Here is a 90,477-nt window from a genome sequence, read left to right on the forward strand (position 1 = left end):
GAACACATAATAATCGTTAACCTCGACCTCATGGTAAAATATATTTTTATTAAAGTGACCCAATCGAAAAGGGATGCTGTGAGTAATAAAATGAATTTCATGACCTCGTTCTGCGAGCAGCTTCCCAAGCTCAGTAGCAACGACACCTGAACCGCCCAGGGTTGGGTAGCAGGTTATGCCAATCTTTAATTTTCTCGCCAATGTTGTCGCGCCTCCTGTGTTCGTCACGTATATCTATTGTATTAAACAAGAGCTGTACGAATATCAAAATAATTGTACCGCGTGAGGTCGCTTTATCGCAAAGCCCTCGGCATACGCCCAGCCTCTTGCTTGTCCGAGCAGCGAATCACGCGCTTCTACCCGTTCCACATAATGGTTCGTAAGCGGCGTAGCAACACGGTCTGAGCCGGCTCCAGCTGCTTCGAATTGGGAACGGTAAACAAGCAGCGCATTTCGCTTTGTTTTTTGAAATTCGCTGATATCTACAATCAAAGACACTTGGTCTACATCGTTTATATAGTAATAAATCAGCTGCGATACCGAAACGGCAGGCAGCTCCGGCATATACCGGCGAAGCTTGGCATTAAATACAGCTTCTTCAATTAACTGGCTTGCAGCCACATGGTCTGGATGCCTGTCCACCCAATAAGGAGCGAATACGACACGAGGCCGATACTTGCGAATTTCTGCAACGATTCGCTCGATCTGCTGCTTCGTTCGCTCAAGCCCGCGGTCTGGCAATCCAAGGTTGGAGCGCATCGCAAGACCAAGGACATGAGACGCATCTGTCGCTTCCTTCTTACGCAACTCAACCGTACCGTTGGAGGACATCTCCGCTTCAGTCAAATCGCATACGCCAACCCTCATGCCTGCTTGAACATGCTTGGCAATCGTTCCACCCATTCCAATCTCGGCGTCGTCTGCGTGAGCGCCAAATACGAGAATATCCAGCGCCTCAATCATTCCGCAATACCTGGTTTATATTTATGGACAAGCTCACGCCAAGCAAAATCACCGCGCTCCAGCGCTTTGACCAATAATTCGGCTGTAGCTACGTTTGTTGCAACAGGGATACCCTGAACATCGCATAGTCGAAGCAAGGCAATAATGTCCGGCTCATGCGGCTGCGCCATTAGGGGATCGCGCAAAAATATAATCAAATCCATCTCATTCTGCGCTACTAAAGCGCCAATTTGCTGGTCTCCGCCAAGGGGTCCAGACATAAAGCGTTGAATAGAGAGATCGGTTTGTTCCATAATCCGGGTACCAGTTGTACCCGTAGAATAAAGCTTGTGCGGCACAAATACTTTCTCGTAAGCAATAACAAAGTTTACGATTTCCTCTTTTTTGCGATCATGTGCGATAAATGCGATGTTTAACATTCCGTTCCCCTCTCCTGCTGCCGAATCAAACTAATCCATGATATGTTCAAAGCCATAAATTAAGCCGCTGTAGGACATGACCTTCTTGACAGCAACGTTTACACCTGGCATATAGCCCGCACGGTCATAGGAATCATGACGGATTTTGAGCGTTTGTCCGTGGCCGCCGAATACAACTTCTTGCTGTGCAAATACGCCTGGGAGTCTGACGCTATGTATACGGAATCCGTTATAGTAGCCGCCTCGTGCGCCTTCAATCACTTCTTCCTCTTTGGGATTGCCTTGTTTAAGCTCCATACGCGCCTGTGAGATCAGCTCAGCTGTTTTGATCGATGTGCCTGAAGGGGCATCAAGCTTCTGGTCGCCGTGATATTCTATAATTTCAACATGTGGCAAATACTTGGATGCTTCAGCCGCAAACTTCATCATCAGAATCGCACCTATTGAGAAATTCGGAGCAATTAATCCTCCAATGCCTTTCTCTTGGCAAAGCTCGTCCAACTCCTCGATCTGTTCAGGCGTAAATCCGGTTGTCCCCATAATGGGACGGACACCAAATGTTATCGATGTTTTAGCATTGGAATATGCCACTTGCGGAACTGTAAAATCAACCAGCACATCCGCTTTGGCGCCGCTTAGCGCTTCCTCAAGCGTGGCACTTGCTAAAACACCTGTATTGGCCACTCCGGCAAATATACCGGCGTCTACGGGACCCGCCGAAGGAGCGACGGCAGCAACCAATTGAAGCGTCTCATCCTCCAGCACCATTTTCACAACCTCGCGTCCCATTCTTCCGCTAGCTCCTGCTACTGCCACTCGTATTTTTTGTATCGTCATGCTATTCACCTGTTCCTTTTTCTTTTACTCGCATTTGTGCTCATATACAGCAACCGCCTTTTGCGATTCACGTCGGCAAACAGTCTTCTTGCAGCCGAATGGCCTGGATCAAGCCGCACCGCTTCGCGCGCATTTTTGGTCGCTTGGTCGTACCGGCCGCGGGAGGCATATAATACGCCAAGCGTGTAATACGCTCCAAAGCTAAGCGGATCAAGCATCGCAGCCTTCTCCAAAAGCTCTGCAGCTTCATCCAGTTTTGGCGGAACCTTTGCCAGCAGAATATCCGCTTCAGCAAGCAATAGCTTTGCCTCAACTGTCTGTAAATGATATTGGTATTCCGCCTGTTCAGGCTCTAATTGCAAAGCGTGCTCGGCATGCTGCTTCGCTTTCATCCACTTGCCGCTGCGCGCGCATGACACAGCACATATATGATAATAAAACGCATTTTCAGGTTCTGCTGCTATCGCTTGCTCGAACCAATAAATCGCCTGCTCGAAATCACTATTAAAAATATATTCATAAGCCTTTTTGATGCAGCTCTCTCCATCCATCTGCCCATCCTCCTTGTACACAGGTTGATGGTACAGCATATGTAAGGAGCTTGTTTACAGTTCGGTTATTTTCTTCGTCCAACGATTGGCATCGCGGGTCGTGAATTTATGCATAACCTTATTATGTGCTTCCGTTAAATCAATATTGAGCGAATTAGCGAAGCAGGAAAGAATAAATAAAATGTCGCCTAGCTCCATTTCTACGGTGTTTTCCGCTTCATCCGCTTTTTTGGGCTTCTCTCCATAATAATGATTCACTTCGCGAGCAAGCTCGCCAACTTCTTCTGACATTCTAGCCATCAGGGCAAGCGGGCTAAAATAGCCTTCTTTAAATTGCGAAATGTAATCATCTACTTCTCGCTGTATATCTGATAATGTTTTTTCGGACATCGCTACATTTCCTTTCCGTCGATAGCTATACCTCACTATGTTAACGTAAAGCTCTATTCAAAATCAATGTTTTTCGAATTACGTAATTAAGCCATACTACTCCTGAGCCGATGATTCCAATTCACAACTTGACTATGCTGTTCGTAAGGCCAACCTTTCTGAAAAATAAATGAGGGAGTGTTACATGATCGCGAAAATAGTTAGGCAAATGCGAATCGTTATTCCGATACTACTGGGCACGGCAATCTATGCGTTTGGACTGCATTATTTCGTCATCCCTAACCAATTAATGGAAGGCGGCGTTACTGGTATCGCTGTATTGCTTAATTATGCAGCGAACTTTCCGCTTTCCGTCTCGACCCTCGTATTGAATATTCCGTTGTTTTTCCTCGGCTGGAGAGCACTTGGCCGCGGTCAAATGATGTATACGCTTATCGGCATTGTTGCTTTGTCAGGCTTCCTTGCCTTAATGGAGCAACTTATCGACCATAAATGGCTTATCCCTTTCACAAGTTCGTATGATTACATGTTAGCCGCTCTTTACGCAGGCGTGACCTTGGGAACAGGGCTTGGCATCGTTTTTCGGTTCGGAGGCACCACTGGAGGTGTAGACATTGTCGCTCGGATCCTGTCCCGGTCGAAGGGGATCAGCATGGGCCAAATTATTTTGACATTTGATGCACTCATTATCGGAATTTCGTTGTTTTATATTTCTATAGAAAAAGTGCTTTACACACTCGTTACCGTATTTATCGCTTCTAAGCTGATCGATTTCATTCAAGATGGCGCTTATGCTGCGAAGGCCTTCTCTATCATCTCCGAGCATGGCGAGGCGATTGCAGCTACAATTACACAAGAGCTAGAGCGGGGAGTCACGCTTATTCCTGCAAAAGGCGCCTTCTCCGGACAACAAAAAGAGATCGTCTATTGCGTCGTACAGAGGCAGGAAATCCGCCGTCTGAAACTGATCGTTCGCAATATAGATCCCCGTGCTTTTATCGTTATCAATGAAGTGCAGGATGTACTCGGCGAAGGCTTTAAAGAAGAATAGCTAATTACGGTAACGGCTTTACTCCAAACGGATTAACTTTGTATTTCCTCCAGCCCGAGTAAGTAAGAATAGCTGAAATAAGGGCTCCCATAAACAGCGTCCAGCTAAGTGGATTTGAAGTTGGTACGACGGCTATCGCCGGCAGTGAATCCGCTCGTCCGCTCTGATCAAATAAACGCATGACCGCTTCTTTAAGTGCCGTAATCGATTGGTCGACTGTGGCATCGTTGGTCCTATTGTTTGCGCTCGCTTCCAGCAGCAGATTCGTATACCGAATCCGTTCCCTTGTCTCAGCCTCATACTTGCTCCCATACAATAGGGTCAAAGCTGGCTGTATCCTTCCAGCATGCTCCTCCAAGCTTCTCATTGCGGCACGCGCTGCAACGGCTCCGTCATTCGTCTGACGCTTCCAAGCTTTCTCTACTCGCGTCAGATCATCCAGCATAACCTTTTCATATTGCAGCCACAACGCATGCTCGGGCCGAACCAGTGCATCCGATGCCAGCCTTATACGTGCGGCTTCCATAAGCCATCCTGATCCAGTCTGACTGTTTAGAAGAGTCTTCTCTATGGCTGCCGCATCTTGTCCAATCACAAGCCAGCCCTCTGGTTGCCCGGAAGCCACCTTGAGTTCACTTGCAATGACATGCTGCAACTGCTGTACATGCTGGTAGCCCGCTTGACGGTTATTCGCATGAGCAGCTTCATATAAGGAACTTGCGATTTGATCCAACCGCTCCAGTTGGTCAAATGAGCTCGTTGAAAATTGGTTTGCGGAAAATGCTTTGTCTGCTGGGGCGCCGCCCCATACTGTTCCTGCCAAGCCGGTCGTCATGAGGATACATATGACGAATGGAATAAATAACCGCATCTTCATGGACATCCCCCCATAGTACAATCTATGAGGGGATGTCCAACGTTATACCTTCTTTCTAAAGCGCCAGACCAGCACGGCTGCGACGAGGCTAAAGAAGGATAAACCATATGTAAAAGCTCGGACAGCGTTTAAATCATCATCCAACTGGTCAGCTAGATACGGAAATACACCATATGTATAGTCGACCGTGTCATTGAGAAGAAGCCAACCCGTTGCAACAACGAGTGCTGCGAGGCCTGCTTTCATAAATCTAAAAAAGAGCAAAGCCTCAAAAGCCATACCCAGATGGGACGCCATCAGCATAAAATGCTGCCAATTCAGCTCGGCTCCCTGCCACGCTCCTGCTAGAATCATTGAAACAGCCCATATCCCGTATTTCACCGAGCAGACGACGGCCAAAGCTTCTATTATACTGCGGCCCACTTTGGCCAGAGCTGAAGGATGGCGTGACGGGAACAGGAAATAGAGAAGCGCGAGCGTAAAGAACAAGCTAGCGGTAGGCGAATCAGGAACAAAAACGATTTGCCACAGCGGATGGTTATCAAGCGTATCGATCAACTGGCTCTCATACCAGATGTAACCGTAAATCGTTCCTCCCAAATTAACAAGAAACAACGGCCATAAAAATGCACGGCTAAGCAAAAATTCGCGGCTCCAGAAATAAGCGAGCATGTTGAACCACTTCTCCTTCGACCTCTTAAAATGTTCTTGGTTCAAGCAAAAACTCCTTCGGCGTCCATTAGACGCTGTAGTAGCTTTGACGATGAAATATAAGCCTTTTATAAGCTAAAAAACTTATACATTCTTATATTTCAAGCAAAAACGCCTTCGGCGTCCATTAGACGCTGAAGTAGCTTTGACGGTGATATATAAGCCTTTTATAAGCTAACAAACTTATACATTCTTATATTTCAAAAAAAAACCTGACCGTGGAATACGATCAGGTTTTTCTCAAACGGTTTATTCAGCTGTCGCTTTTTGCTTGGACAGCCAAGTGGACAGCTCATCAATCTCTTCAGTCGAGAGTGACTCTTTAAATGAAGGCATTGCACCATTGCCACGCCCATTAGTAATCGTCTCAACAAGTTGCTCTTTCGACAATCTGTCACCTACACCGATTAGGCTTGGTGCATTTCCTTGACCTTTAAGATCAGCGGCGTGACAGCCAACACATTGTGCTTGCTTCGCAATATCCATTGCGGGATCATTGGCGTCAACAAGTGAAGCTTCCACGGTTGGTTTCGTGTAGTTTGGACGCTCTTTCCCTGCTTCCGCAGCTTCACGAGCCTTCTCTTCCCGTTCAATATGCTCCGGTACTTGTCCGTTAATTTCCAATTGATGCTGGTAGTGATCCCAAGATACAACTGTCAAATAAACACATGCGATAAGCGTTAAGCCCATCAAAGATGACGCGATTGGACGGCGGTAGAAGCGGCGCTCCTTACCTGTATCCAAAAACGGTGCAAGCAGCAAAGCTCCGAACATAACACCCGGTATACCAACCGTACCGAGCAAGATGTAATCTTGCGAAACGTACGGGTATTTCAAAAATTGATACAAGAACAAGAAGTACCAGTCTGGCATCGGTATGAAAGCAGCGTTCGTCGGATCTGCCGGATAACCAAGCGGAGCCGGCTCAGCAATGACCCACACTAGAAAGCCAACCAGCACGACGCAGCCGACCATCCATTCCTTAAGCAGGAAGTTCGGAATAAATGCTTCCGATTTACCTGGGAATGATGTATAGTCCGGCGGAATGTTCGGATGGTTGTTTTTCTTGACACGCGAGTCGCCTACATAGACAACCTTCTCGTTCGAATTATGACCATGCGCCATAAGTAAGCCTCCCTTCGCTTAAAGTGGTCCAGAAATACCTTGTTTCCGAATCATGATAAAGTGCGCTGCCAACATTGCGATCAAAGCGCCAGGCAAGAAGAATACATGGATCGCAAAGAAACGTGTTAGTGTTTGCGCGCCTACGATATCGCCCCCATATAGGAATGAAGCGAGATACGGTCCGATCACCGGTACGGATTCAGCAATTTGGACACCAACTTTTGTTGCGTAGTAAGCTTTGTTATCCCAAGGAAGCAGGTAACCTGTAAATCCAAGGCCTAACATAATAAAGAAGATTAGCATTCCGACTACCCAGTTCATTTCGCGCGGTGCCTTGTAAGAACCGGTAAAAAACACTCGGAGGGTATGTAGGAACATCATTACGATAACTAAGCTTGCCCCAAAATGGTGCATGCCTCGAACAATTTGTCCGAATGCTACCTTGTGCTGCAGGTAATCAACGCTCGCATAAGCGTTAATGATGTCCGGAACATAATACATCGTCAAGAACATACCGGACAAGATTTGAATGACTGTGATGAAAAACGTCAAGCCGCCGAAACAATAAACGAATGCAGAGAAATGATGTGCCGGGTTAACGTGCTCAGGCACTTCGTGGTCAGCCACATCTCTCCATAGCGGCGTAATGTCAAGACGTTCGTCGATCCAGTTGTATACACTTTTAAACATCTGCAATACGCCCTCCTTAACTCGTTCTTGTATTCGGCATTACTGGACCCAAGTATACGAATCCGTTCTCAAGCTTCACTTCGTATTCATCCAATGGATTTGGGGCAACCGTAAGGTTTTTCCCGTCTTGCGTGTAGCGTGCGTCATGACAAGGGCAATCGTACTCATTTTTCCCCTTTGTGTTCCAACCAATTGTACAGCCTAAGTGCTTACAAACTGGTGACAGAGCAAAAATTGTACCGTTTGCATCTTTCGAGATCCATGCTGCAAGCTCTGGATCACTGACGTACCAACCGTCGATTTGATGAATTTTAAATTTGAATTCTTGCGGTTCGTTCGTAATTTTGCTCTCTTCCACAACTTTTACGTAAGTGCCCTCGCCCTTCTTCTCAAGGAGCGGGTCCACTGCAAAACGAACCATTGGCAATACCGCGCCGCCCATCATAAATGCAGTTGTGCCACCAAGCGTATATGACAAAAATTGACGCCGGGACATTTCTTTGCGCTGAACCGGTCGATGCGCGGTCTCGTGTTGTTCATGGTTACTCATCTTCTGTTCTAACCCCCTTTGCCAACCATATCTCGCGTCTTGCCGCAGGGCAAAAACACATGACGAACTAGGACATAACTTATAATAGCCTAGGTGCTTAGGAGCGTCAAGAATATGGCTTCATATTTGCATGGTTATCAAAATGCCGTTCAATAATTTGTTATTATTTTGTCACATTTGACCTTGTCTGGCATTTGTTTTCCCCAAATTTTGATGATATTATACGACAATTTCAAGAATTTCATCCTGCTTGCCCACTCCATAACCCTCGTATTGCTTCCGAAACCTCGGTTTGCAGCGGGAGCGCGCCTCCCGTTCCCGGCTTGAAGCATAAGTCAACTGCAGCGCTGTTCACATTTAACTCCGAATTAGCTGTAACCACAATCATATAACGAAAGCCCAAACTCTTCATTGAAGAGCACCATTGTTCGATCTGTATCTCCAATTGGACGTTATCATCAACATAATGCCATGCAGGGTAGGTAACGACGCGGCCTTTGAACGGTATTTCTATCAAGTCCATCAGATCCCGCAGCTGCTCAAGCCATTCCGTCGCCTGATAAGGCGGTACTGCTTTCGTTATTCCCGTGACTGGAAGCAAGCAAGTATCTAAATAAGGACTCAGCTCTTCCCATTGCTCTTTCGTTATCTCACTAAACTTCATTCTCTTCTACTCACTCCTTAACCTATTCACAAGCAATTGCCAGTATTGCTGCTTCTATGTTACCTCCTAAACTGCCGATTGCCAATTGCTATATTCAGAAAAAAAAGCTTCCCTACACATGCAGCAGACCTACTCGTCCGCTTCAGTGAGGAAAGCTTCTTGTGCTCCAGCGTCCAAATGACGATCCGCGTAAGGCACTATCGTTTTAAAGCATTCAGCTGTTTCGCTAGACGGTAAAACGTATCCTCATCGCCTGCGGCCAGCGCTTTGTCGATGGCATCGTGAATTTTCGCAGTTTGAAATTTCAAAACCGCATCATCCAAAACAAATTCAGCTGCCAAACCAAGCATCGCTTCATACGTAACCTTCATTTTGTCCATAGGATACACCTCCAAACCGGCGTTAAGAGATCCTATATTCTATTCCCTTTGTCACATAGCTCTCCATCGTTTTTCTCATGCGCAATAAATCGTCATCAGTTAGCTCTCTTACGACTTTGGCGGGTGAACCGATAGATAGAGTATAGGATGGTATTTTTTTGTTCTCTGTAACAATCGAACCGGCTCCTATTAAAGCATATTCACCAATGTCTGCGCCGTTAAGTACGATTGCCCCCATTCCAATTAATGTGCCTTTGCCCACGGTACAGCCGTGTATAATTGCAGCATGTCCGACAGATACCTCATCGGCTAATATTAGGGGTTGGTTTACATTTAAATGACCGACGACACCGTCTTGTATATTACAGCTATGTCCGATTTGAATTGGCGCGAGATCACCGCGAAGAACGGCATTGAACCAAATCGTGCTTTTCTCTGCAATCGTCACATCGCCAATGATTTTTGCGCCTTCTGCTATGTACACGTCTTCGTGAATGTTAGGTCTTTTGCCTTGGTAGGGAATCAACAATGTTACCCGCTCCTTTTGATTGATCAAATATAGCAAGAACGCTACCGCTTATTGGTATACTCTAGCTTATTTTTGAACAAACACCAAGTGGAGCATATGTGGGCTACTGAAGAGCCAACGCTCCAGGGTCCTCTATGTTAAGGCCTGAGACTACGGCCGTTCCCGCCTTTGTCATCTTAACGACAGCCCCGTGCTGAGAATGCTCTCCCACACGCAGCAGTCCAAGATGAACCATCATCGTCATGATCCTCTTCTCCAATATGGTGTTGGCATCATCATAATAGTAGGGTTTAATAAATGGAACAAGCACGGCTCTAAGCGATTCAACGGTCACCCACTCTATTGCCAGTGCGTTGATCCAGTGCACGAGAGACAGTAAATTTGTAATGGGACCCTTGTATAGCTTTAACCAGTACCGATAAACTTGCTCCGCTTCGCCAGCTTGTCTGCCACGCAAGCGTTCCTCCCCAGATCCCGTAACCGAAATCACCGTCTGAGTCTCGGTAATATACTTTGCTGAGTAACAATAATCGTAGAGAAACGATATGCGATTCGGGTAATGGTTAAAATGTCTTCCATAACCAAAGCGCCATTCCCCTTTCGCCGGAAGCTCTTCTTGAACACCGACCAGTTCAAGGATCTGCACAACAAACCGTTTGTACATGGAGCCGTCTGCTGTAAGCTGCACCTCATTATGACGGCAATAATGAAGCAAATGTGTGATATCGTCATGAATAAGCATTTGTTCGTCGCGATAAACGGGCGGCTCATCCGTATAAAGCAGCTCCGTTGCAAATCTTCTAGCCAGCGAAGCGCGGAAACGGGCTTTCAGATCAATCGGCACTTGAAACAAGTATCTGCTAGGGCCGCTGAAGCCATTGAACAACCAACCATGATGCTTAAATTTGGCTATCATTTCGCGTGGGGTTAAGGTTGTGTCAACCGCCTCCGCTTTTTTCTTCGTTTTTTTCTTCTTCGGCTGCGGCTCCGGCTCCACTTGGACTTCCGCTTCTCCTCCGAACCTGCTTTGTTGTACCCTAGCAAGCAAATCCTCCAAGCTAAAGGAATTGCGAGCTTCGAACAGCAATGAGTTCAGAAAACGCAGGTCCTCTAACTTCATGCTGCTAATTTGCGCTTCAAAGACATCATTACGACTTACGGTGGAGAGAATCGATTGAATCAAATCGTTTTTGGAATGTCCGTTGCACTCGCAACGGTAAACGTCTGCTATTCTGCTAAGCTGTTGAATATCCGCATAACCAAGCATATCCGATAAATTCATGGCACTCTCTCCTTTCCGCAGTTCCCGCTCCATGCTGTTAGCGGTCCGCCTCGTAAGCTTGCTGTGCAATAGATTAGCGTCTGTTAAAATCATTATGGGGAAAAAAACAATATTTTATAACCTCTTTTGAACGGTTACGCACAAAAAAAGAGCACAGCCTTCAACGATGTGAAGGCCGTGCTCTGTGCTAAGTCCTAAGGGTTCAAATGAATGGTGCAATTGTAAAGCTGCGGATGCCATTTCTCTCCTTGCAGCTCCAATATGGAATACGACAGATTTTGAAGATGCTGGTCATCCAGCTCCGTGCAAAGCTCAGCTAACAATTGTGCAAGAAAGCTTCCATGAGATACAACGAGTAGATTCCGTTGAGGATCATCGTGCTGCCATTGCTTAAGTGCGTTTTTGCCTCGTGTTCTTACGGCTTCATTCGGCTCAACACCCTTAGCAACTTCTCGCCATTCTTTACCCCAACGCTCATGTCTCTCTTGCTCCTTCGTTCCTTCCACTTCACCAAAGTAACGTTCTCTCAACCGGGGATCAGGGTCTAGAAGCGGCAGATTCAGCTTCTCTGCTATAATCTGCGCCGTTGCGTAAGCTCGCTTCAGATCGCTTGAAACGACTGCATCCCAAATCCGCGCTTCCCCGCTTAGTCGATCGGCTAATGCAATGGCTTGCTTTATGCCTTCCTCATTTAAAGGGATATCCGTCTGACCTTGTATTTTACCTTCTGCATTCCAATCCGTCTTCCCATGACGCACTAATCCAATCAGCAAGACTGCATTCAACTCCTTTAATCACTTATAATACAACAAAAGCTCCCTAAGGAGCTTATCGGTTTGCGTGGTATTAGTTTCTCGTTCTCGAAAGCCAATTTAAAATAAGCAGTGTCATAATCATCCCTAGCAAGGATAAAGCCACATAATATTGTGGGAAAGCTGGCATTACCTTCAGAACAAAAGGATCACTAATGCTAGCAACAGGCACCTCTGCGTAAAAACCTGCGGTGATCATGCCGTCACCAGATGCATTGGCAGTATCCATTAACCCGCTAAGCTCTGCAATTTCAGCTTGAGAGGCCCCTCCGGGATTATCAAATACAAATACTATAAGGGCACATGCAAACATGGCCATGCAAGCTGCAACGATTAACGCTATATTCCGGCGAAACGATTTGGAGAACTGGTAGCTCTTGTGCGGAACGGGCATCAACCAGGATTGTTCGGCATAAATGCGATCCATGACATTCCTGTTCATATGCTCAGTAAGTTCTAAATGATCGTCATCCTCCGATAGAAAACGAATCATATCCTCGCTCTCTTCCCAGATTCGAAATTGTTCTGCGCAAGACTTGCACTCCAGCAGATGTGCGTCTATGGCTATCCGTTCCCCATCATGCTCCGATAAATCCCAATATTCGCCGAATTTGTCTTGCGCATCGTTGCACTTCATCTCGTATTCATCCCTTCGAATTCTTCCATCAACGGCGTTTGTCCGAAATATGGCTCCAACTGCGTCTTAACGCTCGCTCTTGCCCGGAAAAGCAGTGACTTCACAGAACTTACCGTCTGCCCCAATATGTTAGCGATTTCCTGATAATCCAGCTGCTCGTATTCCCGAAGAATAAGCGCTGAACGTTGTTTCTCTGGCAAGTTATTTATCGCTTCACGGACCATTGCCATTCTTTCATTCCGCAGCACATGCTGCTCCGGTACCGCATCCAGCGCGGCAACGGGCTCGAAACCGGATTCGTCGAGTGAAACATGCGCAGACTTCTGCTTGCGAAGCTCGCTTAGCACCGTATTGCGTGCAATCGTATACAGCCACGTCGAAAAAGAAGCATCCAGTTCCCGAAAAGAATGAAGGCTGCGGTATGCTTTATAAAAAGTTTCGGAGCATAAATCCTCGGCTAACAGCTCCAGCTTTGCACTCTTCAGCATATGATAGATAAAAGCTAATATTTTACGTTGATAGCGCCGCATTAGCTCGGAGTAGAGCTCGACATTGCCATCCTTGATCTCACGTATTAATTGGGAATCAGTCATGACAGGCGAACCTCCTCCACCTGCGGATTATTCCCGGACCGCCATACAGTATTGTACCGGCCGGGGAACGAAAAGTTGCGGTCTTTATCATAAAAAATTCTATAAATACGAGTATACATATTATTCGAGTTGCAAGGGCAAAATCCTGCCTCATTCGACAAAAGGATAAAATACAATATTTTTACAAATGAGTGGCTTTAAAAACGTAAAAAACCAGTCTTCTAAAAAACTGGTTTCCCTATGTATATCACATCAAATCATATAAATCGCTTTCAAGAGACGATTGTGTTCTTCACTCTTCCTAGAGGAAAACAGCATCTGACATCCTGCTCTACGATATAATAACGAATACTGGGCGTTTTGGCAATGTCGAAAACAGGTTTATTCTTTTAGATGGTTCAAATGGGCTGCACAATAAAGCCGGAAATGACTTTTTGCGCAGCCCATATATTCAACTTTTATGATATAAAACACTTAGCATCGCTTTATAACTATCCAAGTTTGCTTTAAGCTTCTTAAAACATGCTAGCCTTGTTCGTATCCGGGCACCAGCGGGCCGTCCGATAATAGCGAAGCAAGACATCTACAGCCTCTTTCGTGCGCAGATAGGTGAGTGCTTCGAACGCATAGGCGCGTACATAACGATCCCCGCTATCAAGCGCCCCGCTTAAAGCCGAAATCACCACATCAGCATCACCATACTTGCCTACCCGGAGCAAAGATAATGCCGCCCCATAGCCGATTTTATTTGTTATATAGCCTTGATCAGGCCATAGGCTGCTGTCTGAGCCTTGTATCTCATTGACTACGGCTTCGGTGAGCGTATTCGCGAGAGCAGCTACAGCTTGGGCCGAAGGCTCCTTAACAAGGCCAATGGCCTCGGCGGCTTGGCGCCGAACCTGATCGCTTTCATCCGCCAGCGCTTTCATCAAGGCGGGCAAGACCAGCTCCCTTGGGCTTCCGATCATACCGAGCGCGAAGCAGGCCCATGAGCGCCGTTCGCGGTCTGTGTGCTCCAATAGACCAATGAGTCCAGGTACGGCTTTAGCGCCTGCTGCTGCGGCCGCATAGACCGCACGGCTCGCTGATAAGCTTGTTCCTTCATGTAAGATCTTAACTAATTCATGAGCTCCACCTTCCCCTGCTCCTGCTAACGTATAAGCAGCATGTAGAGAGGTGTCTTCCGTTTCTGAAGCAACCAAACTCGCTAATTGCGATAGATTGGCTGTATTGCTGTCAGCATCTTCCTTTGTATCCCCTTTCAACCATCCCCAAATATCTTGCCATAGTGGCAAATAGGTATCTGACGCGCCTTCGGGCAGTTTAAAATGTTCCTCTGTATGGTTCCAATCCGGCATCGAAGGGGCATTAAGCCTCGCGAATTGAAATTTCAGCATATACCGGTCCATATTGGACGTATTCAGCGATGCCTTATGCCATAAGTCAAAGTGGACGAGCACCATGGTACCCGCCGGCCCGGTAGGCAGGAGAAATGGTTGATCATCTCCCGGATAGGATTCATTGTACTGAGAGCCCGGCATAATCGTAGTGGGACCGAGCTCCTCAGTGACCGCCTGCGTATAATAAAAGACCATCGCCCACCAAGGGCGGTGGCTGCGCATCGCGCTCCAGTAGCCATCTTTATGCCACTGCCCTCCGCCAGGGTTTTGATTAGCAGGCTGATTATAATGGCAATGGCGGTGTGGATGCAAATAATAGTCCGGTCCAAGAATGCCGGTTAATGCCCCTTTGACGACTGGCGTCTCAAAAAACTTCTGGATATCCGGCACTCTCGGCAAAATATTATTACCCGGATTCCCTTCCTCCATCAGTACATGATGAACCTCTTCCATCACTTTCATATGCAGCTCATTAGGGAGCTCGTTATGGAGTACCAAATACCCCTGTGTAATGAATTGAATGATTTGTTCGTCAGTCAGTAAATGATTATTTGTTTGCATATCATCCGCTCCTTATATAATCTTATAAGTACAGTGTTTACTTTATAAGATTAGCTGGATGATGTATTTAGCAGACCGTCATTTATTTGCACAATAGTAGGATATTTAACATCTTAATTCAGGAGGCATCCACTTGCAGTTCTCATCCTTTCACCCCTATGTCTATTATGCCACCCGGTATCCTTTCGCCAAGGGTCAGTCCAGCTTCCCTAGAATCTGCTATTCAAGCTCTATCTATTTGATTAGCGAAGGCAAGGGGATTCTTGTAACCAACGGTAGAACCTACACCGCAATTCCTGGAACACTCGTTTACATTCCTGCTGGCCAGCACCACGAATGGGTAGCGGATGATGAACGGCCTATGGTTCATATCTGCTGTTACTTTGATTGGCATTATGTAGAAAGAGATGACATATCCGATTGGTCGGCGCCGATCTGCTATCAACAGGATCAACTGCTGGAACACTTCGTGGGACCTGCTTTTCCTTATTTTATCCCAGAGGTAAGCAGGATTGTGAACATGCGTCCTTGGATCGATCATTTTCAGAGCTTTTACAAATCAGGAGAGTACACAAGTGAAAAAACATTTTTAAGGAGTTTATCGACGCAAAGGAATTTTCAAGCCTTTATCGATTATTTTTTGCAGGGCATGCTGAAGGAGGATCATATTCCAGATCCGAGAATTGGCCGCTTGCTTCATGAGATGGAACAAAATATTTTAAGCGGCGCGGACTTTCCGTCTGCCTATTACTATGAGGGCCTCCAGATAAGCCGTGGGCATTTTTTTGAAATTTTCAAGAAAACGACCGGATACTCCCCTGTACAATATATGAACCGATTCCGAATTGGCCGGGCCATGGAGGATCTGCTGCATACCAGCTTAAGCGTCACGGACATTTCCGAGAAATATCATTTTAGCTCCGTCCATTATTTCTCTAGGCTGTTCTCCAAGCAAACGGGCTTGTCTCCCCGGGAGTTTCGATTTTCGGAGCAGTTCAAAAGAAACTATTAGGCTGTCGGTAAAGGCTTCGTTCGTTTGTTTTTGATCCAAGTCATGATAAGCATGAGCAGCGGAATTCCCAACATCAAGATCGGGAAAATATAAGGTACGGCCACCTTGCTGGTGAAAATGACGGATACCTCAATATAATTGCGGGGAATCATCGATAATAGAATACACAGAATCGATATTCCCCAAACGAACGGCCGCCAATTCTTCACACCAAACCACTCGGCAGCACCATAGCTCGCAGCGAATAGGTAAAGGGAAAGCTTAATATAAATACTCATCATCCAAATTGCTGTAATGATTGCATCCAAATTTTCCACAATTCCGCCTAGCGATATAGACCGTACCAGCACCAATAAGGGATACGGCGAACTTTCCGTAACTAAGTAACCAAACATCATAATCACCGCCAAAATAGACACTACATAACCAAGGCCGGCCATCATAACGCCAAACACTGCATGACGGACGATAGCCTGCTCCTTAACGAAAGCGATCGTCATCATGAGCACGATACAATCTCCAAGGAAAGGTGCGGAGGGCAAAGTGCCCATTGAAATATCGAGCCAACTAATATCCCCAAATACTGGCTCCAAACGATAGAAGTGCAGCCGATTAGCCGCCAGCATAATAGGGATTAGGATGCCCGCCAAAATAATTGGTCCAAGCACTTCACTTAAGCGACCGATAACCGTGATTCCTTGCAGCGCAGGATATAACACAGCCAATGACATAATAATCAGGATGCTGGTGATTGGGGTTTCCGGCAAAATTGTACCAATAATGAACGCTGTGAATTGCCGAAGGATCGCTGAATAAACGCTAATCCAGTAGAGAAGGTAAAGTAGGCTTACAGCGCTTCCTACCCATTTGCCGAATAAACTTCGGGTATATTTAATCATCGTCTGACCTGGATAATAGGTACTTACTTTAGCGCAAAAATAAGCCATACTTATTCCTATGCCCATGACGAGAATTGACGATATCCATGCGCTCTGCTTCGCTACTTGCACAGTGGCCGACGAGGTTAGTAGAACTAGCATCACGATTTGCATACTTCCGATCATCCAAAAAAGCTGCCGATTGGACAGTGTCATCTGCTCCATGCCTGTTCAGCTCCTTTCTCCCTTATTTACTCTCACGTTGATGTTAGAAATACCAGGATTTCTAATAATCGTATTGACTTCTACCTTAACATCCAGCTTCTTGTAAATAGCTTCCCAGCGCGTCCGATTTTCTTTCCATATGCGCGGGTATTTCTTATGAAAAGCGTGCGCCAAATCCAACGGGTCTGCATGATATTGTGTTTGCAAGCGATTTATCGCGTTCGCAATTTTATGCTCAATTAACTGGTTAAACGGCTTTTCTATCTTCTTCAAATAATCATGCTCATCCATCAAGTTTAGGTTCGTAGCATTATCGGCTACGTCTGCATTAATTTTCAACTTTAAGGTAATGCTCCACTTGCCCTTGTCAATGACAGGAATGATTTTTGTACTGCTTCGCTTGAGTTTGATGGTTATTTTTTTATTCGGATCTTCAAGCGCGATCGCTACGTTGCGTTCGATCTTCATATTTTGAAACCACTGAAGCCCCTCAGTTATCTCTTCATCTAGAAAAGCAATTGCTTTTCTTTCTTTGATAAGCGCATCGCCTTCAACAATTAGTATGCTCTTCGCTTTGCCGCCTGATATTAACGCGGACGTCTTTGCAATGGGCAACGTAAAGGATTCGGAATCCGTACCAATCAATTCTGCAACGCTAATAATTGAGGAGGCCTCCAGAGATCTCTTCTGCCCTAGTTTGATTAATGTCTCGTAGGAATTCGGATCACTAAGTGACAATAACAGCTTCTTTGCCGTTTTACGGCACAAATAAATATTCGCTTGCTCGCGCGGCTCAATATCTCGGAATAAAAAATCAAGCTGCTTCTCCATGCCATCCTTGGCTAAAGCTTCGCCAAAAATATAGGCCTTGGCATGTCCCCAGAAAAAAGTGCGGGGGAGCTCCTTTTGCAGAACCGTTAAAGCATCCGGCAGGGTTTCCCCGATTCGTGACAAGGTATAGACACGCCCTTCTCCATCCCCACTCGCCCCTCCGCTGCCGCCTGCTGATGGATTGGGAATAAACACTTGTACAGTCAGTTCAATGAGCTGGTCTTGCGCTTTGTCAATGCCTACAGCCATAATCAGAGCCATATCATTAACCTCTATCCGATCCCAACAACCTGGCAGCAGACATAATATCAAACAAATGCTAGCAGCTTTCCTTATGCCAGTAATCATGCTTGGCACCACCCTTTTGAGCTATCATTTCCGAACTCTAGCGTAGACCGATTTTCGCCTTTTATTTTTCCCCGAATAGGTTCCTGGTCGAAGCTTGATGAACTTAAGAGGAGCTCTGATCAACGTATCCAAAAACTCAATCGGCCGTAAGGGTGCAAATGGCGAAAGATAAGGGATGCCGAAAGAGTTGAGCGTACACAAATGCGTAATAATCAGGAGTAGCGATAGCATGAGCCCGAACAAGCCAAACATTCCTGACATGATCATAATGGGGAAGCGAAGCAGCCTAAGCGTTATGCTTGCTGGATATTGCGGCATCATAAACGAAGAAATGCCTGTAATCGCCACAACCATGACCATAGGCGCCGATACGAGTCCAGCCTGAATTGCCGCTTGGCCAATGACGAGTGCGCCAACAATGCTTACAGCAGATCCCACCTGCTTGGGCAGACGTATGCCCGCCTCGCGTAGTGCTTCAAAAATAACCTCCATCATCAAAGCTTCAAGCAGGGCCGGAAAAGGAATTTCCTCTCTGGACTGAGCAACGCGGAGAAGCAAGGTCGTAGGCACCATCTCCTGATGAAAGGTTAAGATCGCAACGTAAACCGACGGGGCGAGCAGCGCGATGAAAAAAAATAAATAGCGAAGCCAACGAATGGTTGTTCCAATCCAAAACCGTTGATAATAGTCTTCCGGCGACTGCATTAAAGTTGCCAGTGTGGTTGGAGCAATAAGCGCAATAGGTGTGTTCTCTGTCAAAATAACGATACGTCCCTCGAGCAAACCCGCTACCGCCACATCTGGTCTTTCGGTCGCTTGAATTTGAGGGAAAGGAGAAAAGGTTGAATCCTCGATCGCTTCCTCGATCATTGCACTCTCCAAAATGCCATCCAGATCAACGGCAGCAAGCCGCTCACTTATCGACTGTATAATATCCTCTCTTGCAATACCGTCGACGTATACCATATTAATCATCGTCTTTGAGTATCGGCCTAGCTCAAACGTAATGGTTTTCATCGCCTGGGTGCGCAGCCTTCGTCTAAGCAATGACATATTCGTTGTTATATTCTCAGTAAAGCCCTCACGCGGCCCCCGAACAACCGATTCGGATTGCGGCTCTTCTAAAGCTCTAACCTCGAATTTGGTTAAATCGATCGACAGCGCGGATTCCACACCATCGACAAAGAGAAGCGTTCTGCCCATGACAATCGAGCTAACAACCTCTCCGTAACATTTCAACATTTTTTTGTTGCTTACTGAAAGGCGGGCAAAACTATCGTTAGTAAACGTAGGGTCCTCAATAAGAGCAAGCTCACGAATGACCTGGGTTTCTAACTGTGTCGTATCCGTTAATCCTTGGAAGTACACCACAATTGCAGCACATCCATTGCCTACGCTAAAGGAATGAATGACCAGATCCGCGCATTGCACAAAAAACTTATTAATGACCTCACTGCTTCGCCCAAGGTCAGCGGAGATTCCTGACTGCTCAAGCCTTCTCAGTTCAGGATCGGTCATAAATTCCGGAATAGGCAAAGCGCTCAACGTCAGGCCTCCTTTTTGATAAGATTGATGGGCATCTATGATTTGCGGTAATGGAATATCGTTAGCGTTCGGAAAAATAAGGATAATTATGCGCCAAATAAGAAGAAACGAAGGCGTCCTTTCTGTAGACGCCTTCGTTTCTGCGAAACGTATAGAGAAAGTATGGCATACTCATATACTTTCCTATACGTCAAAAAACCACTCCTAAGAGTGGTTTCATCTAACTTTCTGCCCTACCGGCAGCGATTATCTTGGAATATAACGATGCTCCTTAAATGTATGAAGAAACGCAACGACAATTTGAGGGTCGAAGTGATATCCACTTTGCCGTTCGATTTCCGCAAGCGCTTCTTCTGAGGTCCAGGCATCTTTATAAGGACGCTCATGGGTTAACGCATCATAGAAATCAGCAATCGCCACAATGCGGGATTCAATTGGAATTTCCTCGCCGCTTAGACCTAACGGGTAACCCGTACCGTCCCATTTCTCATGATGCGAATGCGCGATAATTCCCGCCAGCTTCAATACGGCAAAGGAGCTTCCTTCCAAAATACTTGCCCCAATGACGGTATGCTGCTTCATCGTTTCGAACTCATGCGGCTCAAACCTCCCCGGTTTAAGGAGAATGTCATCGGATATGCCGATCTTTCCGATATCGTGAAGAGGCGCAGCCTTTCGAATCAGATTGACCTCCGCTTCCGGTAGCCCCAAGCCGCTCGCAATTAAGCCTGACAGATACCCTACACGTTGAGTATGGCTACCTGTCTTGTCATCCCTATACTCAGACGCCCGTCCAAGCAGCTGTAAAATTTCTAGCTTGGCTTGCTCTAATTCTTCTGTCCGTTTGCGAACTCTTTCCTCGAGAGTGATATTATGCTGCTGAAGCTGCAGATGAAGCTGCCGGGTTTTTAACAAATTATTGATACGGAGAATAACTTCGTTCCGGTCATAGGGTTTGGTTAAAAAATCATTGGCACCAGCTTGCAGCCCCTCTTGCTTTGCCTCAGGTGTTATATCTGCGCTAAGCATAAGGACTGGCAAATAGCTGTTCAAATCTACCATTGCGCGAATTAGCTTTAATGATTCAATGCCGTTCATTCCCGGCATATGCAGATCAAGAAGAATAATATCCGGATCTACCTCGGTAATGAGGCGTTCAATTTGATAAGGATCCATCGTGCTATAGAGATTCTTAAATCCTGCACGACCTAGGATTCTCTCCAGCAGGGTGATATTATGCTCCTGGTCGTCAACAATTAATATTTTGGCAAGTTCCTTAAAAAATTCACCCATTTGCTATTCCCCATTCAACATAATATGCCTGTCCCGAGCGCTGCCGTCATCCGTTGATTTCGCTATGCCAGACCTCTCCAGGTTTACCTGAATCTTATCCAGCAGCCGGGTGATGTCGACCGGCTTCGTATCAAAATCGTCACAACCAGCGCGGTATGCTTCTTCTTCATCTCCTGTCATCGCATGTGCAGTTAACGCAATGATCGGAATAGATTGCAGATCCGACATGCTCTTGAGCAAGCGAGTTGCCGCCCAGCCATCCAATACAGGCAAGCTCATATCCATTAATATAAGATCGGGCTTCTCCTGTACAGCGATGTCGACCCCTTCCTGTCCGTCTACCGCAGTAAGAACATGGAAGCCTTTCCTTACAAGTCGTCTGGAAAGCATGTCCCGGTTCATCTCATTATCCTCTACCAGCAGAATCGTTGGCATATCGAAACCTCCTTCTCTCTAATTGATGAACTTTCTTATTTCCATTAGCAGCGATTGTGGATTAAATGAACCTTTTTGAACTATGTTTTTCACATAACCATTTAATTTATTTCGATCCTCTTCGGTAATCGTTTTGGCGGTCAATACCACGGCCGGGATAGAAAGCCACTCTTCCTTCTTCCGAAGCTCTTCAATGAACTGAAAGCCGTCCATTTCCGGCATCATCAAGTCCAGTAGAATTAACGTCGGCAATTCCTTCTCCAAACAGGATAACGCCAGTTTGCCATTCTGAGCCTGTGTCACTGCGTACCCTTCCCGGTGAAGAAGCTTAGTCATAAGCTCGCTAGTTGGAGCATCGTCTTCAATGACAAGAACAGAGTGCTCCATTCGTTTTGAAACGTACTTATCCATGACTTCTATTAATCGGTCACGCTGCACCGGCTTTGTCAGAAACTCTGAAGCTCCAAGCGAATAACCTAAATGCTGGTCGTTAGTCATGGACCAGATCACCACTGGAATGTCAGCCAACTCCGGATCGTTTTTGAGCGCTGAAAGCACACTCCAGCCATCCATGCTTGGCATCAATATATCCAGACAAATCACTTTAGGCTTCAGCAGCCGTGCGAGCCGCAAGCCTTCTTGACCATTCTCTGCAGCAGCCATCGTCCAGCCTTCCTTAGCCAGATATCGCTCCATCAACTGCCTGTTGGATGCTTCATCATCGATAAGCAAAATACTAATCTGTTCATTTTGTTCTTTGGTATTCGAAATGTAGCTTGACGACGCTTTGCTGACAGGTTCCAGCTCAATAGCCGCGTCTGGTAGCCAGCAAGTGAACGTACTTCCTTCGCCAAATACACTGTCCACATGAATATCACCACTAAGCAGGCTGCAGAAGCGCTGGCTGATGGCTAAGCCGAGACCGGTACCGCCATATTTGCGAGTGGTCGATGAATCGGCTTGTGTAAAGGGTTGAAACAGCTTGTCCAGCTGCTCAGGCGTCATTCCGATGCCAGTATCCCGGACACGGAAGCTATACCCTTTTTGTTGATTGACTGCTTCACGAGTGACTTCCAGCGTAATGATACCTTCCTTCGTAAATTTCCCTGCATTGCTGAGCAAATTAATAAGGATCTGCCTGAGCTTCGTCACATCAGTCGTGATGTTGCCTTCTACGCTTTTTATTTCAAGCCGATTACTGCTCGCTTCTATTAAGGGATTAACGGTTGTAATGACGTCGTTGATAAGTCCGGATAAGCTGATCGACTCCAAATGAATGTCCATTTTCCCCGCTTCGATTTTCGAAATATCCAATATATCATTAATCAGAGAAAGCAGATGGTTTCCCGCTTTGCTTATTTTCCCTAAATCCTCCACAAAAGTAAGCTCGCCTATTTCCTCTGCTTCTTCCTGCAAGATTTCACTGTAGCCGATAATCGCATTCAGCGGTGTTCGAAGCTCATGGCTCATATTGGCCAAAAACTGGCTCTTGATCATATTCGCTTTAATAGCTTCATCATGTGCCTTCTCCAACTGCGCTGTCCTTTCAGCTACCAAATCCTCTAAATTCTCGTTCAATAGAAGGAGTTCCTGGTTGATCGCAAATATTTCAGCCGTTTTCTCTTGAATCTCTGAATCTTGAAAAGACATTCGCTTCGAAATATAAACGCCGAACAGAAATAGGCCAAGCGTAAACAGAGTACCCCCTGCGATAAAATAAGCCAACCATTTCTGATCCAGCACCATACCCGTTGACAATGCCGACTTCGTCCCTAATTCAAAATGGGCAGACATCATGCCCGTATAATGCATACCAACAATTGCCGCTCCCATAATGAGTCCACTACCCATTTTTTTCCACTCGATACCGCCTTCCTTGTCTTGACGGAAGTAAAAAGCGAGCCATAACGACGCCCAAGAAGCTACAAGTGCAATAAGAATGGATAGTGTGAAAAAAATAGGGTTATAGGTAATATCAATTTGCATGGCAGCCATACCGATATAATGCATAGAGGAAATTCCTAACGCAAACAATAAGCCGCCGCGAAGCAATCTCGCCTTCGTTAGCTGCTCGCGACTAACGATAAACAAGGCAATCGCAGAAGCTATAATGGCTACTAGAACCGAAAGCATCACCTTCGTCATATCATACGCGACCGAAATTGGAAGCTTGAACGCTAACATCCCTACAAAATGCATGGACCAGATGCCTGTACCCATTGCCATGGCTCCGAATAATAACCAGAGCCATCGACTCCTGCCTTTGGCTGTTGAAACCCTGCCAGCTAAGTTCAGTGCGGTATACGAGGCGGCAACAGCAACAATATAAGAAAAAATAACAAGTACAACGTCGTGCGAGCCATGAATATGCTCCATGATTACTCCTTCTTTCCATTTCATTTGGATTACGCTGTAAATTGGTCTTTCAAGGTGAGCGACAAATCTTTAAGCTGCCTGATTTCCTGATCCACCTGTTGAGAACTTTTAAATTGCTGATCAGCAATGACCATCAGCTGTCTCATGGAAACAATTCCTTGTTCGATTACGGATGAAATTTGGAGCATTTCGTTAGAGAAGCCTGTCGAATCCTCTTGAATCGTTGTGATCATTTGATTCATGGCGATAATAAACTTCAATAGTTCTTGAATCGTTTGCTTAACCTGTGCAAAGTCCTCTGCGAAAGCCTCTACATAGCTTACGGATTGATGAATGATCTCCAGACCGCCTTCTACTTGGCTGGCTGTTACATCACTTTCCGAACGAATGTCGGACATGAGCGCGCGAATGTCCGCAGCAGTGTCGTTGCTTTGTCCCGCAAGCTTTCGGATTTCTCCAGCAACAACTCCGAATCCCTTCCCGTACTCGCTTGCTCTTGCTGCTTCAATGGAAGCATTTAAAGCAAGCAGCTGTGTTTGGTCTGCAACCACTTGAATTTTCCCAACCATTTCCTCTGCCTTCTGTGATGATTGTTTAAGCGTGAGCATTGTTGTGGCTACGTGATGAATCGAACCAGAAATATGAAGCATATAATTTTTCAAAGATTCCACTTTATCATAATTTTCCAGTATGGACTTCTCTGTGATTATCGCATTCCTCTTCATGGTATCGGCATTCAATAGTACAGTTTGAATAGCAATCCTAATATTATGAAGCTTGTCATCCATCTGCTCTAATGATAACGATTGATCGCCAAGTCCCCCAGTCACTTCTTCAAATGCATAGCCCATTTCCTTGTTGCTTTGCACATTCTGAACTGATGTTCCGGAGACAACAGAAGAGGTATGGATTATTTGCTCCGTTAAGGATTGCACATGCTCTAACACAGCCAATAATTTGTCTTCTTTACTTTGCTTCTCGGCTTCAAGTTGTTTCGTAATCATGAGTTTAGATCTAATTTGCCAACTTGTGGCGATAGCGGTAATCAACAGAAACGCCGCGTGAATGGTGACCATCAGGAATGAATAGCTCTCTGTTCCAAAAACCAATTGCGGAGAAAATAAGTAGCCCCCTACATGCTGAACAGCAAACAAAATCGTCATCATTGCGATTAAACCTATTTTTTCATAATAAGCAACCGCAGCGATGACCATAAAGATCGAAAAATGAAATTCTACGCTTCCGCCACTGCCGCTAATCATGGAAAAGCTGCAAAACGTCAGCGTGAGCGTATTCAGCCACGGTATATAAGCATGACTATTGTTTTTGAAAAAATAGGTTATTGTTAGGCTCAAACTTAATAAAGGCAGTACAAAAAAACTGATCTGCCCCCATAAGATCAGACTGTTCATTTCATATCCTTGGCCATGCATGCCTGTAGAGTGCTGAAACGGATTCTTTGTCTTTGTTATGATGAAAATGAACGCGTTAAGTAACATGGCTGCAATCGAAAACCACAGCATCAATCTATTTTTCTTGTCTAGCATGATCAGGCATTCATCCTTCCAACCTCATTTAATATCCAAACGATTATATAATAGAGGTTTGAAACATTTTTGAAACCTAACAAGAAGAAACGAATAATGTCTTATATTTTGACAAAAAAACGTCCCCAACAGCATGGGAGGATAAACCAACCTGCTGGGGACGTCAATGAGATCTGCTATTAATGTCGTTTCCACTCATCATACCACTGCCTAACCTGTGCGCTCGGTTCGCAATCCATATTTTTGAAAAGCATCGTCTGCAATAACTCATATTGCCTTTCCACCGAGAAGCGGTCCGAAAGCTGGTCATAGATTCGCATCAGCTCAAAGTAGCTGTTCTCATGCGTTGGCAAAATTGATTGTAGCCTGATGTAATGGACAATGGCTTCCTTCAGTTTGAAGCTAGTCAAATAGTATTCTCCGAGTTTCACACTTTGCTCCAACCACAGACGCTGCAGCCGCTGTCTCTCCCACTCCGACCAAATATAGCCATAATCCTCAAGATAACCGCCTATGTAAGTCTCGAAAAGCTTATTATGCTGATTTACGTTGAACTCTGTAATAACGCCTGCTGCTTTGAGCCCTTGCTCCCAGAGCTCAACTTCCAGCTCAATCTCACCAATTTCAAGTCGGTAGCCTTCATCCACGTTAACAATTTGAATATCAATCCCTTCATCGCGGATCATTTTACGAATCTGGTAGGCTGCTGTATATAATTGGGTCATCGCTTTTTTCGAGTCGATGTCCGGCCACATCTCTTCGAGCAGCATTTCCTTGCGGACCGCTTTGCCTCTCTGCTGGAAAAGAAACAAAAATAACTCCTGTGCTTTAAACGTTTTCCATTTTAATGAATAGGGCTTATGGCCTCCACGCTCGAATTTCAGTGTGCCGAAGCACAACATTTTCGTTTTGTGAGCAGGAGTTGAGATTAGCGCATGTTCTTGCTTAGCTTTCAACAACCGCCCCACCGTTTTGGCAATTCGTTCCCTACGTATGGGTTTTAACACATAATCCATCGCATTCAGCTCGAATGCTTCAATCGCATATTCCTCATAAACCGTTACAAAAACAATGAACATGTCAGGGAATTCCTGTATAATCAGCTCAGCTAATGCCGTTCCTCTCATACCTGGCATTTCAATATCAAGAAAAACAGCATCCGGACGCTCTAGACAAATCTGCTCCCAAGCCAGAAAAGGATCACGATATTTTCCAATAATTTCGAGCTCTTCGATTCGCTCGAGCTCATCTGACATATGATGAAGAGCTAGAGGCTCATCATCGACTATAATGGTCCTCATGTATCCTCATCCTCTCTAGCGGCAAACGAATGTAAACCTCTGTGCCTTCTTCTGGCCAGCTCAAAATAGTCAGCCCCGATCCGAACCACTGCTTCAGCCGCAGATCCGTATTGGCTATGCCGATCCCACCAGATAAAGGTTTGGTAAGAACGTTCTCCAACACCTCAGCAGACATCCCCACTCCGTTATCTTTGATCAAAATACAAATATGATTCTCCTCACGGTGGATTCTGACAAGCAGGTGACCACCCTGAGTTCTGGCCATGATGCCATGTCTTACTGCATTTTCTACCAACGGTTGAAGCGTGAGCGGCGGAAGCTTGAATCCTCGTTCAGATACATCGAGCTCATAGGTCAACCAGTCATCATAACGGACCTTTTCAATGTGCAAATAAGATTCAATCAGCTTTAGCTCCCTTTCAATGGGTACTAACGGCTCCAAACTATCGAATCGAAAACTTTCACGCAAATATTGTCCCAGCTCAGATAACAAAGCCATCATTTGTCCGGTGTCTCTCTTGCTTAGTGCAGCAATCGAATTTAATGTATTAAAGAGAAAATGGGGTTTAATTTGCGCTTGCAAAAAAGCCATTTCCATCCGAATTCTCTTTTGTACGGCATGTTTGAGCTGAAGCAGCGTTTGAACTCGGACTCGCAGCTCCGATGCTTCGACTGGCTTTTCAATAAAATCATTAACGCCTGAATGATGAGAAAGGAGTCCGTAATTCAAATACCCTGTTGAGGTCATCAACAAAATAGGCAGTTCCAGCGCTGAATATAAAGTGCGGAAATGACGACTCAATTCCAAACCCGACTCATCGGGGAGTAATTGGTCAATAATGACTAAATCAACTTCTGGGAGCACACTCATCTGTTGACGGGCATCCTTGCTGCTTGCAGCAAAATAGGTCTGGTAATGATCCAGCATGAGTACGGATCCCATCACCCCACAGTTTAATTGGTCATTATCAACGATTAAAATCGTCGCTTTTTCTGTATTCTTAGTTTCATCCCACATGATCTTCGTGTCGTGGTTGGCTTGTTCAGTGAAACTCTCTACTTGTCGATCGCTAGCTTGGCGCGTTGCAAGCGGAAAAGAAAGACGCAGTTCCAGCAGGTTATCCGCTGCTCCATTCAGATGCAATTTTGCATTCTGCTGCGTTAACAAGGCACGAATTAGCACCGAACTTGGATGGGGGCTATGAGGCTTTGACTCCTTACCTATGGGCTCATTCCAAATTTCCAAATACGACTCCACTTGCTCTATTGAAAGCTCATGAGTGATGATCTTCATCTCAATCACAAGCATTTGGTCCTGCTCTGTACCTCGAAAAATAATTTTCCCTTGAGAGGTTAGTCCCGAAAATTCTCTAAACAAACCTACCATGACTTGAGAGAAGCGCTGGGAATCGGCCCAGATCGGAGGCAACTGCGCCGAGATATGATTAGTTATTTTCCAATCCCCTGCAAAGGCAGGCGAGTACATATCGATGACCAAATCAAGCGCAATTCTTGCATTGATTTGCCGAAGTCTGAGCGGAATCTGCTCTTCATTCAATCTCGTAAAATCCATCATATCCTGTACCAGCATCTCGGTTGACCATCCGACAGACGCCATTTGCTGCAAGTCCTTTTCCTGACTGGCGGATAGCTGGTCGTTGGCGTTCAATCTGGCATAAATTAAGTTCATGATGGTTTGCAAGGGCCCTTTGATTTGAGTCGATAGATTGACGATAAAATTATTTTTCAGAACATCCATCCGCTTTAAATCGTCTCTCAGTGCCTTCATTTTATGAAAGGATCTGAAAAACTGCACAAACAGCAAACAAGAGATCGAAACGAGAAAAGCGATAATTTGAATAAAGTACCAAACAGTAAGCTTCATGAAACCCATTTGAAGCAGAGCGCTTAGGAATGCAATCGCTGAAAATAAACAAATCGCCAAAAACTCATATATAAACTCTGCTTTGCCATTCTTTGTGCCCCTAATCATAATAGTAAGAATATACAAATTTATTCCAATTACAAACACAGACACCACTGGCAAAAAGCCGGTAAAAAGAGCTGGGGGTAAAAGGACCGTAAGCCCGATCGCAAAAAGAACTGCACCAGGCAGCACCCGCACCGCCCAAATCTTCACTTGTTCCTCAAACCGAATACGGACAAATAGGAACAAGCAATATAAAACGCACAGTGCGTTAATCCATTGCAATTTAACGATAGTGCTGTAGGAAATCGTTGGCCATACCGATAGCAACCAGCGGGAGCCTTGATTCGCTGTAGAGAGGGCCGTGAAGATAAACAAAAAAACAAGGTAAACCCATCCATTGCGACGCATTTGAAATTGCACCAAAGCAAAGTAAAAGGCCAGCAACAGGAAGACCACTATCATTCCAAATTCAAACGCTGCCTGATTTATATGTTCGCGAATAATGAGCTTCTGCGGGCCCATGCTAATCGGAAATACTATCCCGCCGCTGCCGGACATGTCATAGTTGGCAACTTGTATGACGACGTCAATCGTACTGCTGTCAATCTCCTTAAAAGCAATATACGGCTCAACGCCGCCAGCGTACTCGGATGCCTGGCTGCCCACTTCTCCACTTCCTCCAAGCTGTTCTCCATTGATGAACAAACGATGTGAGGTTCGAATCAGTGGTACACGGAAACCAATCTGCCCCGCTTCCTTGCCCAAAGCAATGTGAAGCCGATAAGTACCATATCCCTTGGCATCGTTCCGCTTCTTACCCGTAAATCCGCTCTTCCAATTGCCCGGCACTGAAATGGATGAATAACTAGAAGCTTCCTCAAAATCCTCTGTCGATTCCAAAAATTGCTCAGGGTAAAATAGCCATTCTCCATCCAGATCCAAAACGGACTCTCCGCTCTTCTCCCAGCCGCTCAAATCTAACATGCCCGACTCTGCCTTTGGAGAATGACGCTGATTGAGCATCTTCGCGCTTAGTAAACAAAATACAAGAAAGATTAAAATAATGATTAAACTTGCATATTTTTTCAACTGAATATTTTCATTCATTTCGGGGGCTTTTCCTCAATCCTATGTTTTTTTCCTATCTGTGTTAGCCTCTGTCAGCTACATAGGACCTATAATTCTTCTTTACTTCCGAATCTTAGTGCATTCCTAGCGCGTGCACGCTCCAACTCTACTTCACGATTACGTGACTCAGCACCTGTTATCAATTCGTTTAACATTTTGCTTGCCGCCGCAGCCACTTCCTCTACCGCTTGATTAAACGCTGCCTCATTGGCTTGCGAAGGCTTATTGAAGCCTGAAATTTTTCTGACGAATTGCAGGGAAGCCGCCATGATCTCATCTTCGGTAGCAGGCGGTTCAAAATTAAATAAAGGTTTTATATTCCGGCACATAGTGTTCTCCTTTGGCAAAGTTATATCATCCATAGTACAACACTGGTAATCCTACATGCCAGTGAATTCAACGTTTTACATGAGCGTATATAGAAAAAGCTGCCGATCGATAGGATCGGCAGCCTTTATTAATATCCTAATAATTGCCCAGTGATACACCTGAAGTGATGGCATAAGATGAGTTCAGCACTACTTTGTACAACCCTGCAGGCTGGTTATAAGCAAGATGATAATAACCGCCAACCGTCTGACCTGGGTTTATATTCACATGGTTGCTTCCTACATATACATCGCCAGTTGCGGTTACCCGGTATAAGTCAAAATACATGGACGTGTAATTGGTGGAGCTTGTGTTAGAGAATGCACCACCGAGTCTAATGTTACCAGCCTCAAGGTTCGCCGTCCACGAATTGGTGAAAGCGAGCGTGTTCACGTTTAGCGCTGAAAAAGGGGGCTGCGCGTTATTCTTGGCTGCTGTGTCTCCGCTAGCTGCTGCGTTAGCTGACACTGCTGGGACAAGCAGCAAAAGCAAGGCTAAACCAAAAAGCTTCTTTCTGATCCTCATTAATTACACATCCTCTTCCCTTATTCGAGTAATTTATTCCGGCGACCTGCTGATCTTCGATTTGGGAGCCGTCCTCCTCCCATGTGTCCTATGCCAAGCAAAATCAGGTTATCATCCCTTTTCCCTTCATTCAATATCAATTTCCATATCTCGTAATATCGCACATGATTCCCTTAGGAATGCTACTGTTGCTCACGACGGCTAGGCTGCTGCCTGAATACTTAGAGGAAATAACAGTTTAAAATCAGCTCCGCCTTCTGCACAATTTCGAGCTGATATTATCCCTCCACATCGCTCTACAATTGCTCTAGATATGGCAAGCCCAAGACCGGTTTCCCCATCCTTGCCCTTCACAAAACGGTGAAACAGATGAGGCAGCAGCTCTTCCGGTATGCCCGGCCCGTCATCTTTGATCGTTATTTCAATGCCATGTAAACCAATTCCAGCTTGAATTTGTATGGTGCTGCTGGCATGCCTAACTGCATTCGATACCACATTCAGCAGCGCTTGCAGCAGCTTGTCTTGGTCGCCGTAAACCACTAGCTGGCCTCTTCTTTCAGGCATAAAGGTGGTCGTAAGCGCAACTTGATTTTTCACCAACATGGGATTGATTCGCTCCACCGTCTCTGCAATCAATTCAGGCAGGCTAACCTGGGACGCTGTGAAGTGTTCTTCCTCTCCATCCAGCTTGGCAAGCAGCGTCATCTCCGTCACGATATTTTTCAATCGACTGCTTTCGCTCATAATAATATCCAGTCCTTTACTCACTTGCTCTCCTTCAAAAATACCGTCGCGAATTCCTTCTGCGTAACCCGCTATCGACATCAGTGGCGTTTTCAATTCATGCGACGCATTTTGGATAAACTGCCTCTGTATTAAATTAAATCTATTCAGCTCTCCTGCAAGCTCATACACCGATTTCGCAACATCACCGATCTCTCCATCGGCCTTAATGAGCTTCACCTCCGAGAATCGTCGTCCCTTGACCTTTTTTAGCTCGACTTGGAGCTTCATCAAAGGTTTAATTAGTTTTCTCGTAATGATGAGGCTAAGCAGAAATGCAAGTACACCACCACCGCATAAAACAATTAGAAGCCTTCCCAGCAGAGACTGCTCAATCAGCTTTATTTTGCTGATCGGTGTAAGGAGAGTCAACGTTCCGCCTTGTGGAATCGCGCTTGCCGCTGTAATAAACTGCGTTCCTACCGTGTTTATAGCAGTGGCCTGAAATCCGGACTGTGGAATGGGTCTGGTTTGCATTTCAATCTGCACAGGCTCAAGCGTACTATACAAAACATTCTGACTGGCATCGGTTAAAATGGCATCGACACCCACCAGCGACTGCTTCGCCACAGTCGCCATCGCAACCCCAATCACGCTGCTGGATGGCAAAGCTTTGATTTCACCCACCTCCTGCAAATTTACTGAGATGGACTCACTAAGCTGAATCATGTCTTTTTTCTGAACCTCTATAAAATGATCAAGCAGGACATAATGAAAAATTACGGCCGTGAGAGACAGCACCAGTATGAGCAGAAACGCAAACGCCAAATTAATTTGATAAAGAAGCTTCATTCCGCATCTCCCCTCCATTCATCCGAAGCCGGTAACCGTGTCCCCATACCGCTTCCACAGGAAGCTCCTCGATTTTTTTGCGCAGCCGCTTCACTAAATGATCCACTGCCCGGTCGCTTCCAAAATAATCATCACCCCAAATGATGGTCAGCAGCTCATCTCTGGCAAAGGCACGATTAGGCCGTTCGGCAAGCGTCAGAAGCAGCGCGAACTCCTTGGAGGTCACATCCACTTCTTCTCCGCACCAGAACACACGCCTTTCATCTACTGCAAGCTGAAGCTGGCCCGCTTCAAGCTGTAGTACCGAGGAGGTCTGCTTGCCTTCTTCTATCGTCCTTAGCCTATACCACCGTTGAAGCTGCCTTTTGACCCGAGCTACCATTTCTCTTGGACTGAAGGGTTTAACCATATAATCATCGCTGCCAAGCTCCAGTCCTAATATTTTGTCTACCTCGTTATCGCGGGCGGAGATCATCATAATTGGAACCTCCCCGTCGCGGCGAATCCGTCGGCAAAACTCATAACCGTCCATACCCGGAAGCATGATATCCAGAATCCACATATCAGGCGGTTCTGTACTGAGCTGCTCCAGTCCCTCCTCTGCATTAGCCAGTGCTACTGTACGAAACTGCTCTTTCTTCAAATAAGCCTCGACAAGCTCTCGTATATGTTGATCATCATCGATGATAGCGATCAAATAATGGTTCATTGCACATCCTCCTATTCTGAATCTCTATTATTATAGCAAGCTAGAGGAGCGATAGGGGCAGTGCCATTGTTTTTCCACAATTCGTCACATGGACTGCCACATTTAAACGATACACTAGGTCCTGTAAGACAAACCCAAACCTTGAAGGAGTGTTAACCATGAATTACAAAATGATTTTCAAAAATGTCGCATTGTCCACTTTGCTGCTGTCAGCTGTAGCTGGCCCTACTGTCTTTGCAGACTCGTCTCTTCCCAAAGCAAAGCTGGAACGCGTAGCTGTTGTCTCTTCCACTCACTTGACCGATCCAATTAAGCTAGACGCGGTCACTACAACCGCCGCATTTCAGCTGCTTGATCCGATTAAGCTGGCAGAAACCTATGCGAAAGATACGGTGAAGGAATGGCAGGCGACTATCGCTGAGTACGATAAACTTCTTTCAAAGCGCTTCGAAGCGATTAGCATCGCGGAAGTTACGGAAGCAGATGTAGTAGTGCCTAGCCTGTCTTTGGAAAAACAAAACTTAGCTGGTACGGCTCAAATTACGCTTCAAGCAGTACCTTTAACTGAAAAAGAGCTTGCATCCATTAAGGTATTGTCCGTAGATGGTGAGTCTGCTCAATTAACAAGTGTACCTTTACAAGAGAGCGGAACCTTTGCCGTTGCTAGCATTGCAGCGACTGAATCCGCAATAGAACTCAAGGCTTCTCCCTTCTTTGAAGGTATGATGGCGCTCGAGAAGGCAGTCGAATCCAAAGACGAAGCCGCCATTAGAGAGACGCTTGCGAAGCAGCTAGAGCTGTACAAGCTGGAAATTAGCGCATTATCGCAAGACGTGGATAGCGGCAAGGAATAATGAGCACCTCGAAGTGATAAAGGCAGTCCGCAGCAGATGCGGGCTGCCTTTTTTTCATCCAACGCGTTTGCATATGCTAGAAGAACATTTTCTCTTCTTCCTCAAATGTATTTATTTGGATCAAGGGGGAACTCTATCTTAACCGTACCCTACAACCAATGAGACCCGAGGTGCAGCAATGTACATACCCACACCTACAAATAATGATCATCTGTTGCACGAATATTTGGAATTAAATCTAAAACAGCTGCATGAGGAACTCGGCTACAGCCCTGACTTGATCTCGCGTCAATTTCAAGCTGCTTTAGCTAATGGGCGCATTGTTCAAGGAGCAACCGTCTATATGGACGGCTTATCAAGCTCAAGCATGATGCTCCAATTTTTATTTGCCGGAAATCATGAAAACGATCCTTCAACCACGTCCGCGGAGCTGCTGGACTATTATCAGGAACGCGTCATACCCGAAGGCTCCGTGCATAAGCTTGCCTCGTTTGACGAACTGTACGATATGCTGCTTACAGGCAATAGCATCCTGCTGCTGGATGGCTGCAACTACGCACTTGCAGTAGGAACGAAGGAATTGAAAGCACGATCGGTAGAAGAGCCGAATGTTCAATCGGTAGTACGAGGACCGCGTGAAGGGTTTACGGAAGTATTAGGCTGGAACACGGCTATGATTCGCAGAAAAATCAACAGTCGTCATCTCTGGTTCGAGACACTTAAATTAGGGAGCGTTACCCAAACCAAGGTTGCGATTATTTATATTGATAATCTTGTCTCGGAAAGTGTTCTCGAGCTGGTCAGGGAAAGGCTGCGGAAAATCAATATCGATGGAATACTGGAGAGCAATTATATAGAAGAGCAAATTCAGGACAAAATCTACACGCCCTTCCCTACGATCTTCAACTCAGAGAGGCCGGATGTTGTCGCAGCAGGTTTATTAGAAGGAAGAGTGGCCATTATGGTCGACGGGACACCTTTTGCTTTATTGGTTCCAGCATTGTTTACGCAGTTTTTCCAATCCAGCGAAGATTATTACGAAAGGGCGGATTTCAGTACGCTAATCCGCTTGCTCCGTTTCTTCTCGTTTATTTTGGCGACGATTACCCCTTCTTTTTACATAGCGATTACAACGTTCCATCAAGAAATGCTGCCGACGACCCTGCTTTACAATCTGGCAGCCCAGCGGGAAGGGGTCCCCTTCCCTGCCTTTGTAGAAGCGTTAATCATGGAGATAACCTTTGAAATTTTGCGTGAAGCGAGCGTACGCATGCCTAAAACGATAGGACAATCCATATCTATCGTCGGAACACTCGTTGTCGGACAGGCAGCGGTGGAAGCTGGTCTGGTAAGTGCCGCCATGGTCATAGTAGTTTCGATTACGGCCATTTCCAATTTTGTTCTGCCTGCATTCAATTTAGGCATCGCGGCTCGAATCATCCGTTTCCTGTTGATGATACTGGCGGCATCCTTCGGATTATATGGTGTGTTTATAGGCGTCATTGCGATTATATTTCATCTATGCAGCCTTACGTCGTTTGGCGTTTCTTATATGGCTCCGCTCGCGCCATTCAACCTTTCTGATCAGAAGGATACGCTATTTCGCGTTCCCTTCACTTCAATGATGACACGTCCAAAAAGCCTTAACCCCAAAAGGTTAGTGAGGCAAAAAAAACCATGATGCGAATCATTTCCTTCATCAGGCCCACACTAGTCACTCTTGTCCTGCTGTTCTTAGCGTTGTACCTATCCGCTTGCTGGAGCAGGCATGAGCTGAACGAGCTGAGCATCGTCGTAGGATTGGGCATCGACAAGAAAGGCGACCGATACAATGTAACCGCACAAATCGTCAATCCAAGTCAGGTTAGCAGCAAACAGGGAACCAGCAGCAACTTCAGCCCCGTCATCTCCTACGAAGCCACCGGGATCTCGATCCCTGAAGCCTTGAGCAGAATGACCGCGAAGGTGGCTAGGCAGCTATATTTTTCCCACTTGCGCATCTTAATTGTTGGCGAGGAGGTTGCACGCAGCGGAATCAGCAAGCCATTAGATTTTATTGCTAGAAACCGTCAAATGCGAACCGACTTCTATCTAGTTGTCGCTAAAGGAACGTCGGCAGGAAAAATATTAAACATGTACAGCCCGATGGACCCCATTCCAGCTAACAACTTGTTCACCAAACTCGAAACCTCAGATAAACTATGGGCGGCAACGGGAAAAATTACACTAGACAAATTAATTCAGGATTTATCCCGGCAAGGAAAAGGCCCTGCCCTTACTGCTCTGGAGATTGTAGGAAATCCTACAAAAGGCGACAGTGTCTCAAGCGCTCATATCATTGACCCCGTTGTCATCCTAAAGTATGCGGGCATGGTTGCCTTTAAGTATGACAAAATGGCTGGCTGGTTAAATGAGAATGACACCAAAGTACTCAATTACATTCAGAATAGCATTGTACAATCAACCGGAACCCTCTCGTGTCCGAACAGCGAGGGAACTGTGAGCCTTCAGGTCGTTCATTCCCATGCAAAGATTCACGTCAACACAAAAGGAGAACTGCCGGAATTTGAGCTCACTTTGAAAACAGAGCAGGACGTTACGGACATTAGCTGTGAATTAGACATCAGCAAACCAGAAACCCTTGTTATGCTAAACCAACTGGCAGACAAGAAATTGGAGAGCATGCTAGAGAATACACTGCATAAATTTCAAAAACAGGTGAAAACCGATATTTTTGGATTTGGCGACGAGCTTCACCGTTCCGATCCCAAAAAGTGGCATAGCATTAAGGATTGGGATCAGACATTCGAAAAGGTGAAAATTAACGTACACTCTATCTGTACGATCAAAAGAATCGGCACAACGATTCAGTCCGTAAGCAAAGAGACTAAAAAGTAGGAGGACGCTGCCATGTGGCTGTGGGTGGGAATCATCGGGGCTTGGGGCTGGGTATGCGCGGTTGACGTGCCTCCTCTGCTTCGTGAACACAAAATAAAGGAGCTTATGCTGGTTTCCCTGATCATGATTGTAATGACCGCTGGAAGCATGACTTATATTTATATGAGCAGGCCACCTAACCCATTGGTTTGGCTAGGAAAATGGATTTCACCTTACGCACGGGCACTCTATTCGCTTATGTCCTGAAAGGAATAATGTTATGGTAAATAAAGATATGCTTAGCGTTCGTACGTTTTCAATTTTGGTTATTTTTTTCACCATTGGAACATCTATCCTCATTACACCAGCCGGACTCGCTCTAGAAGCTAATCAAGACGGCTGGCTGGCTGCCCTATTAGGCGTGGGGTTAAATGGTCTGATGGTCCTCATTTACATCCTGCTTGGCAAGCGACATAACGATAAAACGCTTGTTGAGATGTGCCATGCGGCTTTCGGCAAATGGGCAGGAAATGTCTTAGGGATTTGTTTTGTCTTGTTCTTCTACTTGCTGGCAGCGCTTATGGTCGGAGATCTCGGTTATTTTTTGACGACGCAAAATTTACCCGAAACGCCTATTGAAGTGCTGCAAATATTGTTTGTTATCATTATTGTTTTTGCCGTCCGGGCCGGGCTGGTCGTTTATTCACGAGCCGCGCAAATTTTTTTTCCGATTTTAATTTGCTTTTTCGGCTTGCTGATCCTTCCTATATTGCCAAAAATAAATATTAATAATTTTGAACCGATGCTGGAATATGGCTTTATGCCGATCGTTAAGGCAGGTTTCTCCTTCTCTGGTTTGCAAGAAATGGTCGTTCTGCTCATGCTGTATCCTTACGTAAAGAAACCAGCATCGAGCAACGGAGGTTTTATGGGAGGCGTTTTAGTTGGCGGAATTGTCTTAATTGTTACTTCAATGGGATGCATTGGCGTTATGGGCGCCAGCGTGACTTCCAATCAATTGTTTCCTGCCTACGTACTGGCCAAAAATATTAGTATTGGTCATTTTCTAGAGCGAATTGAAGGCTTAATGATTTTCATATGGATCATGTCCATTGTCATGAAAATCGTCATTACGCTGGACGCTTCCGTTATCGGATTGGGCCAACTTTTGAAATTAAAGGATACAAAACCATTTATCATTCCATTAGGTTTTGGCATAGTCGTTCTTGCTTTGCTTTGTTACCCGAATACGATATTTATCCAAGATTTCCTGTCCAAGAACTGGGCGCCGTTCGCTTCTATTTTTACGCTGTTCTTGCCTATGCTGCTCCTTGTTGTGCTCCTTCTCCAGAAGAAGAAAGTAGACGAAAATCCTATCAGCGCTTCTACAGAAAAGCAAAAGGTATAAAAAATCCCTATGCCAAGCGGCACAGGGCTTTATCATTTTGTTGAATTGTGCATTTCCATCAAATCATCCAATGGAGCTGCATATTCCCTCCATCTCGGCGGAACATCTAGCTCATCGGCAATGTAGATAGCCCTCAAATAACGAGTGATAAAGCTTACTCGGTCTTCGATCAACACTTCGTGAATTTCAGATACTTGCTCCGGAACAAGTCGGTTCGACACTTTCTTGAATTGCGCCAAGGGCAAAAACATCACTGGACTTTTCTTATAGCTGCACAGATGCGGGAAACGCGGTGAGCTCCCCGAATCATATTTTGACAATTTGACAGTTGCTTGGCATGCCGTCATAAGCGAATAAGCATCGAATGCCAGAACGGCAAAAGATTCATTCGGTTCCCTGCGCCTATAGGTATCTAACATTTTTCGGCAATCCTTCAAGGTAGGCCAGAGAAAGACATGCCGATCCAGGCAAGCACGAAACGCTTGTTGCGTGGTCGATTCATCTATCATCACATCCGGGATTTTCAGATGGGCGTTTATGGTTAGGCTGTATTCAGCATAATTCAACGTCATGGCCTTTTGCCGACGTTCCACGGTAGGCTGCCCCTGCAAATGCTGGCTTGAAAATAGCGAATCATAGTTAGCCATCATCGGCAAATTGCTAGCTCTTGTAAAATGGTACAACGATTTTCGCGTGTTTGATTTCGTTATGACTGCTGCCACCGTATCGTACATCTAACTTCTCCTCTTTCTCATGCCCCTCGTTGCAGGCTAGATGACGGATTTATTCAGCTACAATCATGCCCATCTGTCCTGATAGTCATACCGAAAAGTATTACTTCTGTCTACCATATCGCCAATACAGAATGAATCCGAACAGCATGCCTAGGAATGACAACGCTGATATTGATAGATAAAGGGTTTGTGCCCCGTAAGTCTCATAAATAAACCCGCCTGCATAAGAAGCGATGATCCCTGATACGCCAAAAAAGAGCAGCGCCAATACAGTTTGGCCCGTAGCCCTCCATTCGACGGGAACAATGCGGTATAAATATTGAATCGCCGCTGAATAAAATATAGGAAATGTGAGCAATTGCATGATTTGCAAATAGGCCAGCATATGTGGATCGGTAATCCATGCGGACAGAAAAAAACGCAAGAAAAAAAATACGGAGGCAATCGAAATCAGCATGAGTTCCTTGCCCTTGCGCATCCACCAGAAGCTTAAAGCGAATACCAGAATCTCACTGCCTGCCGCCAAAAAGAAGGCCTGGCCAACGAGCTCTGGACTACCGCCCAGCTCACGGATATAAATGCCAAGGTAAGTATCATTCATGCGGGCGGGAACCGAGCATACAAATACGAGCAGCAAAAACAGCAGCGTTTCTTTGTTGCTCATAAACAGCTTAAGGCTGTTTAAAGTAACTGGTTTGCCCGTTACCGGAACATCAGTCATCTTCCAGCTAATTAGAAAGCTGATCAGGCCAATACAAACAAAGAGCAAAGCCAAGCTATGCGCTCCGAAGTATGACATGACATATCCCGTAAGCAAGGAAGTTACCGCATAACCCAACGCTCCGTATGTACGTATGGACCCATAACTGACTCCAGCCGCTTCTGATACGGAGAAATTCAAGCTTTCTGTTAACGGATCGATTGGCATAAGAAAAAAATATAACAGCATCGCAAACAGAATCAGCAAAAAGAAACTGCTGGAGCTGTAGAGAAAATAGCCGACAACGCTTGAGATTAGAACAAGCAGGAGAAGGATTTTGCGAATCGTCTTCTTCTTATCGCTAATCATCCCCCACAAGGGCTGAGTGATAATAGTCACAAACCCTCCGGTTCCGATAATGAAACCGATTTGTGCAGGCTGTAAGCCTTGATCATCCAGATAAACTGGAAGAAAAGTAATGAACATGGAAAGCAATGCAAAATACATAAAGTTAAAGCTTCGGAGCAGTCTTAAAGCATTCATAGACGTTTGGACACCTCTAGTGGTTTTCTGGAATGGGTTGCGGGCTATTTTTTATTATCGCGTAGCTATAAGTTGCCTCCTTATATGTCATTAGCCGCTATTTCTCAAGTATAACAGATGTGGACGGATTTCAACCTTCAAACGGTAAGGAGATCGCTTGCATCAAAAAAAAAGACGCTGCAACACTCGAAAAAATCGTGTTGACAGCAGCCTTTTTAATTAAAATAATTGGGTGGTTGCAACTAGGTCCGGCTGACCCATGCCTCTGTAAGCAGTTCATTATTGATACCAACGCCGGCCAATGCACCTAGCGAAGCAGCTATGATCGCCTGAAACAGCTCCGATGCGGCATCGCCTGCGCTATATATACCAGGCACGTTCGTTTTTCCAACGCTATCAACGATAACAGTTCCTGATTCCGTGACTTCGCAGCCGATGGCTTGGGGCAGGTTTGATCCGGCAGCTAGCTTTGGCGCGAAGAAAATACCTTTGCACGGAACGATTGTCCCATCCTGCAATGCAACGTGCTGAACCTGACCATCCGTGGATTCAATGCGTGCAATCGGTGAATCAAATACCGGAACTTGATGCTGCTTCAGCTCCTCGCGCTGTTCATCCGTTAAATCGTCAGGACCATCCGTGCAAATCGAATACTGGCTCGTCCATCCGGATATCATTTTAGCTAAGTGCATCGCCCGGGCACCTTTGACAATTAACACGAGCGGCTGATCCCTTAATTCCCAGCCGTCGCAATACGGACAAACAAACGCGCTTTTGCCATACACCTCGGTCAAGCCATCAATATCTAAAGGAAGGTCCTTCATTCCTACTGCAAACAGCAGCTTTTTGAACCGGTAGCCCTTCCCTTGTGAAGTCGTAATTTGAAAATCGCCATCGGTACCAGAAACGGAAACAGCCGCTTCTTCTACGAATTGAACCGAAGGATATTGATTAATCTGCTCCTTTGCGATACGCCGAAATTCGCTAGGTGTAACTCCATCTCTGGTTAAAAAACCATGAGTCTCCCGCGTAACGCGGTTACGCGGGCGCCCTTCGTCGATAACGATCACACTTTTTCTTGCTCTGCCTAGTACAAGAGCTGCATTCATCCCGGCTGGTCCCCCGCCGATAATCCCTACATCAATTAGTTGCTCCATAATTAACACCTTCCCATGTCTTTAATATCTTCAAATAGAACAAAAGAAATAATCAGAGATAATTAGTATCCTTAATATCTACTATAAACGATGACACTTCTTTTATCAAGCTAGGATTTTATCTGACTACTTCATAGTAATATTTTCCCTTTCTCATTTACTGCGACACTTTTATGCTTCATCATCAAAAAACCTTCAACACCACAACATAAATGGCATTGAAGGTTCTTTATCCTATTAATAAGTAAAATTGCGGTGCATGCCTGCGCCAATTCGGTATGCCGTTATCCTTGAATGCTCAAAATCGGCGGTCATGATGTCGAAAGCGCTCTCCGAAGCCGTTCCCTTTACCCGTTCTGGCGAATTTGCAAATTCTTGGTGTGTGCAAGCGTTTAAAGTAGACACCATCGGAATCCCATCTTTATAGACGACTTGGTCATGGTGCACATGTCCGAACAGGCATCCTATTACCGTACCCGGTACTTGTTTGGAGAAGTCGGCTACTACCTTTTCCCCAGGAGCTCCTTCAAGAGCATACGACCCATAAGTTCCTCCCTCTCGGAAAGCCTTTAGGATTCCCCATAATGCTTCATCGTTGCGCACCGCATGATCGGCCCCTACGATATCTTCCTGTAAAATCGGAACATGCGAGGCAATCAGCACACGCCAGCCCGCTTTATTATGAAGGACAAGCGCTTCGTTTGCCAGCCAGCTTAACTGCTTGGCAGAAAAAATATAATGCCATTGCCCTAGGAGAGCCAATTCCCCATTTTCCTTGTGAGTATAAGGAAAATCCGTACAATCCAATACGATGACCCTTGTTTTCTTATGCGGAATATCCACGTAATAATATAAGCTCATTGGGTGTTCGGTATTGAAGGATGCTAGCTCCTTAACAGGGTCAAGCGTAATTTCGCGAGTTTCATGCGGATAAACAACATGCTCGGCGCCTCCGCTCTGAAGCTCGTAATCATATATGGAATTATCATCATGATTCCCTTTTACCATCAAGAGAGGAACACCCGCAGCAGCAAGCTCAGCGGTCATTTCCCTTTGGGCTGCGACCACCTCGGACTTCGGGCCATTAATGCTGATATCGCCGCCGCACAAAATAAAGTCCAGAGGCAAGTTCTTTGCGATTTCCCCAATTATCCGAGCAGAGTTGAGCTGATTCCCGCCCAACCCATGATGCAGATCCGTTATAAACACAAAGTTTAAGGTACGTTCGTTCTGGCTATCCGCCAGATTCTCAATTGCAGTCCTAGCGATATCCGCGTATAACTCGTCTATCCCCGCCATGACGCTTCATCTCCTCATTTTTTGCTCAAATATTTGTCTAACTCCTTCTGTGCGGTCTGCTGCGCTTCCTTCAACGCTTCTGCTGCGGGCCTGTTCTCGATCTCCACGCGGTCAGCCGCAAGCTTCAGCGCATCGTTGATTTTCCCATTTGTCGGATCCGCAAAATACGGGCTGGCGGTTTTAGCTTGCTTAAGCGGTGCCGCAAAATGAGGATTTTCTTTCGTATAGGCAACAAAAGCAGCGTCTTCAGCAGCCGAATTACGCACTGCGATATAACCGGTTTCAATCGACCATTTTGCAGTATTTTTCGTATTCGTAAAAAAGGATAGCCATTTGAAAGCAGCGGCTTGCTTCTCAGGTGAAGCATTTCCCAGAATTGCAGCATAGACTCCCGCGGCTTCCGGCTTCGCTTCATGCCCTTCCCAGCCTGGCTGAGGTGCAGCGCCGATAATGGAGAAATCCAAATCCCCAATGTCGCCGGTTGAGCCCGTATAGCCTAATGCCCGACCATGCATAACGTCATCGATTGTTTTGTACCAATATTCCCAGCCTTGCCCGCCAAAATGTATGCGCATAATCTTGTCTTCATGAATCCATTTGCGGAAAGCATCCCAGGTTTCAATCCACTCTTGGCTATCAATCAGCACCTTCGTACCGTCATCGCTCAAAATTTTGCCGCCTCGACTGAGCGTGGCGTCGATGAGATTCGAGTGGTTCCACATCGGCTCCCAACCATAAACTTTGGTTTCACCATTTTCTTTCACCGTCATCTGCTTGGCAACCTCAGCCAGCCCCTCCCACGTTGCAAGCTTGTCCGGGCTAATGCCTGCTTTCTCCAGCATGTCTTTACGGTAATAAAGCAGCTGAGTTCTACCGTATAAAGGAAGGAAATATTGCTTGCCGTCAACTTTGCCCGGCTCATAAAAGGAAGATACGAAGTCACTCGGATCAAAATCAGCTTGCCCTGCGATTAACCCGTCCAAATCCGCAAAATAGCCTTTTCTAGCCCAATCCCTGTCCTCTACGAGTGCGGCGGCAGGCGGGTCTCCCGCAGCAATGGCCGCTTGCAGCTTCTGTTTCGTTTCATCATAATTCCCTTGAATAACCGCCTTCACGACTACCTCGCTCTGTGATTGGTTAAAGTCATCCATGATGGATTGCATCGTTTCCCCCAGCTTGCCTCCCAAGCCGTGCCAGAACTCAATTTCCACTGCTTTGGCTGCCGGGCCATTCGTGCCACCGGCTGAATTCGTTTCTTTTCCGGAATTGCTGCCGCATGCCGCTAGCAGTGCCGTCAGAATAAGCACGACTATCGTGTTGTTCCATTTTTTTGTATTCTTCATGTTTGTCTTGACCTCCCATTTCATTTGTTTGTTCATGACATTCGCCCCTGCAGTTACGATCATTTGTTCACCGTTTGCGCGTTGTTCACCCCCTTAATAATCCATTTTTGGGCGACAACGAAGAGAACAAGCAATGGAACAATCGTAAATGTACTTGCTGCCATGATGAGCGGCCATTTCATTCCATATGCTCCGCCTTCCACAAAGAAGCTTCGAAGACCGGCAGAGACCAGGTAAAGGTTGGGATTTTTCGTGATGAGCATCGGCCACAAATAATTGTTGTACTGTCCAATGAAGGAAAGCAGCGACATCACGATCAACGTGGAACTGGAAAGCGGTATCATTATTTTCCAAAGAATTTTCCAATGTCCGGCTCCATCAATCTTTGCTGCCTCTGCCACCTCCTTCGGTATTTGAAGAAACGCTTGCCGAAGCAGGAAAACTCCAAATATCGTTATGGTGTTGGACAGGATCAGTCCGGAATAGCTATCGAGCAATCCGAGCTTCGCAAGAATGACGTATCCCGTCAAATAAGTAGCCGATACAGGCAGCATGTAACTGACAATGATAAGCCCCATCAGCGGCCGAGCAAGCGCAAACTTCATATGGGAAAGGGCATACGCCATCATCGAAGAATTTATTAATTGAATGACGACCACCGCGGTAGCTACGAATACGCTATTAAACAAATACAGACTAAAGGGGGCCGAATGCCAAGCATCGATAAAGTTGCTCCAAAGCGGCTCCGCCGGCCACAAAATCGGTGGAATGGCCCAAATCTCGTCATTCGTTTTAAGTGAGCTGCTGAACATCCATAGAAATGGAAACACCATAACGATACAGATGATTACAAGCGATACATATAAAATCATTCGACTAAAAAATCGGTTCATAGGCAGCATTTGTGCACACCTCCTTATAAGTAATGGATCCTCCGTCTAGAAATATACATGGACACGAGGGATATCAGCCCAAGCATTACGACCATCGATATCGATACCGTCGAGGCCTGCCCGATGTTGAATTGCCTGAAAGCGGCATCATAATACAAATATAAAAGTGTCGTGGTGGAGCCCGACGGCCCGCCTTGTGTAAGCACATTGATTTGATCATAGGCCTGCATGGCATCGATGGTCGTAATCATGAATAGAAAGAATGATGTTGGAGAGATAAGCGGCAGCGTCACATGCCAGAATCGCTGGGTTTTGCTGGCTCCTTCAATCATCGCCGCCTCATGCAGCGATTCCGGAATGTTCTGAAGAGCGACCAGATAAAAGACCATCGTCCACCCGATTCCTTTCCACACGGTCACGATTAAGACGGAAAGCAGCGCTGTCTTGGGGCTTTGCGTCCATTCCAAGCTGCCAGCGCCGAAAAAGTTCAATATGGCATTAGCCAATCCCACTCGCGGCTCATAAATCCATGCCCATACGATGGAAACGGCTACCGTTGGCGTGATCCATGGAGAGAAAATGATAGCCCTGTATATCGCTGAGCCTTTCATCTTGCGATTCAGCAGCAAGGCCAGCAGCAGCCCTCCGATCAGGGTTGGAAATACATTTCCTAAAGCGAATAAGAAGGTCGTTTTAAGCGCTTTGAAAAAAGCGGGTTCTTGAAGCAAATTCACGTAATTCTCTAATCCAACCCAGTTTTTGACTGGATTCATGAAATCCCAATCTGTGAAGCTTAAATAAACGATATAGGCCATGGGCGCAAGCCAGAAGAGCAAGTAAGGAATCAGTGCAGGCAAAATAAATAAATAAGCCTGCGGCTCTCCCCATTTTTTCCAATTCATGATATCCCCCCTAAAGTTAAATTCCCCAGAAGCCGATCAATACGATTCCCGTAAAGATGATGCCTGCCGAAGCAATGCGGATGATTTCTTTTTTCTCTTTCAAGACATAGATAGCTGCGAGCGTTCCAAAGACGGTCCCGATCTCACGAAGCGGTGCAACGTAAGTCAGCGGAGAAAGATTAAGGGCGAGCAGAAACAAAAAGTAGGAACCCGGCGAGAGGACGGAACCAATCGCAAGCAGCGCCCCATCTTTTCTTATCACGCCGGTCCAGTCCGTTTTCTTGAACTTAATGTAAGGCGTGAGTCCCAGGATGAAACCGATGTTGGAAGCTTCCAACAAAGCGAGCGGCGAGAAGTGAAGCAAATTGATTTTGTCTACCATTACATAACTCATGGTGCACAATCCAACTCCGACCGTATAGAGAATGACTTTGAGCGGGATCGCTTTTCTTTGCCTAGTAAAGGCAAGCCCGCTAGTCACGCTAAAACCGATAGCAATACATAATAATCCTATCCAGCCCCAGACGGACAAGCTTTCCTTCAAAAACAGCACGCTCATCAGCGGCAGCAAAAACGTACTGATCCCTCTCATCATGGGATATACCTGCGATAAGTCCCCATAAGTTAACGATTTGGCAAGAAAATTAGCGTATCCCCCTTGGATCAGCATGGACAGCAGTAAAAGCAAATAACCTTGTGTCGAAATGTCTGGGCTCGTTACCTCCTTCACAAAGGAAGGAAGCAGCAAAACCGTGGAAGGAACGAAAATAATCCATAAAAATAATGGTTTGTTCTCGCTATGCTTGGTAAGCAAATTCCAAACGGCATGCGAAATGCCCGAAGTGAGTACGAGAAGCACTGAAATGATATGCAAATTACACCTCCTCCGAAACACACATAAACACACATTTATACAACAAAACACAATTCATGTTTTTCATCGTATCATCCTCCACTGTCTCTGTCAACAACAAAAAGAGCGCTTTCTTTTTCCGGCTGACCAAACTTGCTTCCAGGCGCGTTTCATCCGACAAATACTCCTGTGCGACTTCTTCTGCTTAAAGTTAAACAAGCACAAAAAAACGTCTAGGGATTGTCCCTAGACGCTCGTTTCTTCTAATGGATTGTGTTGTCTAACATTCCACTACTATGCCATTATGCCTGTACGTTTGTAACACTTCCGGATCAATTTTTGAATCCGTGACGATCCGCTCTACATCCGAAAGACCGCATATCGATGACAGAGAGACCGCATTGAATTTGCTTCTATCGGCAAGAACGATAACCTTATTCGAGCGCTCCAGCATTTTTTTCTTCAACTGAATTTCCCCGATGCCATAGTCCGTTAGTCCAGCGGTTAATGATATTCCGCTAGTACTCATAAAAAATGTATCCGCATGGAATTGCGAAATAAAATGCTCTGCGATGTCACCCACAACGCATTGCTCCGCATTGCGAACAACCCCTCCGACAAAAATAATCGTAAAGCCCGATTTATTCATTAATAAGGAGGATATTGGAAAAGAGTTCGTCAAGATGGTAAGTCGCTCGAATTTTTTCATCAGAACCTTCGCAAATTCCGTATTCGTTGTACTTACATCGAGAAATAAAGACTGTCCTTCGGACACAAAATTCGAAGCCGTATGAGCAAGCTCTGACTTTTCTTGGACTCGCTTCAGCTCCCTAACCGTGAAAGGCAGCTCTTTCCGATAATCCGACGCAGGCAGCGTCGCTCCACCATGAACGCGTTTAAGAAAGCCTTCCTTCTCAAGGCTCTCCAAATCCCTGCGGACGGTCTCGAAAGAAACGCCAAACTTAGCAATCAAATCTGTTGCTTTTATAGACTGACTCTCATGCAGCAATTGTAAAATAGCATTGTGTCTTTCATGCACCAGCATTCGACCACTCCTTCACCAACTAACAAAATACTAAAAAGAAGTGTACCACAACGGCTGGACAAAACGCAAAAAAACACAATAATTCACACATTTCCAATAAGGAGAACCATTTAGCCCTCCAAAGATCTCATATCCATTTTTCGAATACATAGCCGGTTTAATAATTCTCATCCTAAGCATCCTGATAAGCGGGCAAGTGCAGCATCTCTGGTACCGTAACGAATGTGTACTCTTTTTCTCGCAATTGTGGAATCATGAGCTTGAGCGCTTCGACCGTATTGTCCTTTCCGCTGGAAGAATGCTGCAAAATAATTCCTCCGGGATAGATTTGTTTGTTCACGATTTTCATCATAGCTGGCGCTCCGATTCCCGACCAATCCATCGTATCCACAGACCAGTTCACGACCGCCATATTTAGCTCATGTACGGCCTTTACTCTTTCCTCGTCCAATTCCCCATACGGTGGACGAAACAACAGAGGACGCAAGCCCGAAATGGCTTCCAATTGATCCTGCGTATCCTTGATTTGTTTCCGAGCTTCCTCGATTGTCAGCTGGTCAAAATGAGGATGCGACCACGAGTGGTTAGCTATTATATGTCCTTCCTTTACGATCCTCTTCACCATCTCCGGGTGGGCCTTCGCTTGTTTTCCCACAATAAAAAAAGTCGCCTTTATCTCATTTTCTTTCAAAATATCCAAAATACTAGAAGTGATTTCCGTATCTGGCCCATCATCAAAAGTCAATGCAACGCGCTTTCCATCAGCTGCTGCACCGTTGTAATAAACCTTTTTTTTAATAACGTCTGAAGCTACATTCGTATGATTATCACTGCTCAGTTCCTCAAGTCCATCGATTTGTTGATTATCCGGACTAGAGGGATGCTCGCCATATTGCAAGAAATATTGCTTTAAGCCTTCTACGATGCCCTTTGCTGCTGCCGCTTGCCCATCCGTGCTAAGCATAATAGATTCCTCGTCAGAGTTGGTTAGGTAACCGACCTCAACGAGTACTGCCGGCATTTCGCTAAGCGAAAGCACCTTAAGCTGCTCCTCCTTTACTCCGCGGTCTCGAAATCCTAAACCCATGATCATGTTCTGTTGAACGGATTGAGCTAATAGCCTGCTGCCTTCCTCTGTGTGTAACGTCTCCGTTCCGTTTGCAGAAGCATCTGTGTACGTATTTCCATGAATTGATAACAAAGCGTCAGCTTGCCATTCATTAGCCATAGCTGCGCGATCCTCCAATTCTACGAATATATCTGTTGATCTTGTCAATCGCGGCTCAAACATCGGTTCGTCCCTTAGCAAATCGAACACCTTCATCGCAAGCGTGAGCGTATAGTCCCTCTCGTATTTCCCGCTAGCCCCCGTGGCGCCTGGATCTTTCCCTCCATGTCCCGGATCGATCATAATTTTATACTTTGGCGATTGAAAGGATGCCAGAGGTGATAGTTTTACCGGATTTTCAAATGAATGCCCGGTTGACCGGATAGGAAGTTTATCGCTTGTATAGCTGATACCCCAAGCGGTTACACCTCCCACCAAAGTAATAAATAGAACAAAAAGAATGATGATGGCTTTGATGGACAGTTTGCGTTTTTTATACGTATTCATGGTGCCTCCTAGCGAATGATAGTAGTAGTCATCTCTTAAAAACAACTATAGTTGAGAGATGTCTCGCCAACTTCGCTAGCATGTAAACAAGTTGTGTACGACTGCTACTATTACTGTCTATGAATAAGCAAACGTCGACTCATTCCTAAACATCGTATGCGCAAAAAGCACAGCTTCTGCCGTTAAGCATAAGCTGTGCTTATTATTTCAGTTCCTATTTAAATTCAATGACTAGGCTTTGCATGCCTTTCAATACTCGAGTTTCTGACATAGGCTGAGCAATTTCATACAGCTTGGCTCCACTAAGCATTAGCTTCCCATTATCAGGGCTCCAAGCCATCTGTACTGGAATCATTCCTTGATAGATCAGTTTCATGTTTAATACGTTATTCCCGTAAAGCCTGGCTGCAAATACGGAATCGCCATCTTGGGAAAAAGCAATAAATTTCCGGTCATCCGATAGTCGAAATAATCCTATATCCCTTAACAGAAGAGACACCACGGCATTTCGCTGGTCGTAGGCGTACAAATTCCCATCTGCTCCAACGAAGGCGATCTGATCCTGATGAATCCACTCAACCCATCCGCCTTCGCTAATCGGATACTCGTATTTGCTCTTGAATTTATCCCCGCTCCAAAGGCCGATTGCAAGCATCAACTGCTTGGCTTGGTATTTCACGATGACCGCACTTTCCCCATCATTAGAAACATGAACCGAATGGAGAGCGACAGACTCCTTTAAGTAAGGGTCATTTTGCTCGATCGAATACCGTTTTGTATTCCTATTTTCTGTATCGTAAACGCCAATTTCCGCCTGCTTATCCGCTTCATTTTCCAATGAATAGCTGAGGAAGCGGCTATTGCTAGACCATGTCATTCGGATAAAACGCAGTTGATCGGTTGTGATCGCTCCAATCAGCTCATCATTGCCTCCTGTAAGTGAAAACAATTTGAGAGCAAAGTCACCATTCTCCACGACTGGAAAAGCTACCTTCTGGCCATCCGGTGACAAAGCTACTAAATTTTCAAATAGAAAAATGCCATCTTTCTCATCCCATAATTTCAAACGGGACACATAAGGAAACTCTACGCGGTCAATTGTCGATGAAAGCTTGTAATCCTTTGCTCCTAGCGTAATTAAAGAGTTTTCTTTGCTCCAACCAAGCGGATAGACCTGGTCTAATTTTCCGTCCAACACCGGATAGATGGTCTTGACTTCGAACATGGACAGCTCGTCATTGGTGGCCTGCTGATCCTCTTTATCTTCAATAATAATCGTCTCGATTTTCTTCTCTCCCTGGCAGCCTGCCAGAGAGCAGCATATAACGATGAAGAATGCCAGATAGAAGACTCTGTTTCTCATGCTCATTCCCTCTCAGCTTTCAAGTACGAAAGCTCAATTTGCACGCAAGTCTGCCCATTGTTGCTAATAATTCGAATACGACCTTGGTGTTCGTCCACAATAGACTTACTAATACTGAGGCCAAGTCCTACGCTCTCTGCTTCATTAGTGACGTTCTCGGCCCTATAGTACGGTTCGAATATCTTTTCCAGATTTTCAGCACTGATCGTTTCCCCATCATTGGTAACCATGATCGTTACCTCTTGGGCATTCAGATGAGCCATAACCACTATTTCCGAACATGTAGACGAATACTTAATTGCATTATCCAGAAGATTGATAAAGAGCTGACGTAACCGGTCTGATTGGCCATAAACGAACAAATCATTATCCGCTTCGCAGCGGATCGTTTTTTTGTACCGCTGCGCTTTGATCGCCATCGACTCCGACACATCCCGCAAGATACGAGCTGCATCTACTCTTTCAAATGTATGGTCTCCTTCAGATGCTTTGGACATTTCCAGAAGCTTCAAAACCATGTCATGCAGCCGTTTGCTCTCATCCATAATATGGACCATGCCTTTTTGGAAAATAACCGGATCTTTTGTACCATTCATCAGTATGATTTCGGAATAGCCCATGATTGTAGTGAGTGGTGTCTTCAGCTCATGGGTCACATTATCAAAAAAACGCTTCCGATGATCATTCAACTCTTCGAGCCGGTCCCTGTCTTTCTCAATGGTCAAAAATTGCTCTCGTAGCTTCTCAATCATGCTGCTAAAGTTAGCGGCAAGGCTGCCGATCTCATCCTTGCGTTTGAAAGCGATGCGAACGTATAAATTTCCATTCTTCACTTCATTTGATGCTTGCATCAGCTTCACTAGCGGAACCGTTACATGACGCGAGAGGATATAGGAAAACAGAAATGCTGCAGTAAATACCGCCAACGCGATAGAAAAAATCGTTCGCTGCATGGCTCTGCTTTGCTCGTAGAGCGGAGTAAAATCTTTCGCAAAGCGTATGATTCCTACTTTGGTGCTATTAACAACAACGGGATAAGCATAGAGAACCGAAACTTCCCCGTTAAACATTGCAATCGTATAAGCAGTCTTTCCCTGCATGGCCTGTGTCAGATCATCTCCGCCTGCTTTAAATAAATTCTGATCAGAAGCATAAAGCAGCTCACCTGCTAGCGAATACATTCCGACACCGCCGGAAGCCGTATGCTGCAGATCTGTTCCCATGTCCTCTGCAATTTGCTCATAATAAATCTCATCACTTGTAAAGTGGTGGGTCAGAAAGGATTGCCGAATATAGCTGTTGCTGTTCTTTTTCAAATCGATCAAGCTATCGGAAATCGTGTTTCGGTTGCCGGATTCGATATTCCTTGTCACCCACTGATTAAGAATTAAGAAAAAAACGGTGAAAATAACAAAAAAACCGAGGATGAACTTGGCCCTAATCGTGCGGATCATAGGCAGTATCCACATGTTTGTTAAATTTGTAGCCAATGCTGAACACGGTCGTAATCAAGTCCGCTGCATCCAGTTTTTTGCGCAACCGTTGGATATGGGTATCCACTGTTCTCGTGTCTCCCGTATAATCGTATCCCCATACGTAATCCAGCAGCTCCGTTCGAGTGAAAATTTTCCCCCTATTTGTATAGAGTTTCAGGAGGAGATCAAATTCCTTAGGTGTCAATTCAATTTCCTTTCCGCTTTTCTTAACGACTCTTTCACTAATAGCGATCTCGATCTCCTTGAAACGAATGACTTGCTCTTCTTGATCGGTATTTCCATCGGCTTGCCGATTGGCTTGCGCAACCCGTCGGAGGATGGTTCGAATCCGTGCAATGACTTCCCTTAAATCAAAGGGCTTCGTAATGTAGTCATCCGCGCCAAATTCGAGCCCCAAAATTTTATCGGTAATATCCGATTTTGCCGTAATCATCAGAATTGGGATATTATACGAAGCTGTTACTTGCTTGCAAATATCCAAGCCGCTTTGATCCGGCAGCATCCAATCGAGCAGCAGCAAATCCGGTTTGAAGGACGCAATTGCCTTCAGACCGTTTGCACCTGTATTGGCTTTTTCCGTTTCATAACCTTCCAAATTGAGACCGTATTCCAGTATATCTGCAATTGCAGCTTCATCTTCAATAATTAAAATTTTAGTTTTGTCCATATCCATTCCTTATACGTCTGATTTTCAACATTATACTTCTTGCATGTATCGGCAACGTAATCAACTTGTCACAAACTTGTAAACTTCATAGGTTTGAGTTTGATAAATCACATCGTTTCCTGAATCATGAATTTATGTTCTCCAGATTCATGCAAAATAATATCATCTTTATCGGTATTTATATCTTTTCTATCCCAACCTCGCATAATCGCCATCAATATCCAAACCGAATAGCATCCCTAATTAATGGAAACCCTAACATTACTTATTACCACCATTCCCAGAAAGGAGACCTTCATGAAAACCTCTTTATCTATATCGTCAAGTTTGGAAGAAAATTTAAAAAGAATGGAAACTTATTTTGACAATTGCAAAGACCTAAAAATAACCTCGTGGCGCTTTGGACCTGACCTGGAAAGCACTGCGTTCACCGTCTATTTCGACACACTAATTAAGCAAGATCAGACAAACGATGTAAAAAAAGCTCTGCATATTCTCGTTTCTGAAGACATTGGCCCCGCATTGACCATTACAATTGAAGATATTATTCGTTTTTTTGAAAATCAAGGCACAGCTTCCCCAACTACGCAGCGAATGGAAACGATGGATCAAGCGGTTCAATCCATTCTGGACGGAGAAGTTGTTATTTTCTTCAACCGATGGGATAAGGCACTGAGCTATGCTGCTCTTGATGTAGAACAGCGGCAAGCCACCGAGCCTATAACAGAACCCAGTGTGCAAGGTCCTCATGTAAGCTTTATTGAAAATCTCGATCGCAATATCGGTGTCCTGCGCAACCTGCTAAAAACGCCAAAGCTTAAGTTCGAGTTTTGTTGCGCTGGAGAGCTTAGCCAAAGAAAAATAATGTTCGGTTATCTCGAAGGGACCGTTGATCCCGAAACCTTAACTGTATTCAAGCAGCGGATTGCAAAAATAGACAAGGAAGAAATATTAGATACCTCCTATTTGGAGGAATGGATCGGTGACTCTATGTATTCTCCTTTCCCTCAGGTTCGATATACGGAACGTCCAGATAACGCTATATCTGCTTTGCTTGACGGCAAAATCATCTCCATGGTTAATGGCAGCCCCTCCATCTTAATTTGTCCTGGAAGCTTTTTGGAATTTTTTATAACCAGTGAGGATTATTATTATCGTCCCATATTTTCTTCCTTGATTCGATGGATTAGAGTGGCCGCCTTTCTCATAGCCCTGATGCTTCCAAGCACCTATATCGCACTATCTTCCTTTCATTCCGAGCTCATTCCGACTGTACTGCTGCTAGCGATCTTGAACACACGGGAAGGCATTCCGTTTCCGGTCATGGTCGAGGCGCTCATTATGGAATTTTTCTTTGAACTGTTGAGGGAAGCCGGTATCCGTCTGCCAAGACCCATTGGTTCTGCAGTGAGTATCGTCGGAGCGCTTGTCATTGGAGAGGCAGCCATTCAATCCCAAATCGCGTCTCCAGTGATGGTCATCGTTGTCGCGTTAACAGGCATCGCGTCTTTTGCGCTGCCGCAATACAATATGGCTATTGCCATTCGAATTTTGCGTTTTCCTTTGATGTTTCTTGCCGCAACCTTCGGTGGTCTTGGCATCATGTTCGGTTTCATTCTAATCTATCTACACCTAGCAACCCTGCGTTCTCTAGGACAGCCCTATTTGGCAGCGCTCACCCCTCTAGATATGAGTAAGCTGCGGGATGCATTATTTGTATTTCCGCGAAAAGTGCTGCTGCATTCACCAAGAAGCAAACACATGCGCAAAAAATAATGTGAGGGAGAGAACGCATTTGAAGGCTCTTGCTGCTATGATCATTTCTACGCTTATTCTGAGTCTGACGTGCGGATGCTGGGATAATAATGAATTGGACGAATATGGCTTCGTACAAGCTTTAGCCATTGATCGAACAAAGGACAATCTAATCCAACTAACCACCCATTTCTATAATCCATCTAGCAAAATGGAAATTGGCGACGGCGGGAAGGCATCGCAAAAGGGTATCAATATCCAAACAAGTGGTGAAACCATTTTTGATGCGGTGCGGGACATTCCGATTAAGTTCGGACGTAAAGCCAAATGGGATCATATGCGCGTCATTCTGCTCGGTGAACGATTAACCAAGACTCAAAACATTATGGAGGTTCTGGATTATTTCTCAAGGGATCAAGAGCCGCGGGGTACCGTCTTACCGCTTGTTGCCAAAGGAAACGCTGGTGACTTTCTGAAGATTCAACCCTTTATTGAGCAAACCATTGGCCAGCAGTTCAAAAAAATGGAAACGAGCGGAGCTATTTATACTGCCAAAACATCCAATATTCCATTTTATGAGCTGGCGATTCAATTAAAGAGCCCTTCGAAAACATCGGCTATTCCTGTTATTCATAAAATCAATGATCAGCGTGATGCGGAAGTATCAGGCGTTGCTTTTATTAAAGATGGCAATCTGGTTCATATCATCGGAGAGATGGATACCGAGGCTTATATGATGCTAACAAATAAATACGTAAACGGTATTTTGGATTTCCCTTGTATAGGAAACTCTAAAGGTTATGTACAAAACAAAGAGACGCTTGAGGTTTTGTCATTCTATAGCAAAGTGACACCAAAAGTCGAGGGAAATAACGTAACCGTCGACGTTAAATTGGAGATTAAGGGTACGGTTGGCGAGCTTAGATGTTCCCTTCTCACCACAAAGAAAGATATCGAGCGCTTCGAAAATGCAATTAATGAACGGGTTAAACAGCAGGTTCAGCATGCTGTTGCGACATTTAAGCAGCAAAAACTCGACGCAATCGGCATCGGCAATCAAATTTACCGAAGAAATCCAAAACTCTGGAAACGGCTCGAGCCATCATGGGATACCCATCTTGCACAAAGTCAGTTTCAAATCACGGTTGATACAGAAGTATTAAGCACCGGCATGAACGTAGGCACCCCATTTGGCAAAAAGGAGAAGTAGCGTTGTTCGGAAGATTACTCTGTGTATTGGTTTTAGCTGCTGCAATGTTAATTTGTGATATCCCGAAATTTAAGATTGCCGCTCCGCGAGACCGAGTCGTATATGGAGCGCTGTTTGTGGTTCTGGCATATCTTAGCTTTCTGTTTATTTCCAGCATACACGGACCCAATGTGGATTCCGTCTTTAATCTGCTGGCAGCGCCAGCCAAACAGATTATCCAATGGCTTGACCCGGCAAAATCGTTATCCTAAGCGTCAATCAGGAGGAGATCATGAGAAAGCAAGAACGTATTAGCTCAGTCCAAATGTCCATGCTGTTTCTCATATTCATGACGGGCTCCTCCATCGTGATAATCCCTGCTCCACTAACTGGCATGGCTGGTAATGGGGCATGGATTTCACTTCTGATTGCGTACACCTTAGGCATGCTTCTAATGACTGCCTTACTTTATTTGTACAGGCAATTTCCTGATAAATCGATTGTTGAATACAGCCGTATCACCCTAGGCAATGGATTAACGATGATTATTCTTCTCCCCTTTACTTTTGTGATGTTTTGGAATGTAGCAGGCATTGTGATCGAAATAGGCACTTTTTTCAAAAGCACCATGTTAAAAGAAACGCCAACGTATGCCGTAAGTACTCTTTTTTTTATTACGATCGCTTTGAGCGCACTCGCTGGAATCGAAGTGATGGCTAGAATGGCAGCCGTTTTATTAGCCTTAATGTTTGGTTGCATCATTTTGGTCTTGGCCTTGGTTGGCCCCCTGTATCACCCCGAATACCTGCTTCCTGTGCTGCCTGATGGGATTGGTCCTGTACTTCATGCCGCTTATATTGCGTATGGATTCCCTTACTCCGAGCTTGTGATCTTTGCTGTCATTTTGCCGCTGATTAAGATGAAGGACAAATCTAAAGTTGGCAAGCATATGTACCTAGCACTGATAGTCAATACTTTAACCACACTTGCATCAGTTATTTGCAGTATCATGGTTCTAGGTCCACTTTCAGGCGACCTTAAATATTCTTTATATCAGCTTGCCCGTCTGATCTTTGTACAGGAGGTCATCGAGAGAATCGAATCCGTCATCGGCTTCTCGCTCATTGTAGGCTTCTACTTCAAAGCGTCCCTACTCCTGCTCATTTTGATCAAGTTTTTGGCACAGCTGCTTAGACTGAATAGTGAACGTCTCCTAGTCTTTCCTGTTGCTTTCATTTGCCTCATGCTGTCGCTGACTACCTACACAAACGAGGCAGATCTAGAGGAAGTGGTCAATATCACTTGGCCTTTGCTCAACAATATTGCATATGTTTTCCCTATGCTGTTACTAGCATTCGTTGCTTTCATGCGAAAACATAGCAAACGCGGTAAAAGTTGAGCTGGTGCAACCTCTATTTCGTTTGTTTATGCCATTGATTATTTTTGATCCTTGCATCTGTTCCCAATCAAATTTTTGGAATGATATGATTAAAAATTGAAAGAAGGTCTTGTCTGTGGGAGTTTGGGACACGGCAATAAGGTCTCTATTGGCCTTTACCACTATGATGATCATTGCACGTATTTTGGGCAAGGGTACAATTGCTCAGATGACTTACCATGATTTTGTAGCATCCATAACGATGGGAGCCATTACGGCTAATATCGCTTTTAACAGTACGATACCCTTATGGAGCCTATTAACTGCTGCATTTACTTTCACCGGAATTGCTTACGTATTAATGATATTTGCGATGAAAAATCGCAAACTTCGAAGTTGGTTTTCGGGTAAGCCTACCGTATTGATTCAAGATGGCAAAATCCTTGAAAACAATATGAAAAAACTTAAGATCACACTGGATACACTCAATCAAGAGTTGAGGGAAAAGGATGTTTTCAACATTCTAGAAGTTCAATATGCCATATTAGAACTTAACGGTAACGTTTCGGTCTTGAGAACGCCAGAAAGCATGGCAGTGACAAGGAAAGACATGCATTTGGTTGTTCAGTCAAAACAAGCTTTCCCCATCGAATTGATTATGGACGGAAAAATAATCGAGTCTAATTTTAAGCAAAATAATATAACCGAAGATTGGCTGCGTTCACAAATTGAGCTGAAGAAACTTTCATTCGATAACATCAATTATGCTGTCATCAGCTCAACTGGAAATCTTTACTTGGATGAGCTAAAAGACCAAATTAGCAATCCAATTGACATTGAATGAAAAGACTTTCAGCGATTAAGCAGTTGAAGCCAAATCGGGCTACTAGAGCATAGATTTCATTGAACGGCCTGACTGATGTCGGTAACTGTGTATGTGCGCACACCATGCAATCAGCCGAACATCCATAGATCGCTTTTTTAAATTCAAAATGCTATATTGAAAATAATAACTAGGGAAGGGTGATGTGCCATGTTATGCATCTCCATCGAATACATCCATATTAAAAAAATAATATACAAACCTATCAACCAAAAGGATGGTCCTTCTTGAAAATGAATAATAGCAGTAACGTTCCTGTCCGTTTTTTTATTAACGACAGGATCAAGCTTGAGAAAAATGCGTTAACTGAACTTGATCAGCTATTAACGGTAAACGAATCTGTAGAAATGTTGAAACAGCATACGCCCGGCTATTTTATGAACGAGAACGCGAAAATCGAAGAAGTGTCGATCACTCCGGATTTTCACAAGGGAAGCGGCATTCCAATCGGTACAACCATCTTTACAAAAGGTTTCGTCATCCCCCAAGCGGTCGGTAATGACATCAATTGCGGGATGCGGTTATATACCACCTCGCTAGTAGAAGATGACATTCGGTCGAATCTCAAGCAAATCGAAAGTGATATTCGCCATGTTTTCTTTGAAGGCGGCCGTCATATCCCAATGACAAGGATTCATCGTGAAGCGATTTTAAGAGAAGGCTTAATGGGTATTTTGGAATCGCAAAAATCATTAAGACGCGATGGTCTATGGCAATTTTACGATCCGAAGCAGCAAGAAATAGACTTATCGAAGGTAAACCGTTTAGGTTCATTTATCACTGACCAAGTTGACGGACTCGATAGCTATTTAGGGAGCAATGACGTGACCTATGATAGCCAGATTGGCTCCATTGGCGGCGGGAATCATTTTGTAGAAATCCAAAAAGTAGTAAATATTCGCAATCATGCTTTAGCAAATGAATGGCAGATCAAGGCCGGGCAAATTGTCGTAATGATTCATACGGGTTCTGTTTCCATCGGTCATCATGCCGGACTGAACATTAAAGAAATGTTAAAAGACATCTATCCTAGATCTTTGAAGCAACCTAGTAATGGCATCTATGTACTTCCGCATTCTGAACACTATGCTCCGCAATGGAAGCGTTACTGGACTTTGCTTCATAATGCAGCTAATTTCGCTTTTGCAAATCGTTTGTTTTTGGGACTCATGCTTCAAAAATCATTAGCCAACACTCTAAAAGATTTTGATTATAAATTGTTATACGATGCGCCGCATAATTTTGTTTGGGAAGAGACGATTGATGGCAGCCCAGGTTTTATCCACCGTAAAGGCTCTTGTACAGCGAAGTCGGCAGAGCAGATGATGAACACACCCTTTCAATACACGGGTGAACCCGTCTTCATTCCTGGCTCCATGGGTGCCAAGAGCTATATCCTCGCAGGACAAGGGAATCGGGAGAGTTTGTTCAGTGCAAGCCATGGCGCAGGCAGACAGTTATCCCGCGGTGATTCCGTTAAAGTGGATGATGCTTTGTTCCGTGACTTTATTTCAAAGTTCCATGTCGTTACGCCAATCGATCCCAGTCGCAACGATGTCAAATCCAGGCAGGATATCTTGAAAAAATGGGAAGAAGAATTGAAAAAAGAGGCGCCCTATGCATACAAGGATATCAATGCCATTATCGAATCGCATGAGGAACACGGCATGGCGCAAGTCGTGGCTGAGGTAGAACCGATCTTGACGATTAAAGGGTAACTTAATGTACCTTGTCTTTGAATAAACAAGCAATCATATAGCAAAATAATCCCCTCAGATCCGCAGGATGAAGTTCATTGGTTAGCCTGAACTTTAATCGGCAAGAATGAGGGGATTTCTTGTAACCAGATTCTTTGATTGACTAAGACATTTAAGGTAAGAATCCGGCTACAAAGGCGAACACTTCGTTTCTTCAGAACGATCTTCTCGCTTCGCTTAAACTTCATTTTTTAGTTGAAATATAGTAACTAAAGTTTTATAACCACGCAGCCATCCAATGCATCCCATTGTACTTTAGCGCCGAGTGCTTCAGAAATAAACCGGACTGGCACATACGTTTTCCCACGGTATGAAGTAATGGCAGCGTTCATTTTGTGTTTTTTTCCGTTCAAAGTAACATTAACATCATACACCTGCATCTCTAATCGTTGATCAGCATAAGTGACTATTATTTTATCGTTCTCGTAGTTCACCTGTGCTCCAATCGATTCAAACAATGCACGCAGTGGTACCAAGGTGACTCCATTCACCTGAATCGGACCCGGCTCTGCCTTGATATAGTTATCATTCACTTTTAATGATATTTGCCGGGTTGCAGGCTTGGCGTCGACCTTGCTCATGAAATGGTCAGGTTTTACGCTATACGGTAGGTTCCGACGATTTCCCCAAGTCCAGATCATTCCGTTTTTGTCCAGTGCAGTGCCGCTATTCAAAGCAATTGCATTGATTTTAGTCATATTTTTCAATGGTTGTATTTGTTTTGGTGAGCCTCCAACCCAATCTGATTTCCCCCATACGGTACCGTCTTGATTCAAATATAACGAATAGAAGTTTTCGTAACTTACGCTGAGCTTATGAAAATGTTGATTCGGGAGTTCGGATAAGAATCCTGTCTCTGGCAGGACCTTCACTTCACTATTGGAGGTGACATCACTATCAATTGCAGCAAAATCCTTTACAGCCGTTGGAGAAACCACCGAGTACATTCCCATATCCATGATATAAGTATTCCCATACCAATTTACGGTCTTTTTATCCTTCATCAACACCATTAAGCTTTGCATAGAGGCTCTAATTTCACTCACGTTCTCCACCGCTATTTTCGGAATGCTAGCTAAATCAAGATCAGCTTGTGTTGGAGCTGAGCATGACACTCCCCTATTATTTTGAAAGTCCGACCTCATGATGGCTACATAACAAGGACTCCCCCAAATATAGACTTGCCCCTTTTCGTTTAAAGCCATGAATGCAGGCCCCGCACTGATATCTTTAATATCATAGAGCTCAGTTATTCGTTTTGGTTTCTCGGTATCCTCTACACTCCAGGTCCACACTTCTCCTTTGGCAGTAAGCACTAGATTACCTGCGATTTTTGTTGCTCCTTCAATGCGAGGTCCTCGCAGTGCAGGACCACTGCCGGAGCCGATCCATATCGTGCCCCCCTCTTGCAGAGCATAATAATATTCCGAATAACTGCTATCATACAGATCGATGATATGATCCAATGGAATGGCTTCGATCATTTGAGCTTTTGATCCGTATATCAAATTACTATTCACGATAGGTAGTAAAAACATGCCGACCAAAACTAATAGGATTATCTTCCTCATTACAAATGCTCCCCTTTAACAACTATATAGGTTGAACTAAAGTTTCACGTTTTGGTCGCTGCGCGAGTAGATCATTCTATGAAGTCTCAATTGCAGCCAGAATCTTTGATTGACATAGACATTTAGAGGTATGAATCGGCAGCTAACGTGAACACTTCGTTTCTTCAGAATGATTTCTCGATTCGCAAATCATTCATTTCTTTCTGACAAGTTCTCTATAACTCCAAAACCTAGCCATAAGCTGCCCCTTTGAAGCCGGCGGACTAGAATAGATCTATTTTTTAGACCTATTTCTTCCATCTTATCTAGCTCACTTATCACATCCATTTCATCCGTTTCGGCTATTTCTACTATTTCTGCTAAATTTACGAGACAAGTGATGACCATGAAAATCGAACAGCAGACTAATAGGAACTGGACAAACTGCTAAGATAATAGAAAAAACGCCAGATGTATTTACGCGATCAAACGGTTTGTTTACATGCTGCGTAGCAGTATACCCGCAAATTCCCTTCAGTTATATCGTTTTTTTCAACCTCGTGTCCGAAAATACGAAAACACTATGGTCAGAATGATACATCGTATCTATTTTCGAGTAGTATTCTGCATTGATGTGCAACTCTAAATGCTAACAGATGTTTCCATATCTTCTAACGCGGATCTCGGTGAATAGTTGCATATCCGCTCACGATACAGCAAAAAAAAACCGCATTGCAAATGTTTATTCGCAACGCGGTTTTCTATGAATTTCTTCTTAATTGTCTATATAGGTTGAACTAAAGAAATGCCGTTTAAGCGAAGCGAGAAGATCGTTCTGGAGAAAAGAATTGTTCGCCTTTGTAGCTGGATTCTTACCTTTAAATGTCTTAGTCAATCAAAGAATCTGGTTACAACCGCGATCGTAAGAATAATCTACTCGCGCAGCGACTAAAACGTGAAACTTTAGTTCAACTTATATAGTTGCCCAAATCCGATTAAGCATTATTTGCCATCCATTGAAAGTGGAAGCTGCCCTTCTGATCCAGCCGCTCAAACGTGTGTGCTCCGAAGTAATCCCGCTGTGCTTGCAGTAAGTTAGCTGGAAGCCTCTCCGAACGGTAACTGTCATAATAAGCCAGCGCGGAAGCAAAAGCAGGAACAGGTATCCCTCTGGTTACCGCTATCGAGATTACCTTTCTCCAAGCATCCTGATAGTTTTGAACGATATCTCTGAAGTAATCATCCAAGAACAGATTTTTCAGAGCAGGGTCACGATCATACGCATCCTTAATATTTTGCAAGAACCCAGCACGAATGATACATCCTCCGCGGAAAATCATCGCGATGCTGCCATAATTAAGATCCCATTTATACTCGTCGGATGCCGCTCTCATTTGTGCGAAGCCTTGCGCATAGGAAGCGATTTTGCTTGCATAGAGCGCTTTGCGGACGGCCTCGATAAATTCGGCAGGATCACCGTCGTAGCTAGCTGCATCCGGGCCATTCAACCGTTTGCTTGCTGCCACGCGTTCTTCTTTCATCGCTGAGATAAACCGTGCAAACACTGATTCTGTAATAATGGATAAAGGTACGCCTAAATCCAAAGAGCTTTGGCTCGTCCATTTGCCGGTTCCTTTTTGGCCTGCAGAATCAAGAATGACATCAACCATCGGTTTTCCCGTTTCCGGATCAGTCTTGGAGAAAATATCAGCTGTTATTTCAATTAAATAGCTATCCAACTCGCCTCGGTTCCATTCCGAGAAAATTTCGTGCAGCTCGCTTGTATTTAAATGCAAAACATCATTCAGCAATTGATATGCTTCACCAATCAGTTGCATATCGCCGTATTCGATGCCGTTGTGCACCATTTTCACATAATGGCCCGCGCCGTCTTCCCCAATGTAGGTAGAACAAGGATCACCGTTAACTTTGGCCGATATCGCAGTCAAGATTGGCTCTACAAGCGCATAGGCGTCTTTCTGCCCCCCCGGCATAATCGAAGGACCTTTCAGTGCTCCCTCCTCGCCTCCAGAAACACCTGCTCCAATAAAGCGGAAGCCTTTAGCTTGAAGCTCTTTGTTTCTTCTTTGCGTATCTGGGAAATAAGCATTCCCGCCGTCTATCAGAATATCTCCTTGATCAAGGAAAGGTAAAAGCTGATTAATCGTATCATCAGTGGGCTGCCCCGCTTTTACCATAATTAAAATTTTGCGCGGTGTCTCTAGCGATTGGACAAACTGTTCAACACTAAAAGTACCCACGAAATTTTTCCCTTGCGCTTCCGCTACAAGCTCATTCGTTTTCTCGGGGGAACGATTGTACAAAGCAACCGAGAACCCTCTGCTTTCGATATTCAAAGCTAGGTTTTTACCCATAACCGCCAAGCCGATTACGCCAATTTGTTGTTTACTCATCGCTGACTTCCTTCCTGCTTTGCTTTTGAATGAAATGTTATTATTATTGAACTGATTTTTTCCAGTCTGCAGCAAATTTCTCCATTCCTTGATCGGTCAAAGGATGCTTAGAGATTTGTTCAATCACACTGAATGGAATCGTAGCAATATGCGCACCCGCCATTGCAACGCGAGTCACATGATCAGGATGACGGACAGAAGCCGCGATAATTTGTGCATCCAGCTTATGAATACGGAATAATTCAGCTACTTTCACGATTAATTGAACGCCATCTTCTGAAATATCATCCAAACGGCCTAGAAACGGAGATACATAGGTCGCGCCAGCACGAGCAGCCAAGAGCGCCTGATTCACAGTGAAGATCAAAGTGACATTTGTTTTTACGCCTTTTTTGGCCAGATAGCGGCAAGCCTCAAGACCGGCAAGCGTCATCGGAAGCTTGATTGTAACGTTTTTATCGTTATTGTTGATTTTGATCAGTTCATTTGCTTGAGCGATCATTTCTTCTGCGGTTTCGGCATCAGGTGTTACTTCAGCAGAAACGGATTCAACGTCCGGCACTTCTCGTAAAATTTCAGCAATGCGATCTTCGAATTTCACTCCTTCTTTGGCTACCAAAGATGGGTTCGTTGTCACGCCGGATAAAACACCAATTTTGTACGCTTTTTTAATATCCACCAAATTAGCTGTATCGATAAAAAATTTCATAATCATAAACCTCCAATTTTTTATTTGTTTAGCAATTCTTTAGTCAAGCGAACTACGTTGTTAGTGGAGAATCCAAAGTATTCCATAACTTCATTACCAGGACCTGAAGCGCCAAAGGTGTCAATGGACAACACTTTTCCGAATGGTCCGGTATATCGCTCCCAGCCTAACGAAATTCCAGCTTCTATCGCCAATCTCTTCGACACGGAATCAGGAAGAACCAATTGCTTATAGTCTTCAGACTGACGGTCGAACAGCTCCCTGCTCGGCATCGCAACCACACGTACCGAGTGGTTATCCCGCTCCAGCTCGGCTTTAGCGCTAACGGCAAGAGAAACCTCAGAACCGGTAGCGATCAGGATAACATCTGGCTGATCGTTCGTTTCAGTAAGAACATAAGCACCTTTGGCCACATCTTCTACATTTGCTTTAGTCTCATCATATACAGGCAGATTCTGACGGCTTAGTACAAGAGCTACCGGACCTTCTTGCTGTTTCAGCGCGTATGCCCATGCGCTTGATGTCTCGTTTGCATCCGATGGACGAATCACCGTAAGTCCCGGGATTGTACGAAGTGCAGCTAGATGCTCAACAGGCTCATGCGTCGGTCCATCTTCGCCGACCGCAATGGAATCATGCGTAAATACATAGGTGACTGGCAGCTTTTGCAAAGCAGCCAACCGGATCGCTGGCCGCAAGTAATCGCTGAACACGAAGAACGTGCTGACAAATGGTTTAACCCCTCCATGCAAAGCCATGCCATTACCGGCTGCCCCCATGGCATGCTCACGCACACCGAAGTAAATATTCCGTCCCGCGTAAGATTCGACTGCAAAGGTTTGCTCTCCACGAATATCCGTCATCGTCGAATGCGATAGGTCTGCGCTGCCTCCAAAGATCGATGGGACGGTTTTAATGTAATGATTGATAGCTTCACCGCTTGCAATTCTTGTTGAAACGGTTTTGGAGGAGTCAAATGTTAGAATGTCTTCGGCATCGATCGAGACGGATCCATCGATGACTTGTTCAAGCTCCTTGCCTTGCAGCGGATACTGCTCCTTATAAGAAGCCAGTAAGCCATTCCATTCTGTTTCTTTGACTTCGCCCTGCTGCTTTAACTTCTCGAAATGAGCTTTAACTTCTGTCGGAACCGTAAACTCTTCCTCGTACTTCCAGCCATAAACTTCCTTCGTTGCAATCGCTTCTTCTTTGCCAAGTGGGTTGCCATGCGCTTTATTTGTTCCCGCTACTTTCTTGCTTCCATAACCAATAATCGTCCGAATTTCAATGATGGTTGGCTGTGAATCATTTTGCTTGGCTGCTTCAATCGCTTTAGTAATTTGCGCAACGTCGTTGCCGTCTTCCACCCTTAAGTAGTGCCAATTAGCGGATTCAGCTCTCTTCTGCATATTTTCCCCGAAGGAAAGGTTTAGATCCCCATCCAATGAAATATCATTGGAATCATACAGTGCAATTAATTTGCCCAGCTTCATGTGTCCAGCCATGGACATTGCCTCGTAAGAGACACCTTCCATTAAGCATCCATCACCAACTAGCGCATACGTATAATGATCGATGACCGGGAAGCCGTCTTGATTGAATTTCGAAGCCAAATGGGCTTCAGCCATCGCCATTCCCACTGCCATTGCAAGTCCTTGGCCCAGAGGCCCGGTAGTCGCTTCAACGCCATCCGTATGTCCAAATTCAGGATGACCCGGAGTTTTGCTGTTCAGCTTGCGGAACTGTTTTAAATCGTCAATGGATACCTGATAGCCTGACAAATGCAGCAGGCTGTAAAGCAATGCTGAGCCATGGCCCGCAGAGAGAACGAAACGGTCGCGGTTAAACCATTTGGCGTGACCTGGGTTGTGATTCAATTGGTTCGCCCAAAGCGCATACGCCATTGGCGCAGCCCCCATCGGCAGCCCGGGATGGCCTGAATTTGCGCTGTTAATCGCATCAATAGACAAAGTACGAATCGTATCAATAGCTAGCTGGTCAATCGTTTGTGTGATAGGCATATTCTTCTCCTTTAATTGCTTCTATTTTTTGTTTAGGCTTGGAATCGAACCACCAATGATAGCCGTCTCTTGCCAATAGCTCATCGGACTCGGCAGGTCCATAGGTACCTGCCTCATAAAAATGAAGGGGAACAAGATTTTCTTCAAAGGCATTGAGGATCGGCTGTACCCATTTCCAGGACAACTCCACCTCATCCCAATGCGCAAAAAACGTTGAATCCCCATTCAAGGCATCGTGAATCAAATTTTCGTACGCCTCTGGCACATCGTTGCGGCTCGTATGAAAATCGATATGAATAGGCTTGAACTCCCCTTTATGCTGGGGATCTCTCGTATTTAATTGCAGCGAAATGCCTTCATTGGGGCTAATTTCAAACACAAGCAGATTAGGCTGCTTACTGTCATCATTGGTATGGGATTGCTGTTTGAGCGGTTCTTTGAATTCAATGACGATCCGGGTCGATTTCTCCTTCATTCGTTTCCCTGTACGGATGTAAAATGGAACGTCCCGCCAAAAATAATCGTCGATTTGCAGTTTGGCAGCTATAAATGTGTCATTCATGGATGTGGCGGCAATTCCCGGTTCAGCTCTGTAACCGGCAACCGGCGTATCCTGAATCACTCCCGCTTTGTACTGCCCGCGGATCACGCTCGATTTAACATCTTGTTTTTGCAGTGGTTCAACAGATTCCATAACCATCTTCTTTTTTAAGCGTACATCTTTGGAGGTACTGTTCTTCGGAAGATGGATCGCCAGCATCATTAGCAATTGCAGCATATGGTTTTGGAACATATCCCTCACGGCACCAACATGGTCGTAATAACCTGCTCTTTCCTCGACGCCGACGGTTTCGTTAGCCGTGATCTGTACGTTCGCAATATAACGGTTGGTCCATAGTGCCTGCAGAACCGGATTGGATTGTTGTAGAACTTCTAGCTTCTGCACCATTGGTTTGCCTAGATAATGGTCAATTCGGAAAACCTCATGCTCTGCAAAAGCTTTGCTTAATTTCTCATTGAGGTCCCGGGCCGATTGCAAATCATGGCCGAATGGCTTCTCGATCACCAGACGCTTCCAGCCATCCGCTGAACCAAGTCCGCTTTCTTGGATATTGGATGCGATGGTCTCAAAAAATTCAGGCCCAACGGATAAATAAAACAGTCGATTCGGCGGAATATCAAGCTCTTTCTCCCGCTGTTCAACCACCTGCAGCAGCTTCTCGTAATCCTCTTTATGACCTACGTCTAATACTCTATAGCGGAATGCTTGTAAGAAGCTTTTCATTAATGCAGGATCGTTCGCCTCGCGTCTCGAGAAGGTACGCAGCGATTTTTCGACATTTGCCTGAAAAGCTTCATCCGACACTTCTCTTCTGCCCAGACCAATGACAGAGAAGGATTGCGGCAGCTTCTGATCAACAAACAAATTATATAAGGCCGGGTAAATTTTTCTTTTGGCTAAATCCCCCGTCGCTCCAAACAAAACAAACGTTGTTGCCTCCATTATTTCTAACTCCCTTCAAGCATGGTTTCTCGTGATTCGATTAATCAATGGCTTCTTTTCCTTAGTTCAACTATAATACGAATATCACCTATACAAGTAATTAATATATTTCACAGGAGCTATAGACCATGTCTATGAACAACTATGAGTTATATAAGGTTTTTTATTGGGCTGCGAAGACGGGGAGCCTGACACAAGCTGCCAAATCCTTATACATCACGCAACCGAGCGTCAGTCATGCCATCAAACAGCTGGAAGACAGCTTTGGCATCACCTTGTTTTACCGAAACTCCAAAGGCGTCTCCCTGACTCAAGAAGGGGCTATCCTCTACTCCTATATTGAAAAGTCCCAAATCCTCATATCATTGGGCGAAGAAAAACTGGCTGCGCTTAAAAATTTGGACAGCGGGGAGCTGAGGATTGGCGGGAGCGATTCATTGTTCAAGCATTATTTGCTGCCGTATTTGGAAGAGTTTCATCAGAGCCATCCTGGCATTAAGCTGCAGCTGATTCATGGCACCACGCCAGAAGTCATTGCTTTCTTGAAAGAAGGCAAAATTGATCTTGGTGTTGTCCGTATGCCGATTGTTGATCCCCAGCTCGAGGTTAGAGAGGGAATACAGCTGCAGGACTGTTTTGTTGCGGGGGCTCATTTTTCAGAGCTTAAGGGGGTGGCGATTTCGCTCGATATGCTGCTCGCGTATCCCGTTATCTTATTCTCGCGCAACAGCCGTGCCCGAATGGCCATTACGGAATTATTTCAAGGCTACGGCTACGAGCTTAAGCCCGAAATCGAGGTCGGAAGCGTCGATCTTCTCATTGCGTTTGCTCGGAAAGGACTCGGAATCTCTTATGTGACTAGAGAATTTGTTTCCAAGGAGCTGGAAGAAGGCTCGCTCTTTGAAATTCAGTTAGAGGTGCAGCTGCCTCCTTCCCAAGTAGGAACGATGATTATGCGTAATATGCCGCTTTCTAGCGCTGCAACGAAGTTCATCGAGCTTGTCAGATAGACAGAGCACTAATAAGCAGAAAGAGGGCTGCCTAGACAGTCCTCTTTCTGCTTATTACCTACCTATTCATCCATTAGTTATGAATCATTCTATACGGTCAGCCCGTATCCATTCCATCTCCTCTATATTTAGTAACGCTTTAAACCTCTCCACAATAATGTGTGCGTTATCCAAATTCATGACAGATTCAGCGTCGAGCAAGCTCTTCAAATTTAGAATTCCCAGCTCGTCCAAGTGAAAAAGAGAAAAAGCATTAAAATTAATATGTTCAAGTTGCTTTCCTATTTGGTTTTTCAACTCAGATGTTTTATTTAATTCAGTTAATGCTTTCTGCCTAATATCATCTGAGTCAGGGTTAATATAAAGCAGTTCTATTACATCCTCCTCAGGAAAACGTTCCTGTAAAAAAATTTGCAGCGCTATCTCTTCCATTTCATATGAATAGTGAAACTGCGAAATTTCCTCGCCCATACTCAAAACGGAAAATCCCCAACCGTGATCTTCAAAGTTGTAAAAATATAACACAGGCATAGAACATGTTATATTTATAATATCACTTGGGTATTCTTTTATATCCGTTAATCCTTGACCGGAATGGTAAACGACACCGCTGTTCCTGCGCCAGGCTCACTTTGAATATGCAGCCCTTGGCCATACAGCTGGGTTAATCGACTATGCGTATTAAACAAGCCAATACCACGTTCTTCTTTGCCCACCGGAGATAGCAGCTTTGCCACTTGTTCCCCATTCATTCCAATACCCGTATCCGAGATCGTAACACGAATAGCACCTGCTTCACTCTTTATTCGAATGCTTAGAGTGCCGCCCTTTGCCTTACTTAAAATGCCATGCCGAACCGCATTCTCCACTAGCGGTTGGATCGTTAATGGAGGAATCAGCACGTCGTCTCTATCCCATTTTACGTCCCATTCGATCTGCAGCCGTTCCTCAAATCGCTGCTGTTCGATGTACAGGTAGTTCTCCACCAGTTGAAGCTCACGCGAGAGTGAAACCAGCTTGCCAGCGGTCAAGAAGTCGAAGCTAATGCGCAAATAAAACGTAAAAGCCTCTACAAGTTTCCTCATCTTGTCTGAATCAATCTCACTGAGTGCCGTAATCGAATTCAGTGTATTAAATAGAAAATGAGGATGAATTTGCGCTTGCAAATAAGCAGCCTCCATGCGTAAGCGGTCATTGACGGCCTGTTTCAGCGACGACAGCGACCAAGCGCGATATTTCAACTCCAGGCCATCCACTGGCTTGGTAACATAATCGTTGGCTCCAGCACGAAACCCCGTATAGATGTCTTCCGGTTTGCTGCGGGCCGTCAACAAAATAATAGGCAGTTCATAAAGCGTAAACCGTTCTCGGATCAATCGGGTCAATTCATACCCTGACATCCCCGGCATCATTACGTCAGCGATCACAAGATCCCACTGGTCTTGATGCAGTTTATCTAGTGCCTCACCTGCAGAATTGGCAGTTCCGATATAATAATTTTCTGTAGACAAGATATGGGTAAGTACTTTGAGATTGATAGAATCATCATCGACAGCTAGTACACGAATTTGGTCGACTGCGCTAGAGAGCTTCGAAATATGATCAAGCTCCTGACTTGTATTGCTGGAAGCAACCATAGCGGCAGTCTCCGATGTAATCTTAACTAAAGCTGCCGACCACGCCTCCGAATCCATTTCTGCCGGAGGTGACAATAAAGGTGCAGAAGGCTGCGAACGCTCCTCATGCACTGCTAATTTGAAGCTGAACACGCTGCCTTTTCCTGGCTGCGATTGTAAGAGCAGCTTGCTGCCATGCAATTCAACTAGCTCTTTGCAGATGCTAAGCCCAAGCCCCATGCCTCCCCCGCCAAAAGAGCCCTGTTCATAGGGGATAAATGCGCGCTTTTGCATGATTTCATCCATTCCAGCACCTGTATCCCTGATTTGCAGCAGCACTTGGCCCTTTTCATATTTTGCTGACAGCTCTACAAAGCCATTCTGCGTATACTTTAGCGCATTATGCACCAAATTAATAAGAATCTGTACCAAGCGTTCCTCGTCTGCATCTACATGCGGCAGGTCCTCCGGTATATTCATGCGCAACTCAACCTTGGTACCTTCGCTCGAAAACCTAAGCATGTCCAGCACGCCAGCAGCTACAGACTGCACGTTTACCTTTGTCAATCGGACCGAAATTCTTTTTTCCTGCAATCGTACGACATCAAGCAAATCATTTAGCATATGCGACATCCGGCGACTGACCATGACAAGCAGCTCCATATCTCGCTGACTCTGTTCATCGAGCACTTGTTTTTTTCGGGTCAGTACGCTCTGGGCAATGTTCATAATGCCATGGAGCGGCGTCCGCAATTCATGAGACGTATTCGCTAGAAAACGATCTTTAAGCCGATTAGTCTCAGCCAATCGTTCATTTAGCTGCATATTCTCATCCGAATTATTAAAGTATCTTTTGAACCAATAGGCAGAGAAACTGGTAATGGCAGCTATCAAATCAATCGGATAAAACATAAATTGAGAGGTACCCGCATAATAAACCGTCCCCCACAAAATATTATTGATGACGCATACGACTGAGAACACTAGGAACAATGCCCCTTCTCCCTTATCGAACACCATCCGCATGAAATAGTAAGCCGTCCAGAACAATGGAACGTAATACAGGATCATATAGAGTCCTTTTTCAAGAGAATACAACACCATCTCCGTCGGACCTACAGCAACAAAAAGGGTAAAAGCAAGTAACAGGAAGATGTAACCATACAAAAGTACGCCTTTTCTTCTTATACCGCCAAGACCTCTTCCCATCAGCAAGAGGAAAAATGAGAACCACATGAAGGCGAATGCTTTTATTTTCCACATCCATGCAAAGCTCGCATCCATCCACAGAAACAATAATCCATGATGATGAACCGCAACCGTCATAGCTGAAGCTGCCATCAAAAAGAAAAATATAATAAACTCCTTTTTTCGCCTATTCATTAAATAAATGATTAAAGCATACATCGCATGAAGCATAAAAATGACACAGACGATTAGCTGAAAGGCTAACGAATACAAGTAGACTTTATTAACCACTTCATGCGTGCCAAATTGTACGGATCGAACGATGCCACCTTGGAGCGGTGACTCCTGATTTGCTGCCCGCACGAACACATTAAGCTCCATCTGATCCTTCTGAGCATAGGTGACCATAAAGGACTTAGTTTCAGATATATGCTCATCCTTACTCTCGGCAAGCACGCCGAACTCCGCCAGCACTTCCCCATTAATTTCGACTTGGGAGGCCGTGTAGATCGACTGAAACCATATGCTTAGAGGCTCTGATAACGGACGATCCAGCAAAATTTTCACATAATAGGTTCCGTATCCATAGGCATTCTTTTGGGCAGGATTAAAAGCAGCATTCCAGTTGCCAGGAACCTGCAGCATTTGACCATCCGAAGCGTCACCAGAATTAGTTGAACCGATCCACTGCCCTGGGTAAAATAACCAATCCCCATCCATCGGAAACGATTGTTGATTCTCAAGATCTATACCTCTTAAATCAAGCAAGCCTTGCTTCACCGTTGGAGGATTAGATAAAGAAAGCCAATCATGCCAACTCCATCGCACCGAGACAAGGATAAGAATGAACAATACTAAATAAATGATATGACTTAGTCTGATCTTATTTTTAGAAGTTTTCATGTGTGCCTCGCTCGCTGTATATTCATAATTCCCGACAGATGATCCACAAGCCGTGGTCATCTTCTGTCAACTTGCCACTATCTTACCATATTTCCTCTCACTACCAGAAATAAAATGACATATTTTCAGGCCTGTTGATTAACCACTAAATGGTAGAAAAAGAGCCGTCAACCCGGTAAAATGTTTGTACCCCTACAAACAGACCGAAAGGTGACGACTCCATAAAAAAGTCTAATACGATTCTCTCAATCCTTCAAACCATTCTTGCGCCCGAAGAAGTTGATTCCATCGTGAAGACGGTTGGCTATGTCGATGTGGCGCGAAAATTCACCGTTTATCAGTTGCTTCACTATTAGGTTGCCGCAGCAGTGAGGAATGGTCGGCCTATCGTTTCGGCTACTTGTCCGCAAATGTAATCGTGAAACAAGGCGCAAGGCATGTTAGCCCTTTATGCGAATCCTTGGAAAACCCCGACTTTATTATGGTGATGGACCGGGCTTACGGAAAATTGGAACGCCTGGATCGCTATAAACAAGCGGGTCAACCTCATACAAATAAACTCCAGCTATTTACTGGAGTTTCAATTCAAATATAAACTTGCATTTAGAAAAGTGGTTCGAATATAAATCTACGAGGGTCCCAATCTAATAATACGTATAGATGCGCTGTTAATTGGTTGATCTGCTACACCGCCGAATGGTGGATATTGAATTTCTGCAGATAAATCAATGGTTGTTTGTGTGCTCGTTGCTGGGATTAGTGCTCGCAATTCTATGACGTCCCCAGATAAAAGTCTAAGAATTGAATCCGAACCAACAGCTCCAACCTCTTGATCTGTGAAAACGGCAATTCCTGATCTCGTTGAGTTTTGTAAACTACCATTTACAAATATACCAAATGCACAATGCGTTGCCACTTCTTCTGGCAAGAAAACGATTTCCCACATAATGGAATAGTCTCCATCCACAGGTACCGTAAGTGTTGTAGCGGTTGCCGTTAAACCACCAAAAAGTACCACATCTGGCTGATCAAATTGGTTAAAACGAACAGCTTCATCCGCTCCAAGAGTTTGGGAATCGTTATCGTATATACTACCGTAAACTGGTGAAAATGTGCCTGTTGGTCCTTGCGGACCTGTAACGCCTTGTGTCCCTGTTGCTCCTTGCGCTCCTGCTGGTCCCTGAGCTCCTGCTACTCCTTGAGCACCCGATAAGCCTTGTGGACCGGCTGGTCCTTGGGCTCCTTGCGGACCTGCTGGTCCTGGGACAGGGGTGACATTAACAACCGGACGCGGGCAGGTTACTTTAACTATTTTCTTTTTAACGATTATATTTTTCTTCTTATTTCTTTTTGGTTTACACACAACAACAACTTTTTTGTGACATCTTTTTTTATGTTTATTTCCTGAACAATTCAAAATAGCACCTCCTTGGGATTTGAATTATCCTACGTTGAGGTGCATGGTATTGGAAAGGTGTATACCTAAAAACCTAGTAGACAACTATCTGTTTTTCAAAAAAGAGGTTATTGCGGAGGAACAATAACATAGAGAATCTAGACTCTTTGAAAATCAGTCTAATCAATTTGATGATGATTTTCATAAAATAAGAACTCAATCGCTAATTTGATACTTACCTTTATGTAAGTACCTGTAGTAAAAGTGCATACTTACATATTTGTAGCGTGCGCTATATACTCATGAAGTAATACAACTCAAGGAGGTTAACAACTTTGAAAACACTTGTTATCGTCACACACCCCAGCATCGAAACGTCCATCATTAATAAACGGTGGGTCGAAGAACTCCATAAATATCCTGAAAAGTATACCGTGCACGAATTGCATAAGGTTTATCCTGACGGGAACATTGATGTGGGTAAAGAACAACAATTAATTGAATCACATCAAAATCTCGTTTTACAGTTTCCTTTTTATTGGTTTAATTGTCCGCCACTCCTTAAGCAATGGCTTGATGAAGTTTTTATCCATGGTTGGGCTTTCGGATCAAATGGAGGCAACAAATTAAAAAATCGTAAAGCTGCATTAGCTGTGTCCGCTGGAATTGAAAAAGATGATTATAGCAAAGAGGGAAAATATCGCTATACGCTTGAAAATCTATTATCCCCATTTGAAACTACACTCCTATACTGTCATGCCGATTATCGATCTTTTTTCGCATTTTATGGTACAGAAAACGGGACGTCTGCAAGTCAACTAGAAAAAGGCGTACAAGATTATTTGAATTTTATTGACAACATGTAGGAAGAAACTAACATACAGCTATACAAAAAAAGTATCGCCTTGTTTAGGCGATACTTTTTTTAATAAAAACGTCAATGCCTACGTCAACTCATTTTCTTGACCTTCCGGACTGTTTTTCTCTCCCCACTCACACATCATATCCAACAATGGAAGGAGAGAAAGTCCGCGTTCCGTTAAGGAATATTCAACTTTCGGAGGCACTTGGGGATATTCCTGACGTAGGATCAAACCGTCTGCCTCCAGCTCTTTCAACATGACGCTTAGCGTTTTAAAGGAAATCGAACCAATACTTCGCTTCAGCTCATTATGCCGTATAACTTTATTTTCAGACAGACAATACATAATGATCATCTTATACTTACCGCCGATTAAGGACAACGTATAGCCAAAGCCAGTCTCATTTAATCCCACGCCGGTTGGAACACAGGTTTCGTTCAAAAGTTACACACTCCTTCGGTTAGATCTAAAATAAATATGCTTATTCCGTACAATTAAACCTAAGTCATCAACAGCTTGAGCTGGCGCAAATACGAGCGCAGTTCTGGAACGGCTTCCAGATGAGCCTTCAATACACGCAGAAGAGTGAGATTAGGCTTCTCCGACAAAACTTCCTGACGAAGCAGGCCAACAACATCCCTTAACTCTATACGAGAAGCTGGTGATAAAGGGAGCGTCTGAATCCGCAGCTCCATCGCCGCTAGAAATTCTTCAACTGTTCCCTTACGTGCCGTCTCATCGTTTTGCTGATTGGGATTATAATCGATGATCCATTCACCAATCATCGATTTTGGTGCCTTTTGCATCATATCTTTAACGACTGCCTCCATTCGATCAACGATGAAATCCGCAAGTTCGGGAATTGGCTGCGAGATCTCCTTCCGCAAAACTCCGCTCATATATTCATGAAGAATGCCCTGAAAGATCATGACTGCATCCCACACGTACAACTCGAGCCGCTCGCTGAATGCTTCGATCAACATTTCCTTCCGCCAGGTAAGCAGGGCAATCTTAATCTTCTTCCTCGCTTCCATGAAAGACTCGTTCTCCGCTATGGGCAGTTCGCTGAATTCGATCATAAACAAGTGATTCTCTAAGATATAGTACAGATAAAATTCAATTTTGCGGCTTAATTTATCCTTTGAGGACATACCAAGCGGCATTCCAGTGCGCTCGAGCTCAGCTGCCTGCTCAAGTAACGTCTGGTAGCACGCGACGAACGTCGCCGTAAACAAGTCCTCTTTGGATGTGAAAAATTTATATATACTGGCTTTGGCCACTCCGCATGTTTCAGCGATGTCTTGCATGGAAGTTGAACCATAGCCCTTATTCCGAAACAAATCCATAGCCGCGTCGAGAATTTTCGCCTTCTTTAAATCCTTCATTTGACTATCACCCCATCTTATATTGACATGAGTTGCAATTGAGGTCAACGTTAAGGCATTGACATTAAAACTATATAGTTCTATATTATACTAATGAGTTTTAATTTAATCATTTAAAGGAGGTGTGCCGGCGCTAGGCCCTAGTGCCAGCTCGGCAACAATTATGCGCATTGCAGAAGGCTTAGAGATGCTAGACATAGAGATGAAGCTTGGCGAGCGCTCCATGCCGATTCATCCCACTATTTTTCACGATAAGGATGCTTGGACGTTAATCGATACAGGAATGCCGAGCTCGGCAAGCGTGATCCTTGACTACGCCAAACACGCTGGAATTGATAAGTTGCCTCTTCAGGCCATTATTCTGACGCATCAGGACATCGATCACATCGGAGGCTTGCCGGGATTTTTGGAAAATACAAGCGAATCGCCATTCGAGGTATATGCCCATGAAGACGATCGAGATACGATCGACGGGAAAGCTCCCCTTCTCAAATTTCCGACCGAACGCTTGAATGCAGAGCTAGAAAGCTTACCGTCAAACGTTCGCACTCAATTCAATAAAGTCTTCGTTCACCCCTCCAAACCAAATGTAACAAGACTAATGGCGGACGGTGACACACTTCCGATTGGCGGTGGTTTAACGGTAATTCATACACCTGGTCATACACCTGGCCATGTCAGTCTATATCACCATGCGAGCAAAACACTGATAGCCGGCGACGCCTTGGTTATCCATAATGGCGAATTGCAGGGTTCTTCTCCATACTCTACGATTGATATGGAGCAAGCTGTTCAATCATTAAAGAAATTCAAGCCTTTTGATATCGAAGCTGTCGTATGCTATCATGGCGGACTGTTGCGAGGCGATATTAACAAAAGGATTGCTGACTTGATTGTGCAGCCTTAACCATATTCCTATCATGAGGATAGGGAATTCCTCCCCTCGGATAATTATCATGCACATTACCAAAAAAACAGCCACCCGAGAGGGTGGCTAGTATTCATGGTACTTGCTACATGCGGCGTAATCTAACTGGTTATATTTCTTCGATTCAGCAGCTGCTCGATGGCCTATCAGACCGCAGAGATTAACTTGCCTTCTGTTCGACTTTTTTGGAAACCATGCTCTCGCCCTCAATATCTACGTTCGGCAGCACGCGGTCCAGCCATTTGGGCATATACCACGCCGATTTCCCCAATAGTGCCATTACAGCAGGCACGAATGTCATTCTAACAATAAACGCATCAATGAATACCGCAGCCGTAAGGGCTAGACCCAATGATTGAATGACTGGTTCATCCATAAAGATAAAGCCGCAAAATACAGAAATCATGATAAGTGCCGCAAGAGTTACGACTAGACCATTCTGTTCCATACCGGAAATAACCGATTTCTTAGCATCACCGCTGTGACTGTAGTCTTCTCGCATCCGGGATACTAAGAAAACTTGGTAATCCATGGCTAATCCGAATACGATCCCTACGACTAGTATGGGAAGGAAATTCAAAAGCGGCCCTACATTCGTTATACCAAATAATTCGCTTAGATACCCGTCTTGGAAAACAAGCACAACAGCACCGAGTGACGAGAAGATCGTAAACAGAAAACCAATGATCGCCTTTATGGGAACCAGTATGGAGCGAAACATAATGGCAAGGATAATCAAACCAAACCCTACAATAGTTGCGATGAAAATGGGCAAAGCGTTATTTAAGCTATCCGTTATATCCATATTCAAAACGGTAACACCTGTAAGCATAATCTCTGCTTGGTACTTTTCCGCAATTTCCGAATTATGTTTTCTTACCGCTTTAACGAGCTCTAGCGTTTGATCGGCTAATGGCCCGTCACTTGGCATTAAGGTTTGAATCGATACGTTCTCCGATTGATTGAAGAATGGCTGTGATACACTTACAACGCCGTCCAGCTTGCTAATTTCTTCCACAACGACGGAAGCAACCTGCTTTGTTGTTTCGCTGTCGGATGAATTCACTACGACTGTAATTGGGCCGTTAATTCCTGGCCCAAATCCTTCAGCCATGAGATCATAAGCTCTTCTTTCGGTCGTTTCGATGGATCTTGTCCCATTATCGGGAAGTCCTGTTTTCATGTGCAGCACAGGATAACACATAGAGCCAATTAAGATAAGTGTTACCAATATAACGGGCGCTGGAAATCGCGATACAAAACGTGCCCAAGAGGCAAATATATTCGAAGTTCGCTGCTTTGCTGCCGCTTTTTTTCTTTTCGGAATGATACGCTTACCCATCAAGGAAAGGAGTGCCGGTAACAGTGTAATGGAAACAGCCATTGCCATAAGGACCGTTAATGCAGCGGCGAGACCCATCTCGGTAAGAAACGGAATGTTAACGACAGCTAAGCCTACAAGTGCAATAATGACGGTCAGACCGGCAAATATAACGGCACTTCCTGCAGTCGCAGTAGCAATTGCTATCGCTTCAGTTGTGTCTGATCGTTTACTCGCTTCCTGCCGAACCCTGGAAATAATAAGCAAGGCATAGTCAATTCCTACAGCAAGACCTAACATCGTCGATAATGCAGTTGACGAACTACCAATCGAAATGAAGCCTGATCCGAAATTGATGAGCATAATACCTGCAACAACACCAACACCGGCTAATAGTATCGGGATTCCTGCCATAAGCATGGACATAAATGTGATGGTCAGGATCATAAAGGCAACCAAGATACCAATTAATTCGCCACTAGCACCGCCATGAACGGCGACAATTTGTACGGTTCCACTTAGCTCCGTCTGAATGCCTGCATCTTTGGTGATATTAATGTTAGTCAACACTTGATCTTTTGATTCTTGAGGAACATTTTCTGCAGCAACACCATAAGTCAAGTTGGCGTAACCGATCCGTTTATCCTGACTTACGGTTCCCAGCGTGTAGGGGTCCATGGCTGCAATGATTTCTTGATCTTTTTTGGAGGCATCGATAAACGACATGACAGCCTCTTTCATTTTTTCATCTTCAAGCGTTTTTCCTTCGGGTGCTTTGAAAACGACTTGAACGGCTCCACCCTGTGGTTCATTATTCCCGGATGAAAACTCTATCGACAACAGATCAGTAGCTTTTTGCGATTCCGTTCCTGGTATTGACAGATTTGTTGATTTCTCTCCATCAAAAGATACGCCTAACGTGATAATTATGCCCAAGATAATCACCCAAGATAATAGGGCCTTTCCGCGATTATTGGCGCACCATTTCCCAAGTCTATAAAGCTTTTCTGCCATCTAACACTCACTCCTCTTTTATTCATACATCCATCATAAACGGAGGAGAAAAATAAAAAATCGTACAAAAGGGCAATCCCCAAATGTACGATCGGGCAAATCTATGAAATTTTCGATTATAAATGCAGGATCCCCCGCTCCACCGCCACGGCGACGGCCTGCGGTCTCGAATCAACACCTAATTTATTGTAAATACTGGTTAATTGAGTCTTTACTGTCCGTTCTGATATTCCCATTTCGAAGCCGATCTCTTTACTTCGAGCCCCACGAGCAATCGCTTGAAGCACGATTAATTCTTTGTCTGAAAGAAGTGGTTTCGACGAGGATGACTCTTTCGCCTTTAATGGCGTCCTGTTACCGAAAACTTTCTCGGTGATTTCCGGAAGAAGCAACGTTTCCCCCCTTATCGCTGCATCAATCGAGCGAAATATCATCTCCCTTCCCGTATCCTTGAGCAAATACCCTTTGGCACCTAACGCCAGTCCTCGGATCATCATTTCATCCTCGTTATAAGTAGTCAAAATAATGACCGGAATATCGAGTCCTTTAGCTTTGAGTGCTGTCATGGTATCTAAGCCGCCCATCTCAGGCATGTTTAAATCCAATAGAATAACGTCCGGCTTGTATGCCTCCACCAGACGGACCGCTTCCACACCGTTGGATGCTTCTGCGACTACCTCGTACCTTTGATTGGTTTCCAGGATCAGCTTAAGTCCCTCACGAACGACTAAGTGGTCATCCACAATAAGAATCTTAATGGTCATAAGATGGTGTCCTCCTGTTGTAATGGAATGCGAACAGAAACTTTTGTTCCTTGCTTTCCGCTTTCGATTTTAATATCCCCACCAATAATTCTGGCTCGTTCATATAGGCCAATTAAACCATAGCTACCAGATTGTTTCTCGATTAGCTTGGTATCGAACCCTATTCCGTCATCGGTAATTATTAGCTCAATCACGTTTTCTCGTGCTGCAACCACGACTTCTACGTTCGTAGCGTTGGCATATTTAGCTGTATTTGACAAGCATTCTCGGATAATGTGCAAGCTATGTTCAAAGATCAACTTCGGGACCATCGGATAAGGTATGGATAGCTGTGTAGAAATATGTACCCCTGTGGCATGCGAGAAACGTTCTGCCTCATCCTGCACCGCTTTAGAAATTTCTATGACCTCTGCGGAATACGAACGCAAGTCGTCGATAGCGCTTCTCGCCTCGGCAAGCGTTCGCTTTGCTTGGGCTTTCGACAGTTGAACAATCTCGTGGGCTCGATGTATATTATCGTTCTCGAAATGCGCATCTGCGGCATCAAGCTGCATAATGAGACCTGCCAGCCCTTGTGCCAAGGTATCATGCAAATCACGGGCCATCCTCTGACGTTCGTTGGCAATGGTTAGATCCTCTACTTTCCTGTGCGCTCGTTCCAATTCACGCAAAAACGACTGGGTCCGCAATTTAACACGAACTTGTTTATAGAACAAAGTAGCATAGCCGATTACGAAAACCATCAGAAAGAAGAGCGATGGCAATGTTGATGGTAAATCCTCGGTCGTCCCGAGCCAAACGAGTGAAAAAGAATACAAAGCACAATAAAGGGTACAGATCAAAAACACCTTAAGCCGCTGGGAATATACACCGATGCTTTGCCCGGCCAAGGCCGTCAATAAGCTTACAAAGATGACAGAATAAGCCTTAGGCATAAGCAGCGCACAACCCCAAACAATAAATCCTTGTACCACAAAATAAATCCAAGGTCTTGTATCCACAACAGATCCTGCATACCAATGCAGCAAAATATGGATCAAAATAAGACCAGTAAAAATAATAAAATCGATCAACGCGGGAAACAAGGGAAACTGGGAGTACAAAACAGAAAAATAAATCAAAATAACCCAAATTAAAACGGGTAGACGGGAGTCACGCAGTACATTTTGGGCATCAGATCGATAGCGTTCATACGGTTTGTTTTTTGAATAATTGTGATCGCTCATGCTGGGCACCTCTATCGTTAACGATTATAAAACAATGCATTCATAGTTTAACTCTTATTCGGCTAGAAGCCAATTTAAATAGATTTCAAATTCGTAGGCCTTTAGAACAACTCGATTTGGTTCATATTTCAGGCTAGTCTTATTTTTTCTGACAAATTGTATTTGCCCGCTCATAAATAGAACAAATACACACCACTGTGAACGTCTCGGAATATACAATAGCATAGGCATTTATCCCACTTATGCTTATTCTCAGCTCATTTACATAAATGGTAACTGAGAACAATCGAGAACAGGCACAAAGGAGTGTTTCAGGTTGGTCGAAAAAACATCTCACTATTTTGCCCGCGGCAACACCGCACACGGAGCCCATTTCTTGTATAAGTCCGCCTTTCAGGGACTGAATACACTTTACATCCTTACTGGTCCGCCAGGTACTGGAAAATCGACGGTTATTAGCAGTTTGGCAAATAGCTTGCTGGAAAAAGGCCAACAACTGCAATACTTCCACTCGCCGCTACGTCCCGACGAACTAGACGGTATCATTGCAACAGAATTGAAGGTTGGTGTCGTTGATGGGCGAGTGTGCGAGGGGGTTGCGGAGGTCGCGGCGGGTGAAGTAATCTTTGTTGATTTGGGGGATGCACTCGCCAACAGCCTCATTCTTCCACAACAATTAGCAGCGATCGAAAACCTTAGAGCTAAACTCGCTGATGCCTACTCTAAAGGATATGAATCATTCTTAACCGCATTGCGGATTCATGATGAATGGGAAAAATATTACATCGAAAACATGGATTTCGTGAAGGCAGATCAAATTGTGCAGCATTTCATTCAACAATTATTTGCAGGACATGAAAATAACCTATCCACGAATGTGCGACACATGTTTTTCGGTGCTGCGACTCCGAAAGGAGCATTCGATTTTATACAAAGCTTGACCGCTCAGCTGGAGAGAAGAATTTTTATCAAAGGAAGACCTGGATCCGGTAAATCAACGATGCTTAAAAAGCTTGCGGCCGCGGCCGAAAAAAAAGGAATCGAAGTTCAAGTCTTTCATTGCGGCTTTGACCCTAACAGCCTGGACATGTTGATTTTCCCTTCACTTAGCACAGCGATCTTCGACAGCACCGCACCGCATGAATACTTCCCTGAGCGACATGGGGATGAAGTTTTGGATATGTATACGCAAACGATTACACCCGGCACTGATGAAGCCTATGCAACTGAAATAGCTGCGATCAAGGAAAGATATTCGGCCAAAATGAAGGAGGCCACCTCCTATTTGAATATTGCCGAGAGCATTGATTCTCAAATTAAGGCCTTTTATGCAGCAGCAACAGATTTTTCTATCGTTGAGAAGCAGCAACTGGAGATACAGTCAAACTTAGATGAACTGCTGAATAGCCTACAATAATAAAGGACGGCAATTAAGAGCTAGCTAGGGTTATCAAACACGAACTATAATGATCACCCTTTAACCGAATAAATGAGCAGGCTCGCCTAGCGGCCTGCTCATTGCTCGGTTTCACTCAACGATAATAATTAGCTAAATTAAACACTAACTCGATTCAATTTCCCTCGTATTCCCATATACCATTCCCTACACCTATTCCTACTCAGCATGTTGGTAACGTTTCATTATACAAAAACTCTCCCGTGATTAATTAGAGTAATCTCCTATATAATTTTCTTATTGACGAATTTTCAAAAGAGAGGATTAAACATTTGATAAAAAAAGAAGCCCCTACCATTGATTTAGTAATAAAAGCTCTTAGTAATCACCTTCATTCAAGAGACTTTCAAATAGAAAGAGTATTAAGCGGTGTATCTACTTATGTCTATCGTGTTCAATTAGGTGCAGATACTTATTATCTTCGAATCCTTCCAGAACAAAATATGAGTTTTGCTATGGAAGTGCATGTTCATTCATTGCTAAGGAAACAACAAGTTCAAGTTCCAGAAGTTGTATTTTTTGAAAATGATACGGAATCATTAGGAATGTCTTTGATGCTTGTTAAAGAAATCCTTGGTTCCCCAATTGAAGATTTTCCTCCTCTAGTCGGATACGAGGATATCCTTTGTAAGGCTGGACAGCAGCTTGCGGTTTTAAATCGCATTCAAGTTGATGGTTTTGGTTCAATTAAACGAGGCAAAGAGGTTTGTGGAAATATTTTAAAAGGTGAACATCATTCATTGCAGGAATACATTTATGCATTTTTTGATGAAGATTTATATTTATTGTCAGAGAATGTCTTCCACCGGGATGTTGCAATCCAAATCAAAAACACAATAAATACTGGATTAGCATTGATGATAAGGCATCCTTCTTGTTTAAACCATGGCGATTTTGATGATTCGCATATTTTCTACCATAACGGAAATTTCACGGGCATTATTGACTTTGGGGAGATGCAAGGAAATAGCCCGTTCTATGATTTAGGCCATTTTAAATTGCATGATGGGCAGCATGGACAGCTTGCTGCGGGCTATCCTTCCTTAGCCGAAGGATATAACAAAGTAAGAAGCCTCACCAATGATGACCGAATTGAAATTGACCTATGGGCACTATGGATTGGGGTTAGAAGGCTCGGAATGGTACACAAGAGAACTTGGGGTAGATATCATGATTTTTTATTAAAATCTGTAACATTTCAAATGGACAGATTGTATAAGAGTTTGTAGGTTTTTAGAAAGGCCACTTCGGATGAAGTGGCCTTTGATTAGATCGACATATTTTATTGTTTGTTCGTAATCGCAGCCACTACATCGTCAATGACTTTACCCTCAGCGATTGGACCCGAAGACATCCAGTGTCTAGCAGATACTTTGAATACATGATTTTGCTTAACAGCCGGAATCGCCTTCCATACGGTCAGCTTCTCAACTTCTGACGAGGATGCTTCCTCTTTTGCAAAATCCTCCGCAGTGTCGATTGACCCTCCATAGATGGCGAATACATAATTCGCTGTAATCGTAGGCAGCTTCTCCAGTGAAGTATTCATTCCCCAATCCTCGGTGGACTCCTTCTGAAATGCTTCGATGCTAGCATCTGGTTTAAATCCTAATTGTTCATAGACCAAAGGATTGAAACTAGGGAAAAACACTTGCAAATCTTTAATTGACGGACGAATAAATACGACAGAATTGTCAGTACCAGCCGCAGCAGCAATTGTTGTTTTGGCATCGTTTATTTTATCATCATAGGCCTGTATCACAGCTTGCGCTTTTTCTTCCAACCCCAAGATTTTACCCATATCCGTGATGGTTGCTTTCCAATCGTCCGGCTTGTAAGGAACCGTTGGGGCAATCTTGCTAAGCTCATCATATCCGGCCTGATCGGTAAAATACTGCTGCAGTAGTATAAGATCTGGCTTGGTTTCTAGAATCTGCTCCAAATTCTGATTTGTATCTGCACTGCCGGACAAAGGGATTTTCAATTCACTAAGCTGATCTTCTAAATAATAACCATCGAACCCATACGCGTACACCATCGGGACTTCTAAGGAAAGCGCTAGATCTTCAAGGCCAATAACGGCAATACGCTGCGGATTGGTAGGAACTACCGTTTCACCGTATTCGTGCTTGATCGTCAGTGGTTGTTGCTCCTCCGGTTGTGCAGTCGACTGTGCCGAGCTATCTGTCTGCACACTATTCGAATTATTACCGCAAGCGCTGATTATTACGGCTAATAATAATGTCGCCATTAATCCTATAATCGTCCGATACCTTGTTCTTTCCCATTTGAAACTTTGGTTTGCAGAAGCCGTTCTCTTTCTCTGATGCATCATGTACCCTCCGTTATTTATAATGATATTGATTCTCATTATTGACTAGGCAATTATATCATACTAATAACGGCTTGGAATACGAAATGATGCCGACTTTATATGGTTACAGAGCACAAAATAGTTGATTTAACTCCTCAAGCCAATGATAGTGTCGATGTGCAGTATATTCCATAATCGGCTCTGCAAGCCAAGAATGACCAGCAGTATAATGAACGTTATGATTGCGGACAGCCTTCAGCTTCTGCCATTGCTCCGACCGATGAAGCTGATCCCACCTCGTTTGGGAATGCCAATCGATCATTACATTAATTAGTATAAGGTCCGCATCAAATGTTGCAAGCTGACCCGTTTCTACATATTCGGTAAATTCGATCTGCTCCACTCCCGTTGCACAGTGGATTTTCAGATCGTCGTACAAAACCGTACCTGCCCTTTTACCCCAAACTTTGATTCCTCGTGGCACAATATTCAGAATAAGCAAACGGCCTTGCCTGAACGAAGCAGGAATGTTCTCCAAAACGCCCCCTACTTTCAAATCATAGCGAGTGAGCCATTTTTCCGCTTCCTTTTCACGATCCAGAAACTGAGCGGTCATTAGCAAATGCATTCTCCAACTTTCGCGATGCCATGGAAGAAACATAACCGGAGCAATCTCCCTCAGCTTCTCTTTTTCCTCATCGGGAATCATTTCTTCCAGAGCAATAATGCGGTCAGGTCGTGCCCGCCATAAAGCTTCTCTATTAAACTCGTAATCATGACTCAAAGGCACTTTAATATCAAAACGGTATCTTTTCCGATATTCATCCGTCCAGGTCTGATCAATCGGCGCAGCGTAAGGGATAATTTTCAAACTAAGCAAATGTCCGATATTAGGCCAGCTATAAGCAGCAATTTTGCTTTTGCGATTCAGATTATACATACTAGGCGACATCCCAACAAGCTTTTTGAATTGGCTGCTGAAATACTGCCTATCGATATAACCTACCTTTTCGGCAACTTTCTGCAGCGTCTGGCCTTCGTTCATTAAACGTTTCGCCTGATTGGTACGAACCTCAGATAAATAATCCATAGCACTTTGTCCAAATTGCTCTTTGAAGGATCGCATAAAATAATAACGGCTCATACCCGCCAGCTCGGACAGCTCCTCAACCGTAATCGCTTCCTGAAAGTTGTTATTCATATAGTTGCGCGCCTGATCAAGCGCTGTCTCATGTTGGCCTTGCTTTTTGAACAGCAGGTGCAATAAATCCTGAAATCCAGCCTGGCTGGCAAATCGATCCGCGGGATCAATAGTGGTCCAGTTCTCGAATATCTTCTCACAGTGAGATAACAGCAGCGTTTCTGCTGCCACATTCACTTGTGTCAAACCCGATATAATGGGGCTTGGCTGATCACTATTTTTTACCTCAGAAATGATCTCTAAATGAAACACATATAACACTTGCTCTCCGTCTGAGGTGTAATTGGTTTCTACTCGTTGACCTGGTGACACGAAATACACGGTATTGGGGGTTTGTGGGTACAGCATGCCGTCAATGATAATAATCCCGTGCCGTTTGGTAGAGACGATAAGTGCATACCTTGGGGAAGCTTCATACTTTAACCGATAATTAGAGCCCTCTAATTCCCGATAGCAATCTACTATTCTGAACCAGCAGCTAGTGAGTAGCCCCTTATTCAACTCCCCCGCCCTCATTTTTTTGAAGTTGAGCCATCTTCTCTAAGCTCCCATCTATTTATGTTTCCTATAAATAATTTTAATTGATAGCAATTCTCACTGTCAATCTTCATCATATGAATTATCTTGTTCTTAATCCCACACTAACTAAGACGCGCATGAGATGATTGTATGTAATGCCCCATATATAAATAAAAAGGGGAGTCCTTGCTAGCCTAATGGCTTTCGGGACACCCAATTTGGAATATTTTATTGATTTATGCCTGTTAATCGCATTATTTATTGATAGAAATCGCTTTTAGAATGACTGTCACCGCTTCTGCGCGAGTCGCATTCCCTTTTGGTTTTAAAGAACCGTTCTCGTAACCGCCTATCAAGCCTTTTGAAGACGCGGTAGCTACGCTCGACGTTGCCCATGCCGAGATGTCCGAACTATCTGTAAACGTTTTGCCCTCCGTTACTAATGGAAGCTTAGCAGCTTTGACAATCATGGCAGCCATTTGCTCGCGAGTAATCGGTTCGTTAGGACCAAACGTTGTTTCGCTAAATCCGTTTACAATTCCTTGCTCCGCTGCTGTGCTAATTGCCGTTTTAGCCCAGTGATTGGCTGTATCGGCATAAACTTTGCCGTCTTTGGGCTCAATATTGAAAGCTTTCACAAGAACGGAAACGAATTCTGCACGCGTAATTTTATTGTTTGGCTTGAAGGTATGATCTGGATAGCCGCTGATTGCGCCAAGCTTAATAAGCTCTACAATGTTCGCTTCTGCCCAATGTCCCTTAATGTCCGTCAAAGCTAGTTCCGGTTCAACCGGTTGTTCCTTTTCCGTAGCTAAAACAGCAAATTTAGTGAAGTGATTGACAGTCCCGCTTACCACTCCCTTATTTAGATCAATTTGCTGGTTATCCAAAGGAATCCACTTGCCAGTCGTCTCATTCAGCCAATATAACTTAAAATCAAATTTCTCCAAGCTTAGGTCGCTTTTGTCAAATGGCAACGTGATAGTTACCGTTTTTTGGAACAAGCCTTCTTTGTCTTTCGTAATTTCAAAAACATCACTAATTAATTTTTGCAAAATATCCATTGGCAATTTCGAAGCGTCAGTTAATTTGTCTACCGTCACTTTAATATCGCTGCCCAATGCTCCCGCCGGAAAACTGATTGTTGCTCCGTTTAGGGTGACAGTCCCCCCAATGGATACCTGAATGGTTGCTGTATTGGTCGTTGGTACGGTGATTACGCCACCTCCACCTCCGCCAGTACCTGATCCAGAATTGGATGCAGATACTTTGAATGGATCGGTTACGACATCAGCACCCTTGCCCACTACTACGGTGTAAGTTCCCAAGTCTGCATTACTTGGTAATGTGATTGTAGTCGAATAGTTTCCAGAAGAATCCGGTAGCACTAGATCGTAGTAAAACACGGTGTTATTAGGACGCAGAATCTTAATCAAAATCTCCTCAAAACTAGTCTTTCCTTCAACCGTAACCGAATTCCCTTGCACTTTATCTGTAATATCCTTTAATGAAACATTTGCGGATTCGGCCATAACACTTACAGGAATGGATACTAGTAAGAGCGCGGCTATTATCATCATCTTAAACAATCGTATCTTCACAATAGGTTTCCTCTCTTTCATGGAATAATCGAACCCGGAATTAACCAGGTTCGATTATGGTACTCAAATGGCTTTGATTATTGCAACACAATTGCAGAAGCAAGGCTGTTACCAACATCCGTGAAGCTTCCACTGTACGAATCAACTACAAACACCTTAACTGAGTAACCTGAACCAGACACATTAAAGTGTGCAATCAAGTCTTCAGCAGCAACAATGTCTTTCTCTAAAACAACGATGCTGATTGGCTCAGTGCCCTTCATCAATTGGAAGACCACAACTTCTTTGCCCATGTGCGCTGTTCCAGCTGTTGGTGAAACCGTTACTTTAGCCGAAATACCATTTGCCGTAATCAATGGATTACCCGAAATCGTAAACGGTTTTGCTCCTTCTTTCGCAAAATTGACCGTGACTTTGTCACTTTCATCGAGAGCACCACGAATAATCGTCACTTTCACAGAGCCAGCTTCTAGGCCAAGCTGTGTGATCTGCAAGCTAGCAGATGTTTCATTGCTAGCAACCGTAGCCGTTCCGATCAACTCATCTGCAGAACTGTACACGTTCACTACGTCCCCTGCTAGTAAACCTGACAACTGGATGAGATCATTTTGTCCTGCAGCGTTATTCATAATTAAGATGCTCGAAGCAGCTGGCGCTACCGTTTGACCGTTCTTCAATACAATGACATCGAAAAGCTTCTGTTCCGATGTACCATTTTTCGTAATTGTAGCCGTTAAAGTGATCGTTGTGTCACCTGCATGATAAGCAGGACGCGTTACTGTTCCATCAGATTTAATCAACGCTGTATTGCTGGATGACCAAGTGACCGCAGAACCATTTGCACCTGTATTCGGCAGCCCCAAGTTATGTGTTACATTAACTGAAGTTTCACCACTAGCATACGCAATAGTAAGAGCCGTTTTGTCCGCTTCTACCGATTCTGTATCACTTAACGCCGATAGCTTCAACACGTTTACCGTGAACGTTTTTGTCTCCTGTTGGTTACCTTTGGTAATCGTCGCAGTCAATGTCACAATCACATCGCTCGCTGTTTTCGCTGGACGGTTTACCGATCCGTCTACAGCTATTACCGTTGACTTGCTTGAGGACCAACTGATCTCCGTTCCGTTCGCTCCTACTGACGGCAAGCTTAGGTTCTGTGTTACGCCTGCTGCCGAGTCGCCTGGAACAAAGAATACACTTAGCGATGCGGTGTCCGCTTCTATCGATTCTATATCGGTAAACGTTGTTAGCTTCAATACGTTTACTGTGAACGTTTTTGTCTCCTGCTCATCACCTTTGGTAATCGTCGCGGTCAGTGTCACGTTCACATCGCTCGCTGTTTTCGCTGGACGATTTACCGTTCCGTCTGCAGTTATTACCGTTGACTCACTTGAGGACCAACTGATCTCCGTTCCGTTCGCTCCCACTGTCGGCAAGCTTAGGTTATGTGTCACGCCTGCTGCCGAATCACCTGGAACAAAGACTACACTTAGCGATGCTGTGTCCGTATCTACTGATTCTTTATCACTAAACGCCGTCAGTTTCAGCACGTTTACCGTGAACTCTTTCGTTTTCTGCTCGCCGTCTTTGGTAATCGTAGCTGTCAGTGTCACAATTACATCACTCGCTGTTTTCGCTGGGCGATTTACCGTTCCGTTCGTAGCGATGACTGTTGACTCGCTTGAGGACCAACTGATCTCCGTTCCGTTCGCTCCCACTGTCGGCAAGCTTAGGTTCTGTGTCACGCCTGCTGCCGAATCGCCTGGAACAAAGACTACACTTAGCGATGCTGTATCCGTATCTACCGATTC

Annotated in this window: 80 protein-coding genes (1 of these 80 only partly in view); 18 read left to right on the forward strand and 62 right to left on the reverse strand. The window is 44.6% G+C overall.

All coding sequences use genetic code 11. From position 1 onward, the window contains the following. From bshA to E0496_RS10340, 6 genes are all read right to left on the reverse strand, one after another. A protein-coding gene (gene bshA, locus E0496_RS10315; RefSeq protein ID WP_141501475.1) for an N-acetyl-alpha-D-glucosaminyl L-malate synthase BshA crosses the window boundary here: on the reverse strand, positions 1 to 201 show its beginning. Its footprint begins 963 nt before the window's first position; 201 of the gene's 1,164 nt are visible here — the first part of the coding sequence; its start codon is at positions 199 to 201; the stop codon falls past the left edge of the window. Positions 202 to 264: 63 nt separating this feature from the next. Further along, the gene (gene bshB1, locus E0496_RS10320) at positions 265 to 963 is read right to left on the reverse strand and encodes a bacillithiol biosynthesis deacetylase BshB1 (RefSeq protein ID WP_141501476.1); all 699 of its coding nucleotides are present in this window, start codon (positions 961 to 963) and stop codon (positions 265 to 267) included. Then, complete coding sequence (gene mgsA, locus E0496_RS10325) at positions 960 to 1,382, reverse strand: methylglyoxal synthase (RefSeq protein WP_141501477.1); 423 nt, start codon at positions 1,380 to 1,382, stop codon at positions 960 to 962. Before mgsA ends, bshB1 begins: the two co-directional genes overlap by 4 nt. Positions 1,383 to 1,412: 30 nt before the next feature. After that, complete coding sequence (gene dapB, locus E0496_RS10330; RefSeq protein WP_141501478.1) at positions 1,413 to 2,219, reverse strand: 4-hydroxy-tetrahydrodipicolinate reductase; 807 nt, start codon at positions 2,217 to 2,219, stop codon at positions 1,413 to 1,415. Between the two features lie 5 nt (positions 2,220 to 2,224). Next, positions 2,225 to 2,770 (reverse strand): tetratricopeptide repeat protein, encoded by a 546-nt coding sequence (locus E0496_RS10335; protein ID WP_141501479.1) that lies wholly within the window; start codon positions 2,768 to 2,770, stop codon positions 2,225 to 2,227. A 54-nt stretch (positions 2,771 to 2,824) separates the two neighbouring features. Further along, on the reverse strand, positions 2,825 to 3,160 hold the full coding sequence (locus tag E0496_RS10340; RefSeq protein ID WP_139999530.1) for a nucleotide pyrophosphohydrolase: 336 nt from the start codon (positions 3,158 to 3,160) through the stop codon (positions 2,825 to 2,827). Between the two features lie 184 nt (positions 3,161 to 3,344). Here E0496_RS10340 and E0496_RS10345 point away from each other — a divergent pair, with 184 nt between their 5' ends. Beyond that, entirely contained in the window at positions 3,345 to 4,211 is an 867-nt protein-coding gene (locus E0496_RS10345) for a YitT family protein (RefSeq protein ID WP_141501480.1), read from the forward strand. A 4-nt stretch (positions 4,212 to 4,215) separates the two neighbouring features. Here E0496_RS10345 and E0496_RS10350 read toward each other — a convergent pair whose 3' ends face one another. From E0496_RS10350 to E0496_RS10410, 13 genes are all read right to left on the reverse strand, one after another. After that, positions 4,216 to 5,088 (reverse strand): sporulation protein YpjB, encoded by an 873-nt coding sequence (locus E0496_RS10350; protein WP_161601362.1) that lies wholly within the window; start codon positions 5,086 to 5,088, stop codon positions 4,216 to 4,218. 42 nt (positions 5,089 to 5,130) lie between these two features. After that, positions 5,131 to 5,760 carry a DUF1405 domain-containing protein gene (locus tag E0496_RS10355; RefSeq protein WP_141501775.1) on the reverse strand — a complete coding sequence of 210 codons (630 nt, stop codon included), beginning with the start codon at positions 5,758 to 5,760 and terminating at the stop codon, positions 5,131 to 5,133. Positions 5,761 to 6,048: 288 nt separating this feature from the next. Continuing rightward, positions 6,049 to 6,924 carry a menaquinol-cytochrome c reductase cytochrome b/c subunit gene (locus tag E0496_RS10360; RefSeq protein WP_141501482.1) on the reverse strand — a complete coding sequence of 292 codons (876 nt, stop codon included), beginning with the start codon at positions 6,922 to 6,924 and terminating at the stop codon, positions 6,049 to 6,051. 18 nt (positions 6,925 to 6,942) lie between these two features. Further along, the gene (qcrB, locus tag E0496_RS10365) at positions 6,943 to 7,614 is read right to left on the reverse strand and encodes a menaquinol-cytochrome c reductase cytochrome b subunit (RefSeq protein WP_053376377.1); all 672 of its coding nucleotides are present in this window, start codon (positions 7,612 to 7,614) and stop codon (positions 6,943 to 6,945) included. 16 nt (positions 7,615 to 7,630) lie between these two features. Continuing rightward, entirely contained in the window at positions 7,631 to 8,164 is a 534-nt protein-coding gene (locus E0496_RS10370; protein ID WP_141501483.1) for a Rieske (2Fe-2S) protein, read from the reverse strand. Positions 8,165 to 8,405: 241 nt separating this feature from the next. Then, positions 8,406 to 8,828: a DUF2487 family protein gene (locus E0496_RS10375; RefSeq protein WP_141501484.1), complete on the reverse strand. Its 423-nt coding sequence runs from the start codon at positions 8,826 to 8,828 to the stop codon at positions 8,406 to 8,408. A gap of 197 nt (positions 8,829 to 9,025) precedes the next feature. Then, on the reverse strand, positions 9,026 to 9,208 hold the full coding sequence (locus E0496_RS10380) for an IDEAL domain-containing protein (protein ID WP_139999542.1): 183 nt from the start codon (positions 9,206 to 9,208) through the stop codon (positions 9,026 to 9,028). A 22-nt stretch (positions 9,209 to 9,230) separates the two neighbouring features. Next, positions 9,231 to 9,737, reverse strand: coding sequence for a gamma carbonic anhydrase family protein (locus E0496_RS10385; protein ID WP_141501485.1), 507 nt, complete (start codon positions 9,735 to 9,737; stop codon positions 9,231 to 9,233). A 103-nt stretch (positions 9,738 to 9,840) separates the two neighbouring features. Continuing rightward, complete coding sequence (locus tag E0496_RS10390) at positions 9,841 to 11,019, reverse strand: hypothetical protein (protein WP_141501486.1); 1,179 nt, start codon at positions 11,017 to 11,019, stop codon at positions 9,841 to 9,843. Between the two features lie 194 nt (positions 11,020 to 11,213). Further along, a complete protein-coding gene (locus tag E0496_RS10395) occupies positions 11,214 to 11,792 on the reverse strand; it encodes a histidine phosphatase family protein (RefSeq protein WP_141501487.1) in 579 nt (192 codons plus the stop codon). A gap of 73 nt (positions 11,793 to 11,865) precedes the next feature. Further along, complete coding sequence (locus E0496_RS10400) at positions 11,866 to 12,468, reverse strand: anti-sigma factor family protein (RefSeq protein ID WP_139999550.1); 603 nt, start codon at positions 12,466 to 12,468, stop codon at positions 11,866 to 11,868. Further along, the gene (locus tag E0496_RS10405; RefSeq protein ID WP_139999552.1) at positions 12,465 to 13,061 is read right to left on the reverse strand and encodes an RNA polymerase sigma factor; all 597 of its coding nucleotides are present in this window, start codon (positions 13,059 to 13,061) and stop codon (positions 12,465 to 12,467) included. Before E0496_RS10405 ends, E0496_RS10400 begins: the two co-directional genes overlap by 4 nt. 515 nt (positions 13,062 to 13,576) lie before the next feature. Next, on the reverse strand, positions 13,577 to 15,022 hold the full coding sequence (locus tag E0496_RS10410; RefSeq protein WP_141501488.1) for a HEAT repeat domain-containing protein: 1,446 nt from the start codon (positions 15,020 to 15,022) through the stop codon (positions 13,577 to 13,579). A gap of 133 nt (positions 15,023 to 15,155) precedes the next feature. Here E0496_RS10410 and E0496_RS10415 point away from each other — a divergent pair, with 133 nt between their 5' ends. After that, complete coding sequence (locus E0496_RS10415; protein ID WP_141501489.1) at positions 15,156 to 16,034, forward strand: AraC family transcriptional regulator; 879 nt, start codon at positions 15,156 to 15,158, stop codon at positions 16,032 to 16,034. Here E0496_RS10415 and E0496_RS10420 read toward each other — a convergent pair. The 13 genes from E0496_RS10420 to E0496_RS10480 form a co-directional block, all read right to left on the reverse strand. After that, a complete protein-coding gene (locus E0496_RS10420; protein WP_141501490.1) occupies positions 16,031 to 17,137 on the reverse strand; it encodes a GerAB/ArcD/ProY family transporter in 1,107 nt (368 codons plus the stop codon). The two genes, E0496_RS10415 and E0496_RS10420, sit on opposite strands and share 4 nt — an antisense overlap. Before the next feature lie 6 nt (positions 17,138 to 17,143). Further along, positions 17,144 to 18,316: a Ger(x)C family spore germination protein gene (locus E0496_RS10425; RefSeq protein ID WP_141501491.1), complete on the reverse strand. Its 1,173-nt coding sequence runs from the start codon at positions 18,314 to 18,316 to the stop codon at positions 17,144 to 17,146. A 24-nt stretch (positions 18,317 to 18,340) separates the two neighbouring features. Further along, positions 18,341 to 19,861 carry a spore germination protein gene (locus E0496_RS10430; protein WP_241674675.1) on the reverse strand — a complete coding sequence of 507 codons (1,521 nt, stop codon included), beginning with the start codon at positions 19,859 to 19,861 and terminating at the stop codon, positions 18,341 to 18,343. 246 nt (positions 19,862 to 20,107) lie between these two features. Beyond that, a complete protein-coding gene (locus tag E0496_RS10435) occupies positions 20,108 to 21,154 on the reverse strand; it encodes an HD domain-containing phosphohydrolase (protein ID WP_141501492.1) in 1,047 nt (348 codons plus the stop codon). 3 nt (positions 21,155 to 21,157) lie between these two features. Next, positions 21,158 to 21,589: a response regulator gene (locus tag E0496_RS10440; protein ID WP_141501493.1), complete on the reverse strand. Its 432-nt coding sequence runs from the start codon at positions 21,587 to 21,589 to the stop codon at positions 21,158 to 21,160. 18 nt (positions 21,590 to 21,607) lie between these two features. Continuing rightward, the gene (locus E0496_RS10445; RefSeq protein ID WP_161601363.1) at positions 21,608 to 23,965 is read right to left on the reverse strand and encodes an MHYT domain-containing protein; all 2,358 of its coding nucleotides are present in this window, start codon (positions 23,963 to 23,965) and stop codon (positions 21,608 to 21,610) included. A 29-nt stretch (positions 23,966 to 23,994) separates the two neighbouring features. Beyond that, on the reverse strand, positions 23,995 to 25,512 hold the full coding sequence (locus tag E0496_RS10450) for a methyl-accepting chemotaxis protein (protein WP_141501495.1): 1,518 nt from the start codon (positions 25,510 to 25,512) through the stop codon (positions 23,995 to 23,997). A 179-nt stretch (positions 25,513 to 25,691) separates the two neighbouring features. Continuing rightward, entirely contained in the window at positions 25,692 to 26,813 is a 1,122-nt protein-coding gene (locus E0496_RS10455; RefSeq protein ID WP_141501496.1) for a response regulator, read from the reverse strand. Further along, positions 26,791 to 29,850 carry a hybrid sensor histidine kinase/response regulator gene (locus E0496_RS10460; protein WP_141501497.1) on the reverse strand — a complete coding sequence of 1,020 codons (3,060 nt, stop codon included), beginning with the start codon at positions 29,848 to 29,850 and terminating at the stop codon, positions 26,791 to 26,793. Before E0496_RS10460 ends, E0496_RS10455 begins: the two co-directional genes overlap by 23 nt. A gap of 68 nt (positions 29,851 to 29,918) precedes the next feature. Continuing rightward, complete coding sequence (locus E0496_RS10465; RefSeq protein ID WP_141501498.1) at positions 29,919 to 30,200, reverse strand: DUF2277 domain-containing protein; 282 nt, start codon at positions 30,198 to 30,200, stop codon at positions 29,919 to 29,921. A 136-nt stretch (positions 30,201 to 30,336) separates the two neighbouring features. Continuing rightward, positions 30,337 to 30,765, reverse strand: a complete 429-nt coding sequence (locus E0496_RS10470; RefSeq protein ID WP_141501499.1) for a hypothetical protein — start codon at positions 30,763 to 30,765, stop codon at positions 30,337 to 30,339. A gap of 201 nt (positions 30,766 to 30,966) precedes the next feature. After that, on the reverse strand, positions 30,967 to 32,340 hold the full coding sequence (locus E0496_RS10475; RefSeq protein WP_141501500.1) for a sensor histidine kinase: 1,374 nt from the start codon (positions 32,338 to 32,340) through the stop codon (positions 30,967 to 30,969). Next, positions 32,318 to 33,049, reverse strand: a complete 732-nt coding sequence (locus tag E0496_RS10480) for a response regulator transcription factor (protein ID WP_141501501.1) — start codon at positions 33,047 to 33,049, stop codon at positions 32,318 to 32,320. Before E0496_RS10480 ends, E0496_RS10475 begins: the two co-directional genes overlap by 23 nt. Before the next feature lie 158 nt (positions 33,050 to 33,207). Here E0496_RS10480 and E0496_RS10485 point away from each other — a divergent pair, with 158 nt between their 5' ends. From E0496_RS10485 to E0496_RS10505, 5 genes are all read left to right on the forward strand, one after another. Beyond that, positions 33,208 to 33,903, forward strand: a complete 696-nt coding sequence (locus tag E0496_RS10485) for a hypothetical protein (protein WP_141501502.1) — start codon at positions 33,208 to 33,210, stop codon at positions 33,901 to 33,903. A 178-nt stretch (positions 33,904 to 34,081) separates the two neighbouring features. Then, positions 34,082 to 35,584 carry a spore germination protein gene (locus E0496_RS10490; RefSeq protein ID WP_141501503.1) on the forward strand — a complete coding sequence of 501 codons (1,503 nt, stop codon included), beginning with the start codon at positions 34,082 to 34,084 and terminating at the stop codon, positions 35,582 to 35,584. Continuing rightward, a complete protein-coding gene (locus E0496_RS10495; RefSeq protein WP_141501504.1) occupies positions 35,581 to 36,801 on the forward strand; it encodes a Ger(x)C family spore germination protein in 1,221 nt (406 codons plus the stop codon). Before E0496_RS10490 ends, E0496_RS10495 begins: the two co-directional genes overlap by 4 nt. 12 nt (positions 36,802 to 36,813) lie before the next feature. Further along, positions 36,814 to 37,047 (forward strand): hypothetical protein, encoded by a 234-nt coding sequence (locus tag E0496_RS10500; protein ID WP_141501505.1) that lies wholly within the window; start codon positions 36,814 to 36,816, stop codon positions 37,045 to 37,047. A gap of 13 nt (positions 37,048 to 37,060) precedes the next feature. Further along, a complete protein-coding gene (locus tag E0496_RS10505; protein ID WP_141501506.1) occupies positions 37,061 to 38,188 on the forward strand; it encodes a GerAB/ArcD/ProY family transporter in 1,128 nt (375 codons plus the stop codon). 32 nt (positions 38,189 to 38,220) lie between these two features. Here E0496_RS10505 and E0496_RS10510 read toward each other — a convergent pair whose 3' ends face one another. The 13 genes from E0496_RS10510 to E0496_RS10570 form a co-directional block, all read right to left on the reverse strand. Next, positions 38,221 to 38,922, reverse strand: coding sequence for a DUF7002 family protein (locus E0496_RS10510; protein ID WP_141501507.1), 702 nt, complete (start codon positions 38,920 to 38,922; stop codon positions 38,221 to 38,223). Between the two features lie 100 nt (positions 38,923 to 39,022). After that, the gene (locus E0496_RS10515) at positions 39,023 to 40,165 is read right to left on the reverse strand and encodes an MFS transporter (RefSeq protein WP_141501508.1); all 1,143 of its coding nucleotides are present in this window, start codon (positions 40,163 to 40,165) and stop codon (positions 39,023 to 39,025) included. 242 nt (positions 40,166 to 40,407) lie between these two features. After that, complete coding sequence (locus E0496_RS10520) at positions 40,408 to 41,322, reverse strand: NAD(P)/FAD-dependent oxidoreductase (RefSeq protein ID WP_141501509.1); 915 nt, start codon at positions 41,320 to 41,322, stop codon at positions 40,408 to 40,410. Between the two features lie 237 nt (positions 41,323 to 41,559). Then, on the reverse strand, positions 41,560 to 42,621 hold the full coding sequence (locus E0496_RS10525; protein ID WP_141501510.1) for a metallophosphoesterase family protein: 1,062 nt from the start codon (positions 42,619 to 42,621) through the stop codon (positions 41,560 to 41,562). A 14-nt stretch (positions 42,622 to 42,635) separates the two neighbouring features. Further along, positions 42,636 to 43,964 carry an ABC transporter substrate-binding protein gene (locus E0496_RS10530; protein WP_141501511.1) on the reverse strand — a complete coding sequence of 443 codons (1,329 nt, stop codon included), beginning with the start codon at positions 43,962 to 43,964 and terminating at the stop codon, positions 42,636 to 42,638. A 59-nt stretch (positions 43,965 to 44,023) separates the two neighbouring features. Then, positions 44,024 to 44,866 (reverse strand): carbohydrate ABC transporter permease, encoded by an 843-nt coding sequence (locus tag E0496_RS10535; RefSeq protein WP_241674676.1) that lies wholly within the window; start codon positions 44,864 to 44,866, stop codon positions 44,024 to 44,026. 14 nt (positions 44,867 to 44,880) lie between these two features. Further along, positions 44,881 to 45,759 (reverse strand): carbohydrate ABC transporter permease, encoded by an 879-nt coding sequence (locus tag E0496_RS10540; protein ID WP_175598036.1) that lies wholly within the window; start codon positions 45,757 to 45,759, stop codon positions 44,881 to 44,883. Positions 45,760 to 45,775: 16 nt separating this feature from the next. Beyond that, a complete protein-coding gene (locus E0496_RS10545; protein WP_141501513.1) occupies positions 45,776 to 46,633 on the reverse strand; it encodes a DMT family transporter in 858 nt (285 codons plus the stop codon). Between the two features lie 259 nt (positions 46,634 to 46,892). Further along, on the reverse strand, positions 46,893 to 47,657 hold the full coding sequence (locus E0496_RS10550; RefSeq protein WP_141501514.1) for a DeoR/GlpR family DNA-binding transcription regulator: 765 nt from the start codon (positions 47,655 to 47,657) through the stop codon (positions 46,893 to 46,895). 172 nt (positions 47,658 to 47,829) lie between these two features. Further along, a complete protein-coding gene (locus tag E0496_RS10555) occupies positions 47,830 to 49,272 on the reverse strand; it encodes an N-acetylmuramoyl-L-alanine amidase (protein WP_141501515.1) in 1,443 nt (480 codons plus the stop codon). Between the two features lie 214 nt (positions 49,273 to 49,486). Then, on the reverse strand, positions 49,487 to 50,635 hold the full coding sequence (locus tag E0496_RS10560; protein ID WP_141501516.1) for a WD40 repeat domain-containing protein: 1,149 nt from the start codon (positions 50,633 to 50,635) through the stop codon (positions 49,487 to 49,489). Positions 50,636 to 50,637: 2 nt separating this feature from the next. After that, positions 50,638 to 52,125 carry a sensor histidine kinase gene (locus E0496_RS10565; RefSeq protein ID WP_338325837.1) on the reverse strand — a complete coding sequence of 496 codons (1,488 nt, stop codon included), beginning with the start codon at positions 52,123 to 52,125 and terminating at the stop codon, positions 50,638 to 50,640. Next, positions 52,073 to 52,798, reverse strand: coding sequence for a response regulator transcription factor (locus E0496_RS10570; RefSeq protein ID WP_141501518.1), 726 nt, complete (start codon positions 52,796 to 52,798; stop codon positions 52,073 to 52,075). Before E0496_RS10570 ends, E0496_RS10565 begins: the two co-directional genes overlap by 53 nt. A 297-nt stretch (positions 52,799 to 53,095) precedes the next feature. Here E0496_RS10570 and E0496_RS10575 point away from each other — a divergent pair, with 297 nt between their 5' ends. The 6 genes from E0496_RS10575 (at position 53,096) to E0496_RS10600 (ending at position 59,721) form a co-directional block, all read left to right on the forward strand. Continuing rightward, a complete protein-coding gene (locus tag E0496_RS10575; RefSeq protein WP_141501519.1) occupies positions 53,096 to 54,574 on the forward strand; it encodes a spore germination protein in 1,479 nt (492 codons plus the stop codon). A gap of 1 nt (position 54,575) precedes the next feature. Next, the gene (locus E0496_RS10580) at positions 54,576 to 55,763 is read left to right on the forward strand and encodes a Ger(x)C family spore germination protein (protein WP_241674679.1); all 1,188 of its coding nucleotides are present in this window, start codon (positions 54,576 to 54,578) and stop codon (positions 55,761 to 55,763) included. A gap of 2 nt (positions 55,764 to 55,765) precedes the next feature. Beyond that, complete coding sequence (locus E0496_RS10585) at positions 55,766 to 56,014, forward strand: hypothetical protein (RefSeq protein WP_141501520.1); 249 nt, start codon at positions 55,766 to 55,768, stop codon at positions 56,012 to 56,014. A 20-nt stretch (positions 56,015 to 56,034) separates the two neighbouring features. Further along, complete coding sequence (locus E0496_RS10590) at positions 56,035 to 57,141, forward strand: GerAB/ArcD/ProY family transporter (RefSeq protein WP_141501521.1); 1,107 nt, start codon at positions 56,035 to 56,037, stop codon at positions 57,139 to 57,141. A gap of 115 nt (positions 57,142 to 57,256) precedes the next feature. Continuing rightward, a complete protein-coding gene (locus tag E0496_RS10595; protein ID WP_141501522.1) occupies positions 57,257 to 57,964 on the forward strand; it encodes a DUF421 domain-containing protein in 708 nt (235 codons plus the stop codon). 272 nt (positions 57,965 to 58,236) lie between these two features. Continuing rightward, positions 58,237 to 59,721 (forward strand): RtcB family protein, encoded by a 1,485-nt coding sequence (locus E0496_RS10600; RefSeq protein ID WP_141501783.1) that lies wholly within the window; start codon positions 58,237 to 58,239, stop codon positions 59,719 to 59,721. Positions 59,722 to 59,969: 248 nt separating this feature from the next. Here the strand turns inward: E0496_RS10600 and E0496_RS10605 are convergent, their stop codons facing one another. The 5 genes from E0496_RS10605 to zwf form a co-directional block, all read right to left on the reverse strand. After that, positions 59,970 to 61,331, reverse strand: a complete 1,362-nt coding sequence (locus E0496_RS10605) for a stalk domain-containing protein (RefSeq protein ID WP_141501523.1) — start codon at positions 61,329 to 61,331, stop codon at positions 59,970 to 59,972. Positions 61,332 to 62,305: 974 nt separating this feature from the next. Beyond that, on the reverse strand, positions 62,306 to 63,724 hold the full coding sequence (gndA, locus tag E0496_RS10610) for an NADP-dependent phosphogluconate dehydrogenase (RefSeq protein WP_141501524.1): 1,419 nt from the start codon (positions 63,722 to 63,724) through the stop codon (positions 62,306 to 62,308). Positions 63,725 to 63,767: 43 nt separating this feature from the next. Then, the gene (fsa, locus tag E0496_RS10615) at positions 63,768 to 64,433 is read right to left on the reverse strand and encodes a fructose-6-phosphate aldolase (protein WP_141501525.1); all 666 of its coding nucleotides are present in this window, start codon (positions 64,431 to 64,433) and stop codon (positions 63,768 to 63,770) included. Between the two features lie 20 nt (positions 64,434 to 64,453). After that, positions 64,454 to 66,448 carry a transketolase gene (gene tkt / locus E0496_RS10620; protein ID WP_141501785.1) on the reverse strand — a complete coding sequence of 665 codons (1,995 nt, stop codon included), beginning with the start codon at positions 66,446 to 66,448 and terminating at the stop codon, positions 64,454 to 64,456. Further along, positions 66,432 to 67,958 carry a glucose-6-phosphate dehydrogenase gene (gene zwf, locus E0496_RS10625; RefSeq protein WP_141501526.1) on the reverse strand — a complete coding sequence of 509 codons (1,527 nt, stop codon included), beginning with the start codon at positions 67,956 to 67,958 and terminating at the stop codon, positions 66,432 to 66,434. The genes tkt and zwf overlap by 17 nt, the downstream gene beginning before the upstream one ends. Positions 67,959 to 68,086: 128 nt before the next feature. Between zwf and E0496_RS10630 the strand changes: the two genes are divergently transcribed. Beyond that, positions 68,087 to 68,968, forward strand: coding sequence for a LysR family transcriptional regulator (locus tag E0496_RS10630; protein WP_141501527.1), 882 nt, complete (start codon positions 68,087 to 68,089; stop codon positions 68,966 to 68,968). 84 nt (positions 68,969 to 69,052) lie between these two features. Here E0496_RS10630 and E0496_RS10635 read toward each other — a convergent pair whose 3' ends face one another. From E0496_RS10635 to E0496_RS36860, 3 genes are all read right to left on the reverse strand, one after another. Beyond that, complete coding sequence (locus tag E0496_RS10635) at positions 69,053 to 69,445, reverse strand: hypothetical protein (protein ID WP_141501528.1); 393 nt, start codon at positions 69,443 to 69,445, stop codon at positions 69,053 to 69,055. A 101-nt stretch (positions 69,446 to 69,546) separates the two neighbouring features. Further along, positions 69,547 to 72,675, reverse strand: a complete 3,129-nt coding sequence (locus tag E0496_RS10640; RefSeq protein WP_141501529.1) for a hybrid sensor histidine kinase/response regulator — start codon at positions 72,673 to 72,675, stop codon at positions 69,547 to 69,549. 628 nt (positions 72,676 to 73,303) lie between these two features. Further along, positions 73,304 to 74,092 (reverse strand): collagen-like protein, encoded by a 789-nt coding sequence (locus E0496_RS36860; protein WP_141501530.1) that lies wholly within the window; start codon positions 74,090 to 74,092, stop codon positions 73,304 to 73,306. A gap of 314 nt (positions 74,093 to 74,406) precedes the next feature. Here E0496_RS36860 and E0496_RS10650 point away from each other — a divergent pair, with 314 nt between their 5' ends. After that, positions 74,407 to 74,937, forward strand: coding sequence for an NAD(P)H-dependent oxidoreductase (locus tag E0496_RS10650; RefSeq protein ID WP_141501531.1), 531 nt, complete (start codon positions 74,407 to 74,409; stop codon positions 74,935 to 74,937). Between the two features lie 78 nt (positions 74,938 to 75,015). Here E0496_RS10650 and E0496_RS10655 read toward each other — a convergent pair whose 3' ends face one another. Further along, entirely contained in the window at positions 75,016 to 75,375 is a 360-nt protein-coding gene (locus E0496_RS10655; protein WP_141501532.1) for a winged helix-turn-helix transcriptional regulator, read from the reverse strand. Between the two features lie 59 nt (positions 75,376 to 75,434). Then, the gene (locus E0496_RS10660) at positions 75,435 to 76,319 is read right to left on the reverse strand and encodes a TetR/AcrR family transcriptional regulator (RefSeq protein ID WP_141501533.1); all 885 of its coding nucleotides are present in this window, start codon (positions 76,317 to 76,319) and stop codon (positions 75,435 to 75,437) included. Positions 76,320 to 76,482: 163 nt separating this feature from the next. Here E0496_RS10660 and E0496_RS10665 point away from each other — a divergent pair, with 163 nt between their 5' ends. Then, positions 76,483 to 77,226, forward strand: coding sequence for an MBL fold metallo-hydrolase (locus tag E0496_RS10665; protein WP_141501787.1), 744 nt, complete (start codon positions 76,483 to 76,485; stop codon positions 77,224 to 77,226). A 181-nt stretch (positions 77,227 to 77,407) separates the two neighbouring features. Here the strand turns inward: E0496_RS10665 and E0496_RS10670 are convergent, their stop codons facing one another. The 3 genes from E0496_RS10670 to E0496_RS10680 all read right to left on the reverse strand — a co-directional run bounded on the left by E0496_RS10670 (position 77,408) and on the right by E0496_RS10680 (position 81,572). Beyond that, positions 77,408 to 79,582: an MMPL family transporter gene (locus E0496_RS10670; protein WP_141501534.1), complete on the reverse strand. Its 2,175-nt coding sequence runs from the start codon at positions 79,580 to 79,582 to the stop codon at positions 77,408 to 77,410. A 116-nt stretch (positions 79,583 to 79,698) separates the two neighbouring features. Further along, positions 79,699 to 80,346, reverse strand: a complete 648-nt coding sequence (locus E0496_RS10675) for a response regulator (RefSeq protein WP_141501535.1) — start codon at positions 80,344 to 80,346, stop codon at positions 79,699 to 79,701. After that, positions 80,343 to 81,572 carry a sensor histidine kinase gene (locus E0496_RS10680; RefSeq protein ID WP_141501536.1) on the reverse strand — a complete coding sequence of 410 codons (1,230 nt, stop codon included), beginning with the start codon at positions 81,570 to 81,572 and terminating at the stop codon, positions 80,343 to 80,345. The genes E0496_RS10675 and E0496_RS10680 overlap by 4 nt, the downstream gene beginning before the upstream one ends. Positions 81,573 to 81,888: 316 nt before the next feature. On the opposite strand from E0496_RS10680, the gene E0496_RS10685 reads away from it, so the two are divergent. Continuing rightward, complete coding sequence (locus E0496_RS10685; RefSeq protein WP_141501537.1) at positions 81,889 to 82,989, forward strand: nucleoside-triphosphatase; 1,101 nt, start codon at positions 81,889 to 81,891, stop codon at positions 82,987 to 82,989. A 311-nt stretch (positions 82,990 to 83,300) separates the two neighbouring features. Next, positions 83,301 to 84,257 carry a phosphotransferase family protein gene (locus tag E0496_RS10690; RefSeq protein ID WP_161601364.1) on the forward strand — a complete coding sequence of 319 codons (957 nt, stop codon included), beginning with the start codon at positions 83,301 to 83,303 and terminating at the stop codon, positions 84,255 to 84,257. A 53-nt stretch (positions 84,258 to 84,310) separates the two neighbouring features. Here E0496_RS10690 and E0496_RS10695 read toward each other — a convergent pair whose 3' ends face one another. The 4 genes from E0496_RS10695 to E0496_RS35545 form a co-directional block, all read right to left on the reverse strand. Then, positions 84,311 to 85,360 (reverse strand): ABC transporter substrate-binding protein, encoded by a 1,050-nt coding sequence (locus E0496_RS10695; RefSeq protein ID WP_141501789.1) that lies wholly within the window; start codon positions 85,358 to 85,360, stop codon positions 84,311 to 84,313. A gap of 106 nt (positions 85,361 to 85,466) precedes the next feature. Continuing rightward, positions 85,467 to 87,044: an AraC family transcriptional regulator gene (locus E0496_RS10700; RefSeq protein ID WP_161601365.1), complete on the reverse strand. Its 1,578-nt coding sequence runs from the start codon at positions 87,042 to 87,044 to the stop codon at positions 85,467 to 85,469. 272 nt (positions 87,045 to 87,316) lie between these two features. Then, positions 87,317 to 88,663: an S-layer homology domain-containing protein gene (locus E0496_RS10705; RefSeq protein WP_161601366.1), complete on the reverse strand. Its 1,347-nt coding sequence runs from the start codon at positions 88,661 to 88,663 to the stop codon at positions 87,317 to 87,319. A gap of 77 nt (positions 88,664 to 88,740) precedes the next feature. Next, on the reverse strand, positions 88,741 to 90,477 hold a 1,737-nt coding region (locus E0496_RS35545), incomplete at its 5' end, for an immunoglobulin-like domain-containing protein (RefSeq protein WP_338325838.1).

The sequence above is a fragment of the Paenibacillus luteus genome (assembly GCF_006542765.1).
Classification (GTDB): domain Bacteria; phylum Bacillota; class Bacilli; order Paenibacillales; family Paenibacillaceae; genus Pristimantibacillus; species Pristimantibacillus luteus.

Bases quoted from the DNA above. Each gene is read 5' to 3' on its own strand.
- E0496_RS10440 (WP_141501493.1), bottom strand. From the start codon at position 21,589: ATGCCAACGATTCTGCTGGTAGAGGATAATGAGATGAACCGGGACATG.
- qcrB (WP_053376377.1), bottom strand. From the start codon at position 7,614: ATGTTTAAAAGTGTATACAACTGGATCGACGAACGTCTTGACATTACG.
- E0496_RS10675 (WP_141501535.1), bottom strand. From the start codon at position 80,346: ATGACCATTAAGATTCTTATTGTGGATGACCACTTAGTCGTTCGTGAG.
- E0496_RS10520 (WP_141501509.1), bottom strand. From the start codon at position 41,322: ATGGAGCAACTAATTGATGTAGGGATTATCGGCGGGGGACCAGCCGGG.
- E0496_RS10505 (WP_141501506.1), top strand. From the start codon at position 37,061: ATGGTAAATAAAGATATGCTTAGCGTTCGTACGTTTTCAATTTTGGTT.
- fsa (WP_141501525.1), bottom strand. From the start codon at position 64,433: ATGAAATTTTTTATCGATACAGCTAATTTGGTGGATATTAAAAAAGCG.
- E0496_RS10575 (WP_141501519.1), top strand. From the start codon at position 53,096: ATGAAAACCTCTTTATCTATATCGTCAAGTTTGGAAGAAAATTTAAAA.
- E0496_RS10530 (WP_141501511.1), bottom strand. From the start codon at position 43,964: ATGAAGAATACAAAAAAATGGAACAACACGATAGTCGTGCTTATTCTG.
- E0496_RS10535 (WP_241674676.1), bottom strand. From the start codon at position 44,866: ATGCTGCCTATGAACCGATTTTTTAGTCGAATGATTTTATATGTATCG.
- E0496_RS10525 (WP_141501510.1), bottom strand. From the start codon at position 42,621: ATGGCGGGGATAGACGAGTTATACGCGGATATCGCTAGGACTGCAATT.
- E0496_RS10695 (WP_141501789.1), bottom strand. From the start codon at position 85,360: ATGCATCAGAGAAAGAGAACGGCTTCTGCAAACCAAAGTTTCAAATGG.
- E0496_RS10375 (WP_141501484.1), bottom strand. From the start codon at position 8,828: ATGAAGTTTAGTGAGATAACGAAAGAGCAATGGGAAGAGCTGAGTCCT.
- E0496_RS10455 (WP_141501496.1), bottom strand. From the start codon at position 26,813: ATGAGGACCATTATAGTCGATGATGAGCCTCTAGCTCTTCATCATATG.
- E0496_RS10370 (WP_141501483.1), bottom strand. From the start codon at position 8,164: ATGAGTAACCATGAACAACACGAGACCGCGCATCGACCGGTTCAGCGC.
- E0496_RS10425 (WP_141501491.1), bottom strand. From the start codon at position 18,316: ATGATTACTGGCATAAGGAAAGCTGCTAGCATTTGTTTGATATTATGT.
- E0496_RS10410 (WP_141501488.1), bottom strand. From the start codon at position 15,022: ATGCAAACAAATAATCATTTACTGACTGACGAACAAATCATTCAATTC.
- E0496_RS10435 (WP_141501492.1), bottom strand. From the start codon at position 21,154: ATGGGTGAATTTTTTAAGGAACTTGCCAAAATATTAATTGTTGACGAC.
- E0496_RS10470 (WP_141501499.1), bottom strand. From the start codon at position 30,765: ATGAGGATCAGAAAGAAGCTTTTTGGTTTAGCCTTGCTTTTGCTGCTT.
- E0496_RS10400 (WP_139999550.1), bottom strand. From the start codon at position 12,468: ATGAAGTGCAACGATGCGCAAGACAAATTCGGCGAATATTGGGATTTA.
- E0496_RS10560 (WP_141501516.1), bottom strand. From the start codon at position 50,635: ATGAGAAACAGAGTCTTCTATCTGGCATTCTTCATCGTTATATGCTGC.
- E0496_RS10390 (WP_141501486.1), bottom strand. From the start codon at position 11,019: ATGAATTTATCGGATATGCTTGGTTATGCGGATATTCAACAGCTTAGC.
- E0496_RS10640 (WP_141501529.1), bottom strand. From the start codon at position 72,675: ATGAAAACTTCTAAAAATAAGATCAGACTAAGTCATATCATTTATTTA.
- zwf (WP_141501526.1), bottom strand. From the start codon at position 67,958: ATGGAGGCAACAACGTTTGTTTTGTTTGGAGCGACGGGGGATTTAGCC.
- E0496_RS10540 (WP_175598036.1), bottom strand. From the start codon at position 45,759: ATGAATTGGAAAAAATGGGGAGAGCCGCAGGCTTATTTATTTATTTTG.
- E0496_RS10340 (WP_139999530.1), bottom strand. From the start codon at position 3,160: ATGTCCGAAAAAACATTATCAGATATACAGCGAGAAGTAGATGATTAC.
- E0496_RS10660 (WP_141501533.1), bottom strand. From the start codon at position 76,319: ATGAAGGATTTAAAGAAGGCGAAAATTCTCGACGCGGCTATGGATTTG.
- E0496_RS10665 (WP_141501787.1), top strand. From the start codon at position 76,483: ATGCGCATTGCAGAAGGCTTAGAGATGCTAGACATAGAGATGAAGCTT.
- E0496_RS10460 (WP_141501497.1), bottom strand. From the start codon at position 29,850: ATGAATGAAAATATTCAGTTGAAAAAATATGCAAGTTTAATCATTATT.
- E0496_RS10680 (WP_141501536.1), bottom strand. From the start codon at position 81,572: ATGAGCGATCACAATTATTCAAAAAACAAACCGTATGAACGCTATCGA.
- E0496_RS10420 (WP_141501490.1), bottom strand. From the start codon at position 17,137: ATGGAGCAGATGACACTGTCCAATCGGCAGCTTTTTTGGATGATCGGA.
- E0496_RS10490 (WP_141501503.1), top strand. From the start codon at position 34,082: ATGTACATACCCACACCTACAAATAATGATCATCTGTTGCACGAATAT.
- E0496_RS10465 (WP_141501498.1), bottom strand. From the start codon at position 30,200: ATGTGCCGGAATATAAAACCTTTATTTAATTTTGAACCGCCTGCTACC.
- E0496_RS10515 (WP_141501508.1), bottom strand. From the start codon at position 40,165: ATGAATGCTTTAAGACTGCTCCGAAGCTTTAACTTTATGTATTTTGCA.
- gndA (WP_141501524.1), bottom strand. From the start codon at position 63,724: ATGAGTAAACAACAAATTGGCGTAATCGGCTTGGCGGTTATGGGTAAA.
- E0496_RS10335 (WP_141501479.1), bottom strand. From the start codon at position 2,770: ATGGATGGAGAGAGCTGCATCAAAAAGGCTTATGAATATATTTTTAAT.
- dapB (WP_141501478.1), bottom strand. From the start codon at position 2,219: ATGACGATACAAAAAATACGAGTGGCAGTAGCAGGAGCTAGCGGAAGA.
- E0496_RS10605 (WP_141501523.1), bottom strand. From the start codon at position 61,331: ATGAGGAAGATAATCCTATTAGTTTTGGTCGGCATGTTTTTACTACCT.
- E0496_RS10480 (WP_141501501.1), bottom strand. From the start codon at position 33,049: ATGAACCATTATTTGATCGCTATCATCGATGATGATCAACATATACGA.
- E0496_RS10630 (WP_141501527.1), top strand. From the start codon at position 68,087: ATGTCTATGAACAACTATGAGTTATATAAGGTTTTTTATTGGGCTGCG.
- E0496_RS10360 (WP_141501482.1), bottom strand. From the start codon at position 6,924: ATGGCGCATGGTCATAATTCGAACGAGAAGGTTGTCTATGTAGGCGAC.
- E0496_RS10450 (WP_141501495.1), bottom strand. From the start codon at position 25,512: ATGCTAGACAAGAAAAATAGATTGATGCTGTGGTTTTCGATTGCAGCC.
- E0496_RS10510 (WP_141501507.1), bottom strand. From the start codon at position 38,922: ATGTACGATACGGTGGCAGCAGTCATAACGAAATCAAACACGCGAAAA.
- E0496_RS10355 (WP_141501775.1), bottom strand. From the start codon at position 5,760: ATGCTCGCTTATTTCTGGAGCCGCGAATTTTTGCTTAGCCGTGCATTT.
- E0496_RS10380 (WP_139999542.1), bottom strand. From the start codon at position 9,208: ATGGACAAAATGAAGGTTACGTATGAAGCGATGCTTGGTTTGGCAGCT.
- E0496_RS10500 (WP_141501505.1), top strand. From the start codon at position 36,814: ATGTGGCTGTGGGTGGGAATCATCGGGGCTTGGGGCTGGGTATGCGCG.
- E0496_RS10445 (WP_161601363.1), bottom strand. From the start codon at position 23,965: ATGGAGCATATTCATGGCTCGCACGACGTTGTACTTGTTATTTTTTCT.
- E0496_RS10550 (WP_141501514.1), bottom strand. From the start codon at position 47,657: ATGCTGGTGCATGAAAGACACAATGCTATTTTACAATTGCTGCATGAG.
- E0496_RS10495 (WP_141501504.1), top strand. From the start codon at position 35,581: ATGATGCGAATCATTTCCTTCATCAGGCCCACACTAGTCACTCTTGTC.
- E0496_RS10555 (WP_141501515.1), bottom strand. From the start codon at position 49,272: ATGAATACGTATAAAAAACGCAAACTGTCCATCAAAGCCATCATCATT.
- bshB1 (WP_141501476.1), bottom strand. From the start codon at position 963: ATGATTGAGGCGCTGGATATTCTCGTATTTGGCGCTCACGCAGACGAC.
- mgsA (WP_141501477.1), bottom strand. From the start codon at position 1,382: ATGTTAAACATCGCATTTATCGCACATGATCGCAAAAAAGAGGAAATC.
- E0496_RS10670 (WP_141501534.1), bottom strand. From the start codon at position 79,582: ATGGCAGAAAAGCTTTATAGACTTGGGAAATGGTGCGCCAATAATCGC.
- E0496_RS10345 (WP_141501480.1), top strand. From the start codon at position 3,345: ATGATCGCGAAAATAGTTAGGCAAATGCGAATCGTTATTCCGATACTA.
- E0496_RS10590 (WP_141501521.1), top strand. From the start codon at position 56,035: ATGAGAAAGCAAGAACGTATTAGCTCAGTCCAAATGTCCATGCTGTTT.
- E0496_RS10475 (WP_141501500.1), bottom strand. From the start codon at position 32,340: ATGAAGCTTCTTTATCAAATTAATTTGGCGTTTGCGTTTCTGCTCATA.
- E0496_RS10350 (WP_161601362.1), bottom strand. From the start codon at position 5,088: ATGAAGATGCGGTTATTTATTCCATTCGTCATATGTATCCTCATGACG.
- E0496_RS10405 (WP_139999552.1), bottom strand. From the start codon at position 13,061: ATGACTGATTCCCAATTAATACGTGAGATCAAGGATGGCAATGTCGAG.
- E0496_RS10600 (WP_141501783.1), top strand. From the start codon at position 58,237: ATGAATAATAGCAGTAACGTTCCTGTCCGTTTTTTTATTAACGACAGG.
- E0496_RS10570 (WP_141501518.1), bottom strand. From the start codon at position 52,798: ATGGACAAAACTAAAATTTTAATTATTGAAGATGAAGCTGCAATTGCA.
- E0496_RS10485 (WP_141501502.1), top strand. From the start codon at position 33,208: ATGAATTACAAAATGATTTTCAAAAATGTCGCATTGTCCACTTTGCTG.